The following is a 114,527-nucleotide window of genomic DNA, read 5'->3' as shown; positions in this document are numbered from 1 at the left end:
GGAGGGTTACAGGCCTGTCAGTGCATTTGCACCGGGTGTAATGGGGATAACAGGAATCGAAACAAGTGACATTATTAAAGGTGTGATTGAGCAATCGAAGCCTGATTTTGTCATAGCCATTGATGCGTTGGCGGCGCGGGCGGTGGAAAGGGTCAACACAACCATTCAAATATCGGATACAGGCATTCACCCGGGATCTGGAGTGGGGAATAAACGAAAAGATTTAAGCAAAGACACGCTTGGTGTTCCGGTGATTGCTATCGGTGTTCCGACAGTAGTTGATGCCGTGACAATTGCCAGCGACACGGTGGACTACATATTAAAACATTTTGGCAGAGAAATGAAGGATAACAGGCCATCAAGATCGCTTGTTCCGGCAGGCATGACGTTTGGGAAAAAGAAAGTGCTCACTGAAGAAGATCTTCCCGATCAAAAGCAGCGCCAATCGTTCCTAGGGATTGTCGGAACCCTTCAAGAAGATGAAAAACGGCAGCTCATTCACGAGGTGCTTTCGCCTTTAGGGCACAACTTAATGGTTACGCCGAAGGAAGTCGATTCATTTATCGACGATATGGCAAATGTTTTAGCAAACGGACTAAACACAGCGCTTCATGAAAAAGTGTCACAAGAAAACAAAGGCTCCTACAATCACTAAACAGTTCTACTTCCTCTAGCTTGTTCATAGAGTAATTACTAGACAAGCGCTGGAGGGATTCAATGAGAAATAAACGCAGAAACAGACAGATTGTTGTTGCGGTAAATGGAGGGAAAGCGGTAAAAGCCATCTTTCTATTTATCGTAAGCCTTATCGTGATTTTTGTTCTATCCGGTGTGCTGACGTCTCTCCGGCCGGAACTTAGGCCGTCGTCTGACTCTTTTTATGGGATTGCTGAAGAATTGCCGGGTGACGTATTTGCACATTTGCTGCGGATGGAAAACCATTATTTCGCTTCTGACCTCTCTCAAACCGACAGCTCATTTCATCTTTCTCGTCTTTCTTTAAAGCTGGCGACGAGCATTAACCTCGAAGATCCGCGGAGCTTTCTCGGTCGGGAGCTGCCAGGGTTTGCACAATTTGATACCGAGATTTTGTTAGCTGGACAAGGAACCGATTATACGAATATGCCTGCGGAATCGCCGCCGCCGTCTAAGGTGATGGAGGAAGAAAGGGAAGCGAATTTGGCAGAGATTGAAAAACAGCAAACGCAATCAGATAATGCGCAAAAAGATCCGCCCAAACAAACAACAGGAGATAAAAAGGTCGTGTTTATCTATCACACGCACAATACCGAATCATATCTCCCTCTATTAAAAGGCGAGACCGATCCTGACATGGCGCGCCATTCTAAAGCCAATGTCACGCTTGTAGGAGATATGTTCGGACAAGCGCTTGAATCCCAGGGAATCGGAGCCACAGTGAATAAAACCGATATACAGTCAAAATTGAATAAAAAAGGCTTAAACTATGCCAGGTCCTATGATGAATCAAGGCCGGTCGTGAAAGACGCCCTCGCTTCAAACAAAAATCTGCAATATATCATTGACATCCACAGAGACTCACGGCGCAAAAAAGACACAACCGCAACGATTAAAGGAAAAAGCTATGCCAGGGTAGCCTTTGTCGTCGGGAAAAAAAGCAAAAACTTCGAAGAAAACTATAAAATTGCGAGTGAGCTTCATAAACTGATGGAGAAAAAATACCCCGGACTTAGCACAGGTGTCTTTTCCAAAGGCTCGCCAGGCGATAATGGTGTTTACAATCAGGATTTAACCGATAGAGCGCTTTTGCTCGAGTTTGGCGGAGTAGATAATAATCTCGAAGAGCTGCAGCGTGCGGCTAACGCGGCCGCGGACGTATTCAGCGAAATGTACTGGGATGCTGAAAAGGTCAACGCAGCGAGCGGGGAGACGAAAAAACAATAAGAAATAGGTGGTTGATTTGATTGCATACTTTGGAAAGTGCTTACTGCTTGTCACGATCATGTTTTTAGGCGTTCTGTTCGGCATGCAGCAGGCAAACAACGGGATGCTGAGTATGAAAGGCTATCATGACCCTTCACTGAAGGGGGCGTTTACGCTCACCGACGGAAAAGATAATGAAAAAGAAGCCTCAATCCTAGGAGAAACAGTCACGGCAAAAGATTTAGAAGAAAAACAAAAAGAGCTGGAAAAGGTGGAGACATTCAATATGTTTTCAAAAGCCGGACAAGTACTTTCGAACACCGTAACCAATACTGCCCAGTCAATGTATGAATGGATACGGGATATGAATCAATAAGTACGTGAAAGAGAAAAGCAGCCCAGATATGATAGGGAACTTTTCTCTTTCTTGTTTTACATTGAATCTTTACAATCCTATTGATATAATCTAAGCTAGTGTATTTTGCGTTTAATAGTAGGAGTGATAGATTGTGACAGATAAAGAAAAGCGTTTAGAGAGGCAATCGAGAATACGGAATTTCTCTATCATTGCCCATATTGACCACGGAAAATCGACCTTAGCGGATCGAATTTTAGAAAAAACGTCGGCAATCACTCAACGAGAAATGAAAGAACAATTGCTCGATTCTATGGATCTTGAACGTGAGCGGGGCATAACCATTAAATTAAACTCTGTTCAGCTTAAATATAAAGCAAAAGACGGAGAAGAATATATCTTTCATCTAATCGATACGCCGGGACACGTCGACTTCACGTATGAAGTATCCCGAAGCCTTGCTGCCTGCGAGGGAGCGATTCTTGTCGTGGATGCAGCCCAGGGGATTGAAGCGCAGACGCTCGCCAATGTCTACTTAGCGCTTGACAACGATCTTGAAATCCTTCCGGTCATCAATAAAATCGACCTTCCGAGCGCCGAGCCCGAACGTGTGCGCCAAGAGGTAGAAGACGTTATCGGCCTTGACGCATCAGAAGCCGTGCTTGCTTCAGCAAAAGCCGGTATCGGGATTGAGGAGATTTTAGAACAAATCGTAGAAAAGGTGCCAGCTCCGACCGGAGATCCGGAGGCGCCGCTCAAAGCGCTGATCTTCGACTCGCTTTATGACGCCTACCGCGGTGTCGTGGCTTATATCAGAGTCGTTGAAGGAACGGTAAAGCCGGGACAAAAAATCAAAATGATGGCAACCGGCAAAGAATTCGAAGTAACAGAGGTGGGCGTGTTCACGCCGAAAGCAACTCCGACAAATGAACTGACGGTCGGTGATGTAGGCTTCCTGACTGCCTCAATCAAAAATGTCGGTGACACACGTGTCGGTGATACAATAACGAGCGCTGCCAATCCTGCAGAAGAAGCGCTGCCGGGATACCGCAAGCTAAACCCGATGGTGTACTGTGGTTTGTATCCGATTGATACAGCGAAGTATAATGATTTAAGGGAAGCTCTTGAAAAGCTTGAGCTGAATGATTCCTCCCTTCAATATGAAGCGGAAACTTCGCAAGCGCTTGGATTCGGGTTCCGCTGCGGATTTTTAGGCATGCTTCACATGGAGATCATTCAGGAGCGAATTGAGCGTGAGTTCAACATCGACCTGATTACAACAGCGCCAAGCGTTATCTATGACGTGTATATGACAGACGGCGAAAAGGTCGTTGTCGACAACCCATCCAACATGCCGGATCCTCAAAAGATCGAAAGGGTTGAGGAGCCATACGTAAAAGCGACGATGATGGTGCCGAATGACTATGTCGGCGCTGTAATGGAGCTTTGCCAAGGAAAACGCGGCAATTTTATTGATATGCAGTATTTAGACGCAAACCGTGTCAGCATCATTTATGATATGCCATTAGCGGAAATCGTATATGAGTTTTTTGATCAGCTGAAATCAAGCACTAAAGGCTATGCGTCCTTTGATTATGAACTGATCGGCTACAAACCGTCCAAGCTTGTGAAAATGGACATTATGCTGAATGGTGAAAAAATCGATGCCCTTTCCTTTATCGTGCATCGTGATTACGCATATGAACGCGGAAAAGTGATCGTTGAAAAACTGAAAGAACTCATTCCGCGCCAGCAGTTTGAAGTTCCGGTACAAGCCGCAATCGGCCAGAAAATCGTGGCCCGCTCCACCATAAAAGCAATGCGTAAAAACGTATTGGCTAAATGTTACGGAGGGGACATCTCGCGTAAACGGAAACTTCTTGAAAAACAAAAAGAAGGAAAACGCCGTATGAAGCAGGTCGGCTCAGTTGAAGTGCCGCAAGAAGCATTTATGGCAGTTCTGAAAATGGACGACAGTCCGAAAAAACAATAGAAGCCGCCGCAGTCTTGTACTGCGGCTTCTTTCTGTAAAGAAGGTGATCCATTTGAAATCAGCTTATATCCATATCCCATTTTGTGAGCATATTTGCCACTACTGCGATTTCAATAAATATTTTATTCAAAGTCAGCCAGTCGACGAGTATTTAAACGCACTCGAACAGGAAATGATAAATACAATAGCAAAAACCGGGCAGCCTGATCTCAAAACAATCTTTATCGGAGGAGGCACGCCGACCTCCCTGTCTGAGGAACAGCTTAAAAAGCTGATGGACATGATCAACCGCGTGCTGAAGCCCTCAAGCAACTTATCGGAATTTGCGGTTGAAGCGAATCCGGACGACTTGTCCGCAGAGAAATTAAAAATATTAAAAGAAGCAGGCGTAAATCGCCTCAGCTTTGGTGTGCAAACGTTCGAAGACGATCTGTTAGAAAAAATCGGCCGAGTGCACAAGCAAAAAGATGTATTCACCTCTTTTGAAAGAGCGCGGGAAATTGGTTTTGAGAATATCAGTCTTGATCTAATGTTCGGGCTTCCGGGGCAAACCCTCAAGCATCTGGAACATTCCATAAACACTGCTTTATCATTGGACGCCGAGCATTATTCCGTTTACTCCCTTATTGTAGAACCGAAAACGGTATTTTATAATTTGATGCAAAAAGGGCGGCTTCATCTTCCGCCGCAGGAGCAGGAAGCTGAAATGTATGAAATGGTGATGAGCCAGATGGAAGCTCACGGCATTCATCAATATGAAATCAGCAACTTTGCTAAGGCAGGCATGGAATCTAAGCACAATCTAACGTATTGGAGCAACGAACAATATTTCGGTTTCGGAGCCGGCGCTCACGGATATATTGGCGGCACACGAACAGTGAACGTCGGACCTGTTAAGCATTACATTGACCTGATAGCTGAAAAGGGTTTTCCGTACAGAGATACACATGAAGTGACAACAGAAGAACAGATTGAGGAAGAAATGTTTTTAGGTTTGAGAAAAACAGCCGGTGTCAGCAAAAAACGATTCGCAGAAAAATACGGCCGCTCACTGGATGGACTTTTCCCAAGCGTGTTAAAAGACCTCGCTGAAAAAGGGCTGATTCACAATTCGGAGTCTGCCGTTTATTTGACTCATCAAGGGAAATTATTAGGCAATGAAGTTTTTGGCGCTTTTTTGGGTGAGTTATAATTGACATTTTTCTTGTGGTTTGATACTTTTGTTATAGAATTAGCACTCGCTTATTGAGAGTGCTAACAGAGGTGATGATGATGTTAACAAATCGTCAGCTGCTGATCCTTCAGGTTATAATCAACGATTTTATTAAATCGGCACAGCCTGTGGGGTCAAGAACTCTTTCGAAAAAAGATGAAATCACATTTAGCTCTGCAACAATAAGAAACGAGATGGCTGACTTGGAGGAATTGGGCTTTATTGAAAAAACCCATTCATCCTCAGGACGTGTTCCGTCAGAAAAAGGGTATCGGTACTATGTTGACCATTTGCTGTCACCTGTCAAACTGACGAAAAGCGACCTGGACCAAATCCACTCGATCTTCAAAGAGAAAATTTTCGAGCTGGAGAAGACAGTTCAAAAATCAGCGCAAATTTTGTCCGATCTGACGAATTACACATCCATCGTACTCGGGCCGAAGCTGAGTGAGAATTACCTTAAACAGATTCAAATCATTCCGATTCAGCCTGATATGGCGGTAGCGATTCTCGTTACCAATACGGGGCATGTGGAAAACAAAACGATTAACTTTCCGACCAAAATGGATCTGTCTGATATTGAAAAACTGGTCAATATACTGAACGACCGATTAAGCGGCGTTCCAATGGATGAACTGAATGAGCGCATATTTAAGGAAGTTGTCATGTACCTAAGACAGCACATTAAGAACTATGACAATATACTCGACGCGCTTCGTTCAACCTTTCATTCCACAAATCACGTTGAAAAGTTGTTTTTTGGCGGGAAAATCAATATGCTGAACCAGCCTGAGTTCCATGATATCACCCGAGTTCGGTCGCTGCTTTCATTAATTGAGAAAGAACAGGATGTTTTAAAGCTGGTTCAATCCCCGCACACGGGAATTTCGATTAAAATCGGAAAAGAAAACGACTATGAAGAGATGGAAAATTGCAGTCTGATTACGGCTTCTTATTCCGTAGACCAGAAGCAGATCGGCTCAATTGCGATTATCGGCCCGACCCGCATGAATTATTCCAGGGTTGTCAGCCTGCTTCAGCATGTGACTTCGGACTTGTCAAAAGCATTAACAAGTCTGTATGATGAATAAGGGAATTTTGGCAAATTTTATCGAAGGGCAGCACCTGTCCTTCTCCTTACACTTTGAGGGAGGTGAACACAATGTCAGAAGAAAAACAAACCGTTGAACAAAACGAAACAGAAGAGCAAGAAATCATTGAAGAACAAGCTGCCGCTGATGAACAGCAGGAAGAAACAAATGAAAGCGAACTTCTTCAAAACCAAATTAACGAATTGCAAGGTTTGCTTGAGGAAAAAGAAAACAAACTTTTGCGTGTTCAAGCAGACTTTGAAAACTATAAACGACGCAGCCGTTTAGAGATGGAAGCGTCCCAAAAATACCGTTCTCAAAATATCGTGACTGATTTGCTGCCGGCTCTTGACAGCTTTGAACGAGCGCTTCAGGTTGAAGCCGACAATGAACAGACGAAAAGTTTGCTCCAGGGAATGGAAATGGTCCACCGTCAGCTCATAGAAGCCTTGAAAAAAGAAGGCGTCGAAGCCATCGAAGCTGTAGGGCAGGAATTTGATCCTAATCTGCACCAAGCTGTTATGCAGGCTGAAGACGAAAACTACGGCTCCAACATTGTTGTTGAGGAAATGCAAAAAGGCTATAAGCTGAAGGATCGCGTCATTCGCCCTTCCATGGTCAAAGTGAATCAATAATTACATAGCAGGAGGTTATTCAAGTGAGTAAAGTTATCGGAATCGACTTAGGAACAACAAACTCATGTGTGGCAGTGCTTGAAGGCGGCGAGCCTAAAGTTATTGCTAACGCTGAAGGAAACCGCACAACGCCATCAGTTGTTGCGTTTAAAAACGGCGAACGTCAAGTAGGGGAAGTGGCTAAACGCCAATCTATTACAAACCCTAACACAATTATGTCAGTCAAACGTCATATGGGTACTGATTATAAAGTTGAAATTGAAGGAAAGGATTACACTCCACAAGAAGTGTCTGCTATCATCCTTCAACACCTTAAATCATACGCTGAAAGCTATCTTGGCGAAACAGTATCAAAAGCAGTTATCACAGTTCCTGCATACTTTAACGATGCTGAGCGTCAAGCAACAAAAGACGCTGGTAAAATTGCAGGTCTTGAAGTAGAACGTATCATCAACGAGCCAACTGCAGCAGCGCTTGCATACGGACTTGATAAAACAGATGAAGATCAAACGATCCTAGTATACGACCTTGGCGGCGGTACATTCGACGTTTCCATCCTTGAGCTTGGCGACGGTGTATTCGAAGTTCGTTCAACTGCCGGCGACAACCGTCTGGGCGGGGACGATTTTGACCAAGTTATCATCGATCATCTTGTGTCTGAATTCAAAAAAGAAAACGGCATTGATTTATCAAAAGACAAAATGGCGCTTCAGCGTTTGAAAGACGCAGCTGAAAAAGCGAAAAAAGATCTTTCCGGCGTATCTTCTACGCAAATTTCTTTACCGTTTATCACAGCTGGAGAAGCAGGACCGCTTCACCTTGAACTTACATTAACTCGCGCTAAATTCGAAGAGCTTTCTTCTCATTTAGTAGAGCGCACAATGGGTCCTGTCCGTCAAGCGCTTCAAGATGCAGGACTTTCTGCAAGCGAAATCGACAAAGTCATCCTTGTCGGCGGATCAACTCGTATCCCTGCCGTACAAGAAGCAATCAAAAAAGAAACTGGAAAAGAAGCGCATAAAGGCGTAAACCCGGATGAAGTTGTAGCGCTTGGTGCTGCGATTCAGGGCGGCGTTATCACAGGTGACGTAAAAGATGTTGTTCTTCTTGACGTTACACCGCTTTCTCTCGGTATCGAAACAATGGGCGGCGTGTTTACAAAACTGATCGACCGCAACACGACGATCCCGACAAGCAAATCTCAAGTGTTCTCAACTGCTGCTGATAACCAAACAGCTGTTGATATCCATGTTCTACAAGGTGAGCGCCCAATGTCTGCCGACAACAAAACCCTCGGCCGCTTCCAGCTTACTGATATCCCGCCAGCACCGCGCGGCGTGCCTCAAATCGAAGTTTCTTTCGATATTGACAAAAACGGTATCGTAAACGTAAGAGCAAAAGACTTAGGCACAGGGAAAGAACAAAACATTACAATTAAATCTTCTTCAGGTCTTTCAGATGAAGAGATCGAACGCATGGTTAAAGAAGCGGAAGAAAATGCTGACGCTGATGCGAAGAAAAAAGAAGAAATCGAAGTCCGCAACGAAGCAGATCAGCTTGTTTTCCAAACTGAGAAAACATTAAAAGATCTTGAAGGCAAAGTGGATGAAGAACAAGTGAAAAAAGCCAACGATGCCAAAGACGCTTTAAAAGCAGCAATTGAGAAAAACGAATTTGAAGAGATCAAAGCGAAAAAAGATGAGCTTCAAACAATCGTTCAAGAGCTTTCTATGAAGCTTTATGAAGAAGCTGCTAAAGCACAGCAAGCTCAAGGCGGAGCAAACGCTGAAGGCAAAGCGGATGACAACGTTGTCGACGCTGAATACGAAGAAGTAAACGACGACCAAAACAAAAAATAAGTTCTTTTTAGTGTCAGCCCCGCTTCCGGAGCTGACCGAAAAGAACACATTTCATAATCTGATTCAATGATTAGAAAGTCAAAGTCAGGCATCTCTTGGCTTTGACTTTTTTTCTTGCCCGGGATAAAAGGAATTGAAAAATCATAATTCAAAATGATACAATCTAATTTATGTGAGAAATTCGGGAGAGTGAAGCGAGATGAGTAAGCGTGATTACTATGAAGTGCTGGGAGTAAGTAAGAGCGCTTCAAAGGATGAAATTAAAAAAGCTTATCGGAAGCTGTCAAAAAAATATCATCCTGATATTAACAAAGAAGCCGGATCAGATGAAAAATTTAAAGAGGTAAAAGAAGCGTACGAAACGCTGTCAGATGACCAAAAACGTGCGCATTACGATCAATTTGGTCACACTGACCCTAACCAAGGCTTCGGCGGCGGAGGTTTTGGCGGCGGCGATTTCGGCGGTTTTGGTTTCGATGATATTTTCTCAAGTATTTTCGGCGGAGGCACAAGACGGAGAGATCCAAATGCTCCGCGCCAGGGTGCTGATTTACAGTATACGATGACCCTGTCGTTTGAGGATGCGGCTTTCGGTAAAGAAACAACCATCGAAATTCCCCGCGAGGAAACGTGCGAGACATGTAAAGGCTCAGGTGCGAAACCTGGAACAAATCCAGAAACATGCTCCCACTGCGGAGGCTCCGGCCAGTTAAACGTGGAGCAAAATACACCGTTTGGAAAAGTCGTTAACAGACGGGTCTGCCACCACTGTGAAGGTACAGGCAAAATCATTAAAAACAAATGTGCGGATTGCGGCGGCAAAGGAAAAATCAAAAAACGCAAGAAAATCAATGTGACAATTCCAGCCGGTGTAGATGACGGGCAGCAGCTTCGTCTCTCGGGACAGGGTGAACCAGGAATAAACGGCGGCCCTGCCGGGGATTTATTTGTCGTGTTCCATGTACGCGCACACGAGTTCTTCGAGCGTGACGGCGATGATATTTACTGTGAAATGCCGTTAACGTTTGCTCAGGCTGCTCTTGGAGATGAGGTAGAAGTGCCGACGCTGCATGGAAAAGTGAAATTGAAAATTCCGGCCGGTACACAAACAGGAACGAAATTTAGATTAAGAGGCAAAGGCGTTCAAAATGTCAGAGGCTATGGACAGGGTGACCAGCATATCGTCGTCCGCGTCGTTACGCCGACAAATCTGACTGATAAACAAAAAGACATTATCCGCGAATTTGCCGAAGTCAGCGGAAACCTGCCTGACGAACAGGAAATGAGTTTCTTTGACAAGGTAAAACGCGCGTTTAAAGGCGATTAATTATTGGATGAGGAGTTGGTAGTTTTGAAATGGTCCGAATTAAGCATTCACACAACACATGAAGCGGTCGAACCTATCTCAAATATATTGCATGAAGCTGGTGCAAGTGGGGTTGTGATAGAGGACCCGCTTGATTTAATTAAAGAACGTGAGAATGTGTACGGGGAAATCTACCAGCTCGACCCCAATGATTACCCAGATGAGGGTGTCATTGTCAAAGCATATCTGCCGGTTAACAGTTTTCTGGGCGAAACTGTAGACGGCATTAAAGAAACGATTAATAATCTCCTTCTTTACAATATTGATTTGGGCAGAAACCAGATCACTATTTCTGAAGTAAATGAAGAAGAGTGGGCGACTGCCTGGAAAAAGTATTATCATCCTGTGAAAATTTCTGAAAAGTTTACAATTGTGCCGACGTGGGAGGAATATACGCCGGTCCATACTGATGAACTGATTATTGAAATGGACCCGGGAATGGCTTTCGGCACAGGGACACATCCGACAACCGTACTCTGCATTCAGGCGCTTGAACGCTTTGTGCAAAAGGGTGATAAGGTGATTGATGTCGGCACTGGTTCGGGAATTTTAAGTATTGCGGCTGCAATGCTTGAGGCTGAATCGGTTCATGCCTACGATCTTGATCCCGTGGCTGTAGAAAGTGCACGCCTCAATCTCAAGCTGAACAAAGTCAGCGATATTGCTCAAGTGAAGCAAAACAATTTGTTAGACGGGATTGAAGGGGAACATGATGTGATTGTGGCCAACATTTTGGCTGAAGTCATTCTTCGCTTTACTTCACAAACGTACAGCCTGTTAAAAGAAGGCGGCCACTTTATTACGTCAGGAATCATCGGTCATAAAAAACAAGAAGTTAAAGAAGCACTGGAACAAGCTGGCTTTACCATTGTAGAAATCCTTTCAATGGAAGATTGGGTCAGCATTATTGCGAAAAAATAACAGTTAGTAGGTGTCACAGCGTATGCAACGATATTTTATCGAGCTCACGAAGCAGCAAATAGAGGAAGCGCCGGCTTTTTCGATTACCGGCGAAGATGTTCATCATATTGTGAACGTGATGAGAATGAATGAGGGAGATCAGATTATCTGCTGCTCTCAAGACGGCTTCGAGGCAAAATGTGAACTTCAATCTGTTTCCAAAGATAAAGTGTCCTGCCTTGTGATAGAATGGACGAATGAAAACAGAGAGCTTCCGATAAAGGTCTATATTGCGAGCGGCCTTCCGAAAGGAGATAAGCTTGAATGGATTATCCAAAAGGGGACTGAGCTCGGAGCTCATGCCTTTATTCCTTTCCAAGCCGCGCGTTCTGTTGTCAAGCTGGATGACAAAAAGGCAAAGAAAAAGCGGGAAAGATGGACGAAAATTGCGAAGGAAGCGGCTGAACAATCGTACCGTAACGAAGTGCCGCGAGTGATGGATGTCCATTCTTTTCAGCAGCTTCTTCAAAGGATGCAGGATTTCGATAAATGTGTCGTTGCATACGAGGAGTCATCGAAGCAAGGGGAAATAAGCGCATTCAGCGCGATTGTAAGCAGCCTTCCGAAAGGATCATCTCTATTGATCGTATTTGGTCCCGAAGGCGGCTTAACAGAAGCGGAGGTTGAACGGCTCACAGAGCAAGACGGTGTGCTGTGCGGCCTTGGACCGAGAATTTTAAGGACAGAAACCGCTCCGCTATACGCGTTGAGCGCGATTTCTTATCAAACAGAGTTATTAAGAGGTGATCAGTAATGGCAACTGTTGCTTTCCATACGCTTGGCTGTAAAGTCAACCATTATGAAACAGAAGCAATCTGGCAGCTTTTCAAAGAAGCGGGCTATGAAAGAAGAGACTTTGAACAAACAGCTGATGTATATGTCATTAATACATGTACGGTTACAAATACGGGAGATAAAAAAAGCCGCCAAGTGATCAGACGCGCCATTCGTCAAAATCCTGACGGTGTCATCTGTGTCACAGGCTGCTACGCGCAAACCTCACCTGCTGAGATTATGGCGATCCCCGGTGTCGACATTGTAGTCGGAACACAGGACCGTGAAAAAATGCTTGGCTACATTGACCAATACCGAGAAGAACGCCAGCCGATTAATGGCGTCAGCAACATCATGAAAGCAAGAGTATATGAAGAGCTTGATGTGCCTGCTTTCACGGACCGCACAAGAGCGTCATTGAAAATACAGGAGGGCTGCAATAATTTCTGCACATTCTGTATCATTCCGTGGGCGAGAGGCCTGCTCCGCTCCCGCGATCCTGAAGAAGTCATTAAACAAGCGCAGCAGCTTGTTGATGCCGGATATAAGGAAATTGTTCTTACGGGTATTCATACAGGCGGCTACGGCGAAGATATGAAAGATTACAACTTCGCGAAGCTTTTGAGCGAATTAGACACCCGTGTGGAAGGCGTGAAACGGATCAGAATTTCTTCAATCGAAGCCAGCCAAATCACTGACGAAGTGATCGAGGTCTTAGACCGCTCAGATAAGATAGTGAATCATCTGCATATTCCTATCCAATCCGGATCAAACACAGTGCTTAAACGGATGAGACGCAAATATACAATGGAATTCTTTGCAGACCGTTTAAATAAATTGAAAAAAGCACTGCCAGGCTTAGCTGTTACTTCTGATGTCATCGTCGGATTCCCTGGAGAAACAGAAGAAGAATTTATGGAAACCTATAACTTTATTAAAGAACATAAATTCTCTGAACTGCATGTTTTCCCTTACAGTAAACGTACAGGAACACCAGCTGCGCGAATGGAAGACCAAGTGGATGAAAACGTGAAAAACGAACGTGTGCACCGCCTGATTGCTCTTTCTGACCAGCTTGCAAAAGAATACGCTTCTCAGTATGAAAATGAAGTGCTTGAGATTATCCCTGAGGAAGCGTTTAAGGAAACAGAAGAAGAAAATATGTTTGTCGGTTACACAGACAATTATATGAAGGTTGTTTTCAAAGGTACGGAAGATATGATCGGCAAAATCGTAAAAGTCAAAATCCTAAAAGCAGGTTATCCTTACAACGAAGGACAGTTTGTCCGTGTGGTTGAGGATGAAATAACTGAACACATGCGTTTGTCTTCTTAACCTAAAAAATCGGTGCATTAAAATGTACCGGTTTTTTATTTAGCCGGGATAAGAAGGTGAATCAATCGGTAAAACAAGTTTGTAAGCGGAAGAAATAAAAGAGCTGTTACTACATTAAATAAAAGGCTGAAATGAGCAATCCTTTGGGCAGGATCGGGTGATAACTGCTCTACAAAGCCGGTCGCTGCGGTCAGAAAAGGCAATACTAGAGCCACCCCTAGCACGTTAAATACCACATGCGCATACGCTGTCTGTTTCGCCGCATATCCGCCGGATACAGCAGCCATGACAGCTGTAATGCATGTCCCGATATTGGATCCGAGTACGACGCTCATCGCCTGTGTCAGTCCGATAATCCCTTCATTCATAAAACTCATCAAAATGCCGATACAGACAGAACTGGAGTGAATGATGGCAGTTAACACCATCCCGATGAGCAAAGCGGACCAGTTTGAATCGTTAACATGGTATAGAACGTCGGCTCCCGTTTTCAGCTTCGTCAGCGGCCCGGCAAGGTGGCTGAATCCGCTGATGCAAAAGAAGATGATGCCCAGTCCGAGGAAGCTTGTTCCCAGCTGTTTCAAAGGATACCTGCCAGTCAGAAAAAACAATAAACCTCCTATTAAAAGAACCCAAATCAAAATATCCATTTTGATAGCAATAAATTCAGTTGTAAAGGTAGACCCAACGTTTGTTCCGAGAATCATCGGTATCGTCCGCTTAAAAGAAAGCACACCCGCACTAACAAAGCCGATGACAATGACCATAAAGGCTGAACTGCTCTGAAGTATCCCCGTAAATACAATGCTGATAAGAAACGCTTTTAATGGATGGTCTGTAAATAAAAGCAAACGATCTTCAATTTTTGAGTACGCCATAGAAATTAAGCCTTTTCGAAGCATGTTCATGCCTGTGAGAAAGAATAATATAAGAGCAGTAAAGCTAATCAGAATTAACATCCTATTCACCAACCCCTTTCTATCATTATATAGACAGGCAGTCGCACTCATGACGGAAAAGTGAACTCACTTAGTTGACCTGACTGATGGCTTATATTATAATGTCAAAGTACATGTTTATATGTGTAACTTAAAGGTAGTCGATTGGTGTATTCGGAGGGAGGGAAAGAGAATGTCAAAAACGGTCGTTAGAAAAAACGAATCGCTTGAAGATGCTCTTCGTCGCTTCAAACGCAGTGTATCAAAGACAGGTACTTTGCAAGAAGCAAGAAAGCGTGAATTTTATGAAAAACCTAGCGTAAAGCGCAAGAAAAAGTCTGAAGCTGCTAGAAAACGCAAATTCTAAAAGAGGGTGGATTTATGAGTCTTCTTGAGCGTCTCAACCAGGATATGAAGCTGTATATGAAAAACCGTGAGAAAGACAAACTGACTGTCGTTCGAATGGTTAAGGCTTCACTTCAAAATGAAGCAATTAAGCTTAAGAAAGACAGTTTGACCGAGGATGAGGAACTCACTGTCCTTTCTCGTGAACTTAAGCAACGTAAAGACTCCCTCCAGGAATTTTCAAACGCTAATCGTTTAGATTTAGTAGATAAAGTTCAAAAAGAGCTGGACATTTTAGAAGTTTATTTACCTGAGCAGCTGTCAGAAGAAGAGCTGCGTACAATCGTAAATGAAACCATCGCGGAGGTCGGTGCGAGCTCAAAAGCGGACATGGGCAAAGTGATGGGGGCAATTATGCCTAAAGTAAAAGGTAAAGCTGACGGAAGTTTAATTAATAAGCTTGTGAGCAGTCAACTGTCTTAAATGGCAAAGAAAAGGACATCTTTCTAAGAGAGATGTCTTTTTTTATACATAAAAAAATGAAACCTTTGATACATTTGTTACGTATGAAGAGAAGGCACTTATTATAAAAGGAAGGAGGGATACACCGCCCTTGCTTCAAATCAAAGGATTCCGTGCTGCTCTTTTGGGTATATTTTTGCTTTCTTTATTAGGCGTACAGCTGAACGCTAAAGCAGAAAAACAAACTGTTTATGTGATTCCGGTTGAAAAAAATGTCGAACAGGGTCTCGTCTCGTTTTTGTCCCGTTCGTTACAAGACGCAAAGGATGCACATGCAGACCATATTATTCTTGATATCAATACCCCGGGGGGATTGGTCAAATCTGCTATTGATATGGCCGATTTGATAACCGATAGCGAGATCCCCGTAACTGCATATGTCAACAAACGCGCGTTGTCTGCTGGTGCATATATTGCACTTCAAGCAGATCACATTTATATGGCGCCTGGCGGAAAAATGGGAGCCGCCGCGATTGTTGATGGCCAAGGCAATGCCGCTGACCAAAAAGCTCAATCACTTTGGCTGGCAGAGATGGAAGATGCCGCAGTGAAAAATAACCGCGATCCAAAATATGCGCTCGCAATGGCTGACCCGGATATAGATGCCAAGGAAGTCGGCGCGCCTAAGGGAGATCTGTTGACACTTAACGCAGACAAGGCAATTGAGGTAGGCTATTCAGAAGGCACTGCTGACAATTTGTCCACGCTCGTAAAGAAGCTTGGGTTCGAAAAGGCGCAGATCAGCTACGCAAAGGAGAGCTTTGCGGAAAAGACAGCAAGATGGCTGACGAATCCGGTCATTGTCCCTATTCTGCTGACAATCGCTTTTTTAGGTCTGACGGTGGAGCTTTTTTCCCCGGGTGTCGGCCTCCCTGGAACGGCTGGACTCATTGCGTTATTGCTGTTCTTTTACGGGCATCTTGCAGCCGGTCTTGCCGGGTATGAGACGGTTCTCCTCTTTATAGCAGGGGTGATTCTCATTCTGCTTGAGATTTTTCTTCCCGGAGGAATCATTGGATTACTGGGCTTGGGAGCGATTATTGCGAGCCTGTTTTTAGCTGCGGGGAGCTTCACTGTCATGGCGGTTTCTCTCTTGATCGCCTCAGCTGTTTCGATTACAGCGTTTATTTTACTGACAAGGGTGTTGGGAAAACGTATGAAATTCTTTAAGAAATTGATATTAAATGATTCTACAAATACGGAGAGCGGCTACGTTTCAAATCAAACGCGAACGGACTTAATAGGAAAAGTGGGTATAACCTTTACACCGCTGCGTCCTTCCGGTACCGTGATTATTGATGATGAACGCCTTGACGTTGTTTCGGAGGGATCGTTTACAGAAAAAGATAAAAAAGTAAAAGTGATTAAAGTAGAAGGCTCACGCATTGTTGTGAGAGAAATTTAAATAGAAACGAGGAGAAGTTATATGGATCCGTCAACACTTATGATTCTGGCAATTGTCGCAGTAGCGATCATTGTTTTGGCAGTATTTTTTACATTTGTGCCTGTAATGCTTTGGATTTCAGCTTTGGCAGCCGGAGTGAAAATCAGCATTTTCACTCTAGTTGGGATGAGGCTTCGCCGCGTCATTCCGAATCGGGTTGTTAACCCGCTGATTAAAGCGCATAAAGCGGGACTTAATGTTGGAACAAACCAGCTTGAAAGCCACTATCTGGCTGGAGGTAATGTTGACAGAGTCGTCAACGCGCTTATCGCCGCTCAGCGAGCTAACATTGAACTTACATTCGAGCGCTGTGCTGCCATTGATCTTGCAGGCCGGGACGTGTTGGAAGCTGTTCAAATGAGCGTTAATCCTAAGGTGATTGAAACACCATTCATAGCCGGTGTCGCAATGGACGGGATTGAAGTCAAAGCGAAAGCGAGAATCACAGTAAGAGCGAATATCGAGCGCCTCGTTGGGGGAGCAGGGGAAGAAACCATTGTAGCTCGTGTAGGTGAGGGGATCGTTTCTACAATCGGTTCATCTGATAATCATAAAAAAGTGCTTGAAAACCCTGACATGATTTCTCAGACAGTCCTTGGAAAAGGATTGGACTCAGGAACTGCGTTTGAAATTCTCTCAATTGATATTGCAGATGTAGATATCGGCAAAAACATCGGTGCAATTTTACAAACCGATCAGGCCGAGGCTGATAAAAACATCGCGCAGGCAAAAGCGGAAGAACGACGTGCGATGGCTGTCGCTCAAGAACAGGAAATGCGTGCCCGCGTAGAAGAAATGCGCGCGAAAGTGGTAGAAGCCGAGGCGGAAGTGCCGCTTGCGATGGCAGAAGCTTTGCGTGAAGGGAATATTGGCGTCATGGATTACATGAATATCAAGAACATCGATGCTGACACAGAAATGCGTGATTCATTCGGCAAGCTGACGAAAGACCCTTCGGATGAAGACCGCAAATCATAATCTCTCTAAGAAGGGAGAACGCTGATGGAAGATTTACTGACCAATCCGCTTATTATTGCAGCGATCATCGGAATCATTTCTGCGATTTTCGGCAAAAAGAGCAAAGAAGAAAAGCAAAACAGCCAAAAAAGAAAAAAACCTCAACACGTGCAATCTGCTTCTCCTCAAAAGAAGCAGTCAAAAGAAGATGCCCCTGCACCTATCCCTAACCGTATGGAACAGGCAAGACGGGAAGCGGAAGAAAGACGCAGGGAAACAGCAAGAAACCTGAAAGGGCTGGAACGAGATCTTGCTGCTGCCAAACAAAAAACAGTATACACAAAACAAAAAATGCTTCAGGTGAATAAGGACACCGTCGTACAGGGGATCGTTCTAGGAGAGGTGTTCGGGCCTCCACGGGCGAAAAAACCTCACCGTACGATGCGCTCAGCCCGTAAAAATTAAAGTGTTAGAACCTCCTTTCAAATCATACATATGAGATGAAAGGGGGTTCTTTTTGTATGGGGCAAAGAAAGAATCGTATGAAAGCTTGGCTGACAAGAGCATTGGAAATTCCCCCGGACGTTATGATGGATCTGCCGAGGATTACAATGGTTGGCAGACTTCATATCTACATAGAAAACCACAGAGGCCTTTTGCTTTTCAGTGAGAATGAAGTGAGGCTGATGCTGAAGCAGGGCCAGTGCATCATATCTGGTAAAAATTTTGTCATCAAGGCGATTCTTCCGGAAGAGATACTTTTGGAGGGTACGATTGATGTCGTTCGATATGTTGAGTCATAAAGCCGAGGGGGAAATGTTGTGAAAAATAAATGGCTGTCTTTTTTTTCGGGTAAGGTCCAGCTTGAATTGACGGGAAGAGGGATTGAGCGGCTCCTTAATGAATGCACAAGACAGGGGATTCCGGTCTTTCATGTCAAAAAAAAGAAAGAAGCCGTATCGTTATATATACAGCTTCAGGATGTACATGCCTTTCGGCGGGTGAGAAGTAAATTTAAATGTAAAGCCCGATTTATCAATCGGAAGGGATTTCCCTTCCTGTTGCTGAAATCAAAGCTGAATATAGGGTTTACGATCGGTTTTGCGATTTTTTTCATCCTTTTGTTTTTGCTGTCCAATATGGTGTGGAAAATTGATGTGACAGGCGCTAAGCCTGAAACAGAACATCAAATGAGGCAGCATCTTAATGAAATCGGCGTCAAAAAGGGCCGTCTGCAGTTTTTAATGATGTCGCCCGAAAAAATACAGAAATCATTAACCAATGGAATAGACAATATCACTTGGGTCGGAGTTGATCTGAAGGGGACGACCATTCACATGAAAGTTGTGGAGAAAAATGAGCCCGAAAAAGAAAAGTATGTTAGCCCGCGCAATATTGTCGCCAAAAAGAAAGCAACCATTACGAGAATGTTTGTGCAAAAAGGACAGCCCATGGCCGCCATACACGATCATGTTGAAAAGGGGCAGCTGCTTGTTTCGGGACTGATCGGCAGCGAAGACCATCAGCAGGAAGTCGCCTCAAAAGCAGAAATTTACGGAGAAACCTGGTATAGATCAGAAGTGACAGTCCCGCTTGAAACATTATTTAACGTTTATACGGGCAAAGTAAGGACAAAGCACAAGCTTTCTTTTGGTTCTTTGGCAATCCCGATCTGGGGGATGACGTTTAAAAAAGAGGAATTGAAGCATCCAAAAACAGAACAAGAAAAGCATTCGCTTCATTTTCTCGGATTTAAGCTCCCTGTATCCTATGTCAAAGAGCAAACGAGAGAAAGTGAAGAGGCTTTGCGAAAATATACGAAAGAAGAAGCAGTTCAAGAAGGCATTAAATTGGGTAAACAGGATGTAGAGGATAAAATAGGCGAAAACGGCGAGGTGAAAAGTGAAAAAGTTTTGCACCAGACTGTTGAGAATGGTAAAGTAAAGTTGATTATTCTCTACCAAGTTATAGAAGATATCGTTCAAACCACACCTATTGTCAGGGAGACTGAAGAATGACAGAACATTTACTTGCGATGAATCAAAAACTGAAAAACCCGGACGAGGCGCTTTCACTCTTCGGGAACCAAGATTCTTTTTTGAAATTGATGGAGAAAGATCTGAATGTAAATATCATTACGCGCGGCGAGACGATTTATGTTTCAGGCGATGATGAATCGTTTCAGATTGCAGACAGGCTGCTGGGATCGCTCCTCGCTTTAATTCGCAAGGGGATAGAGATCTCTGAACGTGATGTGATTTACGCCATCAAAATGGCAAAGAAGAATGAACTTGAATACTTTGAAAGCATGTATGAAGAAGAAATTACAAAAAACGCAAAAGGCAAATCAATCCGTGTAAAAACAATGGGACAGCGGGAATACGTGGCCGCTATGAAGCGGAATGACCTTGTATTCGGCATTGGTCCGGCGGGAACCGGGAAAACGTACCTGGCTGTCGTAAAAGCAGTCCATGCTTTAAAAAACGGACATATCAAAAAAATCATTTTAACAAGACCTGCCGTGGAAGCCGGTGAAAGCCTCGGTTTTCTCCCAGGTGACCTAAAAGAAAAAGTAGATCCTTATTTGCGCCCGCTGTATGACGCTCTCCATGATGTGCTTGGGGCAGATCATACAGAACGTCTGATGGAAAGAGGCATCATTGAAATTGCTCCGCTCGCATATATGAGGGGACGGACGCTCGATGATGCTTATGTTATACTTGATGAAGCACAGAATACCACGCCTGCTCAAATGAAAATGTTTTTGACGAGACTGGGTTTTGGCTCTAAAATGATCATTACAGGTGACGTTAGCCAAATTGATCTGCCGAAAGGCGTCAAATCGGGACTTGCAGTAGCGAAGGAGATGCTAAAAGGAATAGACGGCATTTCTATGATTGAGCTGGACCAGACAGACGTGGTCAGACATCCGCTTGTTGCGAAAATTATTGAAGCATACGATAAGCAAAATTAATGCTGAATGACCCGATCGCGCGTTATCGGGTCATTTTTATGATTGCTTGTGGGCTTGATGTTTCAAGAGGAGGTTCTTGTGTTGAAAAAGAAGGCTAAGACCAAAAGCAGCTCAAAAAAATGGAGCAATTTTAAAAATGCCCGCTCCATGCATGTACTGCTGTATCTTCTGCTGGCTGCCATTATGTTTGCTTTGCTCTTTGTACATGTTAAGCCGGAAACACTTGATTTAGACCTGTTTTCAGTCAGCGACAAGACCATTTACGCTCCGGCAACCGTGGAAGATCAAAAAGCCACAGAGGAAAAAAAGCAAGCCGCTGAAGACGCGGTTGAAGATCAATATACATTAAAAAAAGAATACACAGATAATCGGATAGACCTAGTGTCATCAATATTCGACAGTATTAGTGAAGTGAAAAAATCATCGGAAGAAGGCAGCAAATCACCATCGGAAAAATCAATGGTCAAATCCGTAAAGGATAAATTGACGTCAGATGTGAATGATTCCATATCCGAGGATTCCATCAAGACATTGCTGAAAGCAGACAGTGAAGACTTTTCTTTTGTCAGAGATACGGTCATTACCGCAGTAAATACGGTCATGAGCAGTGAAATCCCTTCGGATAAACTATCTGATGCAAAGGATAAGGTAGAAAAAGAGCTAAAGAGCAATTCTATTCCGTCTAAATACTTGGGAGCCGCGACAGAAATCGGGCGTTTTGCTATTATTCCGAATTACGTCTTCGATCCGAAAGCAACAGAGGCAAAACGGCAGGAAGCCTCAGATAATGTCCAGCAGGTTCAAATCAAACAGGGACAAGTGCTCGTGGAAGAAAATGACCTCATTGATCGGGAAGTGTACAGGAAACTTGAGCTGACCGGGTTATTAAATAACTCAAATCTCTTTAAACCGATCAGCGGGCTATTGATTATGATCGGACTTTTCATTGCAACACTTGTATATTATTTTGAAAAACAGAAACAAAATCTGAAGTTTAAAAATAAATCCATTCTGTTATTCTCGATTATCACAACACTTTTGCTTGTGATCATGGAGGTTGTCAGTTTGTTTCAGAAGATGGAGTATAATAATATCGGCTATCTGGTCCCCATTGCGGCCGGCGCCATCTTAATCAAACTGCTGATGAATGAACGCATTGCCATATTGGGAAGTATCATTCTTGCGATTTGCGGAAGTATGATGTTTAATCAGGGTGTGACAGGAACATTCAATTATGTCATAGGGATTTATTATTTGATCAGCGGCATTTCAGGTGTATTATTTTTAGGAAAACACAATGCAAGATCAAAGATTTTGCAGACCGGACTTTTCGTGGCGTTTATTAATATGGTTGTCGTTTTATCCTTATTATTGATCCAGAACACTGCGTTGTCGGGTCTTGAAATCGGCACGTTAATGCTCATGGGGGTTGTGTCGGGGTTTGCTTCATCTGTATTGATCATCGGCCTGATGCCGTTTTTTGAGACGGGCTTTGGCATTTTATCCACCATGAGGCTGCTTGAGCTGTCTAATCCTAACCATCCGCTATTGCGCAAAATACTGACAGAAACACCAGGTACATATCATCACAGTGTAATGGTTGCCAATTTATCAGAGGCAGCCTGTGAAGCGGTTGGGGCTAATGGTTTGCTTGCAAGAGTCGGCGCATATTATCACGATCTCGGAAAAACAAAGCGCCCGCAATATTTTATTGAAAACCAAATGAATATTGACAATCCGCATGACAAGCTGTCACCTCAGTTGAGTAAAAATATTATTATCTCGCATACGACAGACGGTGCGAATATGCTGAGAAGCTATAAATTTCCGAAAGAGCTTGTCGATATTGCTGAGCAGCATCATGGAACCTCGCTTTTAAAGTTTTTTTACTATAAAGCGAAGGAAAAAGGCGACCAGATTACAGAGGAAGAGTTCCGTTATCCGGGGCCGAAGCCGCAGTCAAAGGAAGCCGCAATTATATCAGTGGCCGACAGTGTTGAGGCGGCCGTCAGATCTATGCATAATCCAAATCCTGAACGAATTGAAAAGCTTGTCCGGGGTATTATATCCGATAAGCTTCAGGACGGACAGTTCAGCGAATGCGATTTGACATTTAAAGAGCTGGATACAATCGCAAAAACGCTCTGTGCAACATTAAAAGGAATTTTCCACTCCCGGATTGAATATCCGGAGGCTACTAAGAAGGTGAAATAGATGAGTTTACTGATTGATATCGTTGATGAAACGGGAAGCGTCTCAGAAGAGATGCTCAAAGAAGTAGAAAATCTGCTTCAATTTGCTGCTGAGCGTGAAGGCGTTCAAGACCAGGCTGAAGTTTCTGTCACGATTGTTTCCAATGATGACATACATCAGATTAACAAAGAATACCGGGGAAAGGATGCTCCGACAGATGTCATCTCATTTGCTCTTGAAGAAGAGGGAGAAGGCGAGATCGAAATCGTGGGCGCCGAAATGCCTCCGGTTTTAGGTGATATTATCATCAGTGCCGATCGCACAAGAGAGCAGGCAGAGGAGTATAATCATTCTTTTAAAAGAGAGCTCGGATTTCTAGCTGTACACGGATTTCTGCACCTTTTAGGATATGACCATATGACGAAAGAGGAAGAAGAGGAGATGTTTACTAAGCAAAAGGAATTGCTGGACGCTTATGGACTCAAAAGATCATAGAAATGAGCTGAAGCGGTTCTTCAAAAGCTTCGTGCATGCAGGCCGGGGCATCTGGGAAACAGCGCGGACGGAGCGGAATTTCCAATTTCATGCCGCAGCCGCCTGCGCTGTTCTCATTTGCGGCTTCCTTGTAGAGCTCAGCATGATTGAGTGGATGATTATATTCCTTTTGATCGGCGGTATGTTTTCGCTTGAGCTTTTAAATACAGCCATTGAACATACGGTTGATTTAATAACTGACAAACATCACCCTCTTGCTAAAGCGGCCAAGGACGCTGCCGCCGGGGCTGTTTGCGTTTTTGCCGTGATTTCGTGTATCATTGGTTTACTTATTTTTTTGCCAAAGCTGTAATGGCTGAAAATTCTTACATTTATTTTACATTTTTAGAAATGGGCGTGAAAAAAAGCGCGCGATTATGTAAAATATAAAGTGATAGCGGTACCATTATAGGTAAGAGAGGAATGTACACATGAACAGACAAGAATTAATAACAGAAGCTTTAAAAGCGCGTGATATGGCATATGCGCCGTATTCCAAATTCCAAGTAGGAGCCGCTCTTCTTACCAAGGATGGAAAAGTGTACAGAGGCTGCAACATTGAGAACGCGGCATACAGCATGTGCAATTGCGCCGAGCGTACCGCTTTATTTAAAGCTGTTTCTGAAGGGGATACAGAGTTTCAGATGCTGGCCGTTGCGGCTGACACCCCTGGACCAGTATCTCCGTGCGGAGCCTGCCGCCAGGTGATTTCTGAGCTTTGCACAAAAGACGTTATTGTCGTACTGACTAATTTACAAGGACAAATAAAAGAAATGACTGTGGAAGAATTATTGCCAGGCGCATTTTCATCGGAGGATTTACATGACGAACGAAAGCTTTAAATCAGGATTTGTATCCATTATTGGAAGACCAAACGTAGGAAAATCTACATTTTTGAACAGAGTCATTGGACAAAAAATCGCGATCATGAGCGATAAGCCCCAAACGACGAGAAACAAGGTGCAAGGAGTACTGACGACAGGCACATCACAAACCATTTTTATTGACACACCAGGGATTCATAAACCTAAGCATAAGCTTGGGGACTTTATGATGAAAGTGGCGCAAAATACATTAAAAGAAGTCGATTTGATCTTGTTTATGATCAATGCTGAGGAAGGCTACGGGAAGGGCGACGAATTCATCATTGAGAAATTGCAGACGATGTCTACGCCTGTATTCTTAATCGTAAACAAAATCGATAAAATTCATCCCGACCAATTGCTTCTGCTAATTGACGAATACCGCAAACGTTATCCTTTTAAGGAAATTGTTCCGATTTCTGCTTTAGAAGGAAATAACATCGAAACCTTGCTCGCTCAGATTGAAGCGTATTTGCCGGAAGGGCCGCAATTCTATCCGAGTGACCAGGTAACTGACCACCCTGAGCGATTTATCATTTCTGAATTAATCAGGGAAAAGGTGCTGCATTTGACGAGAGAAGAAATCCCGCACAGCATTGCGGTGGCCATCGAATCCATCAAAGGGCAGGACAACGGTTCTGTACACGTAGCGGCAACGATTGTGGTCGAGCGGGATTCTCAGAAAGGCATCGTGATCGGTAAAAAAGGAAGCCTTCTAAAAGAGGTTGGAAAAAGAGCGAGAGCGGATATTGAAGCACTATTGGGCTCCCGTGTCTACCTTGAATTGTGGGTGAAAGTGCAGAAGGACTGGCGTAATAAAATGTCCCAGCTTCGCGATTTTGGCTTTAAAGAGGACGAATATTAATCTCTTCCCGTGTGTGTCATTATCTCACAGGAACAGGGATACATTAGCAAATTTTGTTTAACATGAAATGGAGGACATCTGGTCAAGATAAAGGTAAGAATTTGGAGTTTAGGTAAGCTAGTTTAACTACAGAAAGGTGGGTTTCTTGTGTTGAATTTTACCTGGAACGTATTTTCTCAAACAGGAAATGTTGATACGTATCTTCTTTTTAAAGAACTGGAAAAAGAGAACATGGAAAGACCCGAAGAACTAGAAGATGAGCTAGCCCGATTTGATTATCCAATTTTATAAACCTCTTGGCCGCTCCTGCTTGAGGAAGGTGCGGAAATGCTGACAAAATGTGAAGGAATCGTTCTTCGCACAAATGATTACGGAGAGACGAATAAAATCGTAACATTACTGACAAGAGAACACGGAAAAATAGGTGTTATGGCACGAGGCGCCAAAAAACCGAACAGCCGTTTATCAGCAGTCAGCCAGCCCTTTTTGTATGGTTCTTTCTTAATGCAAAAAACATCGGGCCTCGGAACGCTTCAGCAGGGGGAAATGATCCTCAGCATGAGAGGCATCAGGGAAGACTTGTTTTTAACAGCATATGCTGCCTATATTGCTGAGTTAGTCGACAGAGGTACTGAAGAAAAAAAGCCAAACCCTTATTTATTTGAATTCATATTAGAATCATTAAAACAGCTGAATGAAGGAACAGATCCGGATGTTATCACCTTCATTGTTCAAATGAAGATGCTCGGTGTCATGGGCCTGTATCCTGAGCTAAATCATTGTGTTCATTGTAAAAGCCAAGACGGAACCTTTCATTTCTCTGTTCGTGATAATGGTTTTATATGCCACCGCTGTTTTGAAAAAGATCCTTACAGGATACCGATTAAACCGCAAACGGCAAGGCTGTTAAGACTCTTTTACTATTTTGATCTGTCGAGGCTCGGCAATGTGTCCTTAAAAGAGGAAACAAAAGCTGAATTAAAGCAAGTGATTGATTTATATTACGAAGAATATTCGGGATTGTATTTAAAATCAAAGCGCTTTTTAGATCAAATGGAAAGTATGAAACATCTTATGGGTGAAAACAAAAGTTGACATTTGGTCCATCTTTTTATATGATCATTTATTATAAAATATGTTGCAGTGAGAGAAAGAAGTACTTGCGTTTACCTCATGAAAGCGACCTTAGGGCGGTGTAAGCTAAGGATGAGCACGCAACGAAAGGCATTCTTGAGCAATTTTAAAAAAAGAGGCTGGGATTTGGTTCTCAGCAACTAGGGTGGAACCGCGGGAGAACTCTCGTCCCTATGTTTGCGGCTGGCAAGCATAGAGACGGGAGTTTTTTGGTTGCTGCCGCAGTCAACTTATGAAAGAAAAGTGGAGGTGCTTGAAATGAATATTCAAGACATGATTCTAACCTTGCAAAAGCATTGGTCCAGTCAGGGCTGTGTGCTTATGCAGGCTTACGATGTAGAAAAAGGAGCCGGCACGATGAGCCCGTATACATTTTTGCGCAGTATCGGCCCTGAGCCGTGGAAAGTGGCTTATGTAGAGCCTTCCAGACGTCCTGCAGACGGCCGCTACGGGGAGAACCCGAACAGACTGTATCAGCATCATCAGTTCCAGGTCATTATTAAACCGTCACCTGATAACATTCAAGAGCTGTATTTGGATTCCTTGCGTGCTCTTGGAATTGATCCGCTTGAGCACGATATTCGCTTTGTTGAAGACAACTGGGAGAATCCGTCTTTAGGCTGCGCGGGTCTAGGCTGGGAAGTTTGGCTTGACGGAATGGAAATCACACAATTTACGTATTTCCAGCAGGTCGGGGGATTAGAGTGTAAACCCGTTTCTGTAGAGATTACGTATGGAATTGAGCGTCTCGCGTCTTATATCCAGGATAAAGAAAACGTGTTTGACTTGGAATGGACGTCAGGGTTTACAGTAAAAGATTTATTCATGATGGCTGAATATGAGCATTCTGTTTATACGTTTGAAACATCAGACGTCGATATGCTGTTCCAATTGTTCAGCACATATGAAAAAGAAGCGATCAAGCAAATGGACAACGGACTTGTTCATCCAGCATATGACTATGTGCTGAAATGCTCGCACACTTTCAACCTGCTTGATGCCAAAGGTGCGATCTCTGTTACCGAGCGGACGGGCTATATCGCAAGAGTGCGGAATTTAGCTAGAAAAGTAGCAAAAACCTACTATGAGGAACGAGAAAAACTAGGGTTCCCAATGCTTAAAGGGGAGGGTTCTTCTCATGAGTAAACAGGATTTACTTTTAGAGATCGGATTAGAGGAAATGCCGGCGCGCTTTTTGAATGAAAGCATGGTTCAGCTTGGCGACAAGCTGACAGGCTGGCTTAAAGAAAAAAATATTACTCACGGTGAAGTGAAACTCTTCAATACACCGAGACGTCTTGCTGTGTTCGTTAAGGATGTCGCAGAAAAGCAGGATGATATAAAAGAAGAAGCAAAAGGGCCTGCGAAAAAAATTGCCCTTGATGCGGACGGGAACTGGACAAAAGCGGCAATCGGCTTTTCAAAAGGCCAAGGCGCGAATGTGGAAGACCTGTACATTAAAGAAGTAAAAGGCATAGAGTATGTATTCGTGCAAAAATTCCAAGCCGGCCAAGAAACGAAGTCGCTTCTGCCGGAACTGAGCGGTTTAATTACAAGCTTGCATTTCCCGAAAAACATGCGCTGGGGAAATGAAGATTTGCGTTATATCCGACCGATCAAATGGATTGTCGCATTATTTGGACAGGATGTCATTCCATTTTCGATCACAAACGTTGAGTCTGGACGGACAACACAGGGACATCGTTTCCTCGGACATGAAGTGTCAATTGAATCACCTTCAGCTTATGAAGAGCAGCTCAAAGGACAGCATGTTGTTGCTGATCCTAGCGTCCGAAAGCAAATGATTCAATCTCAGCTGGAAGCAATGGCTGCTGAAAACAATTGGAGCATTCCAGTTGACGAAGACCTTCTTGATGAAGTGAATCATTTGGTAGAATACCCGACAGCTCTTTACGGTTCATTTGAATCCGAGTTTCTGTCAATTCCTGAAGAAGTGCTTGTCACGACAATGAAAGAGCATCAGCGCTACTTCCCTGTCAAAGACAAAAACGGTGACCTGCTGCCTCACTTTATCACAGTCCGAAACGGCAACAGCCACGCGATTGAAAATGTGGCCCGAGGCAATGAAAAAGTGCTGCGCGCACGTTTATCTGATGCTTCATTCTTCTACAAAGAAGATCAGAAACTAAACATTGATGCAAATGTGAAGAAGCTTGAAAATATCGTTTTCCATGAAGAGCTTGGTTCTCTTGCTGATAAGGTTAGAAGAGTCACATCAATCGCAGAGAAACTTGCCGTTCGTCTTCAGGCTGATGAAGATACATTAAAACATGTGAAGCGGGCTGCTGAAATTTCTAAATTCGACCTTGTGACGCATATGATATATGAATTCCCTGAACTTCAAGGAATTATGGGCGAAAAGTATGCGAGAATGCTTGGCGAAGATGAAGCTGTGGCGGCGGCAGTTAATGAACATTATATGCCTAGATCAGCGGGCGGAGAAACGCCTTCTACTTTCACCGGAGCTGTTGTAGCAATGGCGGATAAGCTTGACACAATCGCTTCATTCTTCTCTATCGGCGTAATTCCGACCGGTTCCCAGGACCCTTACGGACTGCGCCGCCAAGCAAGCGGTATTGTTGCGATTCTTCTTGACCGCAACTGGGGAATTTCATTTGAAGAGCTGCTTACTTTCGTTCAAACCGATAAAGAAAATGAACTGCTGGATTTCTTCACTCAGCGCTTGAAATATGTCTTGAATGCTGAACAAATCAGACATGACGTCATTGACGCCGTGCTGGAAAGCTCTGAGCTTGAGCCGTACTCTGCGCTGCATAAAGCACAAGTACTGGAGCAAAAGCTTGGTGCACCTGGCTTTAAGGAAACAGCCGAAGCGTTAGGCCGAGTGATCTCTATCAGCAAAAAAGGAGTCCGCGGAGACATTCAGCCTGATCTGTTTGAAAATGAATACGAAGCAAAACTGTTTGATGCCTACCAAACAGCGAAGCAAAATCTGCAGGAAAACTTCAGCAAAAAAGATTATGAGGCGGCGCTTGCTTCACTTGCAGCCTTAAAAGAACCGATCGATGCTTACTTCGATCATACAATGGTTATAGCGGATAATGAGTCATTAAAGGCAAATCGTTTAGCGCAAATGGTAAGCTTGGCGGATGAGATCAAGTCCTTTGCGAATATGAATGCCCTTATTGTAAAATAAAGAGAGAAAAGGCGGTTGCTGTGTGATCGGTAATCGTCTTTTCCCCATTTATAAGTTTTTTGTTTGATTACAAGATATTTACGTTATAATATGGATTATTATTTCTTTACATAGCTATGAAGTGAAAAGGTGGTGAGTACGATCGAACTAAATAAACGGCAAGAACATATTTTGCAGATTGTAAAAGAAAACGGGCCGATTACAGGGGAGCATATTGCAGAAAAGCTGAACCTAACCAGGGCGACATTGCGCCCGGATTTAGCCATACTCACCATGTCAGGATTCCTCGAGGCGCGCCCGAGAGTCGGTTATTTCTATACGGGAAAAACCGGCACGCAGCTTTTGGCGGATAAACTCAAAAAGCTTCAGGTGAAAGACTTTCAATCTATCCCCGTAGTGATTCACGAAAACGTTTCTGTGTACGATGCGATTTGCACCATGTTTTTAGAAGATGTAGGTACTCTGTTTGTGGTGGACCGCGATGCTGTTTTAGTCGGGGTGCTTTCACGAAAAGACTTGCTCAGAGCGAGCATTGGCCAGCAGGAGCTTACATCGGTCCCTGTTCACATCATCATGACAAGGATGCCGAACATTACGGTGTGCAGACGCGAGGATTATGTGATGGACATTGCAAAGCACTTAATAGAAAAACAAATTGATGCACTGCCTGTCATCAAAGACACCGATAAAGGCTTTGAAGTGATCGGCAGAGTGACAAAAACAAATATGACCAAAATACTTGTCAGTTTATCTGAAAATGAAATCCTATAAGATTGCAAACTAACGGGGGGATAATATGAATAACCGCATCATCTATGTTGTATCGGATTCCGTCGGTGAAACGGCTGAATTGGTAGTAAAAGCAGCACTCAGCCAATTTAACGGATCAGCGGATGATACTCATGTAAGAAGAATTCCTTATGTTGAAGATATAGGCACTATCAATGAAGTGATTTCACTTGCAAAGGCAGACGGCGGCATTATCTGTTTTACACTCGTGGTGCCGGAAATCAGAGAATATTTGATAGCCGAAGCGGAAAAAGCAAAAGTTTTATATTATGATATTATCGGCCCGTTGATTGATAAAATGGAAACAGCCTACGGTTTAACAGCGAAATACGAACCGGGGCGGGTGCGCCAGCTTGATGAAGATTATTTCAAAAAAGTGGAGGCCATCGAGTTTGCAGTTAAATACGATGATGGACGTGATCCAAGAGGAATTTTAAAAGCTGATATCGTTTTGATCGGCGTGTCAAGAACGTCTAAAACACCGCTGTCTCAATATCTCGCACACAAACGCCTGAAGGTTGCCAATGTTCCGATTGTACCGGAGGTTGATCCGCCGGAAGAACTCTTTAACGTTGATCCGAAAAAATGCATCGGTTTAAAGATTAGCCCTGATAAACTGAATCATATCAGAAAAGAACGTTTAAAATCACTCGGGCTTAATGATAAAGCGATTTATGCAAATATCAACAGAATCAAAGAGGAACTCGAGTATTTCGAAAAGATTGTGGATCGGATCGGCTGCCAAGTTGTTGATGTTTCAAATAAAGCGGTTGAGGAAACAGCAAATATTATCCATCATCTCAAAACAAAAAACATATAACTCAGGACGCTCTATCCTGGGTTTTTGGCTGTGCCAAAAGGGAATAATGAAAAACAATAGCATCTTTGTGAAGTTTGTATTATAATAAAAAATTGTGATAAAATGATTAATTTTAGGTTTAAGGATCGTGTGATACGAATAAACTATTATGGGTAAGATGTCAAGAATTTCTCCCGGAAATTTTTCGACAAATTCATATACATCCACAATAATAAAGGATGTGCGATTTTGCTTGCTTTTATGCAGGAGTTTAATGGAGGGATGGAGAATTACTCTTCTTAATGAACAAGAAAAGACGATTTTTGTCGATGCTGATGCTTGTCCGGTAAAAGATGAAATTTTACAAACAGCATCCGAGTATGAAGTTCAAGTTCTTTTTGTCGCTTCATTTGAACATTATCAGCTTTCCAGAAGCAATGAAGAAAAATGGAAGTATGTTGATCCTCATAAAGAAGCTGCTGATTTATATATCGCAAATCACGTGAAACCGGGAGATATTGTTGTGACGCAGGACATCGGATTAGCATCTCTGCTGTTGAACAGAAATGTCTCCGTTATGTCGGAAAGAGGTCGTCTTTACAAAGAAGACACGATTGATTTTGCTCTAGAGGGCCGTCATTTTTCCGGCAAACAAAGAAGAAAAGGCGTATATGCCAAAGGGCCTAAAAAATTGAATAAAGAAGATCGAGAACGATTTATTACACTGCTGCAAAAAATCCTGTCGAACGATGAAGGGATTTTGCACTAAAGCATCGAATAATGTACGACGGAGTGTTATAAGATGGGAAATCGGATACCAGATGAAATTGTGGATCAGGTGCAAAAGTCGGCAGATATCGTTGAAGTCATAGGTGATTATGTTCAATTAAAGAAGCAAGGCCGAAACTACTTTGGACTCTGTCCTTTTCATGGAGAAAGCACACCTTCGTTTTCCGTATCGCCCGACAAACAGATTTTTCATTGCTTTGGCTGCGGAGCGGGCGGCAATGTTTTCTCTTTTTTAAGGCAGATGGAAGGCTACTCATTTGCCGAGTCGGTTTCTCACCTTGCTGACAAATACCAAATTGATTTTCCAGATGATATAACAGTCCATTCCGGAGCCCGGCCAGAGTCTTCTGGAGAACAAAAAATGGCTGAGGCACATGAGCTCCTGAAGAAATTTTACCATCATTTGTTAATAAATACAAAAGAAGGTCAAGAGGCACTGGATTATCTGCTTTCTAGGGGCTTTACGAAAGAGCTGATTGATGAATTTCAGATTGGCTATGCTCTTGATTCTTGGGACTTTATCACGAAATTCCTTGTAAAGAGGGGATTTAGTGAGGCACAAATGGAAAAAGCGGGTCTCCTGATCAGACGCGAAGACGGAAGCGGATATTTCGACCGCTTCAGAAACCGTGTCATGTTTCCGATCCATGATCATCACGGGGCTGTTGTTGCTTTCTCGGGCAGGGCTCTTGGCAGTCAGCAGCCTAAGTATATGAACAGTCCTGAAACCCCGCTCTTTCATAAAAGTAAACTGCTTTACAATTTTTATAAGGCCCGCCTTCATATCAGAAAGCAGGAAAGAGCAGTCTTATTTGAAGGGTTTGCTGATGTCATATCGGCTGTAAGCTCGGGTGTAAAAGAAAGCATAGCCACGATGGGAACGTCTCTTACAGATGATCATGTCAAGATCCTGAGAAGAAACGTCGAAGAAATCATTCTTTGCTATGACTCTGATAAAGCCGGTTATGAAGCCACCTTAAAAGCTTCGGAGCTTCTGCAAAAAAAAGGCTGCAAAGTCAGAGTTGCAATGATTCCTGACGGATTGGACCCTGATGATTACATCAAAAAATTCGGCGGGGAAAAATTTAAAAACGACATTATTGACGCCAGTGTCACCGTAATGGCGTTCAAAATGCAATATTTCCGAAAAGGAAAGAACCTGTCCGATGAAGGCGACCGCCTGGCTTACATTAAAGACGTACTGAAAGAAATCAGCACGCTTTCAGGGTCTCTAGAGCAGGAAGTCTATGTAAAGCAGCTTGCTTCAGAGTTTTCGCTTTCACAGGAGTCTTTAACTGAGCAGCTGTCTGTTTTCAGCAAGCAAAACAAACCTGCTGACAATAGCGGTGAAACAAAAACGCGGCGAGCGCATCTGACGACAAAAGCAAGGCAAAAACGTTTGCGTCCGGCGTATGAAAATGCAGAAAGGCTGTTACTCGCTCACATGCTTCGAGATCGGAGCGTCATCAAAAAAGTGATTGACCGGGTAGGGTTTCAATTTAATATTGATGAGCACCGGGCATTAGCCGCCTATCTTTATGCTTTTTATGAAGAGGGAGCCGAGCTGACGCCTCAGCATCTGATGGCCAGGGTGACGGATGATCATATAAGCCAGCTCTTGTCTGATATATTAATGCTTCAGGTTAATCAAGAGCTTAGCGAAGCCGAGTTATCAGATTATGTAAAAAAAGTGTTGAATCAAAGAAATTGGTCAATGATAAAAGAAAAAGAGGCGGAAAGAGCCGAAGCCGAAAGGCAAAAAGATTTTATAAGAGCTGCTTCTCTGGCTCAAGAAATCGTTACATTGAACCGATCTTTAAAATAACTGGAGAACTGATGAGGAGCATGTATTGGCAATGATTCCTTGCGGAGGAGCAAATAGATCGCTTAACCTCATCATGAATTGTCATTTCATTATTCGCACATTGTTAAAGGCAGTTCACATAGAAAACGCCTGAATGGACCGAATAAGAATCATACCGCTTATAGAATTCGTTGCAAGCTTTGGAAGGAGGGATCCATAATGGCTGATAAACAAACCCACGAGACAGAATTAACATTCGACCAAGTAAAAGAGCAATTAACAGAGTCTGGTAAAAAACGTGGCGTTTTGACATATGAAGAAATTGCTGAGCGTATGTCCAGCTTTGAAATTGAATCAGACCAAATGGATGAGTATTATGAATTTTTAGGTGAACAAGGTGTTGAATTAATTAGTGAGAATGAAGAAACAGAAGATCCTAATATTCAGCAGCTTGCCAAAGCCGAAGAAGAATTTGACCTTAATGACCTAAGTGTACCGCCTGGCGTTAAAATCAATGACCCAGTTCGTATGTATTTAAAGGAAATCGGTCGGGTTAACCTTCTTTCTGCAAAAGAAGAAATCGCCTACGCTCAAAAGATTGAAGAAGGTGACGAAGAATCTAAACGCAGATTGGCTGAAGCGAACCTGCGGCTTGTTGTCAGTATCGCAAAACGGTATGTCGGACGCGGTATGCTGTTCCTTGATCTGATCCAGGAAGGAAACATGGGTCTGATGAAAGCCGTTGAAAAATTTGATTATCGCAAAGGTTATAAATTCAGTACGTATGCTACGTGGTGGATCAGACAGGCGATTACACGCGCCATTGCCGATCAGGCGAGAACGATCCGGATTCCCGTTCATATGGTTGAAACCATTAATAAATTAATTCGTGTGCAGCGTCAATTACTGCAAGACTTAGGCAGAGAACCAACACCTGAAGAAATTGCGGAAGATATGGATTTAACGCCTGAAAAAGTACGCGAAATCTTAAAGATTGCTCAAGAGCCGGTATCTCTGGAAACACCGATCGGTGAAGAGGATGACTCGCACCTTGGTGATTTCATTGAAGATCAAGAAGCAACTTCACCTTCTGACCACGCTGCATACGAGCTATTGAAAGAGCAGCTGGAAGATGTGCTTGATACGTTAACTGATCGTGAAGAAAATGTATTGCGTCTTCGATTCGGTCTTGATGACGGCCGTACAAGAACATTAGAAGAGGTCGGCAAAGTATTTGGAGTAACGAGAGAGCGTATTCGACAAATCGAAGCCAAAGCGTTGCGGAAACTAAGACATCCTAGCAGAAGTAAACGTTTGAAAGATTTCCTCGAATAAGATGGAACGGGTCTTGAAGATCCGTTCTTCTTTTTTTAAAAAGATATATGGATAATATGCCTTTATTTTACTGAAAAATGATGTCATTTGCAAATGAACATTGTGGTGAAAAATTTCAAAATCTAATTCCATATTTTCTATTGTAAGCGTATACAATACATTATACAATAGAATAAAAAGGATATTAGAGATTTAGGCATGTTTCTATTCAATTTTGTATAAAGTGTGAATAAAAAACTTTTGTATAGCAATCCATTTACTTTTTGTAAAAATAAGTTAGAATTAGAAGTGTTTACATAGGGGGAAGGATCAAAAAGGGGGAAGGGAAATGAAATGGAACCCGCTTATTCCATTTTTGCTGATCGCTGTTTTAGGAATTGGTCTAACTTTCTTTTTATCAGTAAAAGGACTTGATGACTCTCGGGAGATTGCGAGCGGAGGAGAAAGCAAATCTGCTGAAAAGAAAGATGCGAACGCTTCACCAGAAGAAATTTACAAGGCAAACTGCATCGCATGCCACGGAGAAAATTATGAAGGTGTTTCGGGTCCGAGCTTAAAAGGTGTAGGGGATAAGAAAGATGTCGCTGAAATTAAAACAAAGATCGAAAAAGGCGGTAATGGAATGCCTTCCGGTCTTGTTCCGGCCGATAAGCTGGATGATATGGCAGAGTGGGTGTCAAAAATTAAATAAAAGAACCATTTTTCTCTTTATACATTCACAGGCCGCCGAGATGTTCTCGACAGCCTTTTATTTTTGATGCCGCGTGCAGACCGGCATCAAAAGAAATAATTTCAAAATCATTTGCTTCAGCTTGGATTCCGGGCTGATTTTTTATATGATAGTAAAGGAAAAATTGATTGAGAAAAGTTGTGATGACAAGTGAACGAATTAAAATTATCTAAACGATTGCAAACAGTAGCGGAGTACATACCGAATGGAGCGGTGATGGCCGATATCGGCTCTGATCACGCATACCTTCCTTGTTATGCGGTGCTGAATCATAAAGCCAGCGGAGCGATTGCCGGAGAAATAACAGACGGCCCGTTTTTGTCTGCAAAGCGGCAGGTTGAAAAATCAGGCTTAAACTCGCACATTTCTGTAAGGCAGGGAGACGGACTGGAAGTGATTAAAAAAGGTGAAGCTGATGCCATTACGATTGCCGGAATGGGCGGGGCTTTGATCGCTCACATTTTAGAAGCGGGCAAAGACAAATTAACGGGGAAGGAACGGCTCATTTTACAGCCGAATATTCATGCTGTTCATATCAGGGAGTGGCTTTATAAAGAAGGATATGCGCTGATAGATGAGGTAATCCTTGAAGAGGACGGAAAGTGCTATGAGGTGCTGGTAGCAGAAGAGGGAGACAGGGATGCGGCTTATGACGGTATTTCTTTATCAGCCGGGATGCTCGTCGGCCCTTTCTTGGCAAAAGAAAAAAATGCTGTCTTTTTGAAAAAGTGGACACAAGAGCTTCAGCACACTCAAAGCATCTATGAACAGATCAGCCAAGCGGCAGATACAGAGCAAAACAAACAAAAATTAAAGGAGCTCGCCGATCGAATGGAGCTGTTAAAGGAGGTAATCGATCATGGCTAAAAGTGTAAATGGGCAGCAGATCATCCAGCTGTTTGAACAATTTTCCCCGAAAGCCTATGCGGTTGAAGGAGATAAAATCGGCCTGCAAATCGGCACTTTAAACAAACCAATTAAAAATGTGATGGTTACACTTGATGTGTTAGAGAGCGTTATCGATGAAGCGATTGAAAAAGAGGTTGACTTGATTATTGCACACCATCCTCCTATTTTCCGGCCGCTAAAGCATATTTCAACAGATCAGCCTGCCGGAAGGTTAATTGAAAAGTGTTTGAAGCATGATATTGCTGTTTATGCAGCTCATACAAATTTAGACGTTGCGGACGGCGGCGTGAATGATTTGCTTGCTGAAGCATTAGAGCTGAGTGAGACGGAAGTGCTGGCGCCTACTTATACGGATCCTCTGAAAAAGCTGGCAGTTTACGTGCCGAAGGAATATGAAGAGCAGGTCAGAGCCGCGGTCGGAAATGCGGGGGCCGGCCATATCGGTGAATACAGCCATTGCGCGTTTTCATCTGAAGGAATCGGCAGCTTTAAGCCATTGGACGGAGCTAAGCCTTTTATCGGTGAAGTGGGAGAGCTTGAGCTTGTTCATGAAGTAAGACTTGAGACTGTATTTCCTAACAGCATCGAAAAAGCTGTTATCAACGCAATGATAAAAAGCCATCCATATGAAGAAGTCGCTTACGATATCTATCCTGTCGAACAGACTCCCGCCGAAAAAGGGCTCGGCCGTGTCGGAACCCTTAAAAATGAGATGACGCTTAAGGAATTCGCTTTATTTGTGAAAGACAAGCTTGACGTCAATGGTGTCAGAATGGTGGGGGATGCTGACAGCATGGTGAAAAAGGTAGCTGTTCTTGGTGGAGATGGAAACAAGTATATTCATCATGCAAAACGAAAGGGAGCCGATGTTTACGTCACAGGAGATTTATACTTCCATGTGGCCCATGATGCGATGATGCTTGGCCTAAATGTGGTTGATCCGGGCCATTACGCGGAAAAAATCATGAAAGAAGGCGTCACGAGAAAACTGACATCAATGTGTAATGATAAAAAGTTTGATGTGAATATCTTTGTTTCTGAAACAGATACAAATCCATTTACATTTCTATAAAAAAACTGAGGCTTTTACAGCCTCAGTTTTTTGCTTTTACTTTTGGAAGTATTTTTTTGAGCGGTATATTATGTTCAGTTGTCCAAGTTGATGGATCTTCGTGATCAAACTGCTCTAAAAAGCGAATGACTTCTTTTGTGATCGGCGTCGGTGTTGAAGCTCCCGCTGTAACTGCAACGGTATTAACGCCTTTCAGCCATTCGAGCTTCAATTCGCTTAAGTCGCCGATCCGGTATGCTTTTGTCCCGGCTATTTCCTCTGACACTTGAGCAAGCCTATTTGAATTGTTGCTTTTCGGGTCTCCGACAACGATTGTTAAGTCCGCTTTTTTTGCCTGCTCTGATACAGCTTCCTGCCGCACTTGAGTAGCGAGGCAAATCTCTTGGTGATATTCGACATGAGGATATTTTTCTTTGACAAGCTCCATAATGTCGTGGACATCCCATTGAGACATTGTTGTTTGATTCGTCACGATTAACTTCTCTGCTTGGATATCAAGGTTCTTTACATCTTCTTCTGTTTCAACTAAGTGAACGATCTCCGGCGCTACGCCAACGGCTCCCTCAGGCTCTGGATGCCCTTTTTTGCCGATATAGATTACGTGATATCCTTTTTCTTTCATCTCTAAGATTAGATTATGAGTTTTCGTCACATCCGGACATGTAGCATCAATTGCGACTAACCCTTTTTCTTCTGCGATTCTTCTGACTTCGGGAGAAACACCGTGCGCAGTGAAAATGACAGTTCCTTTGTCAACCTGCTTTAAGATGTCCAGACGGTTAGAGCCGTCCAATGTAAAAATCCCTTCCTCTTCAAACGCATCAGTGACGTGTTTATTATGAACAATCATCCCGAGTATATAGATGGGTCTTGGCAAGCTTTTATCTAGTGACGCATTTTTGGCAATGACCATAGCATCAACAACACCATAGCAATAGCCGCGCGGTGAAATTTTAATTACGTCCATTTTCGGTTGTCCTCCAATACTGAAGTGAGTAAAGGCAATATAAAAAGCCGTAATCAAACGGCTCTATTCTTGCATTCTTCTGATCTCATTATAGCCAATCTCACTTCAGATATCAAAGAATGTTAAATATATAATCTCGGTTTTGAACTGCCTGATGTTCTTTTCGGAGCAGGAGAGGCAGCTTCCTTTTTCATCGGGGCAGATGTTTTTGATTCTTGTTCTTTATTGTCAGTTGTTTTAGATTTTTTTGGGAGAGAAGAACTTTTTGGTTTTGATTTTTTGTTCCCATCTGAGGTTTTTGTTTCAGTCTCTTTTTCTTTTTCTGATGATTCTTCTGAAACGGATTGTTTTTCACTTTCCTCATTGGCCTCTGTTTCAGTATCATCACTTTTACTTAATTGGCTGTACAGCTTCATCATTGCTGGCAGATTTCGGACTAATGGGCCGTACTGCTGGATCATAGGGGTGACTTGCTGCGCCATGCCGAGTACTTTTTGCACATTTCCAAGCATACTGGATAATGATGCAGGATTGGCGATATTTTGAATGCCTTGCAGGCCAGCACCTCCGCTCGCTGCGGCACCTGCTCCTGGAACTCCGGCGCTGCCAGCGCCTCCCCCGCCGGGTAGGAATCTTGACAGCATTCCTTTTAAGCCTCCGCCTGCACCTGCACCATTTCTCGCTCCGGCATTTGCCTGAGGAAGAAATTGTCCGGCTTGCTGAAAACCTTGCTGCTGTGCTCCAAATGAAGGTCCTCGCATATTAGGCGGTCTTCTGCCCATCATTCGCTGATTTGGCATGGGGCGGGGCGGTCCGGGCTGTGGGTAATTTCTCATTGGCTGCTGCGGTGAAAACATACTTGTACCTCCTTTCAGCTCTCTCTGCTATTAGAATATGCATGGGCTGCGGTATTTGCTTTACATAACTGAATAAAACAAACGCCTTGCAAACGTGGTGTTTTTAAGCAAAATCGGGTATAATGTGATGATGGACACATAATGTGCCGCTTTAAGGAGCTGGGAAAAATGAAAGAAACGAAATTTGAACTTTATGAATTGAAACCATTTATTATAGATGCAGTACATCGCCTTGGTTTTTACGAACCGACTGATATCCAGAAAAGGCTGATTCCTGCAGTGTTAAAAAAAGAAAGCGTCATCGGCCAGTCTCAGACGGGTACTGGAAAGACTCACGCTTATTTACTGCCTTTATTAAACAAAATCGATCCTGCTAAGGATGTCGTTCAGGTAGTCATTACGGCTCCGACAAGAGAGCTAGCCAACCAGATTTATCAGGAAGCGCTTAAAATCACGCAGGGTGAGGAAGGCAGTCAGATTCGCTCGAAATGTTTTATCGGAGGCACTGATAAACAAAAATCAATTGATAAATTGAAAATACAGCCGCATCTTGTTGTCGGTACACCCGGACGGATTGCTGACTTAATCAAAGAACAGGCGTTAAGTGTTCATAAAGCGGAATCTCTTGTTATTGATGAAGCGGATTTAATGCTGGACATGGGATTTCTTGCAGATGTAGATTACATCGGTTCCCGCATGCCTGAGGATCTGCAAATGCTTGTGTTCTCAGCGACCATACCGGAAAAGCTGAAACCATTCTTGAAGAAATACATGGAAAATCCGAAATACGCCCATGTGGAGCCAAAACAGGTGACTGCTGCGAAAATCGAGCATATCCTCATTCCTTCGAAACATCGTGACAAGGACAAGCTCCTTTTTGACATCATGTCGCATCTGAATCCATACCTGGGGATTGTGTTTGCCAACACGAAAAATACGGCTGACCATATTGCCCAGTATCTGACTGGCAAAGGCATGAAAATCGGCTTGCTGCACGGCGGATTAACACCACGTGAGCGGAAAAAAGTCATGAAGCAGATCAATGATTTGGAATTCACATATATCATTGCAACTGACCTTGCCGCAAGAGGTATTGATATTAAAGGTGTCAGCCATGTTATCAACTATGAGCTGCCGGATGATCTCGATTTCTATGTTCACCGTGTGGGCAGAACGGCTCGTGCCGGCTCATCAGGACAAGCGATGACCATTTATGAGCTTACTGATGAGGATGCATTAGTAAGACTTGAAAAAATGGGCATCGAATTTGATTACTTAGAGCTTGAAAAGGGCGAATGGAAAAAAGGCGATGACCGTCAGCGCCGCAAAAAGCGTAAAAAAACGCCGAATGAAGCGGATGAAATTGCTCATCGTCTCGTGAAAAAGCCGAAGAAGGTTAAGCCTGGGTATAAAAAGAAAATGAGCTATGAGATGGAGAAAATCAAGAAAAAACAGAGAAGAAACCAATCTAAGAAAAGAAAGTAGGGGAACCTGTTGCTGAGAATAGGCTCACACGTCTCTATGAGCGGAAAACATATGCTTCTGGCTGCAAGCCAGGAAGCAGTCTCTTATGGGGCGAATACGTTTATGATCTATACAGGCGCACCGCAAAATACGCGCCGAAAGAAAATTGAAGACTTAAATATAGAAGCAGGCCGGGCACATATGCAAGAAAATGGCATTGACGAGATTATCGTACACGCGCCTTATATTATTAATATTGGCAACACGACAAATCCGTCCACTTTTGAGCTGGGTGTTGATTTTCTTCGTTCAGAAATTGAACGGACAGCGGCCATCGGAGCCAAGCAAATTGTCCTTCATCCTGGCGCTCACGTAGGGGCAGGAGCTGAAGCCGGCATCAAAAAAATTATTGAAGGCTTAAATGAAGTGATTGATCCGAATCAAAATGTCCAGATTGCATTAGAAACAATGGCTGGAAAAGGATCAGAATGCGGCAGAAGCTTTGAGGAGCTTGCGCAGATTATCGAAGGCGTTACACACAATGAGCAGTTGTCAGTGTGCTTTGACACGTGCCATACACATGATGCCGGGTATAACATTGTCGAAGACTTTGACGGAGTGCTAAATGAGTTCGATAAAATCATTGGCATTGACCGTATTAAAGTGCTTCATATCAATGACAGCAAAAATGTCAAAGGTGCGAGAAAAGACCGCCATGAAAATATTGGCTTTGGTGAAATAGGTTTTGACGCACTGCAATATGTTGTTCACCATGAGCAGTTAAAAGACATTCCAAAAATTCTTGAAACACCATACGTCGGTGAAGATAAAAAGAACAAAAAACCGCCATACCGTTTTGAGATTGAAATGCTGAAAGAAAAACAATTTGATGATACATTGCTCGAAAAGATTTTACAGCAATAAAAAATGGGGGATAACACCCCCATTTTTTAGCTTGTAAATTGTTTGAATAGTTCATTAACTGTTTGAGCTGTTTCTTTCGATGTAATCGTCTCTACTTGTTTCAGCAGCCGCATTCGTTCACTCTCATTAAAGATGTTTACATTTTTCCCGTATAACAGGTTCGCTACTTCAACGGCCTGCGATCTTGTTAAGCTGATTCCGTATTGTTTTGAGTACTTCAGCAAATCATCAGCAGTAGCCTGATTAAGCCGCTGTAAAATAATTCTTTGAAATAAAATCATCGGTCAATCCACCTCCAGACTTAATGTATGGGCAAATCAGTAAAATGTGTCAGTGTTTAATGGTAAAATAGATTTATAATGTATTTAAAATAGTTATTGCAGGAAAGGAGATTTTATGACCCCAACAAAACAACATAAGAAAGAAACATTTACCCATTTTATTTTCAGGGTCTTTATGATTCTGGTAGGAGCTGCATCTGCGGCTGTAAGTATTGAATTATTTTTAATCCCCAATGATTTTATTGATGGCGGGATTATCGGTGTATCACTTATTTTAGACCACCTCTTTATGTCAAACCCCTTTCTGAATTTCGCTTTTTTCGTTGTCATATTAAATATTCCTTTTATGATCTTCGGATATAAATATATCGGTAAGACCTTTCTAGTCTCTACGTTTATAGGGATTGTCGGGCTTGCCGTTATTGAATCCTCACTTCACCATGTAGAAGCCATTACAACCCAGCCTATTTTGGCTACTGTGTTCGGAGGTCTTTTACTCGGCTTTGGCGTCGGGCTTGTTATTCGAAACGGAGGTTCAATGGATGGTACAGAAATTCTCGGTATTTTGCTGACCAAAAAACTCCCGTTTTCAGTAGGTGAGTTCGTTATGTTCATCAATGTGTTCATTTTCATTTGGGCAGTTTTTGTGTTCGGTCCTGAGCAAGCGATGTACTCATTCATGACTTATTATATTGCGATGAAAACGATTGATGCCGTGATCCAAGGGCTTGATGAAACAAAAGCTGTCATTATTGTGTCTGAGCAGTATGATGAGATTTCCGACGCGATTTTGCACCGTCTCGGTCGGGGCACAACGAAGCTGAAGGGGAAAGGCGGATATACGGACGAAGAAAAAGACGTAATTTACGCGGTTGTCACAAGGCTGGAAGTGACAAAGCTCAAATCGATCGTGTTTGAAGTTGATCAAAATGCATTCATAACAATTATGAATACTCATGAAACGAGAGGCGGAAAATTCAAAAACGCAATCCACTAGGCTTTCATTTACTTTTATTCATTTTATGGGTATAATTTTATCTGCAGTAAAGAAAATGGCTTGCTGGACAGACAGCTGCCATTTTCTTTTTCATACATGTGATACGTTCTTAAGCAAAGCGAAAAGGGGGACCCTTCATGAACGTACAAGAAGCGTTGAACCTACTAAAAGAAAACGGATATAAATATACAAACAAACGGGAGGATATGCTGCAGCTTTTTGCTGATTCAGACAGATATCTTACCGCTAAAAACGTACTGTCTGCACTGAATGATGATTATCCAGGCTTAAGCTTTGATACAATCTACAGAAATCTTTCTTTATATGAAGAACTTGGGATTTTGGAAACAACTGAGCTGTCCGGTGAAAAGCTCTTCCGATTTAAGTGTTCATTCACCCATCACCACCATCATTTTATTTGTCTTGCCTGCGGCAAAACAAAGGAAATTGAATCATGTCCGATGGACAAGCTTTGTGATGATTTGGATGGCTATCAGGTCAGCGGGCATAAATTTGAGATTTATGGCACATGCCCTGATTGTACAGCGGAAAACCAAGAAAACACTACTGCGTAAAATGCGTATATATGAATAAGGGGCCCGGTTTGGGCTCCTTTTTCAGTTATTGACGCGTATTAAGTGATGTTTGTTGTTGTTCATCCATTGAACGGCTTCTAGCCAGTTGTTTACTCTGATGATGTTTGAATCAATCGGAAGCTGATTATAAGGGGAATTGAACAAAATCACCGGTATCCCGGCTTCTTTCGCAATCATCATGGCGTTACCGTGATGATCCTCAAAAAACAGGTCGATGTTATGATTCTTGACCGCTTCAACTTTGTGATGACCGCCAACGAGTTCGATGTGGTCATAATGAATGTTTTGTCTCTCAAACCATTCATAGGTAATATCAGTTAAATGAGTCCGTCTCGCTGTAATATAAATAAGCTTGTGCTCCTCTTTGAGAAGATCAAGTGACTGTTTCGCATGCTGTGCAAGCAATGCTTCCTTATATATGATCGCTTCATTTTGATTCATCCAATCCCAAAATTCTTCCTGGGTAATGTTTAACAGCTTTGTTAAATCATAATCCGTCATATCGTTTAATGAAATGGAAAGATTAAACGAACGGTTCAAATAAGGGACGAATGTATCCTGAGCCGTGATTGTGCCGTCAATATCTATTCCTAAGCGTAACATGCCCACACTCCTTCAGTTTCATCCCTTCAAGTGTAACATAAACAATTGACATTAACAGAAAAGTTTAGCAAACATGAATCAGGCAAAATGGATCAAACTATAAAAGCTCCTTTAATAAAACAGAAGGGGGAATTGAAGGTGGCAAACGATTACGAAAAGCGTGATAACAACAGTTACTATGTTGATCATGGATCTGAAGGGACAAATATTACCCGCGACAATGACGGTTTTTTTGAGGAAACAGCTGCTGAAATCGCAGAGCCTTATCGTGCTGCTGACCGCAGCAATGACCAAGACAATGATCGCAGCGGCGGCAATGTCAATGAAGGACGTGGAATAGGGTACATCGCTTTAGCCTTGTCCATCATTTCATTGTTTGTACTGCCTGTTTTATTGGGAGCTGCCGGTATTATTGTCGGCTATATCGCAAGAAGAAGAGGTGCTCAAGGCCTTGGTGCCTGGGCAATGGGTATCGGTGTCGTTTCATTAGTGCTTGGAATATTTATTATTCCATTTTTCTAACACAAAAAAGCTTGACGGGTTCCCGTCAAGCTTTTTGTGTTTCTTCTTTTAATTTTGCTTTTTCAGCTTCAAGTTTTGCGTAGTGTTCCTCAGCAAGAATGTCAATTTCTTTTTTGAGTTCTTCTACCATCGTTTCCTCTGGAACCTTACGGACAATTTTCCCTTTCCGGAACAGCAGTCCTTCACCGCGTGCGCCGGCGATTCCGATATCAGCTTCTCTCGCTTCACCAGGTCCGTTTACAGCGCAGCCGAGAACAGCAACTTTAATCGGCGCTTTTATCTTAGAAATATACTCTTCCACTTCATTGGCAATGCTGATTAGATCAATCTCAATACGGCCGCAAGTCGGACATGAGATGAGCGTGGCAGCATTGGAGGCTAAGCCGAAAGATTTCAGAAGCTCCCTTGCTACTTTTACCTCTTCTACAGGGTCTGCGCTTAGTGAAATGCGCATGGTGTTCCCGATGCCTTTGCTTAAAATGGCGCCGAGTCCTGCTGCGCTCTTTACTGTGCCGGCAAACAGCGTTCCTGACTCGGTGATCCCGAGGTGAAGCGGGTAGTCAAACGCTTTCGCCGCTTTTTCATAAGCCTCGATTGCAAGGTTCACGTCAGAGGCCTTCATGCTGACAATAATATCGTGAAAATCAAGATCCTCAAGAATTTTAATGTGATGAAGTGCGCTTTCTACCATTCCATCGGCAGTCGGATAACCGTATTTTTCTAAAATACGTTTTTCCAATGAACCGGCGTTTACTCCGATTCTGATCGGAATGCCTTTGTCTTTGGCCGCTTTAACAACCGCTTCAACTTTTTCGCGCCGGCCGATGTTGCCGGGGTTGATTCGGATTTTATCTGCGCCGCCTTCAATGGCTTTCAACGCAAGTTTATAATCGAAATGTATGTCAACAACGAGAGGAATGGAAATGCGCTTTTTAATATCCGCAATGGCGTTTGCTGCCCGTTCATCCGGACATGCTACCCGAACGATTTGGCATCCGGCTTCAGCCAAACGGTTAATTTCCGCAACCGTTGCTTCTACATCATGTGTTTTTGTTGTTGTCATGCTTTGGATGACAACTTCATTGTTGCCGCCTATTGTTAAAGGTCCCACTTTGACGGGACGCGTTTTTGTACGATGTGTGATTTCACTCACTTGCAATCGCTCCTTAATTGTAGTTGCCGCTTCTAGATATAACAATTCTAGTATGGTTTATGTGAATTTTTTTTTACAAATTACATTGTAACAGTGTCTTCGCCGAACTGACAAGAAATTAACGTTAAATTAAGGGTAGACCGGGAATTTATACGCTGTTCCCGCTTGAATGTCATTGGCTTTCACATTTGGATTCAGTGCTTCAAAATCCTTTACAATGTCATCCGGAGAACCTGCTGATCCGACTATCGACATAACCGTATCACCCGGCTTTACCTTCACCGTTTTATAAGCCGGTTCTTGTGCAGCCGTTTTTGCTGATGCTTCATAGACAGGGAGGTCCTGAATGGGTATTGTTCCAATTTTAAGGTCATAAAAAAGAATAAAAAGTATAAAAACAATGCTGCATACTAAGGTGAGACGCTTCATCGCTTTTCCTCCCGCATACGAAATTTTATATCATAGTATGCTTGTCCATTTCGATTCATGACAAAAGAAAAGAGACTGCGAATGCAGCCTCGGTTTATACAGCAGCTTTTTTGGACGGAATCTCTTTTAAAACGAGAAACAGGATGACAAAATTGACAAACCAGTTCAGTAAAAATTCACTTGGTACGGTTGCTTCTAGTGCCCGCATGATTGTAAAGAATACAGTTGAAAGGGTGATGGAATAAGCAGAAAGCTTCCAGAGCTGATGATAGGATAAATGTTTTTTCTGCGAATTCTTAATGATTAACCCGATAAGCGCTAAAAACGATACTTCAATAAATTTTCCCGCTGCTGTTACGAGAAAAATAAGAGCTGAGAGAACAGTTACAATCATCGCTTTATTTTGGTTTAACCCTGCAATGACATCTTTTTTCTGTAACTCTGACGGCATCATTGAGTAAGACATTTCTTGGGCCTGTCCGTCAATGGCCAAAACAAATTTGTTCTGAAGGATGCCGATCGCGTTTTGCTTTGCTTCAATTTGTTCAGTGCCATAGGAGTCTGTCGGATCGAACACGATAACGAAACCATTTGCTTGAGATTCCGTGGCTTTTTTCTCATCCGTTTGAAGTTTGCCGTTTGAAATTGTGAAATCAGGGAAATCTTTGTTTAAAACAGTTTTAAAGCCGTTCATTGATTTTACGGTCCCTGTACTTACATAATAAGCGGTAGGGATTGCAAACAGGACAGAGAGCAAAAATACATAAAGAATCGCTTTTCCGATTCCTTGAAATCTTGTTTTTGCAATATCACGGGGAGAGTATGTACTTTTAATGAAAAGCTGAAACACATTCACTATCTTCACTTCCTAGCTAAACTAATATATGTTGCTTATTGTATCGTTGCATGCGTGTGAATACAAGGAAGACATGAAGAAGTAGAGTAAAATGGGAGGATGGAAGCTATGGATATGTTGTATTGGCTGTTGATTGCAGCGGTTTTTATCATTGCCTTTATCGGGCTGGTGTATCCTGTTATTCCGAGCGTAGTATTTATTGTTGCCGGATTTGTATTGTACGGATTTTTATTTTCATTCAGTCCGTATTCTTATATGTTCTGGCTTGTTGAGGCAGTTTTTGCCGCAGTATTATTCGCAGCAGATTACGTGTCGAATCTGCTTGGAGTAAAAAGGTTCGGAGGAAGCAAAGCTGCCATATGGGGAAGCACGATCGGTTTATTAATCGGGCCTTTTGTCATTCCGGTTGCAGGGATCATATTGGGGCCGTTTATCGGGGCTGTTTGCGCAGAACTTATCGTCCATCAGAAGGACTTAAAGTCAGCGTTTAAAATTGGTCTCGGCTCACTCATTGGTTTTTTAACAGGGGTTATTGCAAAGGGCATCATACAGCTTTTGATGATCGGATACTTTTTATGGACGGTCCTATAAGAAATGCTGGCGGCAGGTTTAATGGGGCAGATTATCGGTTAAAGTGAAATATGTCCGCTGAAATGAGCCAAATCGTGAGCTTTTTCATTGATTACAAAGCATTCTTTTGTTACATTGAATGAAGAAAGGCTCGCTGTGAAGCGGCATTTCAGTACATATATACTAAGGAGGAATTATCATGGCTTACGAACTTCCAGAATTACCTTATGCGTACGATGCTTTAGAACCGCATATCGACAAGGAAACTATGACTATTCACCATACGAAACACCACAACACATACGTTACAAATTTAAACAAAGCGGTTGAAGGAAACACTGCTCTTGCCAACAAATCAGTTGAAGAGCTTGTTGCAGATCTTGATTCTGTTCCTGAAAACATCCGCACTGCAGTCCGCAACAACGGCGGCGGACACGCAAACCACAAATTATTCTGGACACTTTTATCTCCAAACGGCGGAGGCGAACCGACTGGCGCGCTTGCTGAAGAGATCAACAGTGTATTTGGAAGCTTTGACAAATTCAAAGAGCAATTCGCAGCAGCAGCAGCTGGACGCTTCGGTTCTGGCTGGGCATGGCTTGTTGTGAACAACGGTAAACTTGAAATCACAAGCACGCCAAACCAAGATTCTCCGCTTTCAGAAGGCAAAACGCCTATCTTAGGTCTTGACGTTTGGGAGCATGCTTACTACCTTAACTATCAAAACCGCCGTCCTGATTACATTTCAGCTTTCTGGAATGTTGTAAACTGGGACGAAGTGGCTCGTCTATACAGCGAAGCAAAATAATGGCACAAACAAGGTCCTCATTATGGGACCTTGTTTTTTTATGTCTTCTTTTTACATATCTCGGTTTGAGTGAGACAGACTAAGGGATAGTAAAGGGGAGTCAGTAATGAGCAAACTAAAAAAAGTGATAGGCGATGTAGACGTAAACAAAGGGTTACTCTTTCTGCTGACCATTGGCGGGCTTTACTCGCTGGGAATTGCACTGTCCAATACATTTGTTAATGTGTATCTTTGGAAGCAGTCAGGGAAATTTATTGATTTGGCGATATATAATTTATCCATTGTGACAATGCAGCCGATAACCTTTTATTTGGCTGGACGGTTAGCCAAAAAAATAGACAGGGTATTCATTTTAAGGTTCGGCGTCATTTTTTTAGCTGCCTTTTATTTAAGTGTGCTTTTAGCCGGAGAAACGGCGGCCAGCCGCCTCGTGCTAATCGGCGCGGTGCTCGGAGTTGGCTATGGCTTTTATTGGCTAGCGTTTAACGTACTGACCTTTGAAATAACAGAGCCGGATACACGAGACTTTTTCAACGGGTTTATGGGCATTCTGTCTTCCTCTGCAGGAATGATCGGCCCGATTGTAGCCGGATTCGTGATCTCAAGGCTTGAAAATAATACGGGTTATACAGTGATTTTCAGTCTCTCCCTCAGTTTATTTGCCCTGGCTGTCGTAATGAGCTTTTTCTTAAAACGGAGAGAATCAAAGGGCCGTTTTATGCTGAGCAAAGTATTTGGAGAGCGCCATAGCAATATGAATTGGCGGAGAATCACGAATGCGCATTTTTTTCAGGGTTTGAGAGAAGGGATTTTTGTCTTTTTAATCAGTGTGTTTGTATTTATTGAGACAAACAGCGAACTTGCTCTCGGTACATTCGGTCTTGTCAATTCAGCTGTTTCCTTCTTTGCCTACTACTTTGCATCCAGGCTGATTAAGAAAAAGGCGAGAAAAAAATCGATTTTGCTGGGCGGACTTATTTTGTATGGGGCGCTGTTTTTGATTCTGTTTCATATGAGCTTTTCGACATTATTAACGTACGGCGTTTTTATTGCCATCGGCTATCCTCTGTTGCTTGTGCCATATGTATCACTTACATATGATGTGATAGGGCGGGCGAGGCATGCCAGAAAAGCAAGAATTGAATATATCGTGCTTAGAGAAATGTTCTTGAACGCCGGCAGAATTGTTTCCATTTTGTGCTTTCTCCTGATTGTGGCCCTTCTGAAAGAGGATGTGGGAATTCCTTTGTCACTTGCGATATTGGGTATAGGACATCCTTTGATTTATTACTTTGTCAAGGATATCCGTTTTAAGGAGAAAGAAGGGGAAAATGAAACCATGGAAGAAGATGGCCAAAAACGGGTAACAGAACCGACCCTGTTAAAAGGCGAGAGATAATTTTTTTGCCAAAAAGGGGTTATCTGTAGAAAAAAGTCGAAAAAACCTTTAAAATGAAAACTGGCACTCTTACTTGAGTGTCTTTTCTTTCTGTAAATAGAAAAGGTGATGTTATGAGGAGAAATAAACCAAAAAAGCAAAATCATAAAGAGAAAAAGAAGTCGCTTCCGATCCGGCTGAATATTTTATTTTTAGCTGCCTTTGTTATATTTACCTGGATTATTGTGGAACTGGGCATCAAGCAGATCGTGCAAGGCGATGATTACAAAAACCAAGCGAATAAGCAGGAACAAAGTGAAGTCAGCTCAGCGGTACCGCGCGGGAAAATTTATGATCGAAACTTTAATGCCATTGTGACAAATAAGGCTTTAAATGCAATCACATACACGAGATCTAAATCGACCACGCAAGAACAGCGCTTAAAGATCGCAAAAAAGCTGTCTGACATGATCAAAGTCGATACAAAAAAAGTAACAGAACGGGATAAAAAAGATTATTGGATTTTGACTAGACCGAAAGAAGCGAAAAAGCTGATTAGCTCTAAAGAAAGACAGCAGGTTGAAGACAAAAAAATATCCGATGACGATTTATACCAGCTTCAGCTAAAACGGATTACTGATAAGCAGTTGAATGAATTGACGGATAAAGATATGCAGATCCTCGCTATCAAAAGACAGATGGATTCGGGCTATGCATTGACCCCTCAATATATCAAAAACGAAGATGTATCAGCGAAGGAAATGGCAGTGGTAAGTGAACATTTAGACGAACTGCCAGGTGTTGATGTCACGTCCGATTGGGAACGTGAATATCCGTATAAAAACCTTCTTCGCTCAGTCCTCGGAAGTGTTTCCAGCTCTAATGAAGGATTGCCGTCCAACTTGCTCGACCATTATCTGTCGCTTGGCTACAGCCGAAATGACAGGGTCGGAAAAAGTTATCTGGAATACCAATACGAAAGCCTTCTGCAGGGCCAAAAAGCCAAAGTCGAAAATATCACAGATTCAAACGGCAATGTCACGGGAACGAAAACCGTTTCTGAAGGTAAAGCCGGTAAAGATCTCGTGCTTACGATTGACATTGATTTGCAAAAAGAAGTGGAAAAAATCATTGAGAAGAACCTCAAATCTGCTAAAGCAAGACCAAGCACTCAATTGTTAGACCGGGCATTCGTTGTCATGATGGACCCAAGAAATGGTGAAGTGCTTTCAATGGCGGGCAAGCAGATTAAACAAGAAAATGGGAAATATAAAATTGATGATTACGCTTTAGGTACAATGACGTCATCTTACGCCATGGGTTCAGCAGTCAAAGGCGCAACAGTCTTGACAGGCCTTCAAACCGGAGCTATCAATCTGAATACTGTTTTTCAAGATGAACCTTTATATATTGGTCAGGATAAACGCGGTAAAAAGTCATGGACTAACTTAGGACCGGTCAATATTCAAAGAGCCTTAGAGCAGTCTTCTAACGTATTTATGTTTAAAACAGCGATCGCGCTCGGAAAAGGTGAATATAAACCGCACCAAGCTTTACCGATTGATACGACGGCCTTTGATACGTTCCGTAATTATTTCAGCCAATTTGGATTAGGTGTCAAAACTGGAATTGATCTTCCGAATGAAATGACAGGCTATAAAGGAACAGACAGATTGACGGGATTCTTGCTTGACTATGCAATCGGCCAATACGACACATATACACCGCTGGAACTGGCGCAATACGTATCAACGATTGCAAACGGCGGGTATCGCTTAAAACCTCAGCTTGTGAAAGAAGTCAGGGATCCTAATCCTGAAAAAGGAATCGGTGCTGTCGTACAATCCGTTCAGCCGGAAGTGCTGAATAAAATCGACATGAAGAGTGAATATATTAAAGAGGTTCAGGCCGGATTCAGACGGGTGATGACAAAAGGGACAGCTGCCAGCCAATTTGCTTCAGCGTCATATCAGCCAGCCGGTAAAACAGGAACAGCACAATCGTTCTATGATGGACCTGATAAATCAAAAACAGGAACATCGACTTATAATACGACACTTGTTGCCTATGCACCGGCTGATAATCCTGAGATTGCGATCTCTGTAGTAGTCCCTTGGGCTTATATTGATTACAGCGCTAAATATACCATTACAAACGAAATCGGCAGGGAAGTAATGGATAAATATTTTGAGCTGAAATCGAAGCAGGACAAAGAAGATACTCAGCAAAAGAATAAAGACAAAATTGAAGAAAATGCAGAAAACACAACGTCTTCTGATAACTAAAAAGAAACGCTCACATGATGTGGGCGTTTTTTTTTATACAAAAAAACGCACTGATTTACAAAACCTTAACATTCGGTTCAAACCCTTTTTACATAGAACCTTTACTCTATACGTGTAGGACAAATTACACATTATACGCAGGGGGAATTCAGGAAATGAAAAAAAACAAATTGGTGCTTATGCTTCTGATGGCTGCATTTATGATGATTGCAGCTGCATGCGGAAATGCAGGAGAAAGTAAAAAATCGAATAGCGATTCTGCAAAAGGAGAAGAAAAGGCATCAGGTTCTTTAACCATTTCTGGTTCATCGGCAATGCAGCCACTAGTACTTGCAGCCGCGGAAAAATTTATGGAAGAAAACCCTGATGCTGATATACAGGTACAAGCTGGCGGTTCTGGAACAGGGCTTTCTCAAGTCTCTGAAGGAGCTGTTCAGATCGGGAATTCAGACGTTTTTGCAGAAGAAAAAGAAGGCATCGATGCAAAAGCGCTTGTCGATCATCAAGTCGCTGTAGTTGGTATGGCAGCAGCTGTAAACCCTGATGCTGGTGTGAAGGATATTTCAAAAGATGAATTGAAAAAAATCTTCACTGGCAAAATTAAAAACTGGAAAGAGCTCGGCGGCAAAGACCAAAAGATTACACTTGTAAACCGTCCTGATTCTTCTGGCACACGTGCTACATTTGTGAAATATGCGCTTGACGGAGAAGAACCTGCAGAAGGCATTACTGAAGATTCCTCCAACACGGTGAAAAAAATCATTGCTGATACTCCGGGAGCGATTGGATATCTTGCATTCTCATATTTAACAGATGACAAAGTAACTGCTCTATCTATTGACGGTGTTAAACCTGAAGCGAAAAATGTAGCAACTGGCGAGTATCCGATCTGGGCTTATCAGCATTCTTATACAAAAGGTGAAGCGACAGGTTTAGCTAAAGAATTTCTTGATTATCTAAAGAGTGAAGACATTCAAAAAAGCATTGTTACTGACCAAGGCTACATTCCGGTTACTGATATGAAAGTGACACGCGATGCCAACGGGAAGCAAAGCTGATCTTAATAAAAAGAGGAGTGCGGGGACAACCGTTTCTCCTCTTAACACATTCATAGGAGTGTAAAACAATGATAAACAATAGAGAAAATATGTCTGTGAGCGAGCGTTTAATCAGCTCAAGGCAAAATCGGCAATTGGATGAAGTTCGGGGAAGAATGATAGTCACAGCTTGTGCGCTGATTATGATTGCGGCATCTGTTGCAATCACCATTTTCCTCGGCGTGAAGGGGCTGCAATCTTTTCTTGTAAATGGTGTAAGCCCAATTGAATTCTTAACGAGCTTAAATTGGAATCCTACAGATAGTGATCCGAAATACGGAGTGCTGCCATTTATTTTTGGCTCATTTGCAGTAACGATTCTTTCTGCTCTAATCGCTGCGCCGCTTGGCATTGCAGGTGCGATTTTTATGACAGAGATTGCCCCGAATTGGGGAAAGAAAGTGCTGCAGCCGGTGATTGAGCTTTTAGTCGGTATTCCATCTGTTGTTTATGGATTCATAGGTCTTACAGTATTGGTGCCGTTTATCGCCCAGTTCAAATCGAGCGGAACAGGGCACAGTTTATTGGCGGGAACGATTGTCCTTTCCGTCATGATTCTCCCGACGATCACATCGATTTCTGCTGATGCAATGGCTTCTCTTCCGAAGAGTTTACGAGAGGGTTCTTACGCGCTTGGTGCGACAAGATGGCAGACGATCAGAAAAGTACTTGTGCCTGCAGCTTTTCCAACATTGATGACAGCTGTTGTGTTAGGCATGGCTCGGGCGTTCGGTGAAGCTTTGGCTGTTCAGATGGTCATTGGAAATACAAGAGTATTGCCGGAAAGCCTGTTTGACACTGCGGGAACGCTGACAACGATCATCACGCTGAATATGGGCCACACCACATACGGAAGTGTTGAAAACAATACGCTGTGGTCAATGGGGCTTGTGCTTCTGGTGATGTCATTCCTGTTCATCCTGCTTATTCGCTACTTGTCATCTAGGAGGAAAGTGTAATGAACCGCAAAATAACAGATAAACTGGCGACCGGAATGTTTGGTTTGTGTGCAGCCATTATCGCTGCCATTTTAGTAGGTTTGTTTTCCTATATTATTATAAACGGTGTTTCTCAGCTCAGTTTTCAATTTATTACAACAAAATCGAGCGCCATTGCAGCTGGAGGAGGCATACGAGATCAGCTGTTTAACTCCTTTTATATTTTGTTTATTACAATGCTGATTACAATCCCGCTCGGTGTGGGCGGCGGAGTCTTCATGGCTGAATACGCGCCTAATAATAAAGTAACTGACTTCATCAGAACATGTATAGAGGTGCTTTCATCTCTTCCGTCTATTGTCATTGGGATGTTTGGATTATTGATGTTTGTCAACTTAACAGGCTGGGGATATACGATCATAGGCGGAGCGCTTGCGTTAACTGTTTTTAACCTTCCTGTCATGGTGCGTGTGACAGAAGACGCGATCCGTTCAGTCCCTAAAGATCTGAAGGAAGCCTCTCTCGCTTTAGGTGTATCACGCTGGCATACCGTAAAAACAGTTTTAATTCCAAGTGCGATTCCTTCTATCATCACAGGAGCAATTTTAGCGTCAGGAAGGGTGTTCGGGGAAGCGGCCGCATTATTATTTACGGCAGGCCTGACAACACCGCGTCTTAATTTTACGGAGTGGAACCCGTTTTCGGAAACATCACCGCTTAATATTTTCAGGCCCGCTGAAACACTTGCGGTCCACATTTGGAACGTCAATACACAAGGAATGATTCCGGATGCTGAAGCGATTGCCAACGGTGGTTCTGCCGTGCTGGTGATTTCTGTTCTTGTGTTTAATCTCGCGGCGAGATGGCTTGGCACGATGATCTACAAAAAGCTTACGGCAAATTAGAACGGAAAGAGGCGAAAAACATGTCTGAACAAATGGTAAAAGAAAAAACTGAGCGAGCTGTTATTGTTCCGAAGCAGAACCACGTGCTTGAGGTCAAAGATCTGTCCATTTATTACGGAAATAAACAAGCCGTTCATCATGTAAACATGGATATTGAAAAAAATGCGGTGACTGCTTTAATTGGGCCGTCGGGATGCGGAAAATCCACTTTTTTGAGAAATATTAACCGAATGAACGATTTAATTCCATCTGCAAGAGCGGAAGGTGAAATCCTTTATGAGGGATTAAATATATTGGGCGGCAATATTAACGTTGTCAGCTTGAGAAGGGAAATCGGAATGGTTTTCCAAAAACCAAATCCATTTCCGAAATCGATCTATGCGAATATCACACATGCATTGAAATATACCGGAGAGCGGAATAAAGCTGTTTTAGATGAAATTGTGGAAGAAAGTTTAACAAAAGCGGCCCTCTGGGATGAGGTGAAGGATCGTTTACATTCATCCGCACTCTCGTTATCCGGCGGCCAGCAGCAGCGTTTATGCATCGCGAGAACGCTTGCGATGAAGCCGGCTGTTCTTCTGCTTGATGAACCAGCTTCAGCGCTTGATCCGATTTCAAATGCGAAAATAGAGGAATTAATTACAGGATTGAAAAGAGAATACTCAATTATTATTGTCACGCACAATATGCAGCAGGCTCTGCGGGTTTCTGACCGGACGGCATTCTTTTTAAACGGCGAGCTTGTAGAATACGGACAGACCGAACAGATTTTCACGAGTCCGAAAAAGCAAAAGACAGAGGATTATATTAACGGGAAATTCGGATAGGAGGGCGGCAATGAGTATTGCTACCGAAGCTGTAATGAAACAGGAAGTCTATCAAGTCAATGGAATGAACTTATGGTATGGACAGCATCATGCTTTAAAAAATATCAATTTGAGCATTTATGAAAATGAGGTTACGGCGATTATCGGTCCATCCGGATGCGGGAAATCGACCTTTATCAAGACATTGAATTTAATGATTCAAATGACGCCAAATGTAAAGCTTGCAGGTGAGCTGAACTATAATGGCAGCAACATTTTAAAGGATAAAGTGGACATCGTGGATTTACGGAAAAATATCGGCATGGTATTCCAAAAAGGGAACCCGTTTCCGCAATCTATTTTTGATAATGTGGCTTACGGACCGAGAGTCCACGGCACCAAAAATAAGAAGAAGCTTCAGGAAATTGTGGAAAAGTCATTAAAAGACGTGGCGTTATGGGATGAGGTGAAGGATCGATTGCATACGTCCGCTCTTTCGCTGTCAGGGGGCCAGCAGCAGCGTCTTTGCATCGCCAGAGCACTTGCGACCAATCCAGATATTTTGCTGATGGATGAACCGACATCTGCACTAGATCCAATCTCAACGAGGAAAATTGAAGAACTCATTCTAGAGCTAAAAAATAAATATACAATTGTCATTGTCACGCATAACATGCAGCAGGCAGCAAGGGTTTCTGATCAAACCGCCTTTTTCTACATGGGCGAGCTTGTTGAATGCGACAATACGAATAAAATGTTCTCTAACCCGAAGGATCAAAGAACGCTCGATTACATTTCAGGAAAGTTTGGATGAAAAAAACAGGCTGAGTCAGCCTGTTTTTTATCGTGTTAACGTTTTTACGATCTTTTTGAAACTCATGTCTGATTTTACTTTAAACTCGCCGGCACGAATTTCTTTGTGATAGCCGGCATCAATGACATAGTCATTAAAGTCTTGAGCCGAAGAGATAATGCCCTCTTTTTCAAGAATAGCAGATACATCCGCAGTGCTCATGCCATCTTTAATTTTGAGCTTGTACGTTTTGACTTTGTCTGTTTTCGTGTCTGAGCTGCTGTCATCGGTCAACGATTTCTCTTTTGAATCAAGAAGTTTTTGATATTCATCACGGTTCACAGAAACCATTTTTTTAGAATCAAGGTAATTGTTCACGTCTTGTTCAGTTACTGTTTTATTATCTTTTACAGCAGCGGCCTGGTCTTCGTCAGTCAGATAAAAAACAGCTGCAAGAACGGCTGTCGCTAAAATGATGCCGCCAGCAAATGCCTGAATGCCCCGTTTTGTCATACGAGCACCTTCTCATTATCTTTGATAATCGTATTCACGTCTTCCACTGATACATGCTCAGCTTTAGCAATCGCTTCAGCTGACATACCGTTATTATATTTAGAAAGTATTTGTTTAGCGATTTTTTGATTGATGTCGTTCTGCTTTGATTTGCGAATGACAAGGTTTGTTTCCAGTAATTCTTCCTCAAGCACTGTCATTTTCTTTTTGAGCTTGTAAATTTCCTGCATCGCAGAAAGCTGCAGTGTTTCGAGCTCCTGTTCTACATCTTTCATCGGGTCTCTTTGAGAATATGAGAATGCAATTAGCGCTATACTGACGATAAACAACGCAATAATAGCAATTTCCACGTTTCATCACCTTCTATTCTTTTTTTATCCTTCTTTTTTATACCATAAAACCAATAGTTTCTAAAGGAATTCGCGAAAAAAACGAGATTTTGTCGAGAAATCTTTCTTTGCTTCTTCTTTATGTAATGGTTTAATAGGAACACGAAGTGAACGATTGGAAAGGAGAATGTTAGGAGTCCATGGATAAACACCCATTTCCCTATAATATACGACATAAGCTTTCCTTTTTTAGGGACACATTCGACATAATCATTCAAAACGCCCACACCTTGACCGTAAGCTGGGAAATCTCAGAAGAAACAATGCGGCTGGCTGAAGCGGTCCTTTTCGAAAAAACGCAGGATATGATAAAAGAATTGCGCATTGTCATCAAAAGAAAAGACATTGAAGCTGTCAGGACAAAACGCACAACGTATGATAAAGGCGAATGGACGATTAGACAGGCGGCTGGTGATGCTGTATATCGGGCTGAATACAGAATTGTGAATTCAATGAATGTCTCTCTCAAGCTTGCCGGTACAGACGACATCTATCTTGATGAAAATGGGATTCGTCATATAAACAGTTTTCAGATTGAAGAAGCGCACACCAGTTGGGAGGCGCAATTTTCTGCATACACCTGTTATGGGAGAGGGGAAAAAGAACGGTGAACATTCTCATGCTTTCACCCGAACATCCCGATGAGCCGAAAAGCGGGCTCGGTGTCCATTTAAACCGCCTCATTTCCTATTTAAATCCTCATATCAACATTACAGTTTGTACTCCGAGCGGGCAGTTGTTTTCGTATGCGAAGTTTGAAGATTGCATAGCTGATGCTAACTTTACAATGGTTCGCCATGTGTTATCACACAATAAACGCTTTGATCTGATTCATGCCCATGATGACACAACTGCCCCTGCCGCCCAGTATTTGAAACAACGGCTTGGCCTTCCGCTTACTGCGACAATCCACGGTCTTGAAAGAGAAAGGAAGAAGGTGTGCCGAGAAGCCCCACACCCATACAGGCTCAAGACCGAACGGCTCCTTATAGAATCCGCTGATGCATTGATCGTATTAAGCACATTTATGAAGCGGTCTCTTAATAAGGCAGCACATAAAAAAATAACTGTTATCCCAAGCCCTGCATCTATGGAGGAAGAGAAGGGGAAAATCCAAAGAAGCATAAATAGAAGATTCCTCTTTTCATATGGAAGGTTCGTTCCGGAAAAAGGATTTTCGCAGCTGTTAAAGGTATTTGCCATCTTGAAGCAGCGTCAGCCTGACCTCTATCTAGTGCTGGCTGGGGAGGGGCCGTCTCTGTCCTCCTATGAGAAATTGGCTGCGGCATATAACCTGAAGGATCGTGTCATGTTCCTGCCGTTTCTCAATAGGAAAGACATCAGAACGTTACTGTCTCACTGTGAAATGGCTGTTTTCCCTAGTTCTTATGAACCGTTTGGGCTTGCCGCGCAAGAAAGCATGGAACAAGGTGTGCTGACTGTCGTTTCTCAGTCGGGTGGTTTTTGTGATTATGCCGTTCATGACAAAACGGCAGTCATCGCTAATTTTACGCTCGTACAGGAAGCGGCTGATCTGCTGGACAGCTTTTTAAAAGACCGGGAAAAAGCCCGCCGGATAAAAGAAGCTGGCAGACAACAAGTGTTCAAGCTCCACCACCCCCGACTCATTACGTCATCATATTTGCAGCTTTATGAGCGTATCTTCAATAATTCAGCAATTCATTGAAAAACAGCCTAGCATTCCGTCCATTATAGTGGTATTATATATAAGTCTGAATAAGTAAATGATTTTAGTTTGGAGGGAAAATAATGCGCGTTAATATTACTTTGGCTTGCACTGAATGTGGTGAGCGTAACTATATTTCTAAAAAGAACAAACGCAACAATCCAGACCGCGTTGAATTTAAAAAATATTGCCCACGTGATAAAAAATCTACGTTACACCGTGAAACAAAATAACAGCCTTGCTGTTTGAGGTGTAAGAAAAAAGCCAGAGCTTTGAAAAAGGTTCTGGCTTTTTTTCTATTCCGAGGGGGATGAGAGATGAAATCACAATTAAGAAAAAAGACGCTGGAGGCACTATCTGCTTTATCAAATGAAGATATTCTTCAAAAAACGGAACGTATGTATAAGTACTTGTTTTCTCTGCCGGAGTGGCAAAATGCCGGCACCATTGCCGTCACTATTTCCAGAGGATTAGAGATACCGACGCGTCCTGTCATTGAGCAGGCTTGGGAAGAAGGGAAACAAGTTTGCATCCCAAAATGCCATCCGGACACGAAGAAAATGCAATTTCGCACATATCAGACTGATGATCAGCTCGAAACCGTGTATGCCGGACTGCTCGAGCCGGTAATTGAAAAAACAAAAGTAGTAAACCCATCACAAATTGACTTGATGATCGTTCCAGGTGTTTGTTTTGATGTTAACGGGTTTAGGGTCGGCTTTGGAGGCGGCTATTATGATCGCTATTTAAGTGAATATGAAGGGAAGACAGTCTCATTGCTTTTGGAGTGCCAGTTGTATGCGCACGTACCCAGTCTGCCACATGACATCCCGGTACAAAAGCTGATAACAGAGGATCGGATTATTTCTTGTTTTTCATAACTTTCCTGTCCCTTATTCGAGAATAAATAAGGCAGAATAACAAACCCTATTGGCAGGAGGGATATCATGAAAAAACTTTTGATTTATGCCATTTTCGCGGTTTCTGCCGTCATGTTTTATCAAAATCGCTACCGTCTTATGAATACTGTACTCAGCCAGCCAGGAATCAGGCGGTCTTTTATCCATTTGTTTTTAAGAATTCCATTTATCCGCAATAAGTTTATACAGCAAGCTTTCTAAAATCCCGTGAAAAACGGGATTTTTTGCTTTCAGTAGGCGTTTCGGAGCGCCAGCTGTTATAATGAAAAAAAACTATTGGAGCGGTAAACATGTTTTTGCTGGAGTATACATATTGGAAAATTGCGGCGCACCTGGTGAATAGCGGGTATGGCGTCATACAAGCCGGTGAGTCAGATGAGATATGGCTGGAAGCTCCGGACAAGTCCTCTCATGATCTAGTTCGTCTTTATAAGCACGATCTTGATTTCCGTCAAGAAATGGTTAGAGACATCGAAGAGCAGGCCGAACGAGTAGAACGAGTCAGACATCAATTGGGCAGACGAAGGATGAAGCTGCTGAATGTGTTTTTTTCAACGGAAGCCCCTGTTGATGACTGGGAAGAGATTGCAAAAAAAAACGTTTGAGAAGGGAACTGTGTCAGTTGAGCCGGCGATCGTTAGAGGAACGATGCTTCGAGATGATCTTCAAGCGGTTTTTCCATCATTTCGTACAGAAAATTGTAGAGAGGAACACGCTTCGTTTGAAGACGTGCAAATGGCGCGAGAACGCTTCCTTTCGCTAGTGCTGAAACAAGAAGAACAGAGAAAAACTGAAGCGGCGGTTTTTCAAAATGGAAAACCGATTTTTACATATTTATTTATTGCGCTTCAGATCCTAATGTTTTTCTTGCTCGAAATAAACGGGGGCAGCACAAATACGGAGACGCTGGTCGCTTTTGGAGCAAAAGAAAACAGCCTGATTGCACAAGGAGAATGGTGGCGGCTTCTGACACCGATCGTGCTTCACATCGGCATAGCGCATTTAGCTTTTAATACGCTGGCTTTATGGTCGGTTGGTACAGCGGTTGAGCGGATGTATGGATCGGGGAGATTTTTGCTGATTTATCTGGCTGCTGGCATTACGGGTTCGATTGCGAGTTTTGTGTTCAGCCCGTATCCTTCGGCAGGGGCATCAGGAGCCATATTCGGATGCTTAGGTGCATTACTGTATGTTGCTTTATCTAATCGAAAAATGTTTTTAAGAACCATAGGAACCAATATTATTGTCATTATTATCATCAATCTGGGCTTTGGTTTTGCAGTTTCAAATATTGATAATTCAGGACATATCGGCGGCTTGATTGGCGGCTTTTTCGCTGCAGCGGCATTGGGGTTGCCCAAAGCCAGAGCCTTTGGAAAAAGAGTGTTGTCAGCGGTTTTGCTGATTGCTTTGGCTGCCGGTTTTTTATATTACGGATTGCATTCGCCTTCACACCAGGAGTCAGCGCTGATTCAGCAGGCAAGCGAGCTGTATCAGGAAGGAAAGTATGAAGAAGTAACAGAATTGCTGAACGGAGAAGCAGAGCAAAAAGATGCCTCTGCCGATCTTTTGAAAATTCTTGCTGTATCTGATATTCAAATCGGCGAATATGATCAGGCGGTTTCCCTTTTGGAACGAGCAGTGAAAAAAGAACCTAAAGACCATGCTTCCTATTACAATTTAGCCTTATTGTATGCGGAAAAAAATGAGCTTGCACTAGCAGAAAAGGCCATCAGGCTGGCTTTAAAATTGGAGCCGAAGGAGCAGCGCTACAAGGAGCTGCAGCAACAAATTGAAAACAATAAAGAATCATAAAGGTGGAATATGGAAAGGAGGCTGGCTTTTTTGTCAGCGTTTTCTTCTTGACTGACCGCTTCCTTATGAATACGCTTATGATAGTTAAGTTCAAGAAATGGTGAGGAAAATGAATACATTTTATGATGTGCAACAGCTGTTAAAAACGTTTGGCCACATTGTTTATTTTGGAGACAGAGAGCTTGAAATTGAGTTTATGCTGGATGAATTAAAGGAATTATACATGAACCACATGATTGAAAAGGAGCAGTGGGCCAGAGCGGCAGCTGTCCTTCGAAAAGAATTGGAACAAACAAAAAACGGAAGAGATTTCTATAAAGGCTAAGGTGATAAAAATGGACGAGATATGGTTTGCGGGCATTGACCTGGGAGGAACGACGATTAAACTCGCTTTTATTAATCAATATGGTGAAATTCAGCATAAGTGGGAAGTTCCGACTGATAAAACTGGCGACACGATTACTGTCACAATTGCAAAAACAATCGACAGCAAGCTGGATGAGCTGCAAAAACCGAAGCACATCATCAAATACATCGGAATGGGTGCACCAGGCCCTGTAGATATTTCGTCAGGAGTTGTTTATGAAACAGTAAATCTAGGGTGGAAAAATTATGCTTTGAAAAACCATCTGGAGACAGAAACCGGCATCCCAGCTGTTATAGAAAATGACGCGAATATTGCTGCGCTCGGGGAAATGTGGAAGGGAGCGGGTGATGGCGCAAAAGACGTCATTCTCGTGACGCTTGGCACAGGAGTTGGCGGAGGCATCATTGCAAATGGTGAAATTGTACATGGCATAAATGGCGCCGGCGGAGAAATCGGCCATATTTGCAGCATCCCTGAAGGCGGAGCGCCCTGCAACTGCGGCAAAACGGGCTGTATCGAAACAATTGCGTCAGCAACCGGAATTGTAAGAATTGCAAAAGAAAAAATAGCAAATGCTAAAAAGACGACACGTTTACAAGCAACCGAACAATTGTCAGCGCGGGATGTGTTTGAAGCGGCGGGTGAAAATGATGAAATTGCCCTTGAGGTGGTTGATTATGTAGCCAAGCACCTTGGTTTGGTGCTCGGAAATTTGGCAAGCTCGCTTAATCCATCCAAAATCGTTCTTGGCGGCGGCGTATCGAGAGCCGGAGAACTGCTGAGATCAAAAGTTGAGAAAACATTCCGCAAATGCGCGTTTCCGCGGGCTGCCCAAGCTGCTGATATTTCAATCGCAGCACTTGGAAATGATGCCGGCGTTATCGGAGGCGCTTGGATCGCTAAAAATGAATGGCTGAAACATCAAAATTGTTAAAATTGTGTAAATCAAATTGATTTTTTGTTGTGCTCAGGTTAAGATTTAATTTGATGTGTTAATAAGAATGTTGGGAATAGACTGATTTTTTGAGCGTGCTGCATAGGAGGTTGAAATGCGAAAAACGTTTTTTTCGAAGATTTCATTTATGCTGATTGCCATTTTATTGATGTGGCTGAAAACGTATGCTGTTTACAAAACCAGTTTTCATATTAAAATCGACAATCTAACACAGGAATTTATTCTGTTTATCAACCCATTGAGTTTTTTGTTGCTTATTTTTGGCCTCAGCCTGTTTTTAAAAGGCAAAAACAGAAATCGCTATATTATCGCGATGAGCTGTCTTGTCACGTTTGTATTGCTGGCAAATATGGTTTTTTACCGTTTTTACAATGATTTCTTAACAATCCCTGTTCTTTTTCAAACGAGCAATATGGGTGATCTCGGAAGCAGCATCGGAACACTTCTTGAGCCGACAGACCTCCTATTAGCTGTAGATATTGCGGTTTTAATATGGCTTCACATCCGGCAAAAAGCTTTTCAATCGGACATTCCCTCAACGAAAAATGAACGGGCGGCTTATTTTTTGTTCGTTGCTTCTGTTTATTTCTTCAACCTGGGCTTGTCTGAGGCGGAAAGACCTCAGCTATTGACACGCTCATTTGACAGAGAAATGCTTGTTAAAAACATTAGCCTGTTTAATTTTCATATTTACGATGGCGTTCTTCAGTCAAAGCAATCCGCACAGAGAGCGTTGGCAGACAGCAACAGCCTGACGGAGATTGAAAACTATGTAACCGCTAATGCGAAGGATGCCAACAAACGCTTATTCGGCGCTGCAAAAGGAAGGAACGTCATTCTCGTATCCTTAGAGTCGACGCAAAGCTTCGTGATTAATGAAAAATTGAATGGAGAAGAAATCACGCCTTTTCTGAATGACTTTATAAAACAGAGCTACAACTTTAATAATGTTTACCACCAAACAGGCCAGGGGAAAACCTCGGATTCTGAATTTATCGTGGACAATTCACTGTATCCGCTTGGACGAGGTGCCGTGTTTTTTACGAATGCGGGCAATCAATATATGGCCGCTCCTGAAATTTTGAAAAACAGCGGATACTATTCAGCGGTGCTCCACGCTAATAATAAGAGCTTTTGGAATCGTGATTTAATGTACGACTCATTTGGATATGATTCGTTTTTTGATATTAACTCATATGATGTAACTGACGAAAATTCAGTCGGCTGGGGACTGAAGGATAAAGAATTTTTTGAGCAGTCTTCAGAGCTGATGAAAAATCTGCCTCAGCCGTTTTACTCGAGGCTGATTACACTGACGAACCACTTCCCGTTTGATCTTGATGAAGAGGATCAATTGATTGATGAATATGATTCAAGCAGCCAGACGCTAAATAAATATTTTCCGACAGTGCGTTATCAGGATGAGGCGCTAAAACGGTTTATCGAAAAGCTGAAGGAAGACGGATTATACGACAACTCTGTTATTGTATTATATGGTGACCATTATGGTATATCAGAAAACCATAATGAAGCGATGGGGCAGTTTTTAGGAAAAGAAATAACCCCATTTGAAGAGGTGCAGCTCCAAAAAGTGCCGCTGGTCATTCATATTCCGGGTATTACTGATAAAAAGCCGCAAACCATTGAAACAGTAGGCGGGCAGATTGATATCAGGCCGACGCTAATGAATCTTTTAGGGATTGATACGAAAGATCAAATTCAATTCGGCAACGATCTGCTTTCAGACGAAAAACTGGACTTTACGGTGCTCCGGGACGGGAGCTTTATCACAGATCAGGTTGTTTATACAGACGGTGCGTGTTATGACAAAGAGACGGGAAAACCATTAGAAGAGACAAAACAATGTGAAGCATTTGCTGATAAAGCAAAACAGGAGCTATCACTTTCTGATGAAATCATTTATGGGGATTTGTTGCGATTTTATGACCAGAAAAGGCTGGACAATTCATCAAAACGGAAAGAAAAACAAATGCTTGATCAGGCATCGTAATCACAATGTCTCCCGCGTCAAAGTGAGCGGGAGGCTTTCTTTTTTTAAATACGCTGTCATATAGTAACAAAAAAGGGGGATGATGATGGCGTTTATTACGGTGAAACCTGAGATCAAGAACAATTTGGCCAGAGTGGCGAAAGAACTGAAGATAGACGAGGAATTGCTTAAAAGTGCAAATCGCTCCGCACAAAAACATCAATTGTACTGCCCTGGTTATGTGATAGAGGAGCATAGCGGCAAAGAGCTTCAAACCATTCAGGACATAAAGCGCTTTTTACAGCCTCGGCAGCTGAAACTTTCTGATAGCTGGATTGAGCAAGAGAAAATCTATGATGATTCAGCTGTTGAAAAGGAAATAAAGAAGATTATTGATGTTTTTCCGTTTGTCTCATGCCGGGAAATTGGCCGTTCTGTACTCGGCAGGCCTATCTGGGAGCTGAAGGCTGGTGGGGAGCATGCCGTAAAAAAGGTCCATATGAACGCGTCATTTCATGCGAATGAGTGGATTACAACGTCTCTCCTGCTAAAATGGTTTAAGGAATACTGTATGTCATTATGCTGCAATTCGCCTTTCTTTGGCTTTTCTCCCATAAAGCTGTTTAACAGCACATCCTTATCCCTCGTTCCTCTTGTCAATCCGGATGGCGTTGATCTTGTTTTAAACGGATCAGAAGTCATGGGAGCCAGAAGAGATGAGCTCGAAAGGCTAAATGAACATCGTCCGAATTTTAATGAATGGAAGGCGAATATAAACGGGGTTGATTTAAATAAACAATTTCCATCATTATGGGAAATTGAAAAATACCGAAAACCGACAGCACCCAGCTACCGCGATTTTCCGGGAATCTCTCCGCTTACGGAGCCGGAATCTATTGCGATGTACCGGCTGATCACGGAGAATCCGCCTGACAGACTGCTGGCTCTTCATACTCAAGGAGAAGAAATTTATTGGGGCTATAAAGGCCTTGAGCCTGAGGAATCTGCTGCCGTCATAAAGGATTTTGAGGAGTTAAGCGGGAACATTTATAAGGGAGTAAGGGATATAGACAGCTATGCTGGATTTCGTGATTGGTTTATTCACCATTATTTTAAGGAAGGGTATACGGTGGAACTTGGAAAAGGCCAAAATCCTTTGCCGTTTCAGCAGTTTTCACACATATATAACGCCACAAACGGCATCTTGTGGAGGGCGTTATTTTTTCATGAGTAACTGAAACTTTTTCTTTTTTCTGCTGAAGCAAATATGAGAGAATAAAGATGATCGGAGGGGAATGCTGATGAGATCAGTTTGTTTTATTCTGCTGGCGGTATTGCTGTTTAGTTTATCGGCATGCGAACCATCTCATCAGCAGCAAAAACAGGCATCGGCGGCAAAAGATGAGAAAAAAGACATCATACCGCTTTCCTCGGAAAAAGCGGATGGGGCGGAAGGCTGGCTGAATAACAGCACAATATTATATACTGCGTCTAATCCGACGAAAACAGAGCTTTTTGCGTACCGCATCTTTACAGGCAAAGCGAAAAAGCTCTATCAAACGGATGGTCAAATCGTTGATGTTCAAATCAATGCGAGGGAGCAGATGATTCTGCTGCAAATCACACATAGCCAAAAGACAGCAGTGGTTTTGCTTAATGCAGAAGGAGAGACGCTTTACGAAAAAGATTACGAAACGTATGAGCTTGAGGCTGCTTGGAATCAGTATGATCCTTATCAAATGATGGTGACGGAATTCAATGAAAACTGGGATTTCCATACATATCAGGTGAATGCTAAAAAAGACGAATCTTTCTTAAGCCCAGTACAGGTTCCGTTCATTCATTGGACATCCAAAAATACATTTGATTATGTAAAAGAGGGAAGAGACGATAAAACAGGGCCTTTATATACGTTCGATACAGCTTCTAAGACGGAACAGAAGCTTGAGGATGACGTTCTATTCTTCGATTCTTTCCATCAAATGAGTTTTACTGTCAAATCAGCTTCCGGAGGAAAAGGGACGTATCAGTTTAAAACGCCGCAATCAACATCACCTGTTACAGCGAAATGGCCGCTCCAAGCGAAATATACAAATTTGGCTCCAATGGAGTATGACTATGATGAAGCAGGAGGCCTGTTTTATACATTCAAACAAAGCGGCGATGCATATAAGCTCGCAGCAATCAATGTAGCATCGGGAGAGACAAAAGATCTTGTGTCTCTGCGGGAAATGGAGCCGATTCAAATATCTCCGAACGGGAAATATGCGTTATACGGCTTTCATTTTGAGCAAATTATTTTATTGAAATCACATGAAACGAAGCAACTCATCATTGATCAAAAGGAGATGGAATAACGATGGCTATCGCAGATGTAACCATTATCCCAATCGGTACGGAAACACCCAGTGTCAGTGCTTACGTAGCCGATGTGCAAAAGATATTAGAAGGATATCAAGCAGAAGGGAAAATCAAATATCAGCTGACACCGATGAATACGCTGATCGAGGGAGAACTCAGTGACCTTTTTGCAGTCATTCAGGCAATTCACGAAGCGCCATTTCAAAAAGGATTGCACAGAGTGGCAACGAATATCCGTATCGATGACAGGCGTGACAAAAAAACGACGCTTGAGAGCAAAATAGAAAGTGTCAATAAACATTTACAGCCATAAAAATAAACCTGTATCCGATCGGATACAGGTTTTAATGTGCGGTTGGATACCCGCTGTTTATTACGGTCATCACGGTAAACCATCCAAAGACAAATAAGGTGGCACCGGCTAATAAAAACCCGAGTATATTTTTATTTCTAACAGAACGCAAGACTCCCCATAAAGCGAAAAGAGCGACAAGGCCGAAAATCACGACAAGTAACATAACACAGCCCCCTTTACATTGAAAAACCTGCAATTCTTTCCAGTTTTATTCTACCTGTTTTTTATAGGTTTGTCGATAGCGTTTTCATTGCGATTGTTTGAATCTTTTTTAAAAAACCCTCATAATAAGAGCATAAAAAAGAAAGAGGTGATAATAGTGAAATGGAGACGAATGCCAGTAGGGCCGATTCAAGCGAACGCATATTTTCTCATCAGTGATGATCAATGCCTGATTTTTGATCCGGGCGGCGAGGGACATAAAATCAATCAATACATAAAAGAAAAAGGGCTGACGCCTTTAGCCATTTTGCTTACACATGCCCATTTTGACCATATTGGGGCGCTTGATGAAGTGAGAGAAAAATGGGATATCCCTGTTTACCTGCATCAAAATGAAAAAAATTGGCTTACGGACGCTTCTTTAAACGGCTCCGGCATGCTGCGAGGGATAGAAGTCACAGCTAAGCCTGCAGATCATCTAATTGAAGGCGACGGTGAGTTGAATATCGGGCCGTTTCATTTGGAAACATTATTTACGCCGGGACATTCACCAGGCAGTGTGTCTTACTACGTGAAAGATGCAGACTTGGTCATCTCCGGAGATGTCTTGTTCCAAGGCGGTATAGGACGTACGGATTTAATAGGCGGCGATCAAGAGACGCTGCTGACGTCCATTCATGAAAAACTGCTTACGCTTCCGGAACACACGCTGGTGTTAAGCGGCCATGGACCTGAAACAGACGTACTGACTGAGCAGGATCAAAATCCGTTTTTAAATGGGTTTTCATTGTAAAAAAAGAGACAAACCGATAAGGTTTGTCTCTTTCTGCATTTAATGGCCTCCGCCGCCGGGCACCATAATAAAAATTGAGTAATATGTAAAGCCGGCGAAGAAAATTGTTAAATAAGCGCCAAAAATATAAATATACATGCGTTCGGTTAAGTTCAAATACGATAGAAACACAAATAAGATCGTCTGTCCAAAAAATAAAAGGGAAGCATCTTTCATATCACCTAAATAAAACATGACTGCAAAAATTCCCGTCCAAAATCCTAACACCCGGAACATGCGATTCATTTTTATCCCCTCCCGAGAGTCCCTCTGACTGTTATTATAATAGATCACACCTAGAAATGTAAACATTTTCATTATTAATATACAAATGGAATTTGTCCCTTTGATTGTGTTTTCTATTGTATGAATGTTTTTTAAAAAATAATCCGAAAAAAGTTCTGTAAATGGTTTAAATGAAAAATGATCCGGGTAGTTATTCTACAAAGAGATGGTTAACTGAGGAGGAAAAAACGAATGGAACAACAATTAACTTTTTACTCATATCCAAGCTGCACGTCATGCCGAAAAACAAAACATTGGCTTAAAGCACATCAAATTGAATTTAACGAACGGCATTTATTCAGAGAAACCCCGACAAGAGAAGAATTAAAGTACATTTTATCGTTAACGACAGAAGGAATTGATGAAATTTTGGCGACAAGAAGCCAGACTTTCAAAAATTTAAATTTAAACATTGAAGAAATGACGGTAAATGAGGTGCTGGAACTTTTAATCGAGAAGCCGAAGCTTTTGCGACGCCCGATTCTAGTAGACAACAAAAAGCTGGTGATTGGTTATAACCCGGGAGAACTGCTGAAGTTATCGAAGAAGAAAACGGTTCATCAATCTGCATGATGAAAAACCGAAGATCCGCTGATTTATTCGAATCAGCTTATCTTCGGTTTTTCACCTGTTCAGAAACTGGGCTAGCTGGATTCGAACCAACGATCACGGAGTCAAAGTCCATTGCCTTACCGCTTGGCTATAGCCCATTGAATCTAAACATAGTATGTGTAAAGGCAGACGCGTTATACATATATAGCGTACATTTTTCAAAAACAGGAGGGAGCTCATTAAGATGATAGCTCTTGATCAGCACTTAACAGAGCACAAAGAAGATATCACGCAACAATGGCTGGAAGTTTGTACGTCAAAAGGCAGCTGGCTGTATTCAGCGAAAGATCAGCAAAAACTAGAACAAAAGTTAAAAGACCAGCATGAATTATTGGTGACCATCGTAGCAAAATCCCTTAGAAAAGAAGACGTAGAGGATGAGCTCAACCGGTGGTCTCTTCAATGCGCCAGAGACCGTGCCGTTCATGAAGTGACGGTTACACAAAGTGTCGGCCAGTTTAACACCTTCAGGCACATCATGTTTGAATGGATTCAGAAATTCAGCGAAGCTTCTTCTCAAGACATCAGCATTCAGGAATTTTATGAGTGGAGCCGGATCTTGAATCAAAACATTGATGAGATCATCGAAGTGTTTACGGAAGAATATCACCAGGTGACCATGATACAATTAAACGCGCAAAAAGAAATGATTAATGAATTGAGTGCGCCGATTATGCCGATTACTGATGGAATTGGGATTCTTCCGCTTGTCGGTGAAATTGATACGCACAGAGCGAGGACGATTTTGGAGTCTGTGCTGGAGCAGTGCTCAGCGTTAAAGCTCTCGTATTTATTTTTAGATATTTCGGGCGTTCCTATCGTTGATACCATGGTAGCCTATCAAATTTTTAAAGTGATTGACAGCACCAAATTGCTCGGCATTGAGACGATTATTTCAGGAATCAGGCCGGAAATTGCCCAAACTGTCGTGAAGCTGGGTCTGGATTTTTCGAATGTGAAAACCGAGCAAAGTCTTGCTAAAGCCCTGGCCAATAAAGGGTTTAAAATAAAAGAGTGTTGATGCCTTTGCCATGTTTATCTTGAAAGATAGCAGCTGAACAGCCTTTCACGGGCTATTCAGCTTTTTTAACTTCTATAAATAAAATGTGATGGCTGTTGATGTCTTTTACCTTAAAAGAGTAGCCATCATATTCTATGGCACTTTCAGGCTCAGCGTCTATGTTTTGTGTCAAAAACCAGCCGCCCAAGGTGTCTACTTCAGCCTCTGATAAATCGGTTCCAAGCAGGCTGTTAACATCGCTGATTAATAATTTTGCATTTAACAAGTAATGATCCTTTCCAAGTTCGCGGATATGAGGCACTTCATCCGCATCAAATTCATCACGGATTTCTCCTACAATTTCTTCGATAATATCCTCGACAGTGACCAAACCGGACGTCCCGCCATATTCATCTATGAGGATCGCCATATGAGTACGTTCCTTTTGCATTTTCAGCAGTAGTTTATAAATAGGAATCGTCTCAATGACATGGATAACGGGCTGTACGAAAGGTTCAATTTGATGCTTCTTGATTGAAAAATCTTTCGTCAGCATGGAAAACAGCACTTCTTTCATATTAATCACGCCAATAACGTTATCTTTATCCTCTCTTACAACTGGATACCGTGTATATTTTGTTTGCTTGACTGTTTCCTGAAGATTTGAAATGGAGTCTTCATCTAGTGACAAACTGACCATTTCATTTCGCGGCACCATAATTTCCTTTGCCATTCGTTTATCAAAGGTGAAGATATTATTCATGTACTTTAATTCACTTTTTCTAATCTCGCCGCTTTTATAGCTTTCAGCCAATAGGACCCGAAGTTCTTCCTCTGTATATGCCAGCTCGTGCTCTGATGCCGGCTTTAGTCCAAACACTCCTGTAATCAATCGGGCAGAGTGGTTCAACAGCCAAATGAATGGAAACATGATCTTATAAAACCAAATAAGCGGTTTAGCGAACAACAAGGTAATGCTTTCTGCTTTTTGAATGGCGAAACTCTTTGGCGCCAGCTCCCCGATAACGACATTTAAATACGTAACCGCTAAAAATGCGATGACGAGTGAAAGCAGGTGGGTAAGCGATTCATTTAAGCCTGCTTTATGAAAAAGCGGTCGAAGCAGAGTTTGCACAGTCGGTTCCCCAAGCCATCCCAGTCCTAAGGCTGCGACTGTGATGCCCAGCTGACAGGCTGATAAATATTCATCAAGGTGAGTGATGACATGCTTTGCCGCTTTAGCACCTTTCTTTCCTTTTGCGACAAGCTGATCAATTTTGGATCGCCGCACTTTTACGATTGAAAATTCTACGGCAACAAAAAATCCTGTTAACAAAATGAGAATAGCGACTGCTAGTAAATTGACAAATTCCAAAACAACTGCCTTCTCCAAGGAAGGCATGCACCTCCCTTTTCCGATGTCTTTCTACATTCCATACCACCTGAAAATGCTCATAAAACATGTGTTGAAGCGGCAGACTGGTTTAGTGACGCGGTTATTGGGCAATTAAAGAATAAAGAACAAAAGTTTGGAGGAGCTTGACATGAAGGCACATACGGGAAAGGATTGGTTTTGGTACCAAATGGGGCCTCAAGAAAGAAGTAAGGCAAGGGATCTAATCCATTTTTCTCACTGGCCTCAGTGTGAAAAGTGGTTTGAAAATAACCATCACGTTAATTTTTTACGAGTAGATACAACTGAAACGGAAAATGAAGCGGTATTTGGGTCGATTGTTTATGATCAGGGGCTTGGTGAAGAAAAAGATCATACTGTTTTTCACTTTTATATCACCAGACAATATTTTTTTACAATCAACTTTGATTTTTCAATTTTGAGAGAGATTAAAGGAAAAGAAGTTGTCCGGCAAATGGAAAGAGCGGACAATGCGATAGAGGGGTTTTTAATTCTTCTCGGCGAACTAATGAATGCGTATTTAATCGGTGTTGATGAATTTGAAGTAAAGCTGAGAAAGCTTAGATGGCAGATTAAAGACGACAATAGCAAAAGCATTTTAAACCGCGTCCATCTCCTGCGCCATGAACTGATGATTTGGAAAAATTTAATATTAAGCGCCAAAAAAATTGAAATGGCGTTGAAAGAAACTTTTTTACCTCAAAATGAAGGGAAAAAGGATTATCAGCGGACACAACTGAAGATTGACAGGGGATTTACATATATCAGCGAATTTGAAGGGGAGCTTAACAATCTGTTGCATTCAGAGGAAGTCATTACCTCACATAGGGGGAATGAAATTGTAAAAGCGCTGACCATTTTCACGACGCTTTTTACGCCGATTACAGCTCTGGGGGCCTTATGGGGGATGAACTTTTCTGTGATGCCGGAACTGAATTGGAAATACGGATATCTCTTTTCTCTCTTATTGATTGTCACATCTACAGTCCTGATCTATCTCTATTTGAGGAAAAAAGGCTGGACGGGAGATATGCTGCAGGAGCGGAAGAAGAAAAAGAAACCTCGAAAAAGGCGGACTCTATAGGGTGTTTCATATTTTGTGCAGCGTGCCCCGCTTTTTCACCAGACATATCAGGGTGACCGGATACGATGACAAGGCGCTTATGGCAGAGCATCAAATCCGCAGTTTATCGATTCTTGAAAATGACCAAATGACCGGTATTGTTGCATTAGGCGACCTTTCCGTTGAGAAAGATACTGGTCAAAAAGCGAAAACAGCATAATGAAAATGGAATCAAGCAGGCATGGTGACCATGTCTGCTTTTTTATTATTGGGAAAATTATAATGAAAGGGGCACATTCAGTTGAAAGTTTTTTTCTTGCCAGAAAGAATTGGTTTTTCAGCATATAACATCTCACAAAATCACGTTTTCCCTGTTTGATTACCGCTCCTTCTTTTTCTACAATACGCATTGAAAGGAGAGGGAATCAAATTGGATTCAATAGAAAATGTAAGCAAAAACTTGATTGAAGAGGCATATCTAACAAAGGCTTCTGATATTCACATCGTGCCGAGGGAGCGGGACGCTATCATTCATTTTCGGGTCGATCATGCCTTGCTGAAAAAAAGGGACATGAAAAAAGAAGAGTGCGTAAGACTGATTTCACATTTTAAATTTCTTTCAGCAATGGATATAGGTGAAAGGCGAAAGCCGCAAAACGGTTCGCTTACGTTAAAGCTGAAAGAGGGAAATGTTCATTTAAGAATGTCAACGCTGCCCACAATTAATGAAGAAAGCCTCGTGATCAGAGTGATGCCCCAATACAATATCCCTTCGATTGATAAATTGTCGCTATTTCCGAAGACAGGAGCCACATTACTCTCGTTTTTAAAACATTCCCATGGCATGCTCATTTTTACCGGGCCGACTGGTTCAGGGAAGACTACCACATTATACTCTCTCGTTCAATATGCAAAAAAACACTTTAATCGAAATATTGTCACATTAGAGGACCCTGTTGAAACAAGGGACGAAGATGTTCTTCAGGTTCAGGTGAATGAAAAAGCCGGTGTAACTTATTCTGCAGGTCTGAAAGCAATTTTGCGCCATGATCCCGATATGATTATTTTAGGTGAGATCAGAGACGCGGAAACAGCTGAAATTGCGGTGCGGGCAGCGATGACGGGACATCTGGTACTAACGAGCCTTCATACGAGAGACGCAAAGGGCGCCATTTACAGACTGCTTGAATTCGGTATCAATATGAATGAAATCGAACAGACTGTCATTGCAATAGCGGCTCAGCGCTTGGTTGATTTGGCTTGCCCGTTTTGTGAAAACGGATGTTCATCAGTGTATTGCCGACAGTCACGAAATACCAGGAGAGCTAGCGTTTATGAGCTTCTATACGGGAAAAATCTTCAGCAATGTATCCAGGAGGCAAAAGGAAATCATGCAAATTACCAATATCAAACGCTTCGTCAAATTATCAGAAAAGGAATTGCGCTCGGCTATTTAACGACAAACAACTATGACCGGTGGGTTTATCATGAAAAAGATTAGAAAAGTCTGGTCATTAAAGGATCAAGCCAGGTTATTAAAGCGGCTCGGTGAAATGACTGCGGGGGGATATACGCTTCTGGATGGATTACGCCTGATGGAACTTCAGATGAATAAGAGGCAGGCGGCTGACTTGACTGATACGGTCACTTGTTTGAGGGAAGGGGCTCCGTTTTATCAAGTACTAAAGAGTTTGTCATTTCATAAGGAAGCCGTAGGTATTTGTTATTTTGCTGAAACACATGGTGAACTGCCTGCTTCCATGATCCAGAGCGGAGAGCTGCTGGAACGAAAAATTGCACAGGCAGACCAGCTGAAAAGAGTGCTGAGCTATCCGCTTTTCCTCATCTTTACGGTCGCTGTCATGTTTTATATGTTACAGTCCATCATCATTCCTCAGTTTTCCGGTATCTATCAATCGATGAATATGGAAACCTCACGTTCAACCGATATGCTTTTTGCTTTTTTTCAGCATATTGATCTTGTGATCATTTTGCTTGTTCTTTTTACAGCAGGTATCGGGATTTATTATTGGCTTGTGTTTAAGAAAAAATCACCTGCCCGGCAAATGCTGATTTGTATCAGGATTCCTTTGGTTGGAAAGCTTGTCAAGCTGTTTAACAGCTACTTTTTTTCTTTGCAGCTAAGCAGCCTTTTAAAATCAGGCCTCTCAATTTATGACAGCCTTAATGCATTTAAACATCAAACGTTTCTCCCTTTCTACCGCTGCGAGGCTGAACAATTGATTGAACGGCTAAAAGCCGGTGAGTCAATTGAATCCGCTATTTGTGGAAGCCCTTTTTATGAAACTGATTTATCAAAAGTCATATCTCACGGCCAGCTGAGCGGCCGATTGGATCGGGAGCTTTTCACATACAGCCAATTCATATTACAGCGGCTGGAACACAAAGCGCAAAAATGGACAGGCATCCTTCAGCCAATGATTTATGGATTTGTTGCAGCGATGATCTTACTTGTGTATTTATCTATGCTTGTGCCTATGTATCAGATGATGAATCAAATGTGAAAGGAAGAGGCTGATGAATGAGAAAGGATTTACACTTGTTGAAATGTTAATCGTGCTCTTTATTATTTCGATTTTGCTTTTAATTACGATACCGAACGTCACAAAACATAATCAAACCATTCAAAAAAAGGGCTGTGAAGGCTTACAAAACATGGTTAAGGCACAAATGACTGCATTTGAGCTTGATCATGAAGGACAAACTCCGAGCCTTGCCGATTTACAGTCAGAGGGCTATGTGAAAAAGGATGCTGTCTGTCCAAATGGTAAGCGCATTATCATCACCGGCGGAGAAGTTAAGGTTGAACATTAAATTAAACGAGGAGGAGGGGTTTACCCTTTTAGAAAGTTTGCTTGTGTTAAGCCTTGCCTCTATCCTCCTGGTGGCCGTCTTCACTACACTTCCTCCTGCTTATGACAATACAGCTGTCCGACAGGCAGCAAGGCAGCTGAAAAATGATATTATGCTCACACAGCAGGCTGCTATTTCCCGTCAACAAAGAACAAAAATTTTCTTTCATAAAAAAGAATATCAATTAGTCATTGGTGATACGGTCATTGAACGTCCGTATGCAAGGGGACTTTCTATAGAACTGCTGACATTAAAAGACCGTTTGGAATTTAATGAGAAAGGGCACCCGAATGCAGGCGGAAAAATACGAGTAAATGGCCATGCCGTATATGATATAACAGTTTATCTAGGGAGCGGGAGAGTCAATGTGGAGAGAAAATAAAGGTTTTTCTACAATAGAAACAATGTCTGCGCTAAGCCTGTGGCTGTTTGTGCTGCTGACAGTCGTCCCCTTGTGGGACAAGCTGATAGCTGATGAAAAAATGGCGGAATCACGAGAAATTGGCTATCAGATGATGAATGAGAGCATTAGCAAATATGTCATGAGTGGTGAAGGAGCCGCGTCAAAAACGATTACAAAGAACAATCATATCTATGCAATGAAGTGGGAGGAGGAGGGCGAATATCAAAACGTATGTATCAAAGCCGCAGCTTATAAAGAGAAATCATTTTGCCTCAGCATCCTGCAGACAGAATGGCTACACGCTTCTTAACGTATTATTTTCGCTCTCAGTCTTTTTGCTCATATCAGGATCGTTAGCTGCTATTTTCCATCTGTTTTTATCTCGACAGCAGGAACATGACGGTTTCACACAGCAAGAATGGATGATTTCGATAGAACAGATGATGAATGAATGCAAGGAATCACAGGCAGTTAAGACAGCCGAGCATGGGAGCGTGTTAATCTGCACCAATCTTTCCGGACAAGACATCCGTTTTGACATTTATCATTCAATGATCAGAAAAAGAGTGGATGGCAAAGGGCATGTTCCGATTTTAGATCATATTACTGCCATGAAAGCTGATATTGAAAATGGTGTTGTTTTGCTGAAAATTGAGAGTGAGGACCAAAAAGTGTATCAAACTGCTTTTCCAGTCTATTCATATTTAGGAGGGGGGTGAATGTATCGTACAAGAGGGTTTATTTATCCAGCTGTTCTTTTTGTGTCAGCGCTTGTGCTGTTAATCGTGAACTTTGCTGCTGCTCAATATATTTCACGCTGCATGTTTGAAAAGGAAACAAAAGAGTTATACATAGGAGAGAATTTGCTTCAAAATGGTACGCTTCTTTCGATTCGGCACGTTCTAGAGAAACGGAAAGGCCAGGAGGGTACGCAGCAATTTCCATATGGACGGGTTTCTTATTACATTCATGATACATCGATAAAAGAGCAAAAAGAAATCAACTTAAGAGTGTCAACGGAGTCGGGAACAGAAAGAACTGCACAGATCGTGTTTGATCAAAAACAGAAAAAACTGCTGAGATGGACAGAATAAAACAGTGTAAAGGGTATAAAAAAAGTCATGTGAGACAACACTTCATAATAATTGAATGATGAGGTGATCACGTGAAAACGAATGATTATGTTAAATATATGACGCAGCAATTTGTCAAATATATAGATACACCGAGAGATGAGCGAAAAGAACGAAAAGAGGTGCGGAAAGAAACAAAAACGCCTGCTTCTCAGCAGTGGTTCGGTATTTTACCCTATGGCTTCCGGCTTTGGCTGAAACGGAAAAAATAACCGCAAATAAACGAATAAGGTCCTTCAAAAAATGGAGGACCTTATTGATATTCTTCTAATATGGCGATTTTATTGACCTTTTGGCTATAAGGATCAAATGAAATCGTCACAAAAACGCCGAATTCTTTTGATCCTTCCCTCAGAGTTAAATGGTATTGCTTCACTGCTTCATCTTTTCTTTTACGGTCCCATACTTTTTGTTTGAACAGTACCTGTGCGAGCGGGTACCTTTTTTTTGCTTCTTTTACAGCAATCTCTTCCCATTTGGACATGTGACGGGAGGTTACAAGCGGTGTTTCTTCTGCGTGAGCGGCTGTGGTGCCAAAGACGAGAAGAGTTAGACAAATCATACATTGTTTGATCATCATGCTGTCACCCTTTCTTGTTTATTATTACCAAATAATAACGGGATATGCATTTAAATTCTCACATAACAATCCCAAAAATTTCAAAAAAATTGAAAAGATGAGCAATACTGAGCAAGACTTTGTAATATGATGAAAATATTCTTTTAAACGAACAAAATGAGTGATTTTGGTGTTTTTAAATCTATAAATCGTTGATTATACTCTACTTGTGTAGTTCTTTAAAAAGAACGATTGTCATATCAAGTTACAGTGTTTTACAGGAGGTAAGATATGTTTCGATTGTTTCACAATCAGCAAAAGGCGAAGACGAAACTGAAAGTTCTGCTAATCTTCCAGCTTTCAGTCATTTTCAGTCTGACTGCCGCAATATGCTTACAATTTTCCGATGATACAAGCGCTGCTTTTCATGATATTGAAACATTTGATGTCTCACTTCAAACGTGTAAAGACTTTCAGCATACAGATAAAAACTGCCATTATGATAAACGCTGGGATCAAAGTGATTTGCACATATCAGATCAAACGGATACGAAAGGAACTGTATGCTCACCTATCACCTTATTTGCTGAGCTCGAAAATACAGGTGAGAAACTTAAGAAATCAAAGTGGAAGTGGGAGCTTCATAAGCTTGAAAATGCCCGAAAACCGTTAAAGGATGGGAACGTGATCGAAAAAGGATTTGTCTCCAATCAAATCAGCGATTCACTTTATAAAATTGAGACGAAGAAAAAAATGAAACCCGGCATTTATGCATTTAAAGTATATAAACCGGCAGGCTACCCGGCAAACGGCAGTACATTTGAGTGGTCGGAGCCTATGACGCTTGCAAAATGCGATGAAAAACCGACAGTCCCTAAAAAAGAAACAAAGTCGGACGTCAAAAAGGAGAATGAAACAACACAAAAGGATATACAGGAAAAAACAATGAAAGAAGAAACATCTCAAGAAGCTGTAACCAAAGAAAATGAAACTCAATCAGACCAGAAGGAAAGCGGGGAAGAGGATGAAAAAAGCAATGAAGCTGATCAGTAATATTTTATACGTGATCATCTTTACTCTTATTATTGTGCTGACACTTGTCGTGATTTCAACACGTTCATCCGGGGGAGAGCCGGCTGTGTTTGGGTATACATTGAAATCAGTTCTGTCAGGTTCGATGGAGCCGGAGTTCAATACAGGTTCCTTAATATTGGTCAAAGAAATCACTGATGTGAAAGAGCTCCAAAAAGGTGACGTTATTACATTTATGCAGGATGCAAATACGGCGGTCACCCACAGAATTGTTGACATAACAAAGCAAGGAGACCATTTGTTATTTAAAACAAAAGGTGATAATAATGCAGCAGCTGATTCAGCGCCTGTATCGGACGAAAATGTTCGCGCGCAATACACAGGTTTTCAGCTTCCATATGCCGGCTATATGCTTCATTTTGCCAGCCAGCCAATTGGAACGGCTGTATTATTGATTGTTCCCGGCGTGATGCTGTTAGTGTACGCTTTTGTGACGATCAGCAGCGCCATTAGAGAAATTGAAAGAAAGACAAAAGCCTTGGAAACAGATACAAAGGACAGCACCATGTCCACTTAACTTCAGTTGTAAACCTGGCAACAGGTTTCGATATAAAACATTCAATAAAAGGGGAGTTTTAACCATGGGTATGAAAAAGAAATTGAGTTTAGGAGTTGCTTCTGCAGCACTAGGATTAGCTTTAGTTGGAGGAGGAACATGGGCAGCATTTAACGACATTAAATCAAAGGATGCTACTTTTGCATCAGGTACGCTTGATTTATCTGCTAAAGAAAATTCAGCGAGTGTGAACTTATCAAATCTAAAGCCGGGAGATAAGTTGACAAAGGATTTCCAATTTGAAAATAACGGATCACTTGCGATCAAAGAAGTTTTAATGGCGCTTAATTATGGAGATTTTAAAGCAAATGGCGGCAGCAATACATCTCCAGAAGATTTCCTCAGCCAGTTTGAAGTGACATTGTTGACAGTTGGAAAAGAGGGCGGCAATGGCTACCCGAAAAACATTATTTTAGATGATGCGAACCTTAAAGACTTGTATTTGATGTCTGCTAAAAATGATGCAGCGGCTGCTGAAAAAATCAAAAAACAAATTGACCCTAAATTCTTAAATGCAAGCGGTAAAGTCAATGTAGCAACAATTGATGGTAAAACCGCTCCTGAATATGATGGTGTTCCAAAAACACCAACTGACTTCGATCAGGTTCAAATGGAAATCCAATTCAAGGATGATAAAACAAAAGATGAAAACGGGCTTATGGTTCAAAATAAATATCAAGGCAACTCCATTAAGCTTCAATTCTCATTCGAAGCTACACAGTGGAACGGCTTGACAATCAAAAAGGACCATACTGATAAAGATGGTTACGTGAAAGAAAATGAAAAAGCGCATAGCGAGGATAAAAATTAATAACAGCAAAAAAAGAGACGGCCCAGTAAATTATCACTGGGCCGTCTCGATGTTTATTGACAAAAGAGGAGTTAGTGCCTCTGCTCAGGCACTACTCCTCTTTTTGGGATTTTCTCCATTTTTGATAATCTAAAAATTCACGAAATTGTTTTTTCGATACCCCGGATGTCATTGCATCGCGAACCAATTTCTCCCATTCACTATCTAATTGACCATCGTATTCGGTTTCATGTTTCTCATCGAGCAAAGTATGAACCGAGACGTCCAGAACAGCGGAGACTTTTTCGAGAAATTGAATGGAGGGGTTCGTTTGTAGATTTCGTTCTATTGAGCTTAAATAAGACTTCGCTACCCCAGCTTTTTCAGCTAGTTCTGATAGTGAGTAGCCTTTTTCTTTACGGTATTGTTTAATACGCTGGCCAATCAATGTCATCACCTTCCTTGTGATATTATAGCACATTCAGAAAGGATTTACGGTATGACTTCTGGCTGCCGGACCAGGATGAGCAGACTTTTTGTTTAAAAGTAAATATTTTCGTATTTCTTCCGGGCTGATATTTGCCTCTTTGGCTTCCATCATCAATTCAACCCATTCTTGATCCAATTCAAAGTGCTCTTGTTTTGCATTTTTCATGCAGTTTCTCCTCCTAAAATACTTGTTTATGTATTTCAGCCAGTCCGGCCATGACTCATTGTATGCTTCATTAGTCTCTGGAAGTCATTTCCCCTTTAAAAATGCCAGAATTTTTTTCCAATATACCTTTATTATAATCGCATTTTTTCAAAAAAAACGAGAACGATGTCGAATGAATAAAAGTTAGCTTGAAATATTATTTTGCAGATAAAATAATCCGCCATTTTCAATTTCAACTGATATCTTTGGTTGATACAAGGTTTTCAGCGCCTGTTTTTCTAGATGGTATTCTTCTGGTTTTTCTTCTATATGCTCGTAAAACTTATCAAGCAATATCATGTCATTTCTCCACCTATTAACCGCCTGTTCCGCCCAGTCGGACGGCTCCTGCATAGCGGATTTGGAAATATAGTTTTCCATACGCTTAAGTCCGCTTTCTGGTTTGATCATAGGTGAAATGGTGAAGCAATAGTCACATATTTGTGATGTCAGTGAAAGCTGGGTCAGCTTGCTTTGAAAATCTTCAATTATCGTTCCAGAGACTAGGTGAAGACCTAGTGACAATAACTTATCCTTTTTCATGTCGGACTGGTATGAAATCGTGACATTTATACCAAGCCAAGGCTGAAGTGGGACTTTGGCTCCGGCTGATTCAATTTTCTCATACATTCTGGTAAATCTCCCATTTTGTTTAACAGCTTTAAATATTTGAAAAAGACGCGGGGCCCCAAAATATATAAATTCACCATCTAGGTCTTTTGGCGCATTTTCTTTATCTGTAATAAAAGTGATTTTCATTGGATTCGGATCACCGCCTGTCTTCTCGCGCCAATGCCAGTAGAAAGGGCGGTTCATGATTTGTTTGTCCATTTCAACTGTAAGCTGCACTGTCATATAGCCTAAGCCTTGATCGACGATTTGGCAGCTGTTTGCTTGAAAAAAACGCAGCAGAAAATCGTGAACCTCTTGCTGTCTCACTAGTAAAACCTCCTTACAGGCTAAGATCCTCTTTTTTCAGCAGGCTGCTGTTTTTTATAAGACAAAAATGAGGTTAAGTTATCCATTTTTATTTTCATTTCTTCTTCTGTTGCTGAGTGATACAAAATGTCATGAAGGTGCTCTTCAAAATTGTTCACTTGAATTTTCGTTAAAATATCATCAAGTTCGCCGACCACTTTTTCAAACAAATGAATTTTTTCATATAAAAGCTTTAGAATATGCTCTTCCACCGTATGTTTTGTTGCCATGTTATAAATGTGCACGTCACGCTCCTGCCCGAGTCTGTGAATTCTTCCGATTCTTTGCTCAAGTCGCATCGGGTTCCATGGAAGATCATAGTTGATCATGTGATTGCAAAATTGCAGGTTAATTCCCTCACCGCCTGCTTCAGTTGCAATAAGGACTTGGATCTTTCCGCGGAAAAGATCCTTCATCCAGTCTTTTTTCCCACGTTTAAATCCGCCTCTAAACGGCACAGAACTGATGCCGTTTTGCTGAAGAAACCACTGCAAATAAATCTGGGTTGCACGGTATTCTGTAAAAATGATGACCTTATCGTCGATCTTTTTGATTAAATCAACGACTTGAAGCGCTTTAGAATTTTGTGTCACTTGATTGATGCGCTCTATTAAAACTGAAATCGTATGTTCATCAATGGCAGGTGCTTGTTTCTCTTTTTGATCAAGCATCTTTTTCAGCGTCATATACACCGCTTCTCTGCTCGAACAGCATTCTCTTTGCAAGGTCATAATCGAGAACATGCTGGCTGGTTTATTGATACTTTCCTTCAAGCGAGAAATTTCATCATAAAGCGCCTGCTCTGATGGAGAAAATTCAATCGGCACTGTTTCAACATGGCGCTGTTTCCAATTCAGCCCGGTATCATGCCGCCTGTTACGGATCATGACTTTATTCACAAGATCTTTTAAATGTTCATGCGCTTCTAAACTGGATTTCTTCTTGGCGAACTCCTCCTGAAAGTGATTCTGACTGCCTAAATGGCCGGGTTTTAATAAGGACACCAAATTGAAAATCTCTTCGATACGGTTCTGGATTGGCGTCGCGGTAAGAAGCAGGCAATATTTTTTTACGAGATTCCGGACAAATTCATAGTTCTTCGTTTTGCTATTTTTCAGTTTGTGTGCCTCATCAATAATGACAAGATCATATGGGATTGACAGAACGATTTCGCGATGGGGCGAGCGCTTCGCGGTGTCTATTGATGAGACGACAATATCGCATTGCTCCCACACATAGCTTTTCTTTTGTTCAACAGCCGGAATCAAAAATTTTTCCTGAAGCTCTTTGACCCATTGTGACACAAGGGAAGCGGGCACAAGGATCAAAATTTTTTTTGCTAACCCGCGAATCATATATTCTTTTAGAATCAGTCCAGCTTCAACCGTTTTCCCGAGACCAACCTCGTCTGCTAAAATCGCTTTGCCGTTCATTTTTTCAACCACTTTTTGCGCCACCTCAAGCTGGTGGGGGAGCGGCGTAAAGGAAGGCAGATATAAAGGAGCCCGTAAACCTTCAAACTCTGGAATTGCTAATGTTTTCTGGATTTCTGCAGAGAGCTTGTACAGTTCCCAGTTTGCCCAAGGGCCATCGTTTTTCAGTCTTTCAGCAAATTCTTCAGGCCATTTTGCATCGTAGATCATTTCTGTATTCATTGCTTTGAAACCGCCTTTCTTATTCTTCGATTCTTAAGATGAATAATATGAGAAAAATCTGCCCAAATTGCTGTTGCCCAGCATATAGTGATGATGGTAGGATATGAGTATGTATTTGATGTAAGATATTGCTATAGTATGTCCATAACAGCATGAAAATATGAGCGAATGACAGCAAGGGGAGAGACCTGACCGAAAACCTCGGGATACAGGCGCCGAAGGAGCAAACTGCGGAGTGAATCTCTCAGGCAAAAGAACTCTTGCTCGACGCAACTCTGGAGAGTGTTTGTGCGGATGCGCAAACCACCAAAGGGGACGTCTTTGCGTATGCAAAGTAAACTTTCAGGTGCCAGGACAGAGAACCTTCATTTTACATGAGGTGTTTCTCTGTCCTTTTTTGTATGTTTTTTAGCTGCGCCGTTGATAAAGGGGAGGAATTAGATGCTGAAAAGAACGCCGTTATTTGACCTGTATAAGGAATATGGAGGAAAAACGATTGATTTCGGAGGTTGGGAGCTTCCTGTTCAATTTTCTTCTATAAAAAAAGAACACGAGGCTGTCCGAACTGCAGCCGGTTTGTTTGATGTATCTCATATGGGAGAAGTCGAAGTGTCAGGGAACGACAGTCTGTCTTTTTTGCAAAGATTGATGACAAATGATGTTTCCGCGTTAACGCCAGGCCGTGCTCAATATACAGCGATGTGTTACCCGGATGGCGGAACCGTCGATGATTTGCTTATCTATCAAAAAGGGGAGAACCGCTATCTGCTTGTCATTAATGCTTCTAATATAGATAAAGACTTGGCTTGGATGAAAGAACATGCAGCAGGTGATGTGCAGATTGACAATCAGTCAGATCAAATCGCGCTCTTGGCTGTACAGGGACCGAAAGCAGAAGCGATCTTAAAAAATCTGACAGATGCAGATGTGTCTGCATTAAAGCCGTTTGCGTTTATTGATGAAGCCGATATCAGCGGCCGCAAAGCACTTATTTCACGCACTGGCTATACGGGAGAAGACGGGTATGAAATTTACTGCCGCAGTGATGATGCTATGCATATTTGGAAAAAAATCATCGATGCAGGGGATGCATACGGATTGATTCCATGCGGTCTCGGTGCACGTGATACACTCCGGTTTGAAGCGAAGCTCCCGCTCTACGGTCAGGAGCTGACCCGGGATATTACACCGATTGAAGCAGGTATAGGCTTTGCTGTAAAGCACAAAAAGGAGTCTGACTTTTTCGGTAAGTCAGTATTGAGTGAACAAAAAGAAAACGGAGCGAAGCGCAAACTTGTCGGTCTCGAAATGATTGAAAAAGGGATACCGCGGCACGGATATGAGGTTTTCCAAAATGGCAAGTCTGTCGGAAAGGTGACAACCGGCACGCAGTCACCGACATTAGGGAAAAACGTCGGCCTTGCCTTAATTGATTCGGAAACGAGTGAGATCGGGACTGTTGTAGATGTAGAGATTCGCAAAAAATTAGTGAAAGCAAAGGTTGTCAAAACACCATTTTATAAACGCTAATATTTTTTCTTGGAGAGAGGAGACAACACATGAAGCACCGTTATTTGCCCGCAACAGAAAAGGATAAACAGGAGATGCTTGCTACTATCGGCGTAAGCAGCATCGATGATTTATTTGCTGATATACCGGAAAACGTCAAATATAAAAAAGAGTATCAAATTAAAAAAGCGAAATCAGAAACTGAATTAACAAGAGAACTGACAAAGCTGGCCTCTAAAAATCGTGATACCGTACAATACGCTTCTTTCTTAGGAGCGGGTGTATATGACCATTATCAGCCTGTCATTGTGGATCATGTCATTTCGCGCTCTGAGTTTTATACCGCATATACGCCTTATCAGCCAGAGATTTCACAAGGAGAGCTCCAGGCTATTTTTGAATTCCAAACGATGATCTGTGAACTGACAGGCATGGATATCGCCAACTCCTCGATGTATGACGGCGGAACAGCCTTGGCGGAAGCAGCAATGCTTGCTTCAGGCCACACGAAAAAGAAAAAAATCGTTGTGTCAAAAACCGTGCATCCTGAATCGCGAGAAGTGCTGAAAACGTACGCAAAAGGTCAGTATATTGATGTAGTTGAAGTACCCGCTGCGGATGGCGTTACGGATCTTGATGCATTGCGCCAAACCGTTTGCGAGAACACAGCCGCAGTGATCGTTCAGTACCCGAATTTTTTCGGCCGGATCGAGCCGCTAAAGGATATTGAGCCTATCGCTCATCAAGGGAAATCCATGTTTATTGTTTCAGTTAACCCGCTTGCGCTAGGTCTTCTCACTCCGCCGGGTAAGTTTCAGTCTGATATCGTCGTCGGTGATGCGCAGCCTTTCGGCATTCCTTCAGCATACGGCGGCCCGCATTGCGGCTTTTTTGCCGTTACTAAAAAATTAATGAGAAAGGTGCCGGGCCGTCTCGTCGGACAAACGGAAGACGAAAACGGAAAAAGAGGCTTTGTGCTTACCCTGCAAGCCAGGGAGCAGCATATCCGCCGAGATAAAGCAACATCAAATATATGCTCGAACCAAGCTTTAAATGCGTTGGCAGCATCAGTGGCCATGACTGCTCTCGGAAAAAACGGCGTAAAAGATATAGCCCGCCAAAATCTCTTAAAAGCCAACTATGCAAAGCAAGAAGCAAAAAAAGCAGGCCTTACTGTTATGTTTGACGGGCCGATATTTAATGAATTTGTCATCAAACTGGATGAGCCGGTGAGAGCTGTGAACAAGCGTTTGCTGGCAAAAGGCATGATTGGCGGATATGATCTTGGGTTGACGTATCCGGAGCTGGACTGCCATATGCTGATTGCTGTAACGGAGCTGAGAACAAAAGAAGAAATTGACGCACTCATTCAGGAATTGGGGGATCGCCATGAGTAATCAGGACCAGGCACTTATTTTTGAACTTTCAAGAGAAGGTCGAATCGGCTATAGTCTGCCGGAGCTCGATGTACCGGAAATCGAATTGGGGGACCTCTTGTCAGACACCTATATTCGTGACGAAGACGCAGCGCTGCCGGAGGTTTCAGAGCTGGACATCATGCGCCATTATACAGCGCTGTCCAAACGCAATCACGGGGTGGATTCCGGTTTTTATCCTCTCGGTTCTTGCACGATGAAATATAATCCGAAAATCAATGAAAAAATCGCACGTATTCCTGGTTTTGCTGCGATTCATCCTCTTCAGGATGAAGACACGGTGCAAGGCGCATTAGAGCTTTTATATGATTTAAGCAAGCACCTTGAAGAAATAACGGGAATGGATGAGGTTACGCTTCAGCCTGCTGCCGGAGCGCACGGCGAATGGACGGGGCTGATGATGATCCGTGCCTATCATGAAGCTCGCGGGGATTTCAAGCGGACGAAGGTCATTGTCCCTGATTCCGCGCACGGGACGAATCCTGCATCAGCGACAGTAGCAGGCTTTGAAACTGTTACGGTGAAATCGAATGAAAATGGGCTTGTTGATTTAGAGGATTTAAAAAGAGCAGTGAATGAAGAAACTGCAGCTCTCATGCTGACGAATCCGAACACGCTCGGCTTGTTTGAGGAGCAGATTACAGAGATGGCGGAAATTGTACACCAAGCGGGGGGGAAACTGTATTATGACGGCGCTAATTTAAATGCCGTTTTAAGCAAGGCGAGACCTGGAGATATGGGATTTGACGTGGTGCACCTCAACCTGCATAAAACATTCACAGGCCCTCATGGCGGCGGAGGCCCCGGCTCAGGCCCTGTCGGCGTAAAAAAAGATCTGATTCCTTATTTGCCAAAGCCAGTTTTAGTTAAAAAAGAAGGGCGCTTTACGTTTGATTATGACCGCCCTCATGCGATCGGCCGTGTGAAGCCGTATTACGGCAACTTTGGCATTAATGTGAGAGCGTATACGTATATTCGCTCCATGGGGCCTGACGGATTAAAGGCTGTTACTGAGAACGCAGTGTTAAACGCCAATTATATGATGAGAAAGCTCGCGCCTTATTACGATCTTCCGTTTGACCGCCATTGCAAGCATGAATTTGTATTATCAGGGAAGCGGCAGAAAAAGCTGGGAGTGCGTACGCTTGATATTGCAAAACGGCTCCTTGATTTCGGCTATCATCCGCCGACGATTTATTTCCCGCTTAATGTTGAAGAATGCATCATGATCGAGCCGACGGAGACCGAATCAAAGGAAACACTGGACGCGTTTATTGATGCTATGATTCAAATCGCAAAAGAAGCGGAGGAGAATCCGGAGCTTGTTCAGGAGGCCCCGCATACAACGATTGTAAAAAGAATGGATGAAACAAAAGCGGCGAGACACCCGGTGCTCAGATACGAGGCGGTAGAAAGATAAATAAAAACAGCTGTCTACCAGACAGCTGTTTGCTTTATTTCTTCGCTTTAATCTTTCCGCCCCATTTTTTAAAGCCGCCTTTTAGGTTGTAAATCTCAGTGCAGCCGTTTTTGCGCAGGGTTTGTGCCGCGCGTCCGCTGCGGACACTGTTTTGGCAGTACAGGTAAACAGGCTTGTCCGTACGGATCTCATTTTTTCTCTGTTTCAGCTGGGAAAGCGGGATGTTGCGGGCGCCTAAAATATGTCCGCCCTCAAACTCATTTGGCTCACGAACATCAATAAGCTGCGCTTTGCGGTAACCCGCGCGGAATTCTTCTTCGGTAAGTGTTTTCATAATTCGCTGCTGATAGACATAGGAAGCAATCATATAAATGATAAACGCAGCAAAAATAATCAAAACGATCATATTAGACAATGTGATTCTACTCCTTTAGCATATAAAATCAAAACCCTGCTTCATAAAACAAGGTCATAGAGCCGTTTTCGACAAATACTATTATAGTAAAGCACAGCGTGATTGTCATCTATAATGGAACTAAAATATTTTTCATTTTCCCGACAGTTTGATAAACTGATTCTATTAAAACGGTAAGGAAGGTCTTAAAATGCAAAAAGAAACTTGGCGGTTTATAGACTCAGGCAATGCAAGTCCTGCATTCAATATGGCGCTTGATGAAGCGCTTTTATATTGGCACAGCGAAAAGAAAATCCCCCCGGTTATCCGTTTTTACGGCTGGAATCCGGCGACACTTTCTGTAGGGTATTTTCAAAATATTAAAAAGGAAATCAATTTTGAAGCAGTACATAAATATAATCTCGGATTCGTCAGACGCCCGACCGGCGGGAGAGGTGTGCTTCACGATCAGGAACTGACATACAGCGTAATTGTTTCGGAAGAGCACCCCGAGATGCCGGCGACTGTTACTGAGGCTTACCGGGTTATTTCAGAAGGCATACTTCAAGGCTTTAGAAATCTCGGTCTGGACGCTTACTTTGCCATCCCGAGAACTGAAAAAGAAAAAGAAAGCTTAAAAAATCCGCGGTCATCTGTTTGTTTTGACGCGCCTTCGTGGTATGAGCTAGTGGTTGAGGGGCGCAAGGTGGCGGGAAGCGCGCAAACGAGACAAAAAGGCGTGATTCTTCAGCATGGCTCCATTCTTCTTGATTTAGATGAGGACAAGCTGTTCGATCTGTTCTTATATCCAAGTGAAAGAGTAAGAGAGCGGATGCAGCGCAATTTCAAAAATAAAGCGGTTGCCATTAATGAACTCACTGAAAAGCGGGTGACGATGGATGAGGCTCGTAAAGCCTTTAAAGAAGGATTTGAAACAGGTCTTAACATTCATTTGGAGCCATATGAACTTTCTCAGGAAGAGCTTGGTTTTGTTCATCACTTGGCTGAAACAAAGTACGCTTCAGATGAATGGAATTATAAGCGGTAAACAGGGCTTTTGACCCGCGGAGCATCCTTGTTTTTTCAAGTTCATTAGTGTAAACTTGTAATGGTTTATAAAGTTAAGGTGCTTTTTGGGAGGGTTTCGATGACAACACCAAGTATGGAAGATTATATTGAACAGATTTATATGCTGATTGAAGAAAAAGGATATGCACGAGTTTCCGATATCGCGGAAGCATTGGCAGTCCATCCCTCCTCTGTAACAAAAATGGTTCAAAAACTAGATAAAGACGAATATTTAATTTATGAAAAATATCGCGGTCTCGTGTTAACGTCTAAAGGGAAAAAAATAGGCAAACGGCTGGTATACAGACATGAATTGCTTGAGCAGTTTTTAAGAATCATTGGTGTTGATGAAGAGAAAATATATAACGATGTCGAAGGAATCGAACATCATTTAAGCTGGAACAGTATTGATCGCATCGGGGATCTTGTTCAATATTTTGAAGAAGATGATGCCCGTAAAAAAGATCTGAAATCAATCCAAAAGAAAACAGAACATCATAATCAGTAAAAAGGCGGTCTCGAAGGAGGCCGTCTTTTTTGATACGCTGACGCCACCCGTCATTCGTTGGTCTATTTCTTCGCGTGTTTTCTTAAAATGGTAATAAACGATCGGATGGAGGGGGAGGGAATGAGATGTATATTGACGGTGTTTTTTCCGGCGGAGGAGTAAAAGGCATTGCGCTCGCAGGCGCTTATGAAGTGCTTGAGGAAAAAGGCTTCCGCTTTAAAAGAGTTGCGGGTACAAGCGCCGGCGCCATTATTGCCGCTTTCATTGCGTCAGGTTACACCAGTAAGGAAATCCACGCTTTAATTGAAGAAGTGGACGGAGAGAAATTGCTGGACCAGAGGTACTCATTTCTCCCCTTAAAGATGCTCCAGTGGGTGTCCATCTACTGGCGTCTTGGCTTATACAAAGGCGATACGATAGAAAAATGGATTGCTGATCTGTTAAGAGCGAAAGGCATAAGGGTTTTCGGCGATTTGCAGAAAGGGTCTCTGCGCCTTATTGCTTCTGATTTGACAAACGGCACCATGATTGTTTTGCCGGACGATTTGGCCCGTTACGGGTTAAATCCTGATATGTTCCCGGTTGCCAGAGCGGTCAGAATGAGCTGCAGCATCCCGTATTTCTTTGAACCGATAAAATTAAAAACGGACACAGGCACCGCCACGGTTGTCGACGGAGGCGTGTTAAGCAATTTTCCAATCTGGCTGTTTTCAAAGGAAAGAAAGCGCCCTGTGATCGGTGTCACACTTGCGCCGCGTGAAAGAGAGCGTCCGAAAAAAAATATCCGCAACGCTTTTGAACTGTTCGGCGCCCTGTTTGAAACGATGAAGGATGCTCATGACGCAAGGCACATTGCGTCACGCTATGAACAAAATATCATTTTTCTCCCTGTCGATGACGTAATGGCCACTGATTTTCATTTAACACAACAAAAAAAACTAGCCCTGATTGAGCTAGGTAAAAGACGGACAGAGCTGTTTTTAAAGCAGTGGACCTATTAAAAAAGCGCTCTGTTTTTCTTTTTATTTTTTTTCCCTTCTATAACAGTCAGCTGAGTCTGGCTTTTTTTCTTGAGAATCATCGGTTTAGGCTTGCTGGCGCTCGGAACGCTTCGCAGGTGGCTGACACGTCCCTTATGTCCGGCGCGGTGTTTTGCTTTTTGTTCTTTCATCCGGCGCCGCGATTGTTTCGCCGCTTTTTTGAAGGCTGCTCCTTCGCTGCCCGCATTTCGATTCATTACATATTTCACAATAAAATAAATAATGATACCTGCCACGATGACGGTTACCGCCATTTTTGCCATTTCTCCGGGATTGGTTACCAGCACATAGAGGAAACCGAACGCTCCCAGCGCAATTAATACAGCAATAATAGGTTGTACACGATGATTCATAACTGTCCACCTCCGAAAGTAATAGCAGGGCAACGGATTTTAGATGACGTTGTGAGAAGGCTTCTGATTTTGCTCAGACAATGCTTCGAGTCTGAGAAGTTCGTTAAAGCTTTCGATGGCAACTTCAACCTGGTCATCCTTAGGTTCCTTTGTGGTTAACAGCTGAAGCCAAAGTCCCGGGTACCCAAGTAATTTCAGACCGGGAATGTCACGCACTTTGTTTGTCAGCTGCAGAACTTCAAAGGATAGACCAAGCACGACCGGTATCAGTGCGACACGATCTATAACACGCAGCCAAAGCGGATCTGTCGGAACGAGTAAATAAACAAACATGCCGACAATAATCGTAAATAAAATAAAGCTTGATCCGCAGCGGTAATGAAGCCGAGATTGGTTTTGGACATTCTCCACAGTAATTGGCAAATTCTGTTCATAACAGTTTATGACTTTATGTTCGGCTCCATGATATTGAAACACTCTTTTAATAAGCGGTGTCATGGACAAAAAATAGATGTAACCGAGCAGCAAAATCAACTTAAACAGGCTTTCAACCGCGATTTGCGCCGTGTCCGAGGAAAAAATCGGCCTTGTCAGTTCCGCTAAGAAAACTGGAACCAATGTAAATACGAATTTACTGAACAAAAATGATAGGACGCCTATAACTGCGAGGCTGAGATACATAGACAGCCCGGAGGATTTTTTTTCTTCCTGCTCAAGTGTCTCGTCTTCAGATGGATCGAGCCCGTAACGTTCGCTTGAAAAATTCAAATGCTTTGTGCCGTTTGCACTCGCTTCGATAATGGCCGCGATCCCCCGTAAAAACGGTATCTTTTTCACGATGTTCAGTTTCGGGTTGTGTTTGCGTGGAAGCTTAAAAAAGTCAATGCTTCCATCCGTTCTTCTGATGGCTGTAACGTAATGATGCTTTCCGCCAAACATAACGCCTTCCACAACAGCCTGCCCGCCGTAAGCGGGCGGAACTTTATGTTTTGACATATTATCAACCTGCCTATTTCTTTAGGATTGCTAACCATTTCCTTTCACTCTATTGTACAGGAAACAGCGCTAAACCTCTAGATTGACAGGCTGAAAAAATTGCCATAGCCTTGCTTTTTCTACATGCATTATACCCTTTATTTTCAAATTTTACTCGCAGCTGTCAAAAAGTGTGAGCTTTTTTATTGACATTTCATTTTTTGGGCACACTTTAACTGGAGGTGCCATGATGACAAGCGAAAAAGATACAGAACAAAATGAAGAATTGAATGAGAAGCAAAAGCCGCCTGTTTCAATGGCCGGCAGAGTGGCGGCAACAGGTTTTTGCGGAGGCGTACTTTGGAGTTTCGTTGCTTATATCGCATACTTGTTTCATTTTTCCGAAATCAGCCCGAATATGATATTGCAGCCGTTTGTGCTCGGAGAGTGGAAAAAACATGGGCTGGGAACGGTAATCAGCATCATTTTGATTGGAGTAATTTCAATTGGCGCAGCGTTTCTTTATTTTCTTCTATTGAAACGTTTAAAAACAATGTGGCCGGGTATTTTATACGGCTTGGTGCTTTGGCTGCTCGTGTTTTTTGTTTTTAATCCGATTTTTCCAGATGTGCGCACGGTGACCGAACTGACATCAGATACAATTATTACGACCATTTGCATTTATTTGCTTTACGGGCTGTTTGTCGGGTATTCCATTTCATTTGAATACAATGAGCTGAATTCGGAAAAGCTTGCACGTGCGCTGGGAATGCATAGAGAATAGTGTATAATCCTTTTCCAGTATGATAAAATGTTCACGAGAAGTGAACATTTTTTACATGAGAAACCCTCGCGAAAAGGAGAGATTATGTGCCTCATTTTTTGATTTTAAACGGACCGAATGTTAACCGGCTTGGGAGTCGTGAGCCTGAAGTATTCGGACGCCAGACACTGACCGATATTGAAACAGATCTTTTTCAGTTTGCTGAAGCCTTACATATCCAGCTCACTTTCTTCCAGTCTAATCACGAAGGTGATTTGATAGATGCGATACATGAGGCTGAGGAGCAATACAGCGGGATTGTTCTGAACCCTGGCGCCTTGAGTCATTACAGTTATGCGATCAGGGATGCTGTTTCAAGCATCAGTCTTCCTGTGGTAGAGGTGCATTTATCAAACTTATACGCCAGGGAAGAATTCAGGCATCAGTCGGTTATCGCTCCTGTTGCGAAAGGGCAGATTGTCGGTCTTGGAGCTGAAGGCTACAAGCTTGCTGTTCGCTACTTATTAAGCCAGCAAGGGGGAGAATCAAGATGAAGCTAGAGAAATTAAGAAACCTGTTTGGACAGCTGGGAATTGACGGCATGCTGATTACAAGCAGCACGAATGTACGCTATATGACAGGGTTTACAGGTTCGGCGGGTTTGGCTGTTATATCGGGTGACAAAGCAGCGTTTATTACGGATTTTCGTTATACTGAGCAGGCGAAGGTTCAGGTAAAGGGTTTTGAGATCATTGAACATGGCGGCAGCTTGATTCAGACCACTGCCGACACTGTTGAATCGTTTGGCATCAAGCGTCTCGGCTTTGAACAGAACAGCATGACATATGGCACTTACGCTTCATACAGCGCCGTTATCAGTGATGCCGAATTAGTGCCTGTGGCTGAATCCGTGGAAAAGTTGCGCTTGATTAAGTCTAGTGAAGAGATTAAGATATTAGAGGAAGCTGCGAAGATTGCAGATGATGCCTTCAGACATATCTTGACGTTTATGAAACCCGGCATTTCTGAAATCGCTGTTGCCAATGAGCTGGAGTTTTATATGAGAAGACAGGGAGCAGACAGCTCTTCTTTTGATATGATTGTCGCCTCAGGCCTTCGTTCAAGCCTTCCGCACGGTGTGGCCAGTGACAAACTGATTGAAAGCGGAGACCTTGTTACGCTTGATTTTGGCGCTTATTATAAAGGATATTGTTCTGATATTACCCGGACGGTCGCTGTAGGTCAGCCCAGTGATCAATTGAAGGAGATCTATCAGGTTGTATTTGATGCTCAGGCGCTTGGCGTCGCACATATTAAGCCGGGAATGACAGGAAAAGAGGCTGACGCCCTCACAAGGGATCATATTGCTGCAAAAGGCTACGGTGACTATTTCGGCCATTCAACCGGGCACGGGCTCGGCATGGAAGTTCATGAATCGCCGGGATTATCCGTCAGATCTTCAGCTATCCTTGAACCGGGTATGGTGGTCACAGTGGAGCCGGGCATTTACATACCAGAAACAGGCGGTGTCCGCATTGAAGATGACATCGTGATTACAGAAAACGGCAACCGGACAATCACCCATTCCCCAAAAGAACTTATTATTTTGTGATTGGAATATAGGAGGACATTAAACATGATTTCAGTTAACGATTTCCGTACAGGATTAACAATTGAAGTAGATGGCGGCATTTGGCGCGTCGTTGACTTCCAGCACGTAAAACCTGGAAAAGGTGCGGCATTTGTCCGCTCTAAACTCCGCAACCTTCGCACTGGCGCGATTCAGGAAAAAACATTCCGCGCTGGTGAAAAAGTAGCGAAAGCGCAAATCGAAACCAAAACAATGCAATATCTATATGCAAACGGAGATCAGCACGTATTTATGGATACTTCTTCTTATGAGCAGCTTGAACTGAGCGCAACTCAAATCGAAGAAGAATTAAAATACCTGCTAGAAAACATGTCTGTGCATATCATGATGTACCAGGATGAAACACTTGGTATCGAACTTCCAAACACAGTTGAGCTGAAAGTTGTTGAAACTGAACCTGGTATTAAAGGTGATACAGCGTCAGGCGGTACAAAACCTGCGAAAACTGAAACCGGGCTTGTTGTAAACGTGCCGTTCTTTGTGAACGAAGGCGACACACTTGTTGTCAATACATCAGACGGTTCTTACGTTTCAAGAGCATAGAAAGAAAAAAAGAAGTCTGTTCCCAAATGGGAGCAGGCTTTTTTTGTGCCCAAAAACAGAATCTTTCTTTTATACGAAAATGACAAGACTACTTCAGCAAGCTAGAGCATATCATATAAAAAAATGGGAGGTTGGGAGAGTGCTATGAAATTTTTACTTGGAAATATCAATTCTACTGTTTTAACAATGGCGGGATTACGAGTTTTATCCTCTATGATTGAGCTGACGGCAGCAATTGTCATGCTTGTGACCAACGATGTCCGGAAGGCGGTTGTGGTTAACAGCATTCTCGCTATTGTCGGTCCGTTGATTTTTATCATTACGATGACTGTCGGAATCTACCAAATTGCCGGGCAGCTTTCGTATGCAAAGCTGATTCTGATTTTTACGGGTGTTGTTTTGATTTTGGCGGGTGTTCATAAATAAAGAGAGGCTTGTCATAAAGTCTGCCTCACATCATACATTTTAAAGAAGCCAATCGGTAGAAAGGAGGAGGCTCTGTTGAATGAAATCGCTGAGGTTCTCCCTGAATCCATGAAAAACGCCCTTTCTGAAATACCGGAACAACAATGGCTGGAAATCGAAGAAGTCAGAATTCGGATCAACCGCCCTGTTGAATTGATTCGAAGAGGACAACCTGTGTATTTGTCCTATGCGGGCACGGCCGAGGATGCCCATCTGATCCTGAGCCGGCTCAGCAACTATAGTATGTATACACTTGAAGAAGAGCTGAAGAAAGGGTATGTCACGATCAGAGGCGGCCACAGAGTCGGACTGGCGGGCAGAGTGATTACGGAAAACGGAGGTGTGAAAGGCCTCCGTGACATCGCATCTTTTAATATACGAATTGCCCGGCAAAAGCTGGGGATTGCAGAGCCGCTGCTTCCATACTTATATCAAAGCAGCTGGCTGAATACGCTGATTATCGGACCGCCCCAAACCGGCAAAACAACACTTCTCCGGGACCTTGCGAGGCTCTCAAGCACCGGCAAAAAACCCATGCTGCCCGTTAAGACAGGAATCGTCGATGAACGGTCAGAAATTGCCGGATGTCTTCGCGGCATTCCGCAGCATCAATTTGGTCAGAGAATTGACGTGTTAGACGCCTGTCCAAAAGCTGAAGGGCTGATGATGATGATTCGATCCATGAGCCCTGAGTTGATGATTGTCGATGAAATCGGGCGTATGGAAGATACAGATGCACTTCTGGAGGCACTGCATGCCGGTGTTTCAGTAATCGTATCGGCGCATGGCTGGAGCATATCCGACCTGATGAAGCGGCCTTCATTGAAGCGTTTGTGGGAAGAAAGAGCCTTTGACCGCTATTTGGAATTATCAAGAGCAAAAGGGCCGGGCACAGTGAGCCAAATTTATGACAAAGACGGAAATGTGCTGTCTAGGACGACGGGCGTGAAAACATGCTGAAGCTGCTGGGCGCTGTATTCATTGTGGTAGCGACAACATGGACAGGTTTTGAGATGGCGAAGATTTATACAGAACGGCCGCGGCAAATCCGCCAGCTGCGTGCGGCGCTTCAATCCCTCGAGGCTGAAATCATGTACGGCCATACACCGCTTCATACTGCTTCACAGCAGATTGCCAAACAGCTCGCACAGCCTGTTTCAGCTCTTTTTTCCGCATTCAGTGATCAGCTGGACAAGGGAAGTGATTCCGCGAAAACGGCGTGGGAGCAAAGCTTAAAGAAGGTATGGGACACCCTGTCTTTGAAAAAAAGCGAATACGAAGTGCTGAAGCAGTTTGGCGAGACGCTCGGGATTCATGATCGAATCTCTCAGCAAAAGCACATCAAGCTGGCGCTGACACATTTGGAAGCCTCTGAAGCGGATGCTGAGCAGGCGCAAGCGAAAAATGAAAATATGATAAAAAGTTTGGGCTTTTTAGCGGGCTTGTTACTCATTCTTCTATTGATGTAAACGTGAGGGGAGCAAAAATAAAATGGGAGTAGACGTGAATGTCATATTTCAAATTGCCGGAGTGGGAATCGTGGTCGCTTTTTTACACACGATATTGGATCAGATGGGCAAGAAAGAATATGCTCAGTGGGTGACGCTGTTAGGTTTTATCTATATTTTATTTATGGTCGCCACGATTGTAGATGACCTATTTAAAAAGATAAAAGCTGTGTTTTTATTTCAAGGATAGGGGGGCTTGCAGATTGACATTGTTCAAATTGTAGGTTTAGGGCTGATCGCCACCTTCCTTTCTTTAATTGTAAAAGAACAAAAGCCGACTTTTGCGTTTTTAATCGTCGTTTTTGCCGGATGTGCCATTTTTCTTTATTTGGTAGACCAAATCTACGACATTATTCGAATGATAGAAAAAATTGCGATTAATGCAAATGTCAACATGGTCTATGTTGAAACCATTTTAAAGATTATCGGAATCGCCTATATTGCTGAATTCGGGGCACAGCTCACAAAAGATGCCGGTCAAGGAGCCATCGCCTCGAAAATAGAATTGGCGGGGAAAATTTTAATACTCGTAATGGCTGTGCCTATTTTAACCGTCATTATCGAAACGATTCTCGGACTTATACCTTCTATGTCATAACCGAAAGGAGGCGGTAGATTGAAGCGCTTTCAATGGGTTTTGCTTTTGGCCGTGCTGATCATAGCAGGCCGTGCAGAAATTGTACAAGCAGCTGGTAATGCAGAACAAACGGAAGACCATGCTGAAACAGCCGAGCAATTAGCGGAAAGGACAGCAGCCTCGCTTGAAACAGATAAGATCGGGGAATTTTGGAATGACATTATGACAGAATACGGCGGACTGCTGCCGGAAAGCCAAAAAGGTAGCTTAATGGAGTTTATCAATGGCGATAAATCATTCTCACCGCAAGAATGGCTGAAAGCTCTCTTTTCTTATTTGTTTCATGAAGTGCTTGCCAACGGAAAGCTGCTGGGCACATTGATTTTGCTCACGATTTTTTGCGTCATTCTGCAGCTTCTGCAAAATGCTTTTCAGCAAAGCACCGTCAGTAAGGTCGCTTACTCAATTGTGTACATGGTGCTGATTATCCTTGCGCTTAATAGCTTTCATGTGGCAATTAACTATGCAACTGAGGCGATTCAAACGATGACCAGCTTTATCCTGGCGCTCATTCCGCTCCTCTTGGCGCTTTTGGCTTCCTCAGGCGGAGCTGTATCTGCTGCCTTCTTTCATCCTGTTATCCTCTTCCTGATGAACACGAGCGGTCTCTTGATTCAGAATATCGTCATGCCGCTGATTTTCTTATCAGCGATTCTGAGCATTGTCAGCACCATGACCGAACAATACAAAGTAACACAGCTGGCCAACCTGCTCAGAAATATCGCCATCGGAGCGCTGGCTGTTTTTCTTACCATCTTTCTCGGCGTCATCTCTGTTCAGGGAGCCTCAGCTGCAGTGACAGACGGCATTACGCTCAGGACGGCTAAATTTATAACCGGAAATTTTATTCCTGTGCTTGGCCGAATGTTTACAGACGCAACAGATACAGTAATCAGCGCCTCTTTACTGCTGAAAAATACGGTAGGGATTCTCGGTGTCGCTATTTTGATCTGTATCGCGGCATTTCCGGCAATCAAAGTGCTTTCCCTCGCTTTTATTTATAAGCTGGCAGCCGCGATTCTTCAGCCGCTTGGAGGCGGACCCGTCATCACCTGCCTCGACGTCATCAGCAAAAGCGTCATTTATATTTTTGCAGCTCTCGCTATTGTGTCTCTCATGTTTTTTTTAAGCCTTACTGTCATAATCACAGCCGGAAACCTCACGATGATGATGAAATGAAGGAGGCAGGCGAATGAGTTTTTTAACGGAATGGCTTACCACTATCGTGTTGTTTATCCTATTTGCAATTGTGATTGATATGCTGCTGCCGAGCTCCAGCATGCAAAAGTACGCAAAAATGGTAGTCAGCCTGCTCTTGATTGTCGTCATGCTTACGCCGATTTTTAAACTTTTCAAGACAGACCCCGAAATCATCTTTGAATATCTCACAAAAAACGGGCAGTCAGAGTCTGCCGACATAAAAAATCAAATCAATTCAAAAAAAATAGAAATACAAGCTTCCCAGCGCGCATATATTCTAGAAGAAATGGCTGTCCAACTAAAAAAGAAAGCGGAGGAGAGATTCAGTCATGATGAATATAAAGTAGGCCGCATCAAACTCACGGCAGGAGAAAAGGTAGATTCAGAAGAGGATATTAAAACAATCAGCGTGTATATGGCCCCGTCTTCTGAAAAAACGGTCCAAACGGTCGCGCCGGTCCACATTGATACAGATCATGCATACGTAACGAAAGAAGCAGCCGAACAAAAAGAAGCCAAACAGATAAAAACGCAGCTCGCGGACATTTGGGAAATCGGAAGTGAGAAAATTACGGTTCATATGGAAGGCGGGGAGAGTGTCGGCAATGAATAAAAACGGATTATGGAATGTATTGAAAAAGCAGTTTCTTCCGGGACAAACGAAGGACGGCGAAAAGCCGAAGCTGACCAAATATCATTACTTTCTATTCGTTTTTGTTCTCGGAGTTTCCTTTATGCTTGTCAGCCAGCTGTTTTCTTCACCTGAGAAAACAGAAAACGCCAAAACGATAACGGCCGTATCATCACAACATTCCGCGGGCAGTAAAGAGAAAACAGCTGAAGTGTTTAAAGCCTCAAAATCTGATAAACCTAAAGACTCGATCGATGACTATGAAAAAGAATACGAAAATCAACTGAAAGAAATTCTTGAAACAATCATTGGTGTGGACGATGTCTCGGTTGTCGTGAATGTAGATGCAACGTCGCTGAAAGTATACGAAAAAAACAAATCAAACAAAAATACAACCACTGAAGAAACTGATAAAGAAGGCGGAAAAAGAAGCGTTACAGACCAATCATCGGAGGAAGAAATCGTCATGATCAAAAACGGCGATAAAGAAACACCTGTCGTCGTCCAAACGAAAAAACCTGATATACGCGGTGTACTCGTTGTTGCTCAAGGAGTGGACAACGTTCAAATAAAACAAACCATTATCGAAGCGGTGACACGGGTCCTGGATGTTCCAAGCCACCGGGTTGCGGTTGCCCCTAAAAAAATAAAGGAGGATTCATAAATGCTTAAAAAACAAACCGTTTGGCTATTAACAATGCTTAGTCTTGTCGTGGTGTTAAGCGTCTACTATATCATGTCGCCGGAAAGCAAAAACGCCGTTCAGATGCAAAGTGAAAAAAGCGCGTCTGACAGCGGAGAGGTCGCAACTGAAAAAGCGCCTGCCAAGCAAGACACGAAGGAAAAAAGCGGTACAGAAACTGAAAAAGGAAAAGAAGATGGAACAAAGGGAACGAAAGATTCATCAGCAGACAAGGAAACATCCGCTGAAGCCAGTGAAAAAGGAACTGTTGTTACGGAAACAGCCGATGATGATCTGTTTACAACGTACCGTCTTGATTTAGAAGATGCCAGAAGCAAAGAAAGAGAAGAGCTGAATGCCATTGTGTCAAGCGATGATGCAACAGCCAAGGAGAAAAGCGAAGCATACGATAAAATGACGGCTCTCAGTGAAGTGGAAGGAACAGAAAAACAGCTTGAAACGCTGATTAAAACACAAGGTTACGAGGATGCGCTTGTTAATGCTGAAGGAGATAAAATCAATATTACAGTCAAATCAGACAAACACTCCAAAGCGAAGGCGACAGCCATTATAGACCTTGTGGCAAAAGAAATCAAAACAATGAAAGATGTCGCTGTCACATTTGAACCATCCAAGTAAGAAAGAGGAAAAAGAAGCCCGCTAAACAAGCGGGCTTTTTGCGTTGCTGTCATATTAGAGTTGAATTCAAAAGTCCGCTCCTGTAAGATGAACATAGTATGTACTTTTAGTAGTAACCTATAAAAAAGAAATTTCATACATAGGAGTGCGATTGAATGTTAAATATCAAAGAAATCCACGAGCTGATTAAAGCAATTGACGAGTCTACAATTGACGAATTCGTATATGAAAATGAAGGTGTATCCTTAAAACTGAAAAAACACGAAGCAGGCACGGTTCAAGTCATGCAGCAGGCACCGGCAGCACCTGTACAAGCACAGGCTCCGCAGGCAGTTCAGCCGCAAGCGCAGCAAGCAGCGGCACCTGCCCAAGAAGCACCAAAGCAAGATGAGAATCTGCATAAAATCACTTCACCAATGGTAGGAACATTTTATGCTTCTTCATCACCGGAAGCTGGCCCGTATGTAACAGCCGGTTCAAAAGTAAATGAAAACACAGTTGTCTGCATTGTAGAAGCAATGAAGCTTTTCAACGAAATCGAAGCAGAAGTGAAAGGCGAAATCGTTGAAGTATTAGTAGAAAACGGCCAGCTGGTCGAATACGGACAACCTCTATTTCTTGTAAAAGCGGAGTAAGGAGACTGAACATGATTAAAAAGCTATTGATCGCCAACAGAGGAGAAATTGCTGTCAGAATCATCAGAGCCTGCAGAGAGCTCGGAATTGAGACTGTCGCTGTTTATTCAGAAGCTGATAAAGATGCCCTTCATGTTCAAATGGCCGATGAAGCTTTTTGTATCGGACCGAAAGCATCAAAAGACAGCTATTTAAACGTTACAAATATTGTGAGTGTTGCAAAGCTGACTGGCACGGACGCCATTCATCCGGGATACGGATTTTTAGCTGAAAATGCTGATTTCGCTGAATTATGTGAAGAAGTGAATGTCACGTTTGTCGGCCCGAGCGCTGACGCCATTTCAAAAATGGGAACAAAAGACGTTGCGCGGGAAACGATGAAACAGGCCGGCGTGCCAATCGTACCGGGTTCACAGGGAATTATAGAAAATGTGGAAGAAGCGGTTTCGCTTGCTAATGAAATTGGGTATCCTGTAATTATAAAAGCCACCGCAGGCGGAGGCGGAAAAGGAATTAGGGTTGCCCGCACTGAAGAGGAACTGATTAATGGCATTAAGATTACACAGCAGGAAGCGGCAACTGCATTCGGAAATCCAGGTGTATACATCGAAAAATACATAGAAGATTTTCGCCACGTTGAGATCCAAGTGCTTGCTGATAACTACGGAAATACGATCCATTTGGGCGAACGCGACTGCTCGATCCAAAGACGCCTGCAAAAGCTTTTGGAAGAATCACCATCTCCTGCCCTTGATTCAGAAATCAGGGAGCAAATGGGAGATGCAGCGGTAAAGGCTGCAAAAGCGGTTGGCTATACAGGTGCTGGAACAGTTGAATTTATCTATGACTACAATGAACAGCGCTATTACTTCATGGAAATGAACACGAGAATTCAGGTAGAGCACCCAGTCACAGAAATGGTGACGGGAACTGACCTGATCAAGGAACAAATCAAAGTGGCATCAGGAATGGAACTGAGCCTCAAGCAAGAAGATGTTGAATTTGAAGGCTGGGCCATCGAATGCCGAATCAACGCAGAAAACCCAAGTAAAAATTTCATGCCGTCACCTGGTGAAATTAAAATGTACCTGCCTCCTGGCGGTCTTGGTGTCCGTGTTGATTCAGCTGCGTACCCTGGCTATTCCATCCCACCGTACTATGACAGCATGATTGCAAAGGTCATCACATACGGAAAAACGAGGGATGAAGCGATTGCCCGCATGAAGCGCGCATTGAGCGAATTCGTCATCGAAGGCATTGAGACAACAATCCCTTTCCATTTAAAACTGCTTGAACACGAAACATTTGTGAGCGGAGAGTTTAATACGAAATTTTTAGAAACATATGATGTAATGGGCTCATAATTTTTACGGAGGTGAATTGAATGAAAGACAACAGCTTGCTTAAAATGGATCACGAAGATACGCATTTGGGTAAGGTTGAGATTGCACCGGAGGTCATTGAGGTCATTGCCGGCATTGCAGCATCAGAAGTTGATGGGGTTGCCGAAATGCGCGGAAACTTTGCGACAGGCGTCGTTGAGCGCTTTGGCAAAGTGAATCATGGCAAAGGTGTCAAAGTCGACCTGGCGGAAGACGGAATTACGATCGATGTATACTGTGTCGTTACATTTGGCGTTTCGATTCCGAAAGTTGCAGCATCCGTTCAGGAAAACATTCGTCAAACCTTATTAAATATGACGTCTCTTTCGATTAACGAGATCAATATTCACATCGTCGGCATTCAATTTGACACAAAAGCCCAAGAAGTCCAAATCGACGAAGAAATGTAAATGGCTTAACACGAAACCAAGGGGAGGGCGGCCCTTTGGTTTTTTTACACGTTACCCTTTATTTCAAAGCATGAAGAAAGCCGGCTTACATAGCCGAGTTTCTTCATGAACGTGAAATCCGAATAATCATATTAAGGTGTGTGAAAATATTCGGTAATAGGGTAAAAAACCTTGATTTCAATATGCGGATACGAAAAAAATATGTTATGATCTCTTTGTGGCTTAACGACAAGCGGATAAAGAGGATCAAAGGAGAAAGAAAATGAAAAGAAGAACAGCAAGAGAAAAAGCTTTGCAGGCACTATTTCAAATTGATGTCAGCGATATTGCAGTGAATGAAGCCATAGAACACGCACTGGATGAAGAAAAAACAGATCCTTTCTTTGAACAGCTTGTACACGGGGTATTGGAACACCAAGACCAGCTGGATGAAATGATCTCCAAGCATCTGGTGAATTGGAAGCTCGATCGGATTGCCAATGTTGACCGTGCGATTTTGCGCCTGGCAGCATATGAAATGGCATATGCCGAAGACATTCCGGTGAATGTCTCCATGAACGAAGCGATTGAGCTGGCAAAACGGTTTGGTGATGACAAAGCGACAAAGTTTGTAAACGGGGTTCTTTCTAACATTAAATCTGATATTGAACAATCATAGGAGGAAAGAAAATGACTGCAACAATCATCGACGGAAAAGAAACGGCTAGAGAAAAACGCGAACAATTGGCAAAAGAGGTAGAAGAGCTTAAAAAGCAAGGCGTCACTCCCGGACTGGCGGTTATTTTGATTGGAGATGATCCTGCTTCTCACTCTTACGTGCGAGGAAAGAAAAAAGCGGCAGAAACAATGGGAATGAATTTCAAGCTCGATCAATTTGACAGCAGCCTCACAGAAGCTGAACTGCTTTCCATTATTGATCAATATAACCAAGACCCTGAGTTTCATGGCATTCTCGTTCAGCTTCCGCTCCCAGACCATATTTCTGAAAAAGCGGTGATCGAACGTATCTCCCCTGATAAAGATGTAGACGGTTTTCATCCGTTAAACGTAGGGAAAATGCTGCTTGGCGAAGATACGTTTCTTCCTTGCACGCCTCATGGAATTGTTGAGCTTTTGAAGAAAACCAATATTGACCTTTCCGGTAAAGAGGTTGTTGTAGTCGGCCGAAGCAACATTGTCGGCAAACCTGTCGGCCAGCTTTTATTAAATGAAAACGCGACGGTTACTTACTGTCATTCAAGAACAGAAAATATTACTGAACATACGAAAAAAGCGGACATCCTGGTGGTGGCAGTCGGCAGAGCCAACTTCATCAGTGCAGACCAGATCAAAGAGGGCGCTGTTGTCATTGACGTCGGCGTTAACCGTCTGGAAAACGGAAAGCTTTGCGGAGACGTTGAATTTGAAGGGGCAAAGAAAAAAGCGTCCTTCATCACGCCGGTTCCGGGCGGAGTAGGTCCGATGACCATCACGATGCTTGCGCATAATACTGTTAAATCTGCGAAACGTACGTTATCATAGATAATTGGAGATATTCACAGGCGAAATGTTTGCCCGCCTTGAATATGAGCACGATACCCGCTTCTTCAGGCTCCTAAAGCCAGGGCGGGTTTTCTTTAGTTATGGTGCAGGAATGCTTAGGAGAGGAGTTTTTAGACATGGGTGAAGCAGCGTATGTGACCGTCTCAGCGCTGACAAAGTATATAAAACGAAAATTCGATGTAGATCCTCACCTTGAAAATATTTGGATTAAAGGCGAATTGTCGAATGTAAAGATACACACACGAGGGCATATTTATTTCACTTTAAAAGACGAAAACGCAAGAATGCAGTCGGTGATGTTCGCGAGACAAAGCGAGCGTCTGCCTTTTAAACCTGAAAACGGAATGAAAGTGCTGGTAAGAGGCGGAATTTCCGTATATGAACCGAGCGGAAACTATCAATTATATGCCAAAGAAATGCAGCCTGACGGGATTGGAGCGCTTTATTTAGCGTACGAAGAATTAAAAAAGAAGCTTGCCGGAGAAGGTTTATTTGACGACCGCTACAAAAAACAAATCCCCGCATTTCCAGCCACAATCGGGGTTGTGACATCTCCAACGGGTGCCGCTGTCAGAGACGTTATTACAACTCTAAAAAGAAGATATCCCCTTGTAAAAGTCATTGTTCTTCCAGCGCTCGTACAAGGTGAAAATGCGAGCAGATCCATCGTTACGCGCATTGAAGAGGCAAATGAAAAAGAGATTTGCGACGTATTAATTGTCGGGAGAGGCGGCGGTTCGATAGAAGAACTGTGGGCATTCAATGAAGAAATTGTAGCACGCGCCATCTTTGCTTCCAATATTCCGATTATATCGGCAGTCGGACATGAGACGGATTTTACGATCAGTGATTTTGTCGCCGATATCAGAGCTGCGACGCCGACAGGAGCAGCTGAGATTGCTGTGCCTCATACCACTGATTTAATCGAACGGACAAAAACAGCGGAAGTCAGAATGACAAGAGCAATGCAGCAGCATCTCGGCCAGAAAAAAGAACGGATACAAACGCTGCAATCGTCCTATGCCTTTCGTTTTCCAAAGCGTTTGTATGCGCAAAAAGAGCAGCAGTTTGACCTCGCGTACCAGCAGTTTCAAGCACAGCTGACCGCTCTTTTAGATCGGAAAAGCAGACAGCTGGAGCGTGAAACGTACAGATTAGAGGCACTGCATCCTCATGAACAGCTGAAACAAGCAAGAACACGATATCAGGAACAAACAAATCAGCTGAGAAAAAATATGAATATCCAAATGAAGCAGCTGCATTCCCAATTTCAAACCGTTCTTGGCAAGCTGAATGCACTAAGTCCTCTTCAAGTGATGGAAAGAGGATACAGCTTGGCTTATAAAGAAGATAAACTCATTAAAAGTGTCAGTCAAATAGAAGAGCAGGACCGGCTTGAAGTCAAGCTGAAGGATGGCGTGCTGACCTGTGAAGTATTAGAAAAGAGAGGGGAAGAAAAATGACAGACGTGAAAAAAAATGAAAACATGACATTTGAAGAAGCGATGAAAGGGCTTGAGAGCATTGTATCAAAGCTTGAAGAGGGAGATGTGCCTCTAGAGCAAGCCATTAACTATTTCCAAGAAGGCATGGCTCTGTCAAAAATGTGCCATGAAAAGCTGCAAAAAGTCGAAAAGCAAATGGACTTCATTTTAAAAGAAGACGGCGAACTGGCACCTTTCAGTGTTCAGGAGGAAGACGAAGGTGACAAATAAATTAACGAGCTTTCTGGCGGACCGGAAAAAAACAATTGAAAATCAGCTTTCTGTCTATACAGAAAAGCTTGATATGCCGGACTCATTAAAGAAGTCTATGCTGTATTCTCTACAGGCCGGCGGAAAGCGGTTGCGGCCTCTGATTGTACTGGCTGTTTTAAACGCATATGGAAAAAGCGAAAAAGACGGCATTCCGGTGGGCTGTGCTGTCGAAATGATTCACACGTATTCGTTAATTCATGATGATCTTCCATGCATGGATGATGACGATTTGCGCCGCGGGAAGCCGACAAACCATAAAGTGTTTGGTGAAGCGACGGCAGTATTAGCGGGTGACGGGCTGCTCACAGAAAGCTTTAAGCTGATTACCTCCCACGTGTCAGACGAGGTGTCAGCAGAAAAGCGCCTGCGGCTTGTGAATGAACTGATTTCAGCGGCAGGCACCGAAGGCATGGTCGGTGGGCAAGTAGCTGATATGGAAGCGGAAAACCGACAAGTCACGCTTGAAGAGCTCGAATCCATTCATGAACGGAAAACTGCCAAGCTCCTTGGCTTTTGTGTAATCGCCGGTGCTATTTTGGCTGATGCGCCTGAGGAAGACATTGAAACACTGCGTACCTTCAGCAGCCACATTGGAATCGGATTTCAAATCAGAGACGATATTTTAGATTTAGAAGGCAGTGAAGAGAAAATCGGCAAACGTGTCGGCTCGGATACCACAAATGACAAATCGACATACCCGTCGCTTCTTTCATTGGAAGGGGCCAAACATAAATTGGATGTTCATATAAAAGAGGCGAAGCGATTGATCGGCGGACTCTCTCTTCAAAAAGACCTTTTATATGAGCTTTGTGATTTAATTGCGGCAAGAGATCACTAAAACGATCCTAATTTGAAGCGGCTGCACGAGATATGGTAAAATGTAAGCAGTTTATATGAAAAATGAAAAGGAAAAGCGCGTTTGTCTTTTTTTATGTCTGAGATTATTGTCAGCTCGGCATGCAAAAGACATGTATCATTGCAGAAATTCATGCTGAAAGTGAGTTGATCCGCTTTGGATCTTTTATCAATACAGGACCCGTCGTTTTTAAAAAACATGTCCATTGATGAATTAGAGAAATTAAGTGATGAAATCCGTCAGTTTTTAATTACAAGTTTATCCGCTTCTGGCGGCCACATCGGCCCAAACTTAGGTGTCGTAGAGCTTACTATTGCTCTGCATAAGGAATTTAACAGCCCGAAAGACAAATTTTTATGGGATGTAGGCCATCAATCGTATGTCCATAAGCTGCTGACAGGACGCGGAAAAGAATTTGCGACGCTTCGCCAGTACAAAGGGCTTTGCGGATTTCCAAAGCGGAGTGAAAGCGAGCACGATGTTTGGGAAACCGGGCACAGCTCGACTTCTCTGTCAGGCGCGATGGGAATGGCAGCTGCCCGTGATATTAAAGGAACGGATGAATATATTATTCCGATCATTGGTGACGGCGCGCTGACCGGCGGAATGGCGCTCGAAGCCCTTAACCACATCGGCGACGAGAAAAAAGACATGATTGTCATCCTTAATGATAATGAAATGAGTATTGCGCCGAATGTCGGTGCCATTCACTCTATGCTCGGACGGCTCCGTACTGCGGGGAAATACCAGTGGGTTAAAGATGAGCTTGAATACTTATTTAAAAAGATTCCGGCAGTTGGGGGCAAGCTTGCCGCCACGGCGGAACGAGTCAAAGACAGCCTGAAATACATGCTCGTCTCCGGAATGTTTTTCGAGGAGCTCGGTTTTACGTATTTGGGCCCGGTGGACGGACATTCTTATCATGAGCTGATTGAGAATCTTCAATACGCCAAAAAAACGAAAGGCCCTGTTCTTCTGCATGTCATCACGAAAAAAGGGAAGGGGTACAAACCGGCTGAGACCGATACGATTGGGACATGGCATGGTACCGGACCATATAAAATTAATACCGGTGACTTTGTAAAGCCGAAAGCCGCAGCTCCTTCGTGGAGCGGTCTTGTCAGCGGAACTGTGCAGCGAATGGCGCGCGAGGACGGACGCATTGTAGCCATTACGCCGGCTATGCCTGTCGGTTCAAAGCTTGAAGGTTTCGCAAAGGAATTCCCTGACCGGATGTTCGACGTAGGAATCGCAGAACAGCATGCCGCAACGATGGCGGCAGCTATGGCAATGCAGGGTATGAAGCCGTTTTTGGCGATTTACTCAACCTTCTTGCAAAGGGCATATGACCAAGTTGTCCATGATATCTGCCGCCAAAAGGCCAATGTGTTTATTGGAATTGACCGTGCAGGACTCGTTGGCGCTGATGGAGAGACACATCAAGGCGTGTTTGATATTGCGTTTATGCGCCACATTCCAAACATGGTCTTAATGATGCCGAAAGACGAAAATGAAGGCCAGCACATGGTTCATACAGCACTTAGCTATGACGAAGGCCCGATAGCGATGCGTTTTCCGCGCGGAAACGGACTCGGCGTAAAAATGGATGAACAGTTGAAAACGATTCCGATCGGTACGTGGGAGGTGCTGCGTCCGGGGAACGATGCTGTCATCTTAACATTCGGCACAACAATCGAAATGGCGATTGAAGCAGCCGAAGAGCTGCAGAAAGAAGGCCTTTCCGTGCGCGTTGTGAATGCGCGTTTTATTAAGCCGATTGATGAAAAGATGATGAAGAGTATCCTAAAAGAAGGCTTGCCAATTTTAACAATTGAAGAAGCGGTCTTAGAAGGCGGTTTCGGAAGCTCGATTTTAGAATTCGCTCATGATCAAGGTGAATATCATACTCCGATTGACAGAATGGGTATACCTGATCGGTTTATTGAACACGGAAGCGTAACGGCGCTTCTTGAGGAAATTGGACTGACAAAACAGCAGGTGGCAAATCGTATTAGATTACTGATGCCGCCAAAGACACACAAAGGAATTGGATCATGACGTCAAAGAAAGAACGATTAGATGTGTTATTAGTGGAAAGAGGGCTGGCGGAAACGCGTGAAAAAGCCAAAAGAGCCATTATGGCGGGGATCGTCTATTCAAACGAAAACCGCTTGGACAAGCCTGGAGAAAAAATTGACCGCGACCTTCCGTTAACCGTCAAAGGAAACCCGTTGAGGTATGTGAGCAGGGGCGGCTTAAAGCTCGAAAAAGCGTTGAAGGAATTTCCCGTCTCTGTCAAAGATAAAATTATGATTGATATTGGCTCCTCCACCGGCGGTTTTACGGACTGCGCTTTGCAAAATGGAGCTAAACAGTCATACGCTGTGGATGTAGGCTATAATCAGCTTGCATGGAAGCTTAGACAGGATGAACGGGTCGTCGTGATGGAACGGACGAACTTTCGTTATGCAACACCGGCAGACTTTACAAAGGGCATGCCGGAGTTTGCCACAATTGATGTGTCCTTTATTTCACTGCGGCTCATCCTGCCTGTCCTAAGGACTTTACTCGTACCGGGCAGCGACTGCATGGCTCTAGTTAAGCCTCAGTTTGAAGCGGGACGGGAATCCGTTGGCAAAAAAGGGATTGTCAGAGATCCTAAAGTGCATGCTGATGTGCTCAAGCGAATGATCAGTTTTTCTGCCGCTGAAGGCTATATCTGTAAAGGCTTGTCATTTTCTCCAATCACGGGAGGAGACGGAAATATTGAGTTTCTCCTTCATTTGCATTGGCCGGGAGAGGGACAGGAAGGCCAGGAGCTGCCGGAAGAAGAGATCATGCGCGTTGTAGAAGAAGCACATAAGACGTTAAAAGAAAAAAAAGCAGATGTACCGGAATAATAGGGCGCTATTATTCCTTTTTTCTGCATTCATGTACAATGTGCAGAGAATCATATAACATAAAAGAACAGATAAGCTTGGAAATAGAGGTGCTTACATGAACAAAGGCCAGAGGCATATTAAAATTAGAGAGATCATTACAAGCAATGAAATCGAAACGCAGGATGAATTGGTCGACATGCTAAAGCAGGATGGATACAAAGTAACGCAAGCCACGGTATCACGGGATATTAAAGAACTTCACCTTGTAAAAGTGCCTACAAATAATGGTTCTTACAAATACAGTCTTCCGGCGGACCAGCGTTTCAATCCGCTGTCTAAGCTAAAGCGGGCCTTGATGGACGCATTTGTGAAAATAGACTCTGCAAGCCATATGATCGTACTGAAAACGATGCCGGGCAATGCTCAGGCAATCGGGGCGCTGATGGACAATTTGGACTGGGATGAAATTATGGGGACCATTTGCGGAGATGACACGATTTTAATTATTTGCCGGACTCCTGGAGATACAGAGGGTGTAAAAAACAGACTGCTTGAACTGCTGTAAGAATCTAACAAAGATAAGAGGTGTAATGCTGTTTGTTAGCTGAACTATCGATTAAAAACTTTGCCATTATTGAGGAACTGACGGTTTCTTTTGAACGCGGGCTTACGGTTTTAACAGGAGAAACCGGAGCCGGCAAATCCATCATCATAGATGCCATTTCTCTTTTAGTCGGAGGCCGCGGATCATCTGAATTTGTTAGATATGGGGAAGCAAAAGCCGAACTTGAAGGGCTGTTTCTGTTGGAGAGCGGCCATCCTGTTTTAGGCGTATGCGCTGAACAGGGAATCGACGTTTCAGACGAAATGATCGTCATGAGAAGGGATATCAGCACGAGCGGGAAAAGCGTTTGCCGTGTCAATGGCAAGCTTGTCACGATTGCTTCGCTAAGAGAGATCGGCAGGCTTTTATTAGATATTCACGGGCAGCACGATAACCAGCTGTTAATGGAAGACGAAAATCATCTCCAGCTTTTGGACAAGTTTGCCGGGGCCGAAGTGGAAAGCGCGCTTAAAACGTATCAGGAAGGGTACCAGCGGTATATGAAGCTGCTCAAAAAGCTTAAGCAGCTTTCTGAAAGCGAACAGGAAATGGCCCATCGTCTTGATCTTATTCAATTTCAGCTCGAAGAAATCGAATCGGCAAAGCTTGAGCTTAACGAAGATGAACAGCTCCAAGAAGAGCGCCAGCAAATTTCAAACTTTGAGAAGATATATGAATCGCTGCAAAATGCATATAACGCGCTTCGCAGTGAGCAGGGCGGATTGGACTGGGTCGGAATGGCATCTGCGCAGCTTGAAGATATCTCTGATATTAACGAACCGCTGAAAAAACTGTCTGAAAGTGTTTCGAACTCCTACTATTTGCTTGAGGATGCCACATTTCAGATGAGAAATATGCTGGATGAGCTTGAATTTGATCCGGAACGCCTGAACTATATTGAGACACGACTTAATGAAATCAAACAGCTGAAACGAAAATACGGTGCCACTGTTGAAGACATTTTGGAATATGCTTCTAAAATTGAAGAAGAGATTGACCAAATTGAAAACAGGGACAGCCACCTTCAAAGCTTGAAAAAGGAGCTTGACTCCGTCGGCAAAGATGTCGCAGTGGAAGCGGCAAATGTTTCACAAATCCGAAAAACATGGGCGAAAAAGCTGGCTGGTGAGATTCATCGGGAATTAAAAAGCCTGTACATGGAAAAATCAACTTTTGATACGGAATTTAAGGTCAGAACAGTGTCACGCAATGAAGAGGCGCCGATTGTAAACGGCCAGCCCGTTCAGCTGACTGAACAAGGGATTGACCTTGTGAAGTTTTTAATTTCAACCAATACAGGCGAGCCTCTGAAATCCCTTTCGAAAGTCGCTTCAGGTGGAGAGCTGTCACGGGTGATGCTTGCCATAAAAAGCATTTTTTCCTCACAACAGGATGTGACATCGATCATTTTTGACGAGGTTGATACCGGTGTAAGCGGCAGGGTCGCACAGGCAATCGCTGAGAAGATCCATAAGGTGTCAATAGGTTCACAAGTGCTGTGCATTACACACCTGCCTCAGGTGGCTGCCATGGCAGATACGCATCTTTATATTGCGAAGGAGTTAAAAGACGGCAGAACGACGACACGTGTTAAGCCGCTCTCTAAGCAGGAAAAGGTAGCGGAAATCGGACGCATGATTGCAGGTGTCGAAGTAACCGACTTAACGAAACGCCATGCGAAAGAACTTTTAAAACAAGCGGATCAAGTCAAAACAACTGGGTAAGCTGCGCGAGAAGCGCAGCTTATTTTTTTCGTGCGCATCCATTCGTTCATCAGTATATCCAATGTTTTTCTTCATATGACAGTTATAAATAAGCCGTCAGAAGGCAAAATTAAATGATGTAGCAGCAAGTCATAAAGAAGGTGTGGGATAGGAGCGAGGAGAGTGAAGTAGTGAATGCCCGATAACATCAGAAAAGCAGTAGGTTTAATTCTCCTTGTTTCGTTATTAAGTGTAGGTTTATGCAAACCGCTAAAAGAATATTTACTGATTCCAACGCAAATGAGAGTATTTGAAACCCAAACACAAGCGATTGAAACGAGTTTATCGGTAAACGCTCAGCCATCAGAATCCTCGGAAGCGTTTACAGTAAAGAAAGATCCGCATGAAATCAAGGTGACGGGCAAAAAATCAGGTGAGTCAGAATTGGTATACGATCTTGCCGGATTTCCAATAAAAAAAACAAAAGTGCATGTTCTTCCTGATTTAAAGGTTATACCTGGCGGACAATCAATCGGTGTAAAACTTCATTCCGTCGGTGTTCTTGTCGTCGGATTTCATCAAATCAATACAAGTGAAGGCAAAAAATCTCCGGGAGAAACGGCCGGAATTGAAGCGGGCGACATCATTATTGAGATGAATGGACAGAAAATTGAAAAAATGAATGATGTAGCCCCATTTATTCAAAAGGCTGGGAAAACTGGTGAATCTTTAGATTTACTGATCAAACGTGATAAACAGAAAATCAAAACGAAGCTGATCCCAGAAAAGGATGAAGGAGAAGGCAAATACAGAATCGGGTTATATATCAGAGATTCTGCTGCCGGCATCGGCACTATGACCTTTTATGAACCGAAAACAAAAAAATACGGAGCACTTGGCCACGTGATTTCCGATATGGACACAAAGAAACCAATTGTAGTGGAGAATGGAGAAATCGTTAAATCCACTGTAACATCAATTGAAAAAGGGAT

At 42.9% G+C, this 114,527-nt stretch carries 131 protein-coding genes, 1 tRNA gene, 1 pseudogene, 1 riboswitch and 1 other annotated feature (2 of these 135 running past the window's edge); of the genes and pseudogenes, 111 read left to right on the top strand and 22 right to left on the bottom strand.

Annotated features, from left to right (window positions below; all coding sequences use genetic code 11):
- The 12 genes from gpr to mtaB all read left to right on the top strand — a co-directional run.
- On the top strand, positions 1–655 hold the 3' portion of the coding sequence (gene gpr, locus M1D65_RS12570; RefSeq protein ID WP_014480309.1) for a GPR endopeptidase. The gene continues 452 nt to the left of window position 1, outside the view; the window shows 655 of its 1,107 coding nt (coding positions 453–1,107); the start codon falls outside the window, past its left edge; the stop codon is at positions 653–655.
- 62 nt (positions 656–717) lie between these two features.
- Positions 718–1,923 carry a spore autolysin SpoIIP gene (gene spoIIP / locus M1D65_RS12565; protein ID WP_014477383.1) on the top strand — a complete coding sequence of 402 codons (1,206 nt, stop codon included), beginning with the start codon at positions 718–720 and terminating at the stop codon, positions 1,921–1,923.
- A 16-nt stretch (positions 1,924–1,939) separates the two neighbouring features.
- Positions 1,940–2,278: a YqxA family protein gene (locus M1D65_RS12560; RefSeq protein ID WP_124048123.1), complete on the top strand. Its 339-nt coding sequence runs from the start codon at positions 1,940–1,942 to the stop codon at positions 2,276–2,278.
- A gap of 133 nt (positions 2,279–2,411) precedes the next feature.
- Complete coding sequence (gene lepA, locus M1D65_RS12555) at positions 2,412–4,250, top strand: translation elongation factor 4 (protein WP_003229999.1); 1,839 nt, start codon at positions 2,412–2,414, stop codon at positions 4,248–4,250.
- A 52-nt stretch (positions 4,251–4,302) separates the two neighbouring features.
- Positions 4,303–5,442, top strand: coding sequence for a radical SAM family heme chaperone HemW (gene hemW, locus M1D65_RS12550; RefSeq protein ID WP_049141196.1), 1,140 nt, complete (start codon positions 4,303–4,305; stop codon positions 5,440–5,442).
- An 80-nt stretch (positions 5,443–5,522) separates the two neighbouring features.
- Positions 5,523–6,554 (top strand): heat-inducible transcriptional repressor HrcA, encoded by a 1,032-nt coding sequence (gene hrcA, locus M1D65_RS12545; protein ID WP_003246126.1) that lies wholly within the window; start codon positions 5,523–5,525, stop codon positions 6,552–6,554.
- 71 nt (positions 6,555–6,625) lie between these two features.
- Positions 6,626–7,189: a nucleotide exchange factor GrpE gene (gene grpE, locus M1D65_RS12540; RefSeq protein ID WP_049141197.1), complete on the top strand. Its 564-nt coding sequence runs from the start codon at positions 6,626–6,628 to the stop codon at positions 7,187–7,189.
- 23 nt (positions 7,190–7,212) lie between these two features.
- Positions 7,213–9,048, top strand: a complete 1,836-nt coding sequence (gene dnaK, locus M1D65_RS12535) for a molecular chaperone DnaK (protein WP_014477380.1) — start codon at positions 7,213–7,215, stop codon at positions 9,046–9,048.
- 199 nt (positions 9,049–9,247) lie between these two features.
- Positions 9,248–10,375 carry a molecular chaperone DnaJ gene (gene dnaJ, locus M1D65_RS12530; RefSeq protein ID WP_003230010.1) on the top strand — a complete coding sequence of 376 codons (1,128 nt, stop codon included), beginning with the start codon at positions 9,248–9,250 and terminating at the stop codon, positions 10,373–10,375.
- A gap of 24 nt (positions 10,376–10,399) precedes the next feature.
- Positions 10,400–11,335: a 50S ribosomal protein L11 methyltransferase gene (gene prmA / locus M1D65_RS12525; protein WP_187001805.1), complete on the top strand. Its 936-nt coding sequence runs from the start codon at positions 10,400–10,402 to the stop codon at positions 11,333–11,335.
- Positions 11,336–11,357: 22 nt separating this feature from the next.
- The gene (locus M1D65_RS12520) at positions 11,358–12,128 is read left to right on the top strand and encodes a 16S rRNA (uracil(1498)-N(3))-methyltransferase (protein ID WP_161621674.1); all 771 of its coding nucleotides are present in this window, start codon (positions 11,358–11,360) and stop codon (positions 12,126–12,128) included.
- Positions 12,128–13,483 carry a tRNA (N(6)-L-threonylcarbamoyladenosine(37)-C(2))-methylthiotransferase MtaB gene (gene mtaB / locus M1D65_RS12515; RefSeq protein ID WP_003230017.1) on the top strand — a complete coding sequence of 452 codons (1,356 nt, stop codon included), beginning with the start codon at positions 12,128–12,130 and terminating at the stop codon, positions 13,481–13,483. Before M1D65_RS12520 ends, mtaB begins: the two co-directional genes overlap by 1 nt.
- A 35-nt stretch (positions 13,484–13,518) precedes the next feature.
- On the opposite strand, the gene M1D65_RS12510 is transcribed toward mtaB, so the two are convergent.
- On the bottom strand, positions 13,519–14,442 hold the full coding sequence (locus M1D65_RS12510) for a Na/Pi symporter (protein ID WP_014480301.1): 924 nt from the start codon (positions 14,440–14,442) through the stop codon (positions 13,519–13,521).
- 172 nt (positions 14,443–14,614) lie between these two features.
- On the opposite strand from M1D65_RS12510, the gene rpsU reads away from it, so the two are divergent.
- The 25 genes from rpsU to M1D65_RS12385 all read left to right on the top strand — a co-directional run bounded on the left by rpsU (position 14,615) and on the right by M1D65_RS12385 (position 37,657).
- Positions 14,615–14,788, top strand: coding sequence for a 30S ribosomal protein S21 (rpsU, locus tag M1D65_RS12505; RefSeq protein WP_003152957.1), 174 nt, complete (start codon positions 14,615–14,617; stop codon positions 14,786–14,788).
- Between the two features lie 14 nt (positions 14,789–14,802).
- Entirely contained in the window at positions 14,803–15,249 is a 447-nt protein-coding gene (locus tag M1D65_RS12500) for a GatB/YqeY domain-containing protein (protein ID WP_003230022.1), read from the top strand.
- 130 nt (positions 15,250–15,379) lie between these two features.
- Entirely contained in the window at positions 15,380–16,693 is a 1,314-nt protein-coding gene (locus M1D65_RS12495) for an NfeD family protein (protein WP_213419118.1), read from the top strand.
- A 21-nt stretch (positions 16,694–16,714) separates the two neighbouring features.
- The gene (gene floA, locus M1D65_RS12490; protein ID WP_003230026.1) at positions 16,715–17,710 is read left to right on the top strand and encodes a flotillin-like protein FloA; all 996 of its coding nucleotides are present in this window, start codon (positions 16,715–16,717) and stop codon (positions 17,708–17,710) included.
- Positions 17,711–17,734: 24 nt separating this feature from the next.
- Positions 17,735–18,154: a hypothetical protein gene (locus M1D65_RS12485; protein WP_024573276.1), complete on the top strand. Its 420-nt coding sequence runs from the start codon at positions 17,735–17,737 to the stop codon at positions 18,152–18,154.
- 56 nt (positions 18,155–18,210) lie between these two features.
- The gene (gene yqfC / locus M1D65_RS12480; protein ID WP_003226191.1) at positions 18,211–18,492 is read left to right on the top strand and encodes a sporulation protein YqfC; all 282 of its coding nucleotides are present in this window, start codon (positions 18,211–18,213) and stop codon (positions 18,490–18,492) included.
- An 18-nt stretch (positions 18,493–18,510) separates the two neighbouring features.
- Positions 18,511–19,707, top strand: coding sequence for a sporulation protein YqfD (gene yqfD / locus M1D65_RS12475; RefSeq protein ID WP_003230033.1), 1,197 nt, complete (start codon positions 18,511–18,513; stop codon positions 19,705–19,707).
- Positions 19,704–20,663, top strand: coding sequence for a PhoH family protein (locus tag M1D65_RS12470; protein ID WP_014477373.1), 960 nt, complete (start codon positions 19,704–19,706; stop codon positions 20,661–20,663). The genes yqfD and M1D65_RS12470 overlap by 4 nt, the downstream gene beginning before the upstream one ends.
- A gap of 78 nt (positions 20,664–20,741) precedes the next feature.
- Positions 20,742–22,877 (top strand): cyclic-di-AMP phosphodiesterase PgpH, encoded by a 2,136-nt coding sequence (gene pgpH / locus M1D65_RS12465; protein ID WP_456270587.1) that lies wholly within the window; start codon positions 20,742–20,744, stop codon positions 22,875–22,877.
- Positions 22,878–23,351 (top strand): rRNA maturation RNase YbeY, encoded by a 474-nt coding sequence (gene ybeY / locus M1D65_RS12460; protein WP_003230039.1) that lies wholly within the window; start codon positions 22,878–22,880, stop codon positions 23,349–23,351.
- Entirely contained in the window at positions 23,332–23,703 is a 372-nt protein-coding gene (locus M1D65_RS12455; protein ID WP_015384119.1) for a diacylglycerol kinase family protein, read from the top strand. The genes ybeY and M1D65_RS12455 overlap by 20 nt, the downstream gene beginning before the upstream one ends.
- Positions 23,704–23,821: 118 nt before the next feature.
- Positions 23,822–24,232 (top strand): cytidine deaminase, encoded by a 411-nt coding sequence (locus M1D65_RS12450; protein ID WP_003230049.1) that lies wholly within the window; start codon positions 23,822–23,824, stop codon positions 24,230–24,232.
- A complete protein-coding gene (gene era / locus M1D65_RS12445) occupies positions 24,213–25,118 on the top strand; it encodes a GTPase Era (protein WP_003230051.1) in 906 nt (301 codons plus the stop codon). The genes M1D65_RS12450 and era overlap by 20 nt, the downstream gene beginning before the upstream one ends.
- A gap of 147 nt (positions 25,119–25,265) precedes the next feature.
- The gene (locus tag M1D65_RS12440; RefSeq protein WP_003230053.1) at positions 25,266–25,409 is read left to right on the top strand and encodes a YqzL family protein; all 144 of its coding nucleotides are present in this window, start codon (positions 25,266–25,268) and stop codon (positions 25,407–25,409) included.
- Positions 25,410–25,445: 36 nt separating this feature from the next.
- Positions 25,446–26,213, top strand: a complete 768-nt coding sequence (gene recO, locus M1D65_RS12435) for a DNA repair protein RecO (protein ID WP_014477369.1) — start codon at positions 25,446–25,448, stop codon at positions 26,211–26,213.
- 39 nt (positions 26,214–26,252) lie between these two features.
- Positions 26,253–26,428: a binding site (T-box leader), on the top strand.
- 82 nt (positions 26,429–26,510) lie between these two features.
- Positions 26,511–27,398 carry a glycine--tRNA ligase subunit alpha gene (glyQ, locus tag M1D65_RS12430; RefSeq protein ID WP_003226213.1) on the top strand — a complete coding sequence of 296 codons (888 nt, stop codon included), beginning with the start codon at positions 26,511–26,513 and terminating at the stop codon, positions 27,396–27,398.
- Positions 27,391–29,430 (top strand): glycine--tRNA ligase subunit beta, encoded by a 2,040-nt coding sequence (gene glyS / locus M1D65_RS12425; protein WP_128740578.1) that lies wholly within the window; start codon positions 27,391–27,393, stop codon positions 29,428–29,430. Before glyQ ends, glyS begins: the two co-directional genes overlap by 8 nt.
- Positions 29,431–29,562: 132 nt before the next feature.
- On the top strand, positions 29,563–30,201 hold the full coding sequence (gene ccpN, locus M1D65_RS12420; protein WP_003237058.1) for a transcriptional regulator CcpN: 639 nt from the start codon (positions 29,563–29,565) through the stop codon (positions 30,199–30,201).
- 25 nt (positions 30,202–30,226) lie between these two features.
- A complete protein-coding gene (locus M1D65_RS12415; RefSeq protein ID WP_124072956.1) occupies positions 30,227–31,039 on the top strand; it encodes a pyruvate, water dikinase regulatory protein in 813 nt (270 codons plus the stop codon).
- Positions 31,040–31,292: 253 nt separating this feature from the next.
- Positions 31,293–31,787 (top strand): YaiI/YqxD family protein, encoded by a 495-nt coding sequence (locus M1D65_RS12410; protein WP_003230065.1) that lies wholly within the window; start codon positions 31,293–31,295, stop codon positions 31,785–31,787.
- Positions 31,788–31,820: 33 nt separating this feature from the next.
- Positions 31,821–33,632 (top strand): DNA primase, encoded by a 1,812-nt coding sequence (gene dnaG / locus M1D65_RS12405; RefSeq protein WP_276352934.1) that lies wholly within the window; start codon positions 31,821–31,823, stop codon positions 33,630–33,632.
- A 198-nt stretch (positions 33,633–33,830) separates the two neighbouring features.
- Positions 33,831–34,946 carry an RNA polymerase sigma factor RpoD gene (rpoD, locus tag M1D65_RS12400; RefSeq protein ID WP_003226225.1) on the top strand — a complete coding sequence of 372 codons (1,116 nt, stop codon included), beginning with the start codon at positions 33,831–33,833 and terminating at the stop codon, positions 34,944–34,946.
- Positions 34,947–35,274: 328 nt separating this feature from the next.
- Entirely contained in the window at positions 35,275–35,637 is a 363-nt protein-coding gene (gene cccA, locus M1D65_RS12395; protein ID WP_003230068.1) for a cytochrome c550, read from the top strand.
- Positions 35,638–35,892: 255 nt separating this feature from the next.
- A complete protein-coding gene (gene trmK / locus M1D65_RS12390) occupies positions 35,893–36,543 on the top strand; it encodes a tRNA (adenine(22)-N(1))-methyltransferase TrmK (protein WP_038829713.1) in 651 nt (216 codons plus the stop codon).
- Positions 36,536–37,657, top strand: coding sequence for a Nif3-like dinuclear metal center hexameric protein (locus tag M1D65_RS12385; RefSeq protein ID WP_161986205.1), 1,122 nt, complete (start codon positions 36,536–36,538; stop codon positions 37,655–37,657). Before trmK ends, M1D65_RS12385 begins: the two co-directional genes overlap by 8 nt.
- 22 nt (positions 37,658–37,679) lie before the next feature.
- Here M1D65_RS12385 and M1D65_RS12380 read toward each other — a convergent pair whose 3' ends face one another.
- Both M1D65_RS12380 and vrrA read right to left on the bottom strand, forming a co-directional pair.
- Positions 37,680–38,624 (bottom strand): 4-hydroxy-3-methylbut-2-enyl diphosphate reductase, encoded by a 945-nt coding sequence (locus tag M1D65_RS12380; RefSeq protein ID WP_014477361.1) that lies wholly within the window; start codon positions 38,622–38,624, stop codon positions 37,680–37,682.
- Positions 38,625–38,746: 122 nt separating this feature from the next.
- Positions 38,747–39,481, bottom strand: coding sequence for a VrrA/YqfQ family protein (gene vrrA / locus M1D65_RS12375; protein ID WP_046160600.1), 735 nt, complete (start codon positions 39,479–39,481; stop codon positions 38,747–38,749).
- A gap of 168 nt (positions 39,482–39,649) precedes the next feature.
- Between vrrA and cshB the strand changes: the two genes are divergently transcribed.
- The gene (cshB, locus tag M1D65_RS12370; RefSeq protein ID WP_021480044.1) at positions 39,650–40,966 is read left to right on the top strand and encodes a DEAD-box ATP-dependent RNA helicase CshB; all 1,317 of its coding nucleotides are present in this window, start codon (positions 39,650–39,652) and stop codon (positions 40,964–40,966) included.
- Between the two features lie 9 nt (positions 40,967–40,975).
- Positions 40,976–41,869: a deoxyribonuclease IV gene (locus M1D65_RS12365; protein WP_009967756.1), complete on the top strand. Its 894-nt coding sequence runs from the start codon at positions 40,976–40,978 to the stop codon at positions 41,867–41,869.
- A 26-nt stretch (positions 41,870–41,895) separates the two neighbouring features.
- On the opposite strand, the gene M1D65_RS12360 is transcribed toward M1D65_RS12365, so the two are convergent.
- Entirely contained in the window at positions 41,896–42,150 is a 255-nt protein-coding gene (locus tag M1D65_RS12360) for a DUF2624 domain-containing protein (RefSeq protein ID WP_003230076.1), read from the bottom strand.
- 115 nt (positions 42,151–42,265) lie between these two features.
- On the opposite strand from M1D65_RS12360, the gene M1D65_RS12355 reads away from it, so the two are divergent.
- Both M1D65_RS12355 and zur read left to right on the top strand, forming a co-directional pair.
- The gene (locus M1D65_RS12355; RefSeq protein WP_003230077.1) at positions 42,266–43,147 is read left to right on the top strand and encodes a YitT family protein; all 882 of its coding nucleotides are present in this window, start codon (positions 42,266–42,268) and stop codon (positions 43,145–43,147) included.
- A 137-nt stretch (positions 43,148–43,284) separates the two neighbouring features.
- Positions 43,285–43,722 (top strand): zinc uptake transcriptional repressor Zur, encoded by a 438-nt coding sequence (gene zur, locus M1D65_RS12350; protein ID WP_004398578.1) that lies wholly within the window; start codon positions 43,285–43,287, stop codon positions 43,720–43,722.
- A gap of 42 nt (positions 43,723–43,764) precedes the next feature.
- Here the strand turns inward: zur and M1D65_RS12345 are convergent, their stop codons facing one another.
- The gene (locus M1D65_RS12345; RefSeq protein ID WP_021480042.1) at positions 43,765–44,346 is read right to left on the bottom strand and encodes a nucleotidase; all 582 of its coding nucleotides are present in this window, start codon (positions 44,344–44,346) and stop codon (positions 43,765–43,767) included.
- Positions 44,347–44,478: 132 nt separating this feature from the next.
- Between M1D65_RS12345 and M1D65_RS12340 the strand changes: the two genes are divergently transcribed.
- Positions 44,479–44,868, top strand: a complete 390-nt coding sequence (locus tag M1D65_RS12340; protein WP_010886568.1) for a DUF308 domain-containing protein — start codon at positions 44,479–44,481, stop codon at positions 44,866–44,868.
- Positions 44,869–44,893: 25 nt separating this feature from the next.
- Here the strand turns inward: M1D65_RS12340 and ispG are convergent, their stop codons facing one another.
- The 3 genes from ispG to M1D65_RS12325 all read right to left on the bottom strand — a co-directional run bounded on the left by ispG (position 44,894) and on the right by M1D65_RS12325 (position 47,306).
- Positions 44,894–46,027, bottom strand: a complete 1,134-nt coding sequence (gene ispG, locus M1D65_RS12335; protein WP_010886567.1) for a flavodoxin-dependent (E)-4-hydroxy-3-methylbut-2-enyl-diphosphate synthase — start codon at positions 46,025–46,027, stop codon at positions 44,894–44,896.
- Between the two features lie 123 nt (positions 46,028–46,150).
- Complete coding sequence (locus M1D65_RS12330; RefSeq protein ID WP_021480041.1) at positions 46,151–46,450, bottom strand: LysM peptidoglycan-binding domain-containing protein; 300 nt, start codon at positions 46,448–46,450, stop codon at positions 46,151–46,153.
- Between the two features lie 94 nt (positions 46,451–46,544).
- Positions 46,545–47,306: a DUF1189 domain-containing protein gene (locus tag M1D65_RS12325; protein WP_015384107.1), complete on the bottom strand. Its 762-nt coding sequence runs from the start codon at positions 47,304–47,306 to the stop codon at positions 46,545–46,547.
- A gap of 108 nt (positions 47,307–47,414) precedes the next feature.
- Between M1D65_RS12325 and M1D65_RS12320 the strand changes: the two genes are divergently transcribed.
- The 9 genes from M1D65_RS12320 (at position 47,415) to pstB (M1D65_RS12280) (ending at position 56,910) form a co-directional block, all read left to right on the top strand.
- Positions 47,415–47,897, top strand: a complete 483-nt coding sequence (locus M1D65_RS12320) for a DUF456 domain-containing protein (protein WP_004398518.1) — start codon at positions 47,415–47,417, stop codon at positions 47,895–47,897.
- A 178-nt stretch (positions 47,898–48,075) separates the two neighbouring features.
- Positions 48,076–48,684, top strand: a complete 609-nt coding sequence (sodA, locus tag M1D65_RS12315; protein ID WP_004398583.1) for a superoxide dismutase SodA — start codon at positions 48,076–48,078, stop codon at positions 48,682–48,684.
- A 106-nt stretch (positions 48,685–48,790) separates the two neighbouring features.
- Positions 48,791–50,083 carry an MFS transporter gene (locus M1D65_RS12310; protein ID WP_003230095.1) on the top strand — a complete coding sequence of 431 codons (1,293 nt, stop codon included), beginning with the start codon at positions 48,791–48,793 and terminating at the stop codon, positions 50,081–50,083.
- Between the two features lie 113 nt (positions 50,084–50,196).
- Entirely contained in the window at positions 50,197–52,347 is a 2,151-nt protein-coding gene (gene pbpA / locus M1D65_RS12305; protein WP_014477354.1) for a penicillin-binding protein 2A, read from the top strand.
- A gap of 155 nt (positions 52,348–52,502) precedes the next feature.
- Positions 52,503–53,405 (top strand): phosphate ABC transporter substrate-binding protein, encoded by a 903-nt coding sequence (locus M1D65_RS12300; RefSeq protein ID WP_014480275.1) that lies wholly within the window; start codon positions 52,503–52,505, stop codon positions 53,403–53,405.
- Positions 53,406–53,473: 68 nt separating this feature from the next.
- Positions 53,474–54,403 (top strand): phosphate ABC transporter permease subunit PstC, encoded by a 930-nt coding sequence (pstC, locus tag M1D65_RS12295; RefSeq protein ID WP_014477352.1) that lies wholly within the window; start codon positions 53,474–53,476, stop codon positions 54,401–54,403.
- On the top strand, positions 54,403–55,287 hold the full coding sequence (gene pstA / locus M1D65_RS12290; protein WP_003230103.1) for a phosphate ABC transporter permease PstA: 885 nt from the start codon (positions 54,403–54,405) through the stop codon (positions 55,285–55,287). Before pstC ends, pstA begins: the two co-directional genes overlap by 1 nt.
- A 20-nt stretch (positions 55,288–55,307) precedes the next feature.
- Entirely contained in the window at positions 55,308–56,117 is an 810-nt protein-coding gene (gene pstB / locus M1D65_RS12285) for a phosphate ABC transporter ATP-binding protein PstB (protein WP_276352918.1), read from the top strand.
- A 10-nt stretch (positions 56,118–56,127) separates the two neighbouring features.
- A complete protein-coding gene (gene pstB / locus M1D65_RS12280) occupies positions 56,128–56,910 on the top strand; it encodes a phosphate ABC transporter ATP-binding protein PstB (RefSeq protein ID WP_014480273.1) in 783 nt (260 codons plus the stop codon).
- 27 nt (positions 56,911–56,937) lie between these two features.
- Here the strand turns inward: pstB (M1D65_RS12280) and M1D65_RS12275 are convergent, their stop codons facing one another.
- Positions 56,938–57,402 (bottom strand): endolytic transglycosylase MltG, encoded by a 465-nt coding sequence (locus tag M1D65_RS12275; protein ID WP_014480272.1) that lies wholly within the window; start codon positions 57,400–57,402, stop codon positions 56,938–56,940.
- Positions 57,399–57,752, bottom strand: a complete 354-nt coding sequence (locus M1D65_RS12270) for a hypothetical protein (protein WP_003245993.1) — start codon at positions 57,750–57,752, stop codon at positions 57,399–57,401. Before M1D65_RS12270 ends, M1D65_RS12275 begins: the two co-directional genes overlap by 4 nt.
- Positions 57,753–57,931: 179 nt before the next feature.
- Here M1D65_RS12270 and M1D65_RS12265 point away from each other — a divergent pair, with 179 nt between their 5' ends.
- The 12 genes and pseudogenes from M1D65_RS12265 (at position 57,932) to M1D65_RS12210 (ending at position 68,199) form a co-directional block, all read left to right on the top strand.
- A complete protein-coding gene (locus M1D65_RS12265) occupies positions 57,932–58,402 on the top strand; it encodes a hypothetical protein (RefSeq protein ID WP_038829723.1) in 471 nt (156 codons plus the stop codon).
- Positions 58,399–59,478: a glycosyltransferase family 4 protein gene (locus M1D65_RS12260; RefSeq protein WP_273797501.1), complete on the top strand. Its 1,080-nt coding sequence runs from the start codon at positions 58,399–58,401 to the stop codon at positions 59,476–59,478. Before M1D65_RS12265 ends, M1D65_RS12260 begins: the two co-directional genes overlap by 4 nt.
- 83 nt (positions 59,479–59,561) lie before the next feature.
- Positions 59,562–59,711, top strand: a complete 150-nt coding sequence (gene rpmG / locus M1D65_RS12255; protein ID WP_003153056.1) for a 50S ribosomal protein L33 — start codon at positions 59,562–59,564, stop codon at positions 59,709–59,711.
- 84 nt (positions 59,712–59,795) lie between these two features.
- Positions 59,796–60,359: a 5-formyltetrahydrofolate cyclo-ligase gene (locus M1D65_RS12250; RefSeq protein WP_038829725.1), complete on the top strand. Its 564-nt coding sequence runs from the start codon at positions 59,796–59,798 to the stop codon at positions 60,357–60,359.
- Positions 60,360–60,425: 66 nt separating this feature from the next.
- On the top strand, positions 60,426–60,599 hold the full coding sequence (locus M1D65_RS12245; protein WP_003230126.1) for a hypothetical protein: 174 nt from the start codon (positions 60,426–60,428) through the stop codon (positions 60,597–60,599).
- 89 nt (positions 60,600–60,688) lie between these two features.
- A pseudogene (yqgP, locus tag M1D65_RS12240) lies at positions 60,689–62,213 on the top strand (rhomboid protease YqgP).
- Positions 62,214–62,322: 109 nt separating this feature from the next.
- Positions 62,323–62,538, top strand: coding sequence for a YqgQ family protein (locus M1D65_RS12235; RefSeq protein ID WP_004399107.1), 216 nt, complete (start codon positions 62,323–62,325; stop codon positions 62,536–62,538).
- A gap of 10 nt (positions 62,539–62,548) precedes the next feature.
- On the top strand, positions 62,549–63,514 hold the full coding sequence (glcK, locus tag M1D65_RS12230; RefSeq protein ID WP_049141212.1) for a glucose kinase GlcK: 966 nt from the start codon (positions 62,549–62,551) through the stop codon (positions 63,512–63,514).
- A 115-nt stretch (positions 63,515–63,629) separates the two neighbouring features.
- Entirely contained in the window at positions 63,630–65,546 is a 1,917-nt protein-coding gene (locus M1D65_RS12225; RefSeq protein ID WP_003230133.1) for an LTA synthase family protein, read from the top strand.
- 82 nt (positions 65,547–65,628) lie between these two features.
- Positions 65,629–66,759 (top strand): M14 family metallopeptidase, encoded by a 1,131-nt coding sequence (locus tag M1D65_RS12220; RefSeq protein WP_174223206.1) that lies wholly within the window; start codon positions 65,629–65,631, stop codon positions 66,757–66,759.
- 67 nt (positions 66,760–66,826) lie between these two features.
- Positions 66,827–67,882 (top strand): YqgU-like beta propeller domain-containing protein, encoded by a 1,056-nt coding sequence (locus M1D65_RS12215; protein ID WP_032726168.1) that lies wholly within the window; start codon positions 66,827–66,829, stop codon positions 67,880–67,882.
- A 2-nt stretch (positions 67,883–67,884) separates the two neighbouring features.
- The gene (locus M1D65_RS12210) at positions 67,885–68,199 is read left to right on the top strand and encodes an MTH1187 family thiamine-binding protein (RefSeq protein ID WP_003230139.1); all 315 of its coding nucleotides are present in this window, start codon (positions 67,885–67,887) and stop codon (positions 68,197–68,199) included.
- A gap of 31 nt (positions 68,200–68,230) precedes the next feature.
- On the opposite strand, the gene M1D65_RS12205 is transcribed toward M1D65_RS12210, so the two are convergent.
- Entirely contained in the window at positions 68,231–68,404 is a 174-nt protein-coding gene (locus tag M1D65_RS12205; protein ID WP_003230141.1) for a DUF2759 domain-containing protein, read from the bottom strand.
- Positions 68,405–68,560: 156 nt separating this feature from the next.
- Here M1D65_RS12205 and M1D65_RS12200 point away from each other — a divergent pair, with 156 nt between their 5' ends.
- Entirely contained in the window at positions 68,561–69,196 is a 636-nt protein-coding gene (locus tag M1D65_RS12200) for an MBL fold metallo-hydrolase (RefSeq protein WP_014480263.1), read from the top strand.
- 39 nt (positions 69,197–69,235) lie between these two features.
- Here the strand turns inward: M1D65_RS12200 and M1D65_RS12195 are convergent, their stop codons facing one another.
- Complete coding sequence (locus M1D65_RS12195) at positions 69,236–69,481, bottom strand: DUF2626 domain-containing protein (protein ID WP_003226300.1); 246 nt, start codon at positions 69,479–69,481, stop codon at positions 69,236–69,238.
- Positions 69,482–69,712: 231 nt separating this feature from the next.
- On the opposite strand from M1D65_RS12195, the gene mgsR reads away from it, so the two are divergent.
- Entirely contained in the window at positions 69,713–70,093 is a 381-nt protein-coding gene (mgsR, locus tag M1D65_RS12190) for a transcriptional regulator MgsR (protein WP_003230147.1), read from the top strand.
- A 66-nt stretch (positions 70,094–70,159) separates the two neighbouring features.
- On the opposite strand, the gene M1D65_RS12185 is transcribed toward mgsR, so the two are convergent.
- Positions 70,160–70,230: transfer RNA gene (locus M1D65_RS12185), tRNA-Gln, on the bottom strand.
- An 86-nt stretch (positions 70,231–70,316) separates the two neighbouring features.
- On the opposite strand from M1D65_RS12185, the gene rsbRD reads away from it, so the two are divergent.
- Positions 70,317–71,153 (top strand): RsbT co-antagonist protein RsbRD, encoded by an 837-nt coding sequence (rsbRD, locus tag M1D65_RS12180; protein WP_021480027.1) that lies wholly within the window; start codon positions 70,317–70,319, stop codon positions 71,151–71,153.
- A 52-nt stretch (positions 71,154–71,205) separates the two neighbouring features.
- Here the strand turns inward: rsbRD and M1D65_RS12175 are convergent, their stop codons facing one another.
- Positions 71,206–72,534 carry a hemolysin family protein gene (locus tag M1D65_RS12175; RefSeq protein ID WP_021480026.1) on the bottom strand — a complete coding sequence of 443 codons (1,329 nt, stop codon included), beginning with the start codon at positions 72,532–72,534 and terminating at the stop codon, positions 71,206–71,208.
- Positions 72,535–72,676: 142 nt separating this feature from the next.
- Between M1D65_RS12175 and corA the strand changes: the two genes are divergently transcribed.
- The 10 genes from corA (at position 72,677) to M1D65_RS12125 (ending at position 78,231) form a co-directional block, all read left to right on the top strand.
- Complete coding sequence (gene corA, locus M1D65_RS12170) at positions 72,677–73,630, top strand: magnesium transporter CorA (RefSeq protein WP_004399136.1); 954 nt, start codon at positions 72,677–72,679, stop codon at positions 73,628–73,630.
- A gap of 1 nt (position 73,631) precedes the next feature.
- Positions 73,632–73,829 carry a CBS domain-containing protein gene (locus tag M1D65_RS12165; protein ID WP_072173931.1) on the top strand — a complete coding sequence of 66 codons (198 nt, stop codon included), beginning with the start codon at positions 73,632–73,634 and terminating at the stop codon, positions 73,827–73,829.
- A gap of 210 nt (positions 73,830–74,039) precedes the next feature.
- Positions 74,040–75,110, top strand: coding sequence for a competence protein ComGA (comGA, locus tag M1D65_RS12160; protein WP_070547533.1), 1,071 nt, complete (start codon positions 74,040–74,042; stop codon positions 75,108–75,110).
- A complete protein-coding gene (gene comGB, locus M1D65_RS12155; RefSeq protein ID WP_077671432.1) occupies positions 75,097–76,134 on the top strand; it encodes a comG operon protein ComGB in 1,038 nt (345 codons plus the stop codon). Before comGA ends, comGB begins: the two co-directional genes overlap by 14 nt.
- Before the next feature lie 13 nt (positions 76,135–76,147).
- Positions 76,148–76,444, top strand: coding sequence for a comG operon protein ComGC (gene comGC / locus M1D65_RS12150; RefSeq protein WP_003230162.1), 297 nt, complete (start codon positions 76,148–76,150; stop codon positions 76,442–76,444).
- The gene (gene comGD / locus M1D65_RS12145; protein WP_038829732.1) at positions 76,434–76,865 is read left to right on the top strand and encodes a comG operon protein ComGD; all 432 of its coding nucleotides are present in this window, start codon (positions 76,434–76,436) and stop codon (positions 76,863–76,865) included. Before comGC ends, comGD begins: the two co-directional genes overlap by 11 nt.
- Positions 76,849–77,196 (top strand): ComG operon protein 5, encoded by a 348-nt coding sequence (gene comGE / locus M1D65_RS12140; RefSeq protein WP_021480020.1) that lies wholly within the window; start codon positions 76,849–76,851, stop codon positions 77,194–77,196. The genes comGD and comGE overlap by 17 nt, the downstream gene beginning before the upstream one ends.
- Positions 77,197–77,221: 25 nt before the next feature.
- Entirely contained in the window at positions 77,222–77,605 is a 384-nt protein-coding gene (comGF, locus tag M1D65_RS12135; RefSeq protein WP_032726158.1) for a ComG operon protein ComGF, read from the top strand.
- Positions 77,606–77,980, top strand: coding sequence for a ComG operon protein ComGG (gene comGG, locus M1D65_RS12130; RefSeq protein ID WP_032726157.1), 375 nt, complete (start codon positions 77,606–77,608; stop codon positions 77,978–77,980).
- A 71-nt stretch (positions 77,981–78,051) separates the two neighbouring features.
- Complete coding sequence (locus tag M1D65_RS12125; protein WP_014480252.1) at positions 78,052–78,231, top strand: YqzE family protein; 180 nt, start codon at positions 78,052–78,054, stop codon at positions 78,229–78,231.
- A 41-nt stretch (positions 78,232–78,272) separates the two neighbouring features.
- Here M1D65_RS12125 and M1D65_RS12120 read toward each other — a convergent pair whose 3' ends face one another.
- Positions 78,273–78,599: a YqzG/YhdC family protein gene (locus M1D65_RS12120; RefSeq protein WP_021480018.1), complete on the bottom strand. Its 327-nt coding sequence runs from the start codon at positions 78,597–78,599 to the stop codon at positions 78,273–78,275.
- A 270-nt stretch (positions 78,600–78,869) separates the two neighbouring features.
- On the opposite strand from M1D65_RS12120, the gene tapA reads away from it, so the two are divergent.
- The 3 genes from tapA to tasA all read left to right on the top strand — a co-directional run bounded on the left by tapA (position 78,870) and on the right by tasA (position 81,037).
- Positions 78,870–79,631 (top strand): amyloid fiber anchoring/assembly protein TapA, encoded by a 762-nt coding sequence (tapA, locus tag M1D65_RS12115; protein ID WP_032726156.1) that lies wholly within the window; start codon positions 78,870–78,872, stop codon positions 79,629–79,631.
- Complete coding sequence (sipW, locus tag M1D65_RS12110; RefSeq protein ID WP_003246088.1) at positions 79,615–80,187, top strand: signal peptidase I SipW; 573 nt, start codon at positions 79,615–79,617, stop codon at positions 80,185–80,187. The genes tapA and sipW overlap by 17 nt, the downstream gene beginning before the upstream one ends.
- Positions 80,188–80,251: 64 nt before the next feature.
- Positions 80,252–81,037, top strand: coding sequence for a biofilm matrix protein TasA (tasA, locus tag M1D65_RS12105; protein ID WP_014477324.1), 786 nt, complete (start codon positions 80,252–80,254; stop codon positions 81,035–81,037).
- 91 nt (positions 81,038–81,128) lie between these two features.
- On the opposite strand, the gene sinR is transcribed toward tasA, so the two are convergent.
- From sinR to M1D65_RS12085, 4 genes are all read right to left on the bottom strand, one after another.
- Positions 81,129–81,464 (bottom strand): transcriptional regulator SinR, encoded by a 336-nt coding sequence (gene sinR, locus M1D65_RS12100; RefSeq protein WP_003226345.1) that lies wholly within the window; start codon positions 81,462–81,464, stop codon positions 81,129–81,131.
- 33 nt (positions 81,465–81,497) lie between these two features.
- Positions 81,498–81,671, bottom strand: a complete 174-nt coding sequence (gene sinI / locus M1D65_RS12095; protein WP_014477323.1) for an anti-repressor SinI — start codon at positions 81,669–81,671, stop codon at positions 81,498–81,500.
- 183 nt (positions 81,672–81,854) lie between these two features.
- Complete coding sequence (locus tag M1D65_RS12090) at positions 81,855–82,649, bottom strand: YqhG family protein (RefSeq protein ID WP_032726154.1); 795 nt, start codon at positions 82,647–82,649, stop codon at positions 81,855–81,857.
- A gap of 20 nt (positions 82,650–82,669) precedes the next feature.
- Positions 82,670–84,343, bottom strand: a complete 1,674-nt coding sequence (locus M1D65_RS12085; RefSeq protein ID WP_032726152.1) for a DEAD/DEAH box helicase — start codon at positions 84,341–84,343, stop codon at positions 82,670–82,672.
- Positions 84,344–84,511: 168 nt separating this feature from the next.
- Positions 84,512–84,613: riboswitch (glycine riboswitch) on the top strand.
- A 171-nt stretch (positions 84,614–84,784) separates the two neighbouring features.
- Between M1D65_RS12085 and gcvT the strand changes: the two genes are divergently transcribed.
- Genes gcvT through gcvPB form a run of 3 tightly spaced genes read left to right on the top strand, consistent with a single transcriptional unit; the run spans position 84,785 to position 88,708 of the window.
- Positions 84,785–85,873: a glycine cleavage system aminomethyltransferase GcvT gene (gcvT, locus tag M1D65_RS12080; RefSeq protein WP_004398598.1), complete on the top strand. Its 1,089-nt coding sequence runs from the start codon at positions 84,785–84,787 to the stop codon at positions 85,871–85,873.
- A 29-nt stretch (positions 85,874–85,902) separates the two neighbouring features.
- Positions 85,903–87,249 (top strand): aminomethyl-transferring glycine dehydrogenase subunit GcvPA, encoded by a 1,347-nt coding sequence (gene gcvPA, locus M1D65_RS12075; protein WP_032726149.1) that lies wholly within the window; start codon positions 85,903–85,905, stop codon positions 87,247–87,249.
- Complete coding sequence (gcvPB, locus tag M1D65_RS12070; protein ID WP_014480245.1) at positions 87,242–88,708, top strand: aminomethyl-transferring glycine dehydrogenase subunit GcvPB; 1,467 nt, start codon at positions 87,242–87,244, stop codon at positions 88,706–88,708. Before gcvPA ends, gcvPB begins: the two co-directional genes overlap by 8 nt.
- A gap of 34 nt (positions 88,709–88,742) precedes the next feature.
- On the opposite strand, the gene M1D65_RS12065 is transcribed toward gcvPB, so the two are convergent.
- The gene (locus tag M1D65_RS12065; protein WP_004398485.1) at positions 88,743–89,123 is read right to left on the bottom strand and encodes a rhodanese-like domain-containing protein; all 381 of its coding nucleotides are present in this window, start codon (positions 89,121–89,123) and stop codon (positions 88,743–88,745) included.
- Between the two features lie 190 nt (positions 89,124–89,313).
- On the opposite strand from M1D65_RS12065, the gene lipM reads away from it, so the two are divergent.
- The 3 genes from lipM (at position 89,314) to M1D65_RS12050 (ending at position 91,679) form a co-directional block, all read left to right on the top strand.
- Positions 89,314–90,150: an octanoyltransferase LipM gene (lipM, locus tag M1D65_RS12060; protein WP_014480244.1), complete on the top strand. Its 837-nt coding sequence runs from the start codon at positions 89,314–89,316 to the stop codon at positions 90,148–90,150.
- A gap of 99 nt (positions 90,151–90,249) precedes the next feature.
- A complete protein-coding gene (gene mntR / locus M1D65_RS12055; protein ID WP_003236923.1) occupies positions 90,250–90,678 on the top strand; it encodes a transcriptional regulator MntR in 429 nt (142 codons plus the stop codon).
- 125 nt (positions 90,679–90,803) lie between these two features.
- The gene (locus M1D65_RS12050) at positions 90,804–91,679 is read left to right on the top strand and encodes a patatin-like phospholipase family protein (protein ID WP_003230220.1); all 876 of its coding nucleotides are present in this window, start codon (positions 90,804–90,806) and stop codon (positions 91,677–91,679) included.
- Here the strand turns inward: M1D65_RS12050 and M1D65_RS12045 are convergent.
- Positions 91,676–92,071, bottom strand: coding sequence for an SA1362 family protein (locus M1D65_RS12045; protein WP_003226367.1), 396 nt, complete (start codon positions 92,069–92,071; stop codon positions 91,676–91,678). The two genes, M1D65_RS12050 and M1D65_RS12045, sit on opposite strands and share 4 nt — an antisense overlap.
- Before the next feature lie 39 nt (positions 92,072–92,110).
- Entirely contained in the window at positions 92,111–93,067 is a 957-nt protein-coding gene (locus M1D65_RS12040; RefSeq protein ID WP_032726146.1) for a DUF1385 domain-containing protein, read from the bottom strand.
- A 226-nt stretch (positions 93,068–93,293) separates the two neighbouring features.
- Here M1D65_RS12040 and M1D65_RS12035 point away from each other — a divergent pair, with 226 nt between their 5' ends.
- From M1D65_RS12035 to spoIVB, 26 genes are all read left to right on the top strand, one after another.
- Complete coding sequence (locus M1D65_RS12035) at positions 93,294–93,830, top strand: YqhR family membrane protein (RefSeq protein ID WP_003230222.1); 537 nt, start codon at positions 93,294–93,296, stop codon at positions 93,828–93,830.
- 86 nt (positions 93,831–93,916) lie between these two features.
- Positions 93,917–94,363, top strand: a complete 447-nt coding sequence (aroQ, locus tag M1D65_RS12030) for a type II 3-dehydroquinate dehydratase (protein ID WP_003230223.1) — start codon at positions 93,917–93,919, stop codon at positions 94,361–94,363.
- The gene (papA, locus tag M1D65_RS12025) at positions 94,360–95,421 is read left to right on the top strand and encodes an aminopeptidase PapA (protein WP_032726142.1); all 1,062 of its coding nucleotides are present in this window, start codon (positions 94,360–94,362) and stop codon (positions 95,419–95,421) included. The genes aroQ and papA overlap by 4 nt, the downstream gene beginning before the upstream one ends.
- Before the next feature lie 24 nt (positions 95,422–95,445).
- Positions 95,446–96,003 (top strand): elongation factor P, encoded by a 558-nt coding sequence (gene efp / locus M1D65_RS12020; RefSeq protein WP_003226377.1) that lies wholly within the window; start codon positions 95,446–95,448, stop codon positions 96,001–96,003.
- Positions 96,004–96,147: 144 nt separating this feature from the next.
- The gene (locus M1D65_RS12015) at positions 96,148–96,429 is read left to right on the top strand and encodes a YqhV family protein (RefSeq protein ID WP_004398639.1); all 282 of its coding nucleotides are present in this window, start codon (positions 96,148–96,150) and stop codon (positions 96,427–96,429) included.
- A 75-nt stretch (positions 96,430–96,504) separates the two neighbouring features.
- Positions 96,505–97,428: a stage III sporulation protein AA gene (gene spoIIIAA, locus M1D65_RS12010; protein ID WP_032726140.1), complete on the top strand. Its 924-nt coding sequence runs from the start codon at positions 96,505–96,507 to the stop codon at positions 97,426–97,428.
- Complete coding sequence (gene spoIIIAB / locus M1D65_RS12005; protein WP_032726137.1) at positions 97,422–97,937, top strand: stage III sporulation protein SpoIIIAB; 516 nt, start codon at positions 97,422–97,424, stop codon at positions 97,935–97,937. Before spoIIIAA ends, spoIIIAB begins: the two co-directional genes overlap by 7 nt.
- 22 nt (positions 97,938–97,959) lie before the next feature.
- Positions 97,960–98,166, top strand: coding sequence for a stage III sporulation protein AC (gene spoIIIAC, locus M1D65_RS12000; protein WP_003153142.1), 207 nt, complete (start codon positions 97,960–97,962; stop codon positions 98,164–98,166).
- Between the two features lie 6 nt (positions 98,167–98,172).
- Entirely contained in the window at positions 98,173–98,574 is a 402-nt protein-coding gene (gene spoIIIAD / locus M1D65_RS11995; protein ID WP_003230228.1) for a stage III sporulation protein AD, read from the top strand.
- Between the two features lie 18 nt (positions 98,575–98,592).
- Entirely contained in the window at positions 98,593–99,792 is a 1,200-nt protein-coding gene (spoIIIAE, locus tag M1D65_RS11990; protein WP_003230230.1) for a stage III sporulation protein AE, read from the top strand.
- A gap of 13 nt (positions 99,793–99,805) precedes the next feature.
- The gene (gene spoIIIAF, locus M1D65_RS11985; RefSeq protein WP_015251730.1) at positions 99,806–100,426 is read left to right on the top strand and encodes a stage III sporulation protein AF; all 621 of its coding nucleotides are present in this window, start codon (positions 99,806–99,808) and stop codon (positions 100,424–100,426) included.
- Complete coding sequence (spoIIIAG, locus tag M1D65_RS11980) at positions 100,419–101,108, top strand: stage III sporulation protein AG (RefSeq protein WP_032726135.1); 690 nt, start codon at positions 100,419–100,421, stop codon at positions 101,106–101,108. Before spoIIIAF ends, spoIIIAG begins: the two co-directional genes overlap by 8 nt.
- Positions 101,109–101,765, top strand: a complete 657-nt coding sequence (gene spoIIIAH, locus M1D65_RS11975) for a stage III sporulation ratchet engulfment protein SpoIIIAH (protein ID WP_032726133.1) — start codon at positions 101,109–101,111, stop codon at positions 101,763–101,765. It abuts the gene before it with no gap.
- 155 nt (positions 101,766–101,920) lie between these two features.
- On the top strand, positions 101,921–102,400 hold the full coding sequence (accB, locus tag M1D65_RS11970) for an acetyl-CoA carboxylase biotin carboxyl carrier protein (protein WP_003230252.1): 480 nt from the start codon (positions 101,921–101,923) through the stop codon (positions 102,398–102,400).
- Between the two features lie 11 nt (positions 102,401–102,411).
- Positions 102,412–103,764, top strand: coding sequence for an acetyl-CoA carboxylase biotin carboxylase subunit (gene accC / locus M1D65_RS11965; protein WP_003230253.1), 1,353 nt, complete (start codon positions 102,412–102,414; stop codon positions 103,762–103,764).
- Positions 103,765–103,784: 20 nt separating this feature from the next.
- Complete coding sequence (yqhY, locus tag M1D65_RS11960) at positions 103,785–104,192, top strand: fatty acid biosynthesis protein YqhY (protein ID WP_014480235.1); 408 nt, start codon at positions 103,785–103,787, stop codon at positions 104,190–104,192.
- 262 nt (positions 104,193–104,454) lie between these two features.
- Positions 104,455–104,850, top strand: coding sequence for a transcription antitermination factor NusB (gene nusB / locus M1D65_RS11955; RefSeq protein WP_003230256.1), 396 nt, complete (start codon positions 104,455–104,457; stop codon positions 104,848–104,850).
- 11 nt (positions 104,851–104,861) lie between these two features.
- The gene (gene folD / locus M1D65_RS11950) at positions 104,862–105,713 is read left to right on the top strand and encodes a bifunctional methylenetetrahydrofolate dehydrogenase/methenyltetrahydrofolate cyclohydrolase FolD (RefSeq protein ID WP_032726131.1); all 852 of its coding nucleotides are present in this window, start codon (positions 104,862–104,864) and stop codon (positions 105,711–105,713) included.
- 137 nt (positions 105,714–105,850) lie between these two features.
- Positions 105,851–107,197, top strand: a complete 1,347-nt coding sequence (gene xseA / locus M1D65_RS11945) for an exodeoxyribonuclease VII large subunit (protein ID WP_032726129.1) — start codon at positions 105,851–105,853, stop codon at positions 107,195–107,197.
- On the top strand, positions 107,194–107,448 hold the full coding sequence (locus tag M1D65_RS11940; RefSeq protein ID WP_003226409.1) for an exodeoxyribonuclease VII small subunit: 255 nt from the start codon (positions 107,194–107,196) through the stop codon (positions 107,446–107,448). The genes xseA and M1D65_RS11940 overlap by 4 nt, the downstream gene beginning before the upstream one ends.
- Positions 107,438–108,328 (top strand): polyprenyl synthetase family protein, encoded by an 891-nt coding sequence (locus M1D65_RS11935; RefSeq protein ID WP_003230262.1) that lies wholly within the window; start codon positions 107,438–107,440, stop codon positions 108,326–108,328. The genes M1D65_RS11940 and M1D65_RS11935 overlap by 11 nt, the downstream gene beginning before the upstream one ends.
- A gap of 174 nt (positions 108,329–108,502) precedes the next feature.
- A complete protein-coding gene (gene dxs, locus M1D65_RS11930) occupies positions 108,503–110,404 on the top strand; it encodes a 1-deoxy-D-xylulose-5-phosphate synthase (RefSeq protein ID WP_038829741.1) in 1,902 nt (633 codons plus the stop codon).
- Positions 110,401–111,246, top strand: a complete 846-nt coding sequence (locus tag M1D65_RS11925) for a TlyA family RNA methyltransferase (protein ID WP_003230264.1) — start codon at positions 110,401–110,403, stop codon at positions 111,244–111,246. Before dxs ends, M1D65_RS11925 begins: the two co-directional genes overlap by 4 nt.
- A 97-nt stretch (positions 111,247–111,343) precedes the next feature.
- Positions 111,344–111,793 carry an arginine repressor ArgR gene (argR, locus tag M1D65_RS11920; protein WP_021480005.1) on the top strand — a complete coding sequence of 150 codons (450 nt, stop codon included), beginning with the start codon at positions 111,344–111,346 and terminating at the stop codon, positions 111,791–111,793.
- A gap of 32 nt (positions 111,794–111,825) precedes the next feature.
- On the top strand, positions 111,826–113,556 hold the full coding sequence (gene recN, locus M1D65_RS11915) for a DNA repair protein RecN (RefSeq protein WP_456270586.1): 1,731 nt from the start codon (positions 111,826–111,828) through the stop codon (positions 113,554–113,556).
- A 174-nt stretch (positions 113,557–113,730) separates the two neighbouring features.
- On the top strand, positions 113,731–114,527 hold the 5' portion of the coding sequence (gene spoIVB / locus M1D65_RS11910; RefSeq protein ID WP_032726122.1) for a SpoIVB peptidase. 484 nt of this gene lie beyond the right edge of the window; 797 of the gene's 1,281 nt are visible here — the first part of the coding sequence; its start codon is at positions 113,731–113,733; its stop codon lies beyond the right edge, outside the window.

The organism is Bacillus sp. JZ39, assembly GCF_053903145.1.
The sequence above is the reverse complement of the archived record's forward strand: the minus strand, read 5'-3'. Positions and strand labels throughout refer to the sequence as shown.

Excerpts from the sequence above, each read along its gene's own strand:
- xseA (WP_032726129.1), top strand. The coding sequence starts at position 105,851 with ATGGGTGAAGCAGCGTATGTGACCGTCTCAGCGCTGACAAAGTATATA.
- spoIIIAF (WP_015251730.1), top strand. The coding sequence starts at position 99,806 with ATGAGTTTTTTAACGGAATGGCTTACCACTATCGTGTTGTTTATCCTA.
- recO (WP_014477369.1), top strand. The coding sequence starts at position 25,446 with ATGCTGACAAAATGTGAAGGAATCGTTCTTCGCACAAATGATTACGGA.
- M1D65_RS12520 (WP_161621674.1), top strand. The coding sequence starts at position 11,358 with ATGCAACGATATTTTATCGAGCTCACGAAGCAGCAAATAGAGGAAGCG.
- glyS (WP_128740578.1), top strand. The coding sequence starts at position 27,391 with ATGAGTAAACAGGATTTACTTTTAGAGATCGGATTAGAGGAAATGCCG.
- dnaG (WP_276352934.1), top strand. The coding sequence starts at position 31,821 with ATGGGAAATCGGATACCAGATGAAATTGTGGATCAGGTGCAAAAGTCG.
- mgsR (WP_003230147.1), top strand. The coding sequence starts at position 69,713 with ATGGAACAACAATTAACTTTTTACTCATATCCAAGCTGCACGTCATGC.
- M1D65_RS12345 (WP_021480042.1), bottom strand. The coding sequence starts at position 44,346 with ATGTTACGCTTAGGAATAGATATTGACGGCACAATCACGGCTCAGGAT.
- spoIIIAG (WP_032726135.1), top strand. The coding sequence starts at position 100,419 with ATGAATAAAAACGGATTATGGAATGTATTGAAAAAGCAGTTTCTTCCG.
- pstB (WP_276352918.1), top strand. The coding sequence starts at position 55,308 with ATGTCTGAACAAATGGTAAAAGAAAAAACTGAGCGAGCTGTTATTGTT.
- accB (WP_003230252.1), top strand. The coding sequence starts at position 101,921 with ATGTTAAATATCAAAGAAATCCACGAGCTGATTAAAGCAATTGACGAG.
- M1D65_RS11925 (WP_003230264.1), top strand. The coding sequence starts at position 110,401 with ATGACGTCAAAGAAAGAACGATTAGATGTGTTATTAGTGGAAAGAGGG.
- comGG (WP_032726157.1), top strand. The coding sequence starts at position 77,606 with ATGTATCGTACAAGAGGGTTTATTTATCCAGCTGTTCTTTTTGTGTCA.
- lipM (WP_014480244.1), top strand. The coding sequence starts at position 89,314 with ATGCAAAAAGAAACTTGGCGGTTTATAGACTCAGGCAATGCAAGTCCT.
- rsbRD (WP_021480027.1), top strand. The coding sequence starts at position 70,317 with ATGATAGCTCTTGATCAGCACTTAACAGAGCACAAAGAAGATATCACG.
- cccA (WP_003230068.1), top strand. The coding sequence starts at position 35,275 with ATGAAATGGAACCCGCTTATTCCATTTTTGCTGATCGCTGTTTTAGGA.
- M1D65_RS12245 (WP_003230126.1), top strand. The coding sequence starts at position 60,426 with ATGAAAAAACTTTTGATTTATGCCATTTTCGCGGTTTCTGCCGTCATG.
- M1D65_RS12355 (WP_003230077.1), top strand. The coding sequence starts at position 42,266 with ATGACCCCAACAAAACAACATAAGAAAGAAACATTTACCCATTTTATT.
- M1D65_RS12045 (WP_003226367.1), bottom strand. The coding sequence starts at position 92,071 with ATGAATCATCGTGTACAACCTATTATTGCTGTATTAATTGCGCTGGGA.
- M1D65_RS12450 (WP_003230049.1), top strand. The coding sequence starts at position 23,822 with ATGAACAGACAAGAATTAATAACAGAAGCTTTAAAAGCGCGTGATATG.
- glcK (WP_049141212.1), top strand. The coding sequence starts at position 62,549 with ATGGACGAGATATGGTTTGCGGGCATTGACCTGGGAGGAACGACGATT.
- trmK (WP_038829713.1), top strand. The coding sequence starts at position 35,893 with ATGGCCGATATCGGCTCTGATCACGCATACCTTCCTTGTTATGCGGTG.
- M1D65_RS12220 (WP_174223206.1), top strand. The coding sequence starts at position 65,629 with ATGATGGCGTTTATTACGGTGAAACCTGAGATCAAGAACAATTTGGCC.
- tapA (WP_032726156.1), top strand. The coding sequence starts at position 78,870 with ATGTTTCGATTGTTTCACAATCAGCAAAAGGCGAAGACGAAACTGAAA.
- rpsU (WP_003152957.1), top strand. The coding sequence starts at position 14,615 with ATGTCAAAAACGGTCGTTAGAAAAAACGAATCGCTTGAAGATGCTCTT.
- papA (WP_032726142.1), top strand. The coding sequence starts at position 94,360 with ATGAAGCTAGAGAAATTAAGAAACCTGTTTGGACAGCTGGGAATTGAC.
- accC (WP_003230253.1), top strand. The coding sequence starts at position 102,412 with ATGATTAAAAAGCTATTGATCGCCAACAGAGGAGAAATTGCTGTCAGA.
- M1D65_RS12455 (WP_015384119.1), top strand. The coding sequence starts at position 23,332 with ATGGACTCAAAAGATCATAGAAATGAGCTGAAGCGGTTCTTCAAAAGC.
- mntR (WP_003236923.1), top strand. The coding sequence starts at position 90,250 with ATGACAACACCAAGTATGGAAGATTATATTGAACAGATTTATATGCTG.
- argR (WP_021480005.1), top strand. The coding sequence starts at position 111,344 with ATGAACAAAGGCCAGAGGCATATTAAAATTAGAGAGATCATTACAAGC.
- sodA (WP_004398583.1), top strand. The coding sequence starts at position 48,076 with ATGGCTTACGAACTTCCAGAATTACCTTATGCGTACGATGCTTTAGAA.
- yqfC (WP_003226191.1), top strand. The coding sequence starts at position 18,211 with ATGGGGCAAAGAAAGAATCGTATGAAAGCTTGGCTGACAAGAGCATTG.
- M1D65_RS12015 (WP_004398639.1), top strand. The coding sequence starts at position 96,148 with ATGAAATTTTTACTTGGAAATATCAATTCTACTGTTTTAACAATGGCG.
- M1D65_RS11940 (WP_003226409.1), top strand. The coding sequence starts at position 107,194 with ATGACAGACGTGAAAAAAAATGAAAACATGACATTTGAAGAAGCGATG.
- tasA (WP_014477324.1), top strand. The coding sequence starts at position 80,252 with ATGGGTATGAAAAAGAAATTGAGTTTAGGAGTTGCTTCTGCAGCACTA.
- M1D65_RS12275 (WP_014480272.1), bottom strand. The coding sequence starts at position 57,402 with ATGACAAAACGGGGCATTCAGGCATTTGCTGGCGGCATCATTTTAGCG.
- M1D65_RS12250 (WP_038829725.1), top strand. The coding sequence starts at position 59,796 with ATGAAATCACAATTAAGAAAAAAGACGCTGGAGGCACTATCTGCTTTA.
- M1D65_RS12300 (WP_014480275.1), top strand. The coding sequence starts at position 52,503 with ATGAAAAAAAACAAATTGGTGCTTATGCTTCTGATGGCTGCATTTATG.
- efp (WP_003226377.1), top strand. The coding sequence starts at position 95,446 with ATGATTTCAGTTAACGATTTCCGTACAGGATTAACAATTGAAGTAGAT.
- gcvPA (WP_032726149.1), top strand. The coding sequence starts at position 85,903 with ATGAAGCACCGTTATTTGCCCGCAACAGAAAAGGATAAACAGGAGATG.
- M1D65_RS12205 (WP_003230141.1), bottom strand. The coding sequence starts at position 68,404 with ATGTTACTTGTCGTGATTTTCGGCCTTGTCGCTCTTTTCGCTTTATGG.
- cshB (WP_021480044.1), top strand. The coding sequence starts at position 39,650 with ATGAAAGAAACGAAATTTGAACTTTATGAATTGAAACCATTTATTATA.
- M1D65_RS12360 (WP_003230076.1), bottom strand. The coding sequence starts at position 42,150 with ATGATTTTATTTCAAAGAATTATTTTACAGCGGCTTAATCAGGCTACT.
- M1D65_RS12225 (WP_003230133.1), top strand. The coding sequence starts at position 63,630 with ATGCGAAAAACGTTTTTTTCGAAGATTTCATTTATGCTGATTGCCATT.
- era (WP_003230051.1), top strand. The coding sequence starts at position 24,213 with ATGACGAACGAAAGCTTTAAATCAGGATTTGTATCCATTATTGGAAGA.
- glyQ (WP_003226213.1), top strand. The coding sequence starts at position 26,511 with ATGAATATTCAAGACATGATTCTAACCTTGCAAAAGCATTGGTCCAGT.
- floA (WP_003230026.1), top strand. The coding sequence starts at position 16,715 with ATGGATCCGTCAACACTTATGATTCTGGCAATTGTCGCAGTAGCGATC.
- spoIIIAC (WP_003153142.1), top strand. The coding sequence starts at position 97,960 with ATGGGAGTAGACGTGAATGTCATATTTCAAATTGCCGGAGTGGGAATC.
- M1D65_RS12195 (WP_003226300.1), bottom strand. The coding sequence starts at position 69,481 with ATGAATCGCATGTTCCGGGTGTTAGGATTTTGGACGGGAATTTTTGCA.
- nusB (WP_003230256.1), top strand. The coding sequence starts at position 104,455 with ATGAAAAGAAGAACAGCAAGAGAAAAAGCTTTGCAGGCACTATTTCAA.
- spoIIIAH (WP_032726133.1), top strand. The coding sequence starts at position 101,109 with ATGCTTAAAAAACAAACCGTTTGGCTATTAACAATGCTTAGTCTTGTC.
- spoIIIAB (WP_032726137.1), top strand. The coding sequence starts at position 97,422 with ATGCTGAAGCTGCTGGGCGCTGTATTCATTGTGGTAGCGACAACATGG.
- M1D65_RS12085 (WP_032726152.1), bottom strand. The coding sequence starts at position 84,343 with ATGAATACAGAAATGATCTACGATGCAAAATGGCCTGAAGAATTTGCT.
- gcvPB (WP_014480245.1), top strand. The coding sequence starts at position 87,242 with ATGAGTAATCAGGACCAGGCACTTATTTTTGAACTTTCAAGAGAAGGT.
- M1D65_RS12210 (WP_003230139.1), top strand. The coding sequence starts at position 67,885 with ATGGCTATCGCAGATGTAACCATTATCCCAATCGGTACGGAAACACCC.
- pbpA (WP_014477354.1), top strand. The coding sequence starts at position 50,197 with ATGAGGAGAAATAAACCAAAAAAGCAAAATCATAAAGAGAAAAAGAAG.
- comGC (WP_003230162.1), top strand. The coding sequence starts at position 76,148 with ATGAATGAGAAAGGATTTACACTTGTTGAAATGTTAATCGTGCTCTTT.
- pstC (WP_014477352.1), top strand. The coding sequence starts at position 53,474 with ATGATAAACAATAGAGAAAATATGTCTGTGAGCGAGCGTTTAATCAGC.
- ybeY (WP_003230039.1), top strand. The coding sequence starts at position 22,878 with ATGAGTTTACTGATTGATATCGTTGATGAAACGGGAAGCGTCTCAGAA.
- M1D65_RS12470 (WP_014477373.1), top strand. The coding sequence starts at position 19,704 with ATGACAGAACATTTACTTGCGATGAATCAAAAACTGAAAAACCCGGAC.
- zur (WP_004398578.1), top strand. The coding sequence starts at position 43,285 with ATGAACGTACAAGAAGCGTTGAACCTACTAAAAGAAAACGGATATAAA.
- M1D65_RS12500 (WP_003230022.1), top strand. The coding sequence starts at position 14,803 with ATGAGTCTTCTTGAGCGTCTCAACCAGGATATGAAGCTGTATATGAAA.
- rpoD (WP_003226225.1), top strand. The coding sequence starts at position 33,831 with ATGGCTGATAAACAAACCCACGAGACAGAATTAACATTCGACCAAGTA.
- M1D65_RS12485 (WP_024573276.1), top strand. The coding sequence starts at position 17,735 with ATGGAAGATTTACTGACCAATCCGCTTATTATTGCAGCGATCATCGGA.
- M1D65_RS12385 (WP_161986205.1), top strand. The coding sequence starts at position 36,536 with ATGGCTAAAAGTGTAAATGGGCAGCAGATCATCCAGCTGTTTGAACAA.
- pstA (WP_003230103.1), top strand. The coding sequence starts at position 54,403 with ATGAACCGCAAAATAACAGATAAACTGGCGACCGGAATGTTTGGTTTG.
- corA (WP_004399136.1), top strand. The coding sequence starts at position 72,677 with ATGAAGGCACATACGGGAAAGGATTGGTTTTGGTACCAAATGGGGCCT.
- M1D65_RS12410 (WP_003230065.1), top strand. The coding sequence starts at position 31,293 with ATGGAGGGATGGAGAATTACTCTTCTTAATGAACAAGAAAAGACGATT.
- M1D65_RS12120 (WP_021480018.1), bottom strand. The coding sequence starts at position 78,599 with ATGATGATCAAACAATGTATGATTTGTCTAACTCTTCTCGTCTTTGGC.
- sipW (WP_003246088.1), top strand. The coding sequence starts at position 79,615 with ATGAAGCTGATCAGTAATATTTTATACGTGATCATCTTTACTCTTATT.
- mtaB (WP_003230017.1), top strand. The coding sequence starts at position 12,128 with ATGGCAACTGTTGCTTTCCATACGCTTGGCTGTAAAGTCAACCATTAT.
- vrrA (WP_046160600.1), bottom strand. The coding sequence starts at position 39,481 with ATGTTTTCACCGCAGCAGCCAATGAGAAATTACCCACAGCCCGGACCG.
- M1D65_RS12510 (WP_014480301.1), bottom strand. The coding sequence starts at position 14,442 with ATGTTAATTCTGATTAGCTTTACTGCTCTTATATTATTCTTTCTCACA.
- M1D65_RS12035 (WP_003230222.1), top strand. The coding sequence starts at position 93,294 with ATGATGACAAGCGAAAAAGATACAGAACAAAATGAAGAATTGAATGAG.
- M1D65_RS12040 (WP_032726146.1), bottom strand. The coding sequence starts at position 93,067 with ATGTCAAAACATAAAGTTCCGCCCGCTTACGGCGGGCAGGCTGTTGTG.
- M1D65_RS12235 (WP_004399107.1), top strand. The coding sequence starts at position 62,323 with ATGAATACATTTTATGATGTGCAACAGCTGTTAAAAACGTTTGGCCAC.
- M1D65_RS12175 (WP_021480026.1), bottom strand. The coding sequence starts at position 72,534 with ATGCCTTCCTTGGAGAAGGCAGTTGTTTTGGAATTTGTCAATTTACTA.
- dnaJ (WP_003230010.1), top strand. The coding sequence starts at position 9,248 with ATGAGTAAGCGTGATTACTATGAAGTGCTGGGAGTAAGTAAGAGCGCT.
- folD (WP_032726131.1), top strand. The coding sequence starts at position 104,862 with ATGACTGCAACAATCATCGACGGAAAAGAAACGGCTAGAGAAAAACGC.
- yqhY (WP_014480235.1), top strand. The coding sequence starts at position 103,785 with ATGAAAGACAACAGCTTGCTTAAAATGGATCACGAAGATACGCATTTG.
- M1D65_RS12415 (WP_124072956.1), top strand. The coding sequence starts at position 30,227 with ATGAATAACCGCATCATCTATGTTGTATCGGATTCCGTCGGTGAAACG.
- gcvT (WP_004398598.1), top strand. The coding sequence starts at position 84,785 with ATGCTGAAAAGAACGCCGTTATTTGACCTGTATAAGGAATATGGAGGA.
- pstB (WP_014480273.1), top strand. The coding sequence starts at position 56,128 with ATGAGTATTGCTACCGAAGCTGTAATGAAACAGGAAGTCTATCAAGTC.
- M1D65_RS12310 (WP_003230095.1), top strand. The coding sequence starts at position 48,791 with ATGAGCAAACTAAAAAAAGTGATAGGCGATGTAGACGTAAACAAAGGG.
- M1D65_RS12330 (WP_021480041.1), bottom strand. The coding sequence starts at position 46,450 with ATGAAGCGTCTCACCTTAGTATGCAGCATTGTTTTTATACTTTTTATT.
- hrcA (WP_003246126.1), top strand. The coding sequence starts at position 5,523 with ATGTTAACAAATCGTCAGCTGCTGATCCTTCAGGTTATAATCAACGAT.
- M1D65_RS12265 (WP_038829723.1), top strand. The coding sequence starts at position 57,932 with ATGGATAAACACCCATTTCCCTATAATATACGACATAAGCTTTCCTTT.
- rpmG (WP_003153056.1), top strand. The coding sequence starts at position 59,562 with ATGCGCGTTAATATTACTTTGGCTTGCACTGAATGTGGTGAGCGTAAC.
- M1D65_RS12050 (WP_003230220.1), top strand. The coding sequence starts at position 90,804 with ATGTATATTGACGGTGTTTTTTCCGGCGGAGGAGTAAAAGGCATTGCG.
- comGE (WP_021480020.1), top strand. The coding sequence starts at position 76,849 with ATGTGGAGAGAAAATAAAGGTTTTTCTACAATAGAAACAATGTCTGCG.
- spoIIP (WP_014477383.1), top strand. The coding sequence starts at position 718 with ATGAGAAATAAACGCAGAAACAGACAGATTGTTGTTGCGGTAAATGGA.
- M1D65_RS12320 (WP_004398518.1), top strand. The coding sequence starts at position 47,415 with ATGGATATGTTGTATTGGCTGTTGATTGCAGCGGTTTTTATCATTGCC.
- grpE (WP_049141197.1), top strand. The coding sequence starts at position 6,626 with ATGTCAGAAGAAAAACAAACCGTTGAACAAAACGAAACAGAAGAGCAA.
- sinI (WP_014477323.1), bottom strand. The coding sequence starts at position 81,671 with ATGAAAAATGCAAAACAAGAGCACTTTGAATTGGATCAAGAATGGGTT.
- M1D65_RS12215 (WP_032726168.1), top strand. The coding sequence starts at position 66,827 with ATGAGATCAGTTTGTTTTATTCTGCTGGCGGTATTGCTGTTTAGTTTA.
- M1D65_RS12380 (WP_014477361.1), bottom strand. The coding sequence starts at position 38,624 with ATGGACGTAATTAAAATTTCACCGCGCGGCTATTGCTATGGTGTTGTT.
- comGB (WP_077671432.1), top strand. The coding sequence starts at position 75,097 with ATGAAAAAGATTAGAAAAGTCTGGTCATTAAAGGATCAAGCCAGGTTA.